The organism is Variovorax brevis (assembly GCF_030317105.1).
Lineage (GTDB): Bacteria > Pseudomonadota > Gammaproteobacteria > Burkholderiales > Burkholderiaceae_C > Variovorax > Variovorax brevis.
The window spans coordinates 677,711-778,700 of the sequence record NZ_JASZYG010000004.1 but is presented as its reverse complement, the minus strand read 5'-3'; the positions used below and the strand labels follow the sequence as shown (position 1 = coordinate 778,700).

Here is a 100,990-nt window from a genome sequence, read left to right as displayed (position 1 = left end):
GAATCGGAGATTGCGTTGACGGAGAAGATGATGAAGACCACCAACGTCACGGCGCAGTGAATCGCGGTGCACCGAACGTGGAGGACAACATGCGGGTGGTCAATGTTCGCCTCGCGGCCATGAACAGCCATCCGCGGTAGATGCCAGAAGGCAGCGGCTCGACGCCGCTATTGACCCGACGCTGACGCTGAAAGCAACATGACTTCGCCTATCGACACCCTCCTTCAAGGAGGGGGCGAATGAGGCCAGCACCAGGCATCCTGTGAGGGCCCAAGATGCCCTTCAGGTATCGCCTCTTGCTCAGCGCCTGGCTGAGCGCAGTTCCCTTCCTCTTGTGTCTCTCGAAGCATCCGAACGCCCAGTCCCCCAAGGCCAGACAGCCCCGCTGGTGACCTCGCCGGCTCTTGACCTACCCCCGGTCTACCCTGTCTATTTGCGTCTGCTCGTCGCCGCGGCGGCTGCAGAAGGCATTGACGCTGGCGTTTGTCTGAGCCCATTCGGTCTCGACGAGGCCCAACTGGCCCGAAGTGATGTCCCGGTTTCGCTGGCAGCCTGGCGTGGCGTCATGTTGAGTCTCGAACGGGTGGCACCGCGTCCGGGCTTGGCCATGCGACTGGGCCGGCGGGTGCCGCTGCTTTCGCATGGCCCCTTGGCTTACCTGATGGCGAGCTCGCTCGACCTGCGCCAAGCGCTGGAGGGATTGACACGTTTCGGGCCGCTTCGACTGGCTGTGTTGAATCTTCGCTTGCGCGAGCGTGGCCAGCATATCGAGTTGCACGTACGTCCCCGAGTATCGTTGGGCGACGTCGAGGGCTTCACCCTGGAATTCCTGTTGGCCATGCTGTGCAAGTCCATTCAGGACTTGTGTGGCGGTTCCTGTCAGGCCATGAAGCTTCATCTGCCGGACTCGATGTCACGCGCTACGGGCGCCTGGGCCGAACAGGGCATCTCCGTCGCGAAATGCGCGGGCTGGCCATTCATGTCGTTTCCCGATTCTCTGGTCGCAGTGGCACTGCCCGCGGCCTCGGGACCGGACCATGAGCGCGCGTGGCGAGCCTGTGAAGAAGCCGAACGAGAGCAAGGCTGGTCAGCGTCCCTCAGCTCACGCATCGAGCAACTCTTTCGGACCGGTCCACCATCCAACTACAAATTGGACGAGATCGCCAAGCATCTGGGCGTTTCGCGCCGGACAGTCATGCGCCGCCTGATTCAGGAGGGATCCAGTTTCAGCGCACTGGTCGACGCCAGCCGCAAGCAGCGACTGCTGCGCCGGATGGCAGACCGGCCGCCGACCCGAGATGCGCGCCCGCTCACCTTGGGCGAGATCGCCGAAGACCTCGGCTACGCCGATGGGGCCGTCCTCAGCCGGGCGGTGCAACGCTGGTTCGGCATCAGTCCCCGCGACTTGCAGCTCTGGGTCGACGCCGGACTTGCAACATTCGCACAACCAAGCCCCGGCTTGTCACCAAAAGCAAAGATGCTGGCACCGGATGTCATGGGGCGCCGAAGGCGTCGCCCCTAAAGTTCCCGGGAGCGGTCGATCAACAGCATGACCGCGCTTTACGAACGATCTCTGGAGACGAAACGATGAGAAGAAAGGCCGCCTGGATAGGCTGCATGGTGCTGGCACTGCTCGCCGGCTGTGGTGGGGGCAATTCCGCTCCCCCTTCCGCATCGCAATCGAGCGAAACACCAACTTCCCCTGCCGCGCCGAACTCACCCTCCGGGCCGGCGGCGCCCACTGAGCCTCCCAATGCCTTGTTTGAGGTCGGCGCGGCGACGGTCAGCATCGCGCCCGACACGCCGGTGAACGTCGGCGGCTACTCCGACAAGAGCAAGCCGGCGATTCAGGTCAGCAACGACCCGCTCGAGGTGCGCGCCTTCGTGGTGGCCAAGGGCGACAAGGCAGTGGCCTTCGCGGTCGTGGACAGCACCGGGTGGTTCGGCGAGTACCAGGACGCCGATGCCGGGCTCGGGCAGTTCGGCGCGCGCGTGGACGCCGCGCAGAAGCTGGCCGATCGCGGTTTCAAGGTCGACCGCTCGGCGGTGATGGTCTCGACGACTCACTCGCACGCGACGCCGACCCTGGTGGGCATCTGGGGCCTTATGGGCACCCCGAATCGGGACTACCTCAAGAAGGTTCACGATGCGGTGGTACAGGCCGTGGACCTCGCCGCTTCCAACCTCAAGACATCGGAACTCTGGACCGCGAACGGCAACATCGATGCAATGGTCTGGCAGAACGGCGGGGGCACGAACCATGTGGACGGCTTCGCAGTGGATGCCAGGATGCCCGTCCTCTGGGCGCGCGATCCGAAGACAGGTGCCACCAACGCGCTCTATGTCAGCATTCCGACTCACCCGGACCAGTTCCGACCCTTCAACGGGGCGATCACACAGGGTTTCTCCGCCGATGTGCCTGGCTATGTCCGCAAGCAGATGGACGACACCATCGGTGGCACCAGTGTCGTCGGCTCGGGAACCCTTGGCCGCCAGGAACCGCCCGGCAAGAACCCCGACTATGCCGAGGTGAGTTATCAGGGAGAGTACCTCCTCAATGCTTTGCACCTGGCTATGGCGCAGGCCGCCCCCTTGAAGACCGACACGATCGGAAGCTCGGAGACGTTGTCCACCAGCATCACCGTAGGTAGCTCCGCCGGCAACCAGGGCCTGCTCAGCCTGATGAAGTACAACGCCCCGTCAGCTGGCCTGGGCGGACCCAATTGCAATGCGGCACTTGGCGGCACCTGCTCGGTTCCGCGCGCACTGGTGGCGCCTTGGTGTAACGGCAATTGCGCTGTCAGCGGCAGCGGATCCACATCGCTCGGGACCTACACGACTGCGCTGCGGATCGGTCCGCTTCTCTACATCAGCAACCCTGGCGAGGCCTTCCCCGAGGTCAACGAAACGGTACGCGACGAGGTGCTTGACGCGCAATCCGTCAATGTCGTCGGACTGGCGGGCGACTTCCTTGGCTACTACTGGTCGCCCAGCGACTACACCTCGCTGCAGTTCACCTCGAGCGACTTTGAGAGATACAACGTCGGTCCCGACCTGGCCCAGATCACCGCAGATGGCGCCCATGCCAACGCGGCCGCGCTCGGCTTCAAGGTCAAGCCAGCCAAGGATGTGGTGAAGGCCTTCTACGACAGTTCCATGGTCGACCTGCCGGGGATTCAGTTTTACTCGACCCGGATCGCGACGACACCGGCCAGCATCAGCTTCTATGGCTCGACGTCGCAACCCCAGAGCAACTACAAGAAGCCTGCCCATGTGCTGAGCATGATCGATTGGGACTTTGGGGACAGCTCCGGGGCCGTTACCTCGAACAGCTCGGATCGACTCGCTCACAACTTCACGACACCCGGGTCATACAAGGTCACTGCAAAGGTCACGGACATCAACACCGGCGGCTCCCGCTCCTGGAGCCAGACTTTGACGATCCACCAGCCTTTCTCCGTAGCGATCAACGCGGTTATCTCGGAGATGGATGCCAGCAAGGCCCAACTGAGCCTCGCTCCCGAGGGTGGCCAAGGCCGCCTGCTGGCCGCTCGCTGGACTTGCCCGGATGGAGAGAAGGTGGAGGGACTGATCGTTGCGTGCAAGAGGCCTCCACGCACCGGCATCGTCCAGGTCACTGCATGGGACGGGGCCGGCAATTCGGCGACCTCTCAGAGCCCTGTGCCATAGCGAGAGCGGTCTGTCGCGGCGCTGGCACGAACGCGCAGGAGACGTGCGTCCAGCGGCCGCAACATCACAAATTGGGATGACCGCAATTGGCCCGTTCAGTGACCTTGACAAGGTTCGCTCACAGGGACGCAGCCACGTCCGCAACCAGGTTGCGCAGCCAGACATGCGCGGGGTCGTGGCGATAGCGCACGTGCCAGGCCATCTGCATCGGAAAAGTGCCCAGATCGACCGGCGCCGGCAGCACCTTCAACCTCGAATCGCTGGCCAGACGCCGGCAAATCAACTTCGGCAGCGTCGCACAGTAGTCCGTGGCGGCCACGATTTCGGGGATCGACATGAAGTGGGTGACTGTCACCGCGACGTCCCTCTTGAGCCCTCCCCGCTCCAGCGCCTGGAACAGCCCCGCGCGCAGGCGTCCGCCCGCCGGCAGCAGGTTCACGTGCTTCATCCGCTCGTATTGCGCCTTGGTGATCTTCGTGCCGACCTTTGGATGGTCGGCACGCACCACGCAGGCCAGGCCGTCATCCGCAATGTGTTGCACGACCAGGTTGTCAGGCGCGTCGGTGATGCGGCCGAGCGCCATCGCCGTCGTTCCGGAAACGACCCCCGTTGCAGCAATGTCGGCGCCGAAGGGCAATGTGCGCAGGCGAATGCCCGGAGCGAGCTCGCGCAGCCGCGCCGTCAGGGCGGGCACGAACACGAATTCCACATAGCTGTTCGGCGCGATCGTGACCAGTTGATCGGCGCGGGACGGGTCGAAGGCCTGCTGGCCGAGCACCACCGTGTCCAGCGCAGCCAGTGCCGATGTCAGCGCCGGTGCCAGCGCTTCAGCCTTCGGCGTGGGCCGCATGCCATAGCGCTCCCGGATGAACAGGGGGTCCTGCAGCATGGTGCGCAGGCGCGTCAACGCGTTGGACATCGCCGATTGGGTCATGCCCAGGCGATCCGCCGCGCGGGTCACGCTGCGCTCTTCCAGCAGGGCCACGAAGATGGGCAACAGGTTCAGGTCGTATCGCATCCAGAAATATTGTGATGGATAAATCTGGAATGGAGGAAATACATTGGATCAATTTCTTGCGGGTGCCCATCATTGCGCCATTCACAGGAGATCACCATGAAATTGAAGAGCCTTCTTCCCGGCAAGCTGGGATTCGGTACAGCCCCCTTGGGCAACATGTTTCGCGCGATTCCCGAGGAGGAAGCACGGGCCACCGTGGACGCCTCGTGGAATGACGGCATCCGCTTCTTCGACACCGCGCCGTTCTACGGCGCGGGCCTGGCGGAAGCCCGCCTGGGTGAGGCACTGGCGGTGCGCGATCGTGACGAGTTCGTCATCAGCACCAAAGTCGGTCGTCTGATCCTCGACGAGGTGGAAGACGTCACCGCGCGCGACCTCGGCGAGAAGGGCGATGTATTCAGGCATGGCCGCGCCAACCAGATCGTGAACGACTACTCGGAAGACGCGACCCTGCGCTCGATCGAAGACAGCCTGAAGCGCCTGAAGACGGATCGCATCGACATCGCCTGGGTGCACGATGTCGCCCAGGATTTCTACGGTGACGAGTGGCTCGGCGTGTTCGAGACGGCGCGCAAGGGCGCTTTCAAGGCGCTGGACCGGTTGCGCGACGAAGGCGTGATCCGTGCCTGGGGCCTGGGCGTGAACCGGGTGGAGCCGATCGAGCTGCTGCTGGGTCTTGAAGGACCTCGTCCGGATGGCTTCCTGCTCGCGGGCCGCTACACGCTGCTCGACCACTCGCGGGCGCTGCAGCGCGTGATGCCGCAAGTGGCGGCTCGCGGCCTTGGCATCGTCGTCGGCGGCCCCTACAGCTCCGGCGCGCTGGTCGGCGGACCGAACTTCGAATACGCGCCAGCCACGCAAGAGATCCTGACCAGGGTCCAGGCCATCAAGGCGATCGCGGATCGTCACGACGTGACGATGAAGGCTGCAGGGCTGCAGTTCGCCCTGGCGCATCCCGCAGTGGCCGCAGTCATCCCCGGGGCCAGCAGGCCGGGTCGCATCGCGGAGGACCGCGCCGCGCTTGAAGCGGTGGTGCCAGCGGACTTCTGGCGCGAGCTGCGACAGGCCGGTCTCGTGCAAACGGACGCGCCGCTGCCCCACGGGATCTGACCCCCGTACGCGCCACTCCTCAGGACACGGCGAACGGCATCGGCGCCTGCGCGGCTGGCGGTCAGACGATTGGCGGCGCTTGCGGCTTTTTTCAGGTCGCGGCCCGAACGCATGCCATGCGTCCGGATGCAGTTCGAAGCGTCAAGTCAGCCTGCCTGCATCTTCGCAAGGTCGAAAGGATGTCGAGCCAGCCTTCCCGTGGCTTGCAACTCTGCGAGCAGGCCGTCGGGCACAGGTATTCCTTCCCGGCGACGAAGCTCTTCGCTTGCCCCCTGCCGCTGACCGGGGTAGCGCGCATTTGGCCCCGACGCTTTCAGGAAGGTATGCAGCCATGCGCTGACGCTTTGGTTGAACGCCTGCTCTCCGATGGCGAGCGCCGGATTGATGACCACGAGGAATGCACTTGCGTTGGATGCGGAACCCTTGCCCTGTCCCCCTGGCGAGCCCTCAGGCGGCATCACGCCGTTCAAACTGCCGGCCAGGCACTCCACCAGCATGGCGAGGCCCATGCCTTTGTGGCCTGCAATGGGTTGCATCGCACCCTGCATGGCCAAGGCCGGATCACTGGTCGGCGCGCCATCAGGACCGAGCGCCCAATCGCCAGGAATCGCACCCCGTCCTTCGCGTGACGCCTGCATGACGTGGCCTCGCGCAACGACGCTGTGCGCCATGTCGAATACCAGCGGTGGGTGGCCTGCAAGGGGACATGCGAACGCGATGGGATTGTTGCCGATCGCAGGCCCGATCGACCCGGGCAAGGCCATGATGGGCGGTGTTCGCTGGCAGAGGATGGCAAGGAAGCCTTGCTCTGCGGCCGGCAGGACCAAGGTCCCCAGTGCGCCGAGGTGGCCCGTCGAATCGATGCGGCACGCCACCAGCGCGGAGGTCCGTGCCGCATGCATCGTGCGCTCGAGAGCGAAGGGAATCACCACTTGGCCGAGGCCGCCATCGCCGTGGCAATGCATCATGCCGTCGCGCGTCTCAAGGCCAATTGCAGGTCGGGCGTTGACTTCGCCGGACATCAGTTTCTCCACGTAAGCCGGCAGTCGCGAAAGACCGTGGGTATCGATGCCGCGGAGGCTGGTGCGAACGAGCACGTTTGCCGCAGTGTGCGCCGCATCGCCGGCCACGCCTTCATGGTCCAGAACGCCGATCGTCCATGCCAGAAGCTCTGCGTGATCGAATCTTGCAGGGGAGGCGAGCAGATTCATTGAGGTGCCCGCGCCCATGCCTCTGTCGAGCCGGTGATGGGTGCCGACTTGCCTTTCAACATGTCGTGCTCCAGTCTTGTTCAATCGCGGGCCGGAAGGACGGTGCCGCGGCACTCACCGAAACCGATGCGACGGAAGCCTTCGCGCTGGCAGTAAGCGCGCAGGATCACTGTGTCGCCGTCTTCCAGGAAGGTTCTCGTTTCACCGTTGGCCAACTCGACCGGCCGCTTGCCGCCATCGCTGAGTTCCAGCAGCGAGCCGCCTTGCCCTGCCTCTGGCCCGGACAAGGTGCCCGAGCCGAACAAGTCGCCCGCGCGCAGATTGCAGCCATTGACCGTGTGATGCGCCACCATCTGCGCCACGGTCCAGTAGGCGTCGGCATAGTTCGAACGCATCAGACGCTCGCCAGGCGAGCCGGCTTTCTGCATCGCGGGCGTCTGGAGCCAGACCTCCAGTTCGATGTCGATGGCGCCCATGGCGCGATTCGCAGGCGAGTCGAGGTAGGGCAGGGGTTGCGGGTCGCCTTCGGGCCGGGTGAATGCCTTGCGGTAGGGCGCAAGCGCCTCCAGCGTCACCATCCAGGGCGACAGCGTGCTTGCAAAGTTCTTCGACAGGAACGGCCCAAGCGGCTGGTATTCCCAACCCTGGATGTCGCGCGCACTCCAGTCGTTGAAGAGCGCGATGCCGAAGACGTGGTCTTCGGCGCTGGCCATCGGAATGCGTTCACCCAGGGTGTTGGGGCGCGAGATGAAGACGCCGATCTCGAGTTCGTAGTCCAGGCGGGCGCAAGGACCGAATGCGGGGATGTCGGAATTGGGCGCCTTCGTCTGACCAACCGGCCGCGCGAAGCTGTTGCCGCTGACACAGATCGACGATGCGCGGCCGTGATAGCCGATCGGCACCCACTTGTAGTTCGGCAGCAGCGGATTGTCCGGACGGAACTGCTTGCCCACCGTGGTGGCGTGGTGGACGCTCGTGTAGAAGTCGGTGTAGTCCCCGATTTCGCAGGGCAGGCCCATCTGTACATCGGCTTGCGCGATCAGGGCCGCACGAAATTGCTGCTCTTGCGGGCTTCCACGTCGCAATCCCCCGGAGATCGCCTGGCGGATTGCCTGGCGCGCGTCACGCGGCAGGCGCATCAACTGGTTGATCTGCGCGTTCTGCACGACGCCGGCGCGGCGCAAGTCCAGCACCTGGTCACCAATGGCCACGCCGATGCTCAAGGCGCCATCCTCCTCGCTCCGGTAGCGACCGAACGGCAGGTTCTGTATCGGGAAATCAGTGGCAGGGTCGTTGGCGGATTCGAGCCAGCTGGTCAATGCGGCATCGTGCGTGCCGTCGATGGATGTTGTCATGGTGGGCTTTCTGGCTGGATGCCTGTCAAGGCTTCGAAGGGTCGAAATGCTTCTGCAGGCCTTGCCAGCAGCGCCGAAGTCGCTCGCGATGCGCCCGTCGTCGATGCTCGAAGGGCGTGTGCATGGCGGACGGGCGAATGCGGTAGAGCCATGAGCGACGGTTGTCCGCACGCAAGGCGGTGAATGCGGTGCCGCCCAATTGCTCCGCGTAGAGACCGTAGGGGCAACGTTGGGGCGAGTTGCGGCCGATCGGCAAGGCGCCTTCCAGCGCTTCCGTCGCGAACTCGTTGTTGAAGCCGGACTGGTAGCGGGTCATGATCAGTGCGAGGTTGGTTCGGTGGAGAGTCCGTGGGTTCGCGGCCCGACCGGGCAGAGAGCGGACGTCAAGCGCGCCTGCTGCCCCGGGCCGGGTGCTGGAAGGCACGGTGCCCGTTGCTTCGCAGGCAGGGGTGTCATGTGGTCTGGAGAACCCCGCGGCGCACCTGATCGCGCTCGATCGACTGGAACAGCGCCTTGAAGTTGCCCTCGCCGAAGCCGTCGCTGTAGTCGCCCTTGCGCTGGATGAACTCGAAGAACACCGGACCGCCGAAGACAGTCTCCGAGAAGATCTGCAACAACAGTCGGGGTTGTCCGCCTTCGGTCGTGCCGTCGAGCAGGATGCCGCGAGCCTGCAGGTCCGACACCGACTCGCCATGGCCCGGCAAGCGCGTTTCCAGCATCTCGTAGTAGATGTCGTTCGGGGCGGTCAGCAGCGGAATGCCGGCCAAGCCGAGTTGGTCGATGGTCTCGAGGAGGTTGTCGCTCAGCAAGGCGATGTGCTGGATGCCTTCGCCATTGAACTTCATCAGGAACTCTTCGATCTGGCCCGACCCCTTGGACGATTCTTCATTGAGCGGAATGCGGATCTTGCCGTCCGGCGCCGTGAGCGCCTTCGACGTGAGCCCGGTGTATTCACCCTGGATGTCGAAGTAGCGGATCTCGCGGAAGTTGAAGAGCTTCTCGTAGAAGTTGGCCCAGAAGGTCATGCGGCCGCGGTAGACGTTGTGCGTCAGGTGGTCGATGACTTTCAAGCCATTGCCGGGCGGATGACGGTCCACGCCTTCCACGAATTCGAAGTCGATGTCGTAGATGGACTTGCCGTCCTCAAAGCGGTCGATGAGGTACAGCGGCGCACCGCCGATGCCCTTGATGGCCGGCAGGCGAAGTTCCATCGGGCCGGTCGCGATCTCGATGGGCTGCGCACCGAGTTCCAGCGCACGGGCGTAAGCCTTGTGCGAGTCCTTCACGCGGAACGCCATGCCGCAGGCCGCAGGGCCATGCTCGGCGGCAAAGTACGCGGCGGGGCTGTTCGGCTCGCGGTTCACGATGAAGTTGATGTCGCCCTGGCGGTAGAGAACCACGTCCTTGGAGCGGTGCTTGGCAACCAGCGTGAAGCCGAGCTTCTCGAAAAAGGGCTCCAGCGTGTTGGCAACGGGCGAAGCGAATTCAATGAACTCGAAGCCTTGCAGGCCCATGGGGTTGTCGAACAAGTCAGTCATGCGGATCTCCGGTCTTGGGGGTATCAGTCGATGCGCGCGAGGGTGCCGGTGTACTCGGCGGCGCGCTTTGCATAGTCGGCAGCGCTTTCCAGCAGGCGGGCGGCGTCGTCGGCCGTCAGTTGCCGCACGACCTTGGCAGGCGCGCCAAGGATCAACGAGCGCTCGGGAAAGACTTTCTTCTCCGTCACGATGGCGCCTGCGCCGACGATGCTTTGCTTGCCGATGACCGCGCCGTTCATCACGACGGCCTGGATGCCCACGAGCGATCCTTCGCCGATGGTGCAGCCGTGCAGCATCGCCTGGTGCCCGACGGTGACGTTGGCTTCGATGCGCAGCGGAAAACCCGGATCGGCATGCAGCACGGCGCCTTCCTGGATGTTGCTCGCTTCGCCGATGTGGATCGGCTCGTTGTCGCCGCGGACCACGGCCCCGAACCAGACGCTGGCCCGTTCGCCCAGCCTGACCTGGCCAACCAGGGTGGCTTCAGGCGCCACGAAGGCCGAGGCCGGGACTTGCGGCGCGTGCCCGCCGATTCGATAGAGCGCCATGGTCGTGGTCCTTCTTGCGTGCGGGCTGTTTATTCGACGGTAACGTTGGCCTTCTTGACCAAACGGGCATAGCGGTCTTGCTCGGTCTTGAAGAACTGCTGCGAAGCCTCGGGCGTCATCGGGTTGATGACGTTTTCCTGCTTGGCCATTGCGTCCTTGGTCTCCGGCGTCGCAAAGGCAGTGACGACGCCCGTGTAGAGGCGCTTGACCTCGGCAGGCGGCAACTTGGCCGGGCCGACGACGGCGAACCAACCGGAGATGTCCACATCCTTGAAGCCTTGCTCGGCCATCGTCGGCACGTCGGGCAGCGAAGCCACGCGCGACTTGCCCATGACGCCGATGGCGCGCAGTGCACCGCTCTTGAGTTGGCCCTGCACCGCAGGCACCGCGACCACGCCCATTTCGACCTGGCCGCCCAGGATGTCGGCCACCATGGGGCCCACGCCCTTGTAGGGAACATGGCGAACTTCGACACCGGCCGCATCCATGAACATCGCGCCGGCCAGATGCAGGATGGTGCCGTTGCCCGAAGACGCATAGTTGTACGTATCGGGCTTGGCGGCCTTGATCAAGGCCTGCAGTTCCTTGGCGTTCTTGGCCTGGACCTTGGGATTGACCACGAGGACAAAAGGCGTGGCACCCACCACCGAAATCACGGTGAAGTCGTTGACCGCGTCGAAGGGCATCTTCTTGAACACGCTCGGATTCACCACATGGTTGTTGGAGACGACGCCGATCGTTTGACCATCGGCCGGTGCACGCGCAATGACCGACGCACCGGTGATACCGCCAGCGCCCGGCAGGTTCTCGATCACGACCGGCTGGCCCTCCAGCGCCTTCGTCAGCGAAGGCGCGGTGGCCCGCATGATGGTGTCCACGCCCGATCCGGCGCCCACGGGCAGCACCACACGAAGAGGCTTGTCTTTTTCTGCCGCATGCGCGGATGCGGCGATGCCACAAAAGGCGACTGAAGCGAGGAGGGCAGCGATGCTGCGGCGTTGAATTGCGAAGGTCATTGTGTTGTCTCCAGATCTTGAAATGTAGTCAGGCGGGCACGCGGCTCTTCAGGCCGGCGAGGATCTCTTCCGTGTGTTCGCCAATGCCGGGCAAGGCGCTGCGAACACCGGGGCGGCGACCGCCCATCATCAGCGGCAGCAACACCACATCGGTCACGCCACCGTCTTCCGTCGTCATGGGAACGAGGCCGCCGCTTGCCTTGAGGTGCGGGTCCTCCACAAGCTGTTCGGGCCGCATGATGGGCGCGTACGGAATGCCCGCGGCCTCCAGCTTGGGCGAGAGTTCCTCGATGCGGTGATTCACCAGGATCTCGCCAAGCGTGGCGAGCAGTTGGGGCCGCACCGCCACGCGTGAGGCGTTGTCTGCAAAGCCGGGAACGCCCAGCAGATCGGTGCGCCCGAGCACCTTGCACAGCGTGACGAACTGCTTGTCGCTCACCGCGCCGATGAAGAGCTGCTGCCCTTCGGCCAGCGTGAACACGTCGTAGACGCTCCAGGCCGACACGCGAGAGGGCATGGGCGGCGGCGGCTCGCCGGTCATCTGGAACTGCTGCATGTGCTGCGAGCTGAGGAACACGCAGTTTTCGAACAGCGCGCTTTGCACCTCCTGGCCTTTGCCAGTCAGCTCCCGCTCGCGCAGTGCGGCCAGCACGCCGATGGCGCCGAACATGCCGCCCATGATGTCGTTGACCGAGGTGCCGGCGCGCAAGGGGCGGCCGACCGGGCCCGTCATGTACGACAGGCCGCCCATCATCTGGACGACTTCATCGAGGGCCAGACGCTTCTCGTAGGGGCCGGGCAGGAAGCCCTTGTGCGTGACGTAGATCAGGCGCGGGAACTTCTTCGACAGCGTCTCGTAGTCCAGGCCGAAACTTTCCATCAGGCCGGGGCGGAAGTTCTCGAGCACCACGTCGCATTCGCCGGCCAGTTCAGCGGCGGTCGCTCGGCCTTCCTCGGTGCCGATGTCGATCACGACGCTCTTCTTGTTGCGATTGAAGGAACGGAAGAAGCCGATGCCCAGCCCCGGCAGCTTGCGTGTCTTGTCGCCACCCGGAGGCTCGACCTTGATGACTTCGGCGCCGAGGTCGGCCAGGATCATGCCGCAGGTCGGGCCCATGACCATGTGGGTGAACTCGAGGACGCGGACGCCGGCGAGGGGCAGGGGAGCAGTGGTGGTTGTCATGAAGCTTGTCTCTGTTCGATTTCAGGCGGTGGCGAGGGATTGGCCGAAGGTCTTGGGCAGGCCGGCTTGCCAGAGCGAGCCGTGCAGCGTTTCGCCCTGCAGCCACTCGGCGACTTGCTTTCGCAAGGCCAACAGTTGCGCGATGTCGACGCCGGTCGCGATGCCCATGCTGCCGAGCATGTAGGCCAGGTCTTCGGTCGACACGTTGCCGCTTGCGCCCGGGGCGTGCGGGCAGCCGCCGATGCCGGCCAGGCAGGCGTCGAAGCGGTTCACGCCGACTTCCAGCGCCGCGTAGACGTTGGCCAGGCCGAGGCCGCGCGTGTCGTGGAAGTGGCCGCACCAGAAGCGATCGCCGGCGATCCGGATGGCCTCTTCGAACAGGTCGCGCACCATGCCCGGATCGGCGTAGCCGACGGTGTCCGCCATGCTGACGCGATCGGCGCCGGCGTCGAGCAACGCTTGCATCAGGCGCAGCACTTCGCTCTTTTCGACATGGCCTTGCAGCGTGCAACCGAAGGCGGTGCCGACGCCACCCTCGATGAGCGTCTTCGAGCCTTCGGCATCGCGTGCAGCGCGGATCCTGGCGACTTCGGCCACCACGTCGTCGGGGGTCTTGCGCAGGTTGGCCAGACTGTGGGTGTGGCTGGCCGATAGCGGCACGATCATCAGGTCTGCGCCAGCGTCGATCGCGCTTTGCGCGCCGCGCAGGTTGGGCACCAGCACCGAGACGAAGAGTTCGGGCAGGGTCTTGGCAAAGGCGACCAGTTCCGCCGTATCCGCCAGTTGCGGCAGGAGCCGCGCCGGCACGAAGGAGCCCACTTCGATTTCGCGCTGGCCGGCGGCATGGGCGGCGCGGATCCATTCGCGTTTTTGCTCGGTCGGCAGGATGGTGGCAATGCTCTGCAGGCCATCACGCAAGCCGACTTCGCGGATCACGGCGGTGCGCGGCAAGTGGGCGCTCGAAGGGGTCATGGGTTGTCTCCTGTTGGTCGCCGCGGTGTGCGACGCCATGGACATTGACTGTAGAGATTCCCATCCGTTTTCAAAAGCGGTAAATTGGAACGCTCAACGTTCCAAACGGGAACGGCTAAATCCCTGCGGAGACCTCCATGCGCGACCTCGACCTGACCACCTTGCGGATGTACGTGAGCGTCTGCGAGCTACGCAACATTGCGCGCGTAGCCGAGCTCCACAACATCGTGGCGTCGGCGATCAGCAAGCGCCTTCTGCTCCTCGAGGAGACGGTCGGCAACAAGCTCATCGAGCGGCATCGCCGCGGCGTCGTTCCCACCCCGGCGGGAGAGATCCTGCTCGAACACGCACGCGCCATGCTGGCCAGCGCGGACCGCGTGGCGCGCGACATGGCCGCCTATGGCACCGGCATCAAGGGACAAGTGAGGGTGCTCGCCACGGTATCGTCCATTGCCGAATTCCTGCCGGACGACATCGCCGACTTCTTGCAGCAGCCGGCGCATCGCGACATCCGTATCGACATCGAAGAAGCCCAGAGCCGCGATCTTGTTCGAGGACTGTGGGAGGGCATTGCACCGCTGGGCGTCTGTTGGGACGCCGCCGATCTCGATGGATTCGAGACGCGCCCCTACCGAAGCGACAACCTGGCCATCATTGCCCATCCGAAGCATCCAATTGCCCGCTTGAAGCGCTGCGCCTTCGAGCAGACGCTGGAGTTCGACCACGTCGGACTGCCCGCTTCGACAGCGGTCCACACCATGCTGGGACGTGCTGCCGCGATCATCGGCAAGCCCATCAACTATCGCGCGGTGGTCAGCACATTTGATGCGTCGCTGCGATGTGTTCGCGCGAACCTCGGCATTGCCGTGGTACCGAGCGAAGTGGCACTTCCAGTCGCGGGAAGTTTCGGAATCAAGGTGCTGCCACTCTCGGACAAGTGGGCACAGCGAAGGTTCGCGCTCTGCTTCCAGGACGAGAAGAGGCTGTCACCGGCGGCCCGATTGCTGGTAGTCCATCTTGAAGGTCTTTCAAATGCGCAGCGAACGCTTGGCAAGGCCAGCGCAGCATGAGATCACACAAATGCACGGGGAGACATCATCTGCGGGCTTCGTTTCAGGATTGGCGATCCCTCAGACTTTTGCCAATGTTCGCCGGTTGATAGTGGTCATGACATGGCCTGGTTGTCTGCAGTGATGTTCGTGTTGTGCGCGGAGCGGATGCACCAGCGGCCCGGCGCTTCACGCAGCACCAGCCACGAGAACACGCCTTGCCGCGGTTGGCGCGGCGTGCCGTCCAGCTCATGGTCGTTGTGCAGGTGCCATCGAACGTGAGCCAGGGCGGCGTCGCCGCTGATGTGCTGCACGCCGACTTCCATCGGCGCGAACACGCTGCCCTTCAGTTGCCGGAGGTGGCGCTGGACGTGTTCGGCCTCGATTTGCGCACGTCCGTGCCAGTGGCTGCCGCGCACGTTCACGAAATCCGCGTCTTCGAAAAACAGTCTTGCCGCCGCCGACATGTCGCCGGCGTTCCACGCCAGTTCCCATTGCCTGACCAACTCGCGGATGGCTTGCTCGTCGTTGGCGTCCATGGTGCTTCTTCTCCTCGCGCGGGTAGTCACTGTGTCTTCAGGCCGATGCGGCGCACCACCGGTTGCCACGACTGCTGCTCGGCACGGATGAACGCCTGTGCCTGAACCGGCGACATGGGTCGCGCGACCGCGCCCAGGGTCTCGAAACTGCGCAGCAGCGCCGGTTGGGCCAACGCCACGCTCAGGTCGTCGCTGATTCTTTGAATCAGTTGAGGCGGTGTGGCGCCCGGTGCCACCAGTGCAATCCACGCGACCGCAGTGAAACCTGGAATGGTCTCGGCCACGGTCGGCACGTCGGGAAAGGCTGGCAGCCGGTTGGCCGAGGCAACCGCCAGCGCCTTCACGCTGCCAGCCTGCACCGCTGCGGCCATGGCGCCAGCGCTTTCGACGATCATCGACACGCGCCCGCCCAACAAGTCCTGAAGGCCGGCGGCGAAGCCCGCATAGGGAACGAAGGTCATTGGCGCACCGGCCTTGTCGCGCCACATCTCGGCCGCCAGATGAGGGAGCGAGCCGCGATTGTTCGCCGCGTAAAAAAGCCCGTCCGGACGGCTGCGCGCCAACGCCACCAGATCCGACAGCGATGCGACCCCAAGCGATGGCGCCACCGCAATCATCATGGGTGTCTGGGCCACCAGGCCGATGGGCGTGAAATCGCGCTCCAGGTCCAAGGGCAGCTTGTCGTGCATCTCCGGCAGGATGACGTAGGTGGTGATGGTGGGAACGTACAGCGTATAGCCGTCGGGTTCGGCACCGGCTGCCGCTTGCGCCGCTATCAACCCGCCGCCACCCGGCTGGTTCACGACAAAGACGGCCTGCTTCCAGCGCTGCTCCAGGTGCGACGCCACGGTGCGGGCCAGCACGTCGGGGCCGCTTCCGGCAGCGCCTTGCACGATCAGCTTGACCGGCTTGTCGGGCCAGCTTGCCGCTCCGGCAATGCCTTGGCATATCGCGCACAGGAGCGCCGTGCACACCAACCGCTTCAGACGCTTGAGATTCATGGCGACAACTCCACGGCTTGCAGACAAGCCATGCGCAGAGGATAGTGGGCGCACCGATAGCCAGCCAGTTCTTGTTTGCGATGCTGGCATAGCCGTTGATGAATGGGGCCCGCATGGACTGGATCGACCGTATTGGCCGCCGCGTCAAGCTGCGGGACCTTCACATCCTGCTGACGCTGGCGCAGGCAGGCTCGATGGGACGCGCCGCGACGGCGCTGTCGATCTCCCAGCCTGTCATCTCGAAGGCCATCGCCGAGTTGGAGTCGACGCTCGGCGCACGTCTTTTCGACAGGACTGGCCAGGGCGTTGTGCCCACGGACTATGGTCGCGCAATGATCCATTGCGGCCGCGCAGTGTTCGACGAATTGCAGCAAGGCGTGAAGGCGATCGAGTTTCTCGGCGATCCGGCGTCAGGCCACCTGCACATCGGCTGCACGGAGTTCGGCGCGATCGGACTGGTCCCGTTGGTGATCGAGCGATTGGGGCTGCAGCATCCCCGCATGCAGTTTCATGTGACGACCGCGGACCCGATTTCGCTGACGGCCGTGGACCTGCCACAGCGCAACATCGAGCTTGCGATGAGCGCAATTCCAGCAGAACTGCCGCCCGACATCGAAGCCGAGCCCCTGTTCGAGGACCGGCACGTCATCGTGGCGGGCAGCCAGAGCCCGTGGGCTCGCCGGCGCAAGCTGCGGCTGGAGGATTTACAAGATGCACTCTGGGTGCTTCCGCCGCCGGACAGTCCGGGGCGCCGCTATGTCGACGAGGCATTCGCGGCGCGCGGGCTCGTGCCGCCCGTCGCACAGGTGTCGACCTTTTCGATGCCCTTGTGCCATCAGCTACTGGCCAGCGGCCACTACGTCGCAATCCTCCCGCGCGAAGCATCCCGCCTCGCCCGGCACTTGCCAATCAAGACCTTGAACGTTGACGTTCCGGGACTCCGACGTTCGATTGGCATGCTGACGCTGAAGAACCGGACGCTGAGTCCTGTTGCCCGCCTGTTCATGGAAGCCGCAAGGCTGACGGCCAAGTCGCTTTCGCTGGGCGTGTCCGATGTTGGCGCCAACGCATAGCGCTGAGTGACAGTTTGAGCGAGGGCGTCCGCTGGCAATCGAATGCGAGCGGGCCAGACCGGCGCCTTCGGCGCTCACTCGTTCGGCACCAATCCTTTCTGGTCTTTTACTTTGTGAGGCCAGGCGCGAGCGACAAGGCGGAATGCAGCGTGCGCGACGATGCGCGCGGCACATTCAACCAAACCCTGGTCTGCAACGGAACACGAGCTTGCCGACATCTGCCGAGCATCGAGACGCGCCTCGCGGGCATGACTGCTGATTGCTGGCCTCTTGGCCGAAGCAACGTCCTGAATTGGACAGGGCAACTCCGGCTTATCGATGCTTTCAGGGGCGAGGGCGCCTTTGCAGCGTATGCCGTCCTTTCCGTCGGCCCGGCAAACTCACGCTGTGACACCGGCTCCGGCCATCCCGGTGGTCCAAAGCTCTCGACGACGGCGACCGGTTTCAGAGGCTTGCTGACCTGGGGAAGGTCAAAGACCCATCCGAATCGCCGCTGGCGAATGGCCGAACCTCAACCGGTGCGAAGCGTTTGATGACCCAAGCGCCTGGAAACCTCGACGCCACATGCTTTTGCTGCCCTTGCCTGCAAGCCCGTCCAGTCCGTATCGAAAGATCGCGAGCGGCCCATGAGCGTGACGCCCAGGACGATGTTTCCCGAATAGTCGAAGACAGGCGCAGCAAAAGAGCTGACGCCCGGTGTCGGGTTGTTGATGGAGCGAGACACGCCGTGTTTGCGGACCTCATTCAACATGCCCTGGAAATCGCCGCGCTCGATGGGCGTGGCAATGTCCGGCCCGAGTCGACGCTCGTCCTCGAGCAGCGATTCCTCGATCAACTTGGGGGGCAGATAGGCGGCGAAAAGGCGGCCCGTAGCTGTGCCCGCCAACGACATCACGGTGCCCGTGCGGATGTTGGTGTGCAGCGGGTAGATCGCGTCGAAGAGATACACGATCGTCGGACCTTGATTGCCCCAGACCGATAGCGCAACGCTGTGACCGGTCTCCCTTGCCAACGCTTCCGCGAAGGGCGTGGCCTCGCGAACGGGATTGAGCATCCTGAGCGTGACCAGGCCCAGTTGCATGGCGGTCGGCCCGAGCCAGTAGTAGCCCGTCGAAGCCTCCTGCGTCACCAACCCCAGCTTGGCGAAGCTCACCAGGTAGGGGTGGGCTTTCCCCGGCGCCATGTCGGCGGCCTTGGCGAGTTCCCTTAGCGGCATGGGGCGACCTTGGGCCCCCAGCGCAAGCAGCAATTGCCCTCCAGCCTCAATGGACTGGATACCCCTGCGTTCCTTCTCGGAACCCGATTCATTGCCTTCGTTTTCAAGTTCGGCCATACGTGTCTCCTAACAATTAGATTCTAACAACTTCATTAGCCTAGGGTAAACCATTAGTATAGGATAGATGCGTTAGCGAGATACTAACGCCATCGGGTCCACACCGCGGCCCATATCAAGGAGTACCGGTTAATGAATACGCAGGAAACGGAGTACGACGTTCTGGTGGTTGGCACGGGCGCGTCCGGCATGTCGGCGGCGGTCACCGCGGCCTACCAGGGCCTCAAGGTGCTGGTCGTCGACAAGGCGCCGGTCTACGGTGGCACCACCGCACGCTCAGGTGGCTGGCTGTGGATCCCCGGCACCAAGCTCGCTAAAGAGCAGGGCATCGACGAAGCCCCTGGCGCCGCCCGCGCTTATCTGCAGCACGAGGCCACCACCCATTTCGACGCCGCGCGCGTCGACGCCTTCATCGAGAACGGACCGAAGGCCTTCGACTTCTTCACCGGGAACACCTGCGTGCAGTTCGACATGCCGCCGGTGTTTCCCGACTACCACGCCGAAGCGCCGGGCGGCCAGCCGGGCGGCCGGTCCATGGTGACCCGGCCGTTCGACGGGCGGGAACTGGGCAGCCGCATCGACAAGCTGGCGCCGCCTGTGCCAGAGCTGACCGTGTTCGGCATGATGCTCGGCTCCGGCAAGGAGCTGTGGCACTTCCTGCGTGCCTTCAAGTCATTCGAGTCCTTCTGGTACGTCGCGAAGCGCTTCGGCGGACACCTGCTCGATGTCGTGCGCTACGGCCGCGGGATGACGCTGACCAACGGCAACGCGCTGGCTGGCCGCCTTGCCAAGGCCGCGATGGACCTCAACGTGCCGGTGCGGCTGAACTCCACAGTGAAGTCGCTCATCGTGGAAGGTGATGCCGTCGTTGGAGCGACCGTCATGCAGGACGGCAAGCCCCTCGAAATCCGCGTGCGCCGTGGCGTGGTCCTGGCGTGCGGTGGCTTCCCCTATGACGTGGAGCGTCGCAAGCAACTGTTCCCCCATGCGCCGACCGGCCACGAACACTTCACGCCATCGCCGGCACTGAACACCGGAGACGGCTTGCGCCTGGGTGAATCCGTGGGCGGCTGGGTCGACCCCACGATTCCCAACGCCGCTGCCTGGTGCCCGACCTCGGTGACGAAGCGCAAGGACGGCTCCGAGGGCGTCATGCCTCACTTCATCGACCGTGCCAAGCCGGGCGCGATCGCGGTCACGCCCAAGGGCCGCCGCTTCACGAACGAGGCGCTGTCGTATCACGATTTCATTCAGGACCTGGTGAAGGCCTGCAAGGGCTTGCCTGAAGTCACTTGCTGGCTCATTTGCGACCACAAGCATCTGCGCGAGTACGGGCTTGGGGCAGTGGCTCCTTTCCCGTTGCCCATCGGCAAGCATCTGAAAAGCGGTTATCTCAAGAAGGGCAACAGCCTTCAGGAGCTGGCCAAGACGATCGGCGTGCCCTATGTGGCGCTGAAAGAGGAGGTCGAATCCTTCAATCGTGACGCAGCCAAGGGTATCGACACGAAGTTCGGCAAAGGCAGCACGGCCTACAACCGCTTCCAGGGCGATTCACTGGTGACGCCGAACCCCTGCATGGCGCCCGTTCATCAGGGTCCCTTCTACGCAATCAAGATCGTTGTCGGTGAGATCGGCACCTTCGCCGGTCTCCTGACCGACGACTCTTGCCAGGTCCTCACGCAGGCTCGGCAACCGGTCAAGGGTCTCTATGCCGTCGGCAACGACGCCGCCAGCATCATGGGTGGCAACTATCCCGGGGCCGGCATCACGCTCGGCCCGGCGCTGACCTTCGGCTACGTCGTCGGCAACGCGCTTGCCAACCAGGCGAAGCAACCCGCGGCCGCTGATGTCGTTCAGTTCGCTGTTCCACGCCAGCGTGTTCACGCGGCCTGAATCCCCCAAATCAACGAGACCAGACAAATGGAAATCACTGAACTGATGGCGCCTCAAGTCTTGGGCGGACGCATCGCGCTGGTGACCGGCGCGGGGCAGGGCAATGGCAAGGCTATTGCCAAGGGCCTGGCCAAAGCGGGCGCCCAAGTCGTCGTGACGGACTTGAACGATGAAAACGCCAAGGCAGTCGCCGCCGAGATCAACGCTGCGGGCGGAAAAGCCGTCGCCTACAAGCTGGACGTGACCTCGCAAGATGCATGTCAGGCACTGGCACACACCGTGGCCAACGAAGTCGGAAACATCGACATCCTGGTGAACAACGCCGGCATCATCATTCGCGAAGGCCTGGACAGCCCCAAGGTTGCCTCGAACCTGGAGCGCACGCTGAACGTGAACGTGATGGGTACCTTCCTTCCGACGCATGCCTGGCTGGATGCGCTGAAAGAAACCAGGGGCGTGATCATCAATGTGGGCTCCATCGCCTCGAGCACCGGAATCCCCAATGTCGTGGGCTACTCCCCGTCCAAGGGCGCGGTCAAGCTCATGACGCAAGCGCTCGCTGTGGAACTGGCGAAGGATGGCATCCGCGTCAACGCGATTGCGCCAGGTGTCATCGAGACGCCGATGACCTCCTACACGCGGGAAGCGCCGGACCGCCTCGACAAGTTCATGTTGCGCACGCCGATGCAGCGCGTCGGCCAACCCGAAGAACTGGTCGGCCCTGTGGTGTTCCTGGCCTCGAGCATGGCCAGCTACGTCACAGGCGTAACCCTCCCGATCGACGGCGGCTTCCTTGCCTCCTGACCACCAACGTTCATTCCCTTCCCAGTCGAAACCCTGAACTCGCTGAGTTCTTAAAGAAAGAGAGACAGCCATGAGCATTCCTACGTTCATCAAGCGGGCAGTCCTGACTGCAAGCATCGTTGCAGCTGCTGCTGCGAGTGCCCAGGACATCAAGTTGGGCTACAACGGCGACCTTTCTGCATCGCCATCTGCGCAGAGTGGCCAGGCAGCCGTACTGGGCATGGAGGCGGCGATTGCCGACATCAATGCGGCCGGTGGCGTCCTTGGCAAGAAGCTGTCGCTCACCACCCGGGACGACACTTCGGCGCCCCCGAAGTCGATCCAGAACATGAGCGAGTTGATCGATAGCGAGAAAGTCGCGGCAGTGTTCGGGCCTACGAACTCCGGCAACGCGATGGCCTGGAAGCACATCGCCAACCAGAAGAAGATTCCGGTCATCGGCAACGTGGGTTCGGGCACTGACATCACCAAGCCCATGAGCCCGGGCGCCGACAACTACATGTTCCGTGTCTCGATGGTGGACCGCGAGCAGGTCGCCGCGCTCATGGCCTACGTCAAGAAGAATTCGGACAAGTCCAAGGTCGTGGGCTTGATGGCCGAGACCACGGGCTACGGCCAAGGGGGCCTGAAGGACATGGAAGAACTCGCCAAGGTGCAGGACATCAAGATCGCGGCGACCGAGCGTTTCGGTGTCGGTGATACGGACATGACCTCCCAGCTGAGCAAGCTGAAGTCCGCGGGCGTCGACACCGTGGTGGTGTGGGCACAGGGAACCCCGATCGCCCAACTGGTTCGCAGCATGGAAAAGATCAACTACTTCCCGTTGGTCCTGACTTCGTGGGCGGCAGACAACATCACCTTCTACGACGCGGCAGGCAAGACCTTGGCAGAGAAGCCCATCTTCATGCGCACGGTCAGCGAGACCCGTACGCCCGCGCAGCAGAAGCTGTTCGATCGCGTCGGCCCCAAGCTCAAGGCGCCAGGCTCGTTCTCCTTTGCGCTGCATGGCTACGACTCGGTCCTGATCTATGCCGCCGCAGTGAAGCAAGCCAACAGCTTTGATGGACCGGCCGTTCGCCTCGCGCTGGAAGATCTGAAGACCCCTGTCCCGGGCGTGCTCAAGACCTATGACAAGCCATTCAGCAAGACCAATCACGAAGCCCTGATGGCCAAGGACCTGGTGTGGATTCGCTGGAAGGACGGCAAGCTGCTGCCGTACACAGACCCGATCGTCGGCGCATTGGCAACCGCTGACTTCAAGCAGTAACGCACCACGCGTATCCGGGCTGCATCCCGCAGCCCGGTCAACATCCCGGAGGTATCTATGACAGAGGCGCTCTTGCAAGCGATTCTCAGTGGCTTGGCCGTGGGCGGTGCCTACGCGCTGGTCGCCCTGGGTTTCAGCATCACATTCACCACAACCAAGACACTGAACTTCTCTCACGGAGAGTTCGTGTCGGCAGGCGCATTCATCGGCATGAGCGCGCTCTTCCTGGTCATTGGCGTTCCCGTGACCTCGACCACATTCGGCCAGGCACTTCCCGGCGCAGGCGCCCAGTTGCTGGCCCTTGCGGCGGCACTCGGGGTCATGGGCCTTCTCGGATGGCTGCTCTATGCGATTGGTGTGCGGCCCTTTGCGGGGCGACCCGGCATGGCCTGGGTCATGAGCACCCTGGGCTTCGGCGTCATCCTGCAGAGCATCGGCCTGGCCATCTGGGGACCCAAGCCCGTGGTGGTGCCTGGGCCGGTGGGCGATGAGGTGATCCGGCTGCTCGGTGTCGGCGTGCGTCCGCAGGAGCTCCTGACGTTGGCCGTCGCCGTCGTCATCATGATCGGCTTCGACTTCGTCATGAACAAGACGATGGTGGGCAAGGCCATGCGCGCCGTCGCAGCCAACGGCAACGTCGCGAGCCTCATGGGCATCAACACGAACGCGGTGATGATCGGCGCCTTCGTGATCAGTTCGGCTCTCGCCGGTCTCTCCGGCTTCCTTCTCGCGCCGATCGCACAAGCCTCGCTTTTCATGGGCCTGACGGTCGGCCTCAAAGGCTTCTCCGGCGCCATGATCGGCGGCCTGAGCAATCCCCGCGGCTGCGTCATTGGCGGCTTCGTCCTCGGTGTCTTCGAATCGCTGGTCAACCTGTGGCAGGCCCAGTGGCGCGAGGTGGCCGTCTTCGGACTGGTGATCCTGGTCCTCGCGTTCCGTCCGACCGGACTGTTCGGCAAGAAACTGGTGGAGAAGGTATGAAGCGCAGTCAACATCTCGTGGGCGTCGTGCTCGCCGCCGCCGCCCTGATCGGCATCACGTCCCTGTTCGGAAACGACTACTACCTGCGCATCGTCTTCATGATGTGCGTCTACTACCTCTGCGCTGCCGGCATGAACGTGCTGGTGGGCTACGCCGGACAGAAGTCGCTGGGCCAGGCAGGTCTCTTCGCTGCAGGCGCCTATGCGGTGGCGCTGCTGACGACGCGGACAGAAATGAACCCATGGCTCGCACTGGTGGCTGCGGCCGGCATCTCCGCGGTTTGTGGTGTCCTCATCGCCTTGCCGTCACTGAGAGTGAAGGGGCCTTACCTCGCCATGGTGACGCTGGCATTCGGCATCGTCGTGGAAAAGCTCGTGGGCGAGTGGACCGATGTGTTCGGTGGTGCACAAGGGATCTACGGCATCAAGGCCTTGACCTGGAATGACCAACCCCTCACGACGGAGCAGTGGGTCTGGTTTGCCATCGCCCTCTGTGCTGTCACGCATCTCTTGCTGCGCAATCTGTTGCAGGGCCGCTTCGGCCGGGCATTGCAGTCGTTGCAGGCGGACGAGATTGCCTCGTCCTCGGTCGGTGTTCGCGTCTACCGCGCCAAGGTCATCGCTTTCGTCGTGGCGGCAGTCACCTGCGGCATCGCGGGTGCACTGGTGGCGCAACAGAACCAGTACATCAACTCCGACTTCATCACCTTCCACCTGTCGATCTTCATTCTCCTGCTGGTGCTTTTCGGCGGCGCTGGTTCGCAGTACGGCCCGCTGGTTGGCACCGTGGTTCTTACCGCAATTGATGCAGCTCTGGCACGCTGGCCCTCCGCGCAGCATTTCCTGTATGGCTTCCTGCTGCTGTTCGCCCTGTATGTCATGCCGGGTGGTGTGACGGGGCTGCTGTCGACCTGGTTCCGGCGATCGGCCAAAGCGCCTGAAGCGTCGAACGCTGCAGCGGCGCCCACACGCATCGGCCCCGAAGCCACGGGTGAACTGCTGGTCGTCAAGGGCGTCACCAAGAACTTCGGCGGCGTCAAGCCGGCCCAGGACGTCTCGTTCAGGCTTCAGCGCGGCCACATCCACGCGTTGATCGGACCGAACGGGGCAGGGAAGAGCACGATGATCAACATGCTGACGGGTCTGATCGATCCGACAGAGGGCTCGATCCAGTTTCTCGGCCAGGAAGTGTCTGGGAAGCCGGTGCACTCGATCTGTTGCATGGGCATGGGGCGGACGTTCCAGAACCTGCGACTCTTCGCTGACCTGTCGGTGCTGGACAACGTCATGCTTGGCCGCCACAGCCGGATGACAAATGGCTTCTTCGCGTCGTTGCTCGCGCTGCCCGGAGCTCGAAAGCAGGAAGCGGCAACACGTGCCCGCGCCCTTCAACTGCTGGACCTGGTGGACTTGTTGCATCTGGCGCACCATCCGGCAGGCAGCCTCCCCTACGGCCTGCAACGCCGCGTTGAACTGGCACGTGCACTGGCGACCGAGCCCCAACTGCTTTTGCTCGATGAGCCCGCAGCCGGCCTGAACCCCCACGAGACCGCCGAACTCGGTCAACTGCTGGTGCGCATTGGCAAGTGCGGTGTGAGCATCCTGATGGTCGAGCATCACATGGACCTCGTGATGTCCATCTCGGATCACGTGATCGTGCTGGACTACGGCATCAAGATCGCCGAGGGCAAGCCCGCCGAAGTGCAGGCCAACCCCCGTGTTGTCGAAGCCTATCTGGGCGTCGACGAGCCTGAAGAACAAGCGCTTTGCGCAGCCTGAACCGGAGAGCCAATATGCTGAAACTCGAATCAGTCAAGGTCGCGTACGGTGCGATCGAAGCCGTCAAGGGCGTGAGCCTGGAAGTCCGGCAGGGCGAGGTGGTCACGATCATCGGTGCCAACGGTGCCGGCAAGAGCACCTTGCTCAAGAGCATCTGCGGCCTGGAGCCAGTTGCTGCGGGCACCATCAAGCTGGATGGCAAGGACATCACGAAGGTCAAGGCGCATGAGCGCGTAGGGCTTGGCGTCGCGATGTCGCCGGAAGGCCGGGGCGTTTTCGCCGACCAGACGGTCCGCGAGAACCTGATGCTCGGTGCGTATTCGCGCAAGAAGGATCCAGCGGCAACGGAAGCTGCGATCGAGCGCGAGTTCAAGCGGTTCCCGCGCCTGCGGGAGCGTCAGAACCAGTTGTCCGGAACCATGTCGGGTGGCGAACAGCAGATGCTGGCGATCTCACGGGCGCTGATGAGCGACCCCCGCTTGCTGCTGCTCGATGAACCTTCGCTTGGCCTCGCGCCCTTGATCATCAAGGACATCTTCAACGCGATCCGACAGCTGCGCGAGTCCGGGCTGACCATCCTGCTCGTCGAGCAAATGGCCAAGCAGGCGCTTGGCGTGGCCGATCGTGCCTACGTACTCGAAACAGGCCACATCACGGCGGAGGGCACCGGTCGCGCGCTCCTCAACGATCCCAAGGTCAAAGCGGCCTACCTCGGTACCCATTGAACATTTCACGTCCACACAAGGAGTTCCCCATGAGCCAAACCAAGAAATTCGCCAGCCACGCTGACGTCGAAGAGAAGCAAGTCACTTTCAGCCAGATCTCGGAGCACGCCTGGGCCTACACAGCCGAGGGCGATCCGAACACCGGCATCATCATCGGCGACGACGCCGTGCTCGTGGCCGACACGCAGGCCACGCCCGCCATGGCAGCGGACGTGATACGCCGCATCCGCGAGGTGACCGACAAGCCCATCAAGTACGTCGTGCTGACCCACTACCACGCCGTACGCGTGCTCGGTGCCAGTGCCTATGGAGCTGAACACATCCTGGCCAGCCATGACACATATGACCTCATCGTCGAACGTGGCGAGCAGGACAAGGCCAGCGAGATCGGCCGCTTTCCGCGCCTGTTCGCGGGCGTCGAGACCGTGCCACCCGGCATGACCTGGCCAACCATGACCTTCACCGGCAAGATGACGCTCTGGCTCGGCAAGCTTGAAGTCCAGCTCCTCCAGCTGGGCCGCGGCCACACCAAGGGTGACACGGTGGTCTGGCTGCCCGGCGAAGGCGCATTGCTGTCGGGCGACCTGGTCGAATTCGGCGCCACGCCGTATGCCGGCGATGCGTACTTCAAGGACTGGCCGCAAACGCTGAACAACCTCGCTGCGCTGAAGCCCAAGGCCCTGGTGCCCGGCCGCGGTGCCGCTCTGACCACACCCGAAGACGTGGCGAAGGGCCTGACGGAAACGCGCGACTTCATTTCCGACGTCTATGCCAACGTGCAGGAAGGTGTGTCCGCCGGGAAGGATCTGAACACGATCTACAAGGACACCTTTGCGGCGCTGAAGCCCAAGTATGGCCACTGGGTGATCTTCGACCACTGCATGCCCTTCGACGTCACGCGTTGCTACGACGAAGCAACGAAGTACGTCGACCCGCGCATCTGGACTGCAGAGCGCGATGTCGAAATGTGGAAGACGCTCGAGAGCTGATCCTCGATCTGTAGAACCCGCGCGGGGCGATCCGCTGCGCTGCAGGGCGATCGGCTCAGCGTGCGAATGGACCTGGACCCCGCGATCTCTTCGCACAGCAAATGAAAAGTGGCCTCGCCGGCCGCGGGGATGTGCTCATCCCAAAGGAAGTACAGCTCGTGACGAGCTTGGCCGCTTGAACACAACGATCTTCGGAAGGACACCATGACGAATGCATCCGCCGCTGAACTGCGCTATCAAGGCGGCTTCGGCAACGAGTACGCAACCGAGGCCGTCGCCGGCGCGCTGCCGCAAGGCGGCAACAGTCCGCAGCGTGCGCCCTTCGACCTGTATCCGGAACTGATCTCCGGCACCGCCTTCACGGCGCCGCGCCACGAGAACCGCCGTACATGGATGTACCGCCGCCAGCCCTCCGTGGTCTCCGGGCGCTACAAGCCCTATGCGCAAGTGCAATGGAAAACAGGTGCCGATCGCGAGATCGTGCTGCCACCCGAGCCGCTTCGTTGGGCGCCAATTCCACTGGACAACGCTGACGTGGATTTCATTGATGGGGTTCACACCTTGGCTGCCAACGGCGACACCGAGGCGCAAGCAGGCATCGCCGCGCACGTCTACCTCGCAAGCCGCTCGATGACGCGCCGCGCCTTCGTCAATGCCGACGGCGAAATGCTTTTCGTGCCGCAACAGGGTCGGCTGGTCATCACCACAGAAATGGGCGTGCTCGACGTCAAGCCTGGGGAGATCGCGCTGGTGCCGCGTGGCATCGTGTTCAAGGTCGCGTTGCCCGATGGCCCTTCGCGCGGCTACCTGTGCGAGAACTACGGCGCGCAGTTTCGGCTGCCCGAGTTGGGCCCCATCGGCTCGAACGGCCTCGCGAACGCACGTGACTTTCAAGCCCCGGTCGCCGCCTTCGAGGATGCAAGCATTGGCTACGACCTCGTCAAGAAATCAGGCGGACGCTTCTGGTCGGCCCCAACGAAGCAATCGCCATTCAACGTGGTCGCGTGGCACGGCAACCTCTCGCCGGTGAAGTACGACACGGCAAACTTCATGACCATCGGGTCGATCAGTTTCGACCACCCCGATCCGTCGATCTTCACCGTGCTCACCTCGCCGAGCGACACGCCCGGCACGGCCAATTGCGACTTCGTCATCTTCCCACCACGCTGGCTGGTGATGGAAGACACCTTCCGCCCGCCCTGGTACCACCGCAACCTCATGAGTGAGTTCATGGGCCTGGTCTACGGCGAATACGACGCCAAGCCGGGCGGCTTCAAGCCCGGTGGCGCGAGCCTGCACAACTGCATGGTGCCGCACGGCCCCGACGAGGAAGCCTTCGACAAGGCGAGCCACGCCGACCTCAAGCCGCAGAAGCTCGACAACACGCTGGCCTTCATGTTCGAAAGCCGCTATCGATTCATTCCGACCGGGTTCGCGATGCAGAGCCCCTCGCTCGACCAAAGTTACGCCGACTGCTGGGCCGGCCTCAACGACCAATTCAAGCCATGAACTACACCCTCGACGCCACCCATGACCCAAAGCTGCGCAGTTGGGTCACTTCAGCCAATGAAGCGGGCTGCGACTTTCCGATTCAGAACCTTCCATTCGGCCGCTTCAGCGTTGGGCCGGATACCGCGCCACGCATCGGTGTTGCCATCGGCGATCGCATCCTCGATCTGCGCAAGGCGGGATTGATCGACACGGACGACCTCAACGCGTTGATGGCCGCAACCCCCGAGAAAAGATCCGCGCTGCGCTCATTGATTTCACGTGGCTTGGTCGAAGGCAGTGCGAGCCAATCGGAATGGGAGGCCGCGCTGGTCAGCCAGTCGGCAGCCACGATGCATGTCCCCTGCCGCATTGGCGACTACACGGACTTCTATACGAGCGTCCACCACGCGACCACCGTCGGCAAGCAATTTCGCCCCGAGAACCCGCTGCTTCCAAACTACAAATGGGTGCCGATTGGCTATCACGGGCGCGCCTCATCGATCGGCGTCAGCGGCGAGTCCTTCACTCGCCCGCAAGGGCAGACAAAGGCGCCTGACGCCGAGGCTCCCAGTTTCGGGCCTTCCAAGCGCCTCGACTACGAGCTTGAGCTCGGATGGTTCGTTGGTCAGGGAAATGATCGAGGAAAGCCGATCGATATGGGTGCGGCGGATGCCCACTTGTTCGGTGTGACCTTGTTCAACGACTGGTCGGCGCGCGACATCCAGGGGTGGGAATACCAGCCGCTCGGGCCCTTCCTGTCGAAGAATTTCGCGAGCACGGTTTCTCCTTGGCTGGTGACGACCGAGGCGCTGGCTCCGTTTCGCGTGGCCTTCGAGCGCCCGGCGGGCGATCCGCAGCCACTCCCGTACCTCGACTCGAAGGCCAACCGTGCAAAGGGGGCGTTCTCCATCGAACTGGAAGTGCTGCTGCAGACAGCCAGGATGCGCGAAGCCGGTGAGGCACCTGCGCGGCTGTCGCGGACCAACAGCAACCGGGCGGCCTACTGGACACCGGCGCAGCTCATCGCCCACCACACGGTCAACGGATGCAACCTGCAGTCAGGTGACCTGCTTGGATCTGGCACCTTGTCTGGCCCCGATGCCAACGAGGCCGGCTCGCTGATGGAACTCACCAACGGCGGCAAGCAGCCGATCGAACTTCCAAATGGTGAGACGCGGACGTTTTTGGAGGATGGTGACTCGCTCATCATGCGCGGATGGTGCGAACGCGACGGGGCTGTTCGCATCGGGTTGGGCGAAGTGGTCGGCACGGTCGAAGCGAAGTGAAGAAGGTGGCCATGAACGCGAGCGCGGCTTTCCCCGGCGGAGTAAATGCATCCATGGCCAATCACTCCCTTGATTCGGGAACGCTCTGGCTGCTCAGCCTTTGTGCCTTTGCGAGCATGGCATCCATGCGGATCTGCGATGCCATGCTTCCCTCGCTGGCAACAGAGTTCATGGCGACGACGGGACAGGCCGCTCGTGCAATCTCGGGCTTCGCTGTGGCATATGGTGTCCTTCAGCTCTTCTACGGGCCGTTGGGGGATCGCATCGGCAAGGCACGCGTGGTCGGCTTTGCAACACTGGCGTGCACGTTCGGAAGCGTGGCGGCAGCCCTGTCGCCCAGCCTGGATTGGCTGATCGCCAGCCGCGTTTTGACCGGGATGGCAGCCGCCGGAATCATTCCGCTCACGATGGCGTGGATTGGCGACAGCGTTTCCTACGATGCTCGCCAGGAGGTCCTGGCCAGGCTCCTCGGCGCTACGGTCTTCGGGATGATCTGCGGCCAGTGGTTCGGTGGACTCATCTCCGAGTTGTTCGGCTGGCGATCAGCCTTCGCCGTTCTTTCAGTGATCTTCCTGATCACTGGATCCATGCTGACAAAAAAGGCGCTTGGACTTTCGCGTTCCACAAGTGCGGCTTCCGGGAGCATTGGACGCCGCGTGCTGGAAGTCCTTTCAAGACCGTGGGCAAGATTGGTTCTGGTCATCGCGTGCATCGAAGGGGCGTTGGCGTTCAGCGCACTTGCCTTCATCCCCTTTCACCTGCACGCGACTTTCCATCTCACGATGCCTGAAGCGGGTGCCATCGTCGCCCTCTACGGCGCTGGTGGACTCCTGTATAGCCGGTTCGCCCGCGCATTGGTGCATCGCCTCGGGGAGCCAGGGCTGGCGAAGCTGGGAGGAACGTGCATGGGAGTCGCGTTTGCAACGATCGCGTTCGCACCGTCCTGGCCTTTTGCGCTGCCGGCCTGCCTGGTCGGGGGGTTCGGCTTCTACGCACTGCACAACACCTTGCAAACCAATGCCACCCAGATGGCGCCTGCTGCGCGTGGCACGGCTGTGTCGCTCTTTGCATGCGTTCTGTTCCTGGGTCAGTCGGTGGGCATCCTGATTGCCGCCTGGATTGTTGACAGGCTTTCTTCATCCATCGTGTTCGCCACATCTGCCCTCGGCTTGCTCTTGCTCGGAGGCGCGTTTGCGATCCTGGTTGGGCGGCACCACAGGCAATCGAAGGAGGCCTGATGTCCAAGGCCGAAATCAATCCAGCTGCCGTCCAGATGACCCTGATTACTTCATAAAGCCCTTGCCATGAAATCTCATGAACCCCTTCTTTTTCAACCCATCCGGCTACGCGAACTGGAGTTGAAGAATCGTGTCGTCATCTCCCCCATGTGCCAGCACGCGGCCGAGGCGGGACACGCAACGCCGTGGCACATGGTGCATCTCGGAAAGTTCGCCCTGGGAGGCGCTGGTTTGATCCTCACGGAGAGCACGGCCGTCGATCCCCGTGGACGGATCGGTACGGCCGATCTGGGTCTGTGGAAAGACAGCCAGATCCAGCCCTTGAAGGAAGTTGTGGACTTCGTTCACGCCAACGGAAGCGCCATCGGGGTGCAACTGGCTCACGCGGGGCGCAAGTCGGGCAGCCAGCCTTTATGGGAAGGCGGGGCGGCGCTTTCGGAATCGCGCCTCGCAGCAGATGCAGAACCTTGGGAGCGGCTTGGCCCGAGCGCGGTGGCGGCGGGGCCGGGTTGGTCCGCTCCCCATGCGCTTGACAACGACGGCATCGCCAATGTCGTGCAGAGCTTTGTCGATGCCGCCGTTCGTGCCGACAAGGCCGGATTCGACGTCGTGGAACTTCACTTCGGGCACGGCTACCTGATCGCCAGCTTTCTGTCGCCCAACTCAAATCATCGAGAAGACGAATGGGGCGGCGACCTTGCAGGCCGCATGCGACTGGCGCTCGAAATTGCGCGCAGGGTCCGTGCGGCGTGGCCGGCGGACAAGCCGCTCTTCTGCCGGCTGTCGGCAGTTGATGGCAGCGTGGACGGGTGGAGCCTCGAGGACTCGATCGTGCTCTCTCGCGAACTTGCCGGTTGCGGTGTCGACGTGATCGACTGCTCGTCCGGTGGATTGACGGAAGAGACCCGCGCGCTGCCGGTGCCGCGTGGTCTGGGGTTCCAGGTGCCGTTCTCGGAGCGAATTCGCAACGAGGCAAACATCAAAACCCAGGCGGTCGGAATGATCGTCGACGCGAGCCAGGCAGAGGCAGTACTCGCAGAAGGCAAGGCCGACCTGATCGCTCTCGGCCGCGAGGCCTTGTTTGATCCCTATTGGACGCATCACGCCGCACTGACGTTGGGCGTGGATCCCGGCTATGAGCGCTGGCCGCTCAGGCATGGCGTTTGGCTCGCCAAGCGGGCACCGGGTCTTGCACGTGCCCGCGCACAGGCAGCGGACGCTCTCGTCTCACCACTCAAATAGTCCACGGAGGCACATCATGAATGTACGCATGGGATTGATCCGCAAGAAGGCGGACTGGACGTTCGACCAGTTCAACGCCTACTGGAAGGGCAAGCACGGCGAACTGGCCAGGCGGGCGCCCAACTTGCGCGAGTACTGGCAGAACCCCGTCATCGATCGTGTCCAACGAGGCATCGACTTTGCTCGCGGCGTGTGGGACTTCGACGGGTTCTCGCAACTCTGGTTCGACGACATGCAAAGGGCGAACCACGCGTTCAACGACAGCGACATGGCTGCTGAACTCATCAAGGACGAGAACCACTTCCTGGGGGCACTGCACATCGTCACAGCGGAGCAATCGGTCGTGATTCCGCTGCCGGACGAGGAGGAGCGGGCCAGGCTGCTGAAGCGCATCTCCGTCATCAAGCGGCTACCGTCATTGAGCGAAGACGACTTCCGGCGCGAATGGCGAATCCATGGGGACTTGGTGCGCAAGATGCCCGGAGTGAGCGGCTATCGGCAGAACGTCGTGGTCGCCCGGGAGCGCGAAAAGGGCAAGCCTTGCGACTATGACGCCCTGCCCATCGACGGCATTGTGGAGTTGTGGTTCAAGGACGAGCAGACGCTGCAGGACGCTTTCGCGTCGCCCCCCGGCCAATCCGCCATGGCGCATGCGAAGACCTTCCTGGGAGACATCACCGCTTTCCTGGTCGCGGAACGCCGGATCGTCTGATGTACAGGGAGACAAACGCAATGAAGCGCATGACCTTGCTGGCGAAGAAGGAAGGCCTGTCGACCTCCGACTTCAGGGCCTACTGGGCTGGCCCGCATGCCGCCCTGGCGCTCGGAATGGACGGGATCGCGAAATACACGCACAACCGCGTGGACAAGGTACTTTGGGCCAGTGGTGACAGGCCGGCCTTCGACGTGGATGGCATCGTTGAGCTGTACTTCGAAGGTGCCGAAGCCATGCGGCTGGCGCAGGCTTCCCCGGTCGGCCAGAAGTTCATCCCCGCCGATGAACCGATCTTCCTGAAAGGCTGGACTTTGTGCGTGGTGGAAACGGACGGCGTGGAGCCCGCCGAACGGGCGGTGAAGGTCATCGTTCCCTTTCATGCCTCCTCGCAATCGCGTGAATCGCTTTGGCGTGAACTGCTTCGGATCGGCGACGAAACCAACACCAGGGTGGCACTGAACTGGACGGCTTCAACGGCCAGGCGCGAGCGCTTGTGGGCAGAGCCGAACCCACCGACCGGCTTCATCTGCGTCTGGCTCGAGAGCGTAGCGAAGGCTCACGAGGCATTCGAACCTTCATCCGGATTGCGGCGCTTCATTGAGGGCCACGTGAGCGACGCGGTCGCCTACCTCATCAACGAGCTTTCCATCCGTTAGCGCGCTACCAATCAGCTTTGTTGCGCGTCGCGGTACGTTTCGTTCAATCACATCAGGAGCATGACATGTTGAAAGGCAAATCGGCACTCATCACCGGCTCGACCAGCGGCATCGGCGCGGGCGTTGCCACGGCGCTGGCGGAAGCAGGCGTCAACGTCATGCTCAATGGATTTGGCGATCCGGAGCAGATCGAAAAGATGCGCGCGGGCTTGGTCGAGCGCACCGGCGTCAAGGTGCTGTACTCCGGCGCCGACATGTCCAGGCCGGACGAGATCGAGGCCATGGTGCGCGATGCTGAGCGCGACTTCGGCCAGCTCGACATCCTGGTCAACAACGCGGGCATCCAGTTCGTTTCGCCGGTGCAGGATTTTCCGGGCGCCAAGTGGGAGCAGATCCTGGCGATCAACCTGTCCTCCAACTTCTACACGATCAAGTCGGCGCTCCCGGGCATGCAGACGCGAAACTTTGGCCGCATCATCAACATTGCGTCGGCCCACGGGCTGGTGGCATCACCGTTCAAATCCGCCTATGTGGCCGCCAAGCACGGCGTGGTGGGTCTGACAAAGACCGTTGCACTTGAAGTCGCCGAAACCGCGATCACCTGCAACGCGATCTGCCCGGGCTATGTGAAGGCACCCCTTGTCGAGGGGCAGATCAAGGACCAGGCGCAGGTCCACAACATGAGCGAAGCGCAGGTCGTTCGCGAAGTCATCCTGGCATCGCAGCCCAATCGTCGCTTTGTGGAGGTCGACGAGATCGGCAAGCTCGTGCTCTTCCTGTGCTCTGCGGGCGCGTCTTCGATCACCGGCATTTCGCTGCCTATCGAAGGCGGCTGGACCGCGCGCTGACTGGAAAGCCATCGCCATGGATGCCAACCTTGAAATACCGGGCCGCTTCGCCGGCCCCTTGCGATCGGCCGGCCGGGGAAAGATCGTCAGCGCCGCGCAAGCCGTGCGCCTGATTCGACCCGGCAACACGGTCGCGACTGGCGGCTTCGTCGGAATCGGCTTTGCCGAGGAAGTGGCATGCGCTCTGGAGGCGCGTTACCTGGAGGAGTCGAGCGAGGATGGCACGCAGGAGAAGGTGCGCGACCTCACCCTGCTGTATGCCGCAGGGCAAGGCGATGGCAAGGAGCGTGGCCTCAACCACCTCGCGCATGCGGGATTGGTGAGGCGCGCGATCGGCGGGCATTGGGGGCTCGTCCCAAAGCTGCAACGGCTCGCCGTCAACAACGACATCGAGGCCTACAACCTGCCGCAAGGCGTGATCACGCACCTGTTTCGCGATACCGCAGCGAACAAGCCCGGGCACCTGAGCCGCATCGGCATCGGCACCTTCGTCGACCCGCGCCATGGCGGTGGCAAGCTCAATGAGCGCACAAAGGATGACCTGGTCACGCTGATGAACATCGGCGGCGAAGAGTTTCTCTTCTACAAGGCGATTCCCGTGGATGTCGCGATCGTGCGCGGCACGACAGCCGATGCCGACGGCAACATCACGATGGAGCGCGAGGCCCTGACGCTGGAGATGCTGTCCATCGCCATGGCCGCCCACAACAGCGGTGGCCTGGTGATCGTGCAGGTCGAGCGCATTGCGGAACGCGGATCGCTCAACCCACGCCAGGTGAAGATCCCCGGCATCCTCGTCGACTGCGTGGTCGTCGCCTCGCCGGAGAACCATCACCAGACTTTCGGCACTGCCTACAGCGCGGCCTTTGCCGGCGAGATGCGCGTGCCGTCAACCGATGCGGAAACCCTTGATCTGGGTGTGCGCAAGGTGATTGCGCGGCGAGCAGCCATGGAATTGCGCTCCAACAGCGTCGTGAACCTCGGCATCGGCATGCCAGAAGGCATTGCGTGCGTCGCGGCGGAAGAGAAGATCGCCGATCTCTTCACCCTGACGGCCGAGCCGGGTGTCATCGGCGGCATTCCTGCCGGTGGCCTGAACTTCGGCGCTGCCATCAATGCGCAGGCCATCATCGACCAGCCCTACCAGTTCGACTTCTATGACGGCGGTGGCTTGGATGTAGCGGTCCTGGGCCTGGCGCAGGCCGACGTCGAAGGCAACGTCAACGTGTCGAAGTTCGGGCCGCGGTTGGCCGGCGCAGGGGGCTTCATCAACATCAGCCAGTGCGCGAAGAAGGTTGTGTTTGCCGGAACCTTTACCTCCGGCGCATCGGACATCGCGGTGCGCGATGGTCGATTGGTGATCGAGCGTGATGGCAACACGCGCAAGTTCGTGCCGATGGTCGAGCACCGCACCTTCTCGGGCAGCCATTCCGCAGCGCGCGGCCAGGAGGTGATCTATGTGACGGAGCGCTGCGTGTTCCGGCTGACCCCTGAAGGACTGGAACTGGTGGAGATCGCGCCGGGCGTCGACCTGCAACGCGACATCCTGGACCGCATGGACTTCAAGCCGGTCATGGGCCGGTCCGTGACGATGGACGCGCGCATCTTCCATCCAGAGCCGATGGGTTTGCGCAAGCACCTTGTGCACTTGCCCTTCGAATCCCGCTTTGTCTACGACGCAGCGAAAAACGTGCTCTTCATCAATCTGGAGCGCTTTGAGGTGAAGTCCCTGGAGACGGTCGAAGCGATGGCTCAACAGATCGAAGCGATCTGCGAACCCCTGGGCCGGCGCGTGCACGCCATCGTCAACTACGAAGGCTTCGTGCTGGACCGCGAGATCGAGGATGCCTGGGTTCAGAGCGTCAGCGAGATCGTCCAGCGCTGGTATGTCGATGTGACGCGCTACACCACCAGTGCGTTCCTGCGCGCCAAGCTTGGGGAGGCGCTGTCGAAGCGAAAGTTGGCACCGCATGTGTTCGAGACCGAAGAAGAGGCGCGCGCAGCGTTGCCCCTGGTCGAGAGCCCGTCACCCGATCGCGCCAGCGGCCGCGCCCGCCATCGCAAGCTGCGGTCTCACGGCGAGAACTCGTAGGTCAGCGCCGTGATGGCGCCCAGGAAGTACGGCTTCCGTCCTTCCGGGCGCAGCCATGCCGCCTCGCCCGTGATGGGCACCCTCATCCCGTCGCGCACCTGGTAGTTCGACCAGCGGCCTTCCCAAGGGATCATGATCATTTTCTTCCCAACCATGGCGCCCCTCGCTTCGGCGCGCACGGAGTCGATCAGGCTGTCGTCGTCAAAGCGAAAACGCAGGGTCAGCGTGAGCGGCCCGTCCGCGATGGTGGCATAGGCTGAGCGGTCATCGAGCGCATCCCATCGCACGCCTTGGCTGGGCAGCAGCGCGGTCGGATACCACGCCATTTCGGCAAGGAAGCGCATCAGCTCGCCGCGGGCAATCTCGCCTCCACCATGGAGGTCGGCGACGGTGAACAAGCCCAGAACCGCTGCGCGCAGCTGGCCCTCGCCGCCGAGGTAGCCGTCGTACACGCGCACTGTCAAACCCGGAAGCACTGAGACGCGGGCGTCCCACAGGAAGCCGGGACGATGGGTGACGACTCTTTGCCGCGATGTGAACGGCCTCCACTGCTCCCGCGTGGCGGACAGGTTGAAGGTGCCGGCAACCTCGACGGTGACGGCGGAGATGATCGGCTGGCCGTCCTTCAGCACTGCCCGGAAGTAGCGTTGCACGGGCGCAGGCAGGCCTTCGAGTTCACGCGCGTGGTATCGCGCCGCAGACAGCGGCTGCATTCTCTCGTCGATTCGGGCCGCCTCGAGCCGGCTGGTCAGATTCCGTGTGGTGGCGGCCCACCGTCGCGACCCATACGCGGAAAGGCCGACTGCAGCACCCGCGAGCAAGCAAGGAACCAAGCCGAGCCACAGGAGCCACGTCATTCGGGTTGCGTCAGTTCACGAAGGAATCTCACCGCCAGGCCGGGTGCTCCTGGTGGGCCGACACGAGTTCAGATCGCCGCCCCCGCTGGATCGACTTTATCTGGCTCGCAAGTGCTTGACTGTGTCCGACGTCCGCTCCATCGCGGTCGCCGTCGCCTTGCCCGACTCCGCAAGGAGATCCGACGCTGCCTGAGCCTGTTGCGCCATCAGGCTCTGCCCCTGCGTGGACCAGCCCATAAGGCTTGCCGTGTACTCGCGCGCAAACGTCGAGTAGTTCTCTGTGAGCTTGCGGATCAGGTCCGTGTAGACGTCGGAGACGCCGACGCGCCCGAAGGATTGCTGTGCCAGCTCGAAGTACTTCCGGACTGTGGCGTTTGTCATTTCGAACATTGCCGGCGACTGCGCAAAGTTCGTCAAGAGCGCCGCATTGGCCGAGGCCAGCTTGGTGAAGGGTTGGGTCATGTCGTTCATGGGTGCCTTTTGCCGGCTGCCGCCGGCCATCGAAGCTGCTGGGGAAAAGGTGCCCCACCAACAGCTTCGGTAGCGGCGCACCGGACCGGAAGACAAGGCCTGTTGCTCTTGCATCCCGATTCGCTCGCAGAGGCCGCCAGCTGTCGCGCCCAACCTCTGCCGCGTTTATACGGGTCGGCTTGTCCCGCGTCGGTGCGGTGGAGCACGTAGTGGTCCAAGTCTTACTCGCGCGCCTTGAAGTATCAGGTCGCGTGACACGCGCTGATGACTACGGATGCCACGTCGACCGCGCCATCGTCACCCGCTGGACAGCAGAATCGTCGTCATAGCTGAGCGAGGCTGACAACGACTCCGCCGCGCGCTTCAATCGTGGGGCGAGTTTTGCCAGCCTGTCTGCGACATTGCCTTCGGCGGGCGCGCCAATGCACAGCGCGCCCACGACGCGCCAGCGGCTGCCGAACACGGGCACCGCAATGCTCGCCGATGCCTTCTTGGCCTCGCCAACGGTCACGTGAAACCCGCGCGCCCTGATCTGATCGTAGATTTCGCCGCGCTGTCCCATCGCGGCCAGCATCACCTTGCCGGCCGCGCCCTGGTCGAGTGGCATGGACTCGCCGACGCGTGCGTTGCTGTGCCGCGCATCGGGGAACATGACCTTGACCAGTCGCACGCGCCTGTCTCCCTCCTGCACGAAGAACGATGCGTCGTGCCCCGTGGCATCGGAAAGCTTGCGCAGGGCGGGCTCGATGTTGGCCCGGATGTCGAAGGACACCTGGTAGCGCGCGCCAAGCGAAGCCGTCGCCGGGCCGAGCCGCCATTCGGCACGCTCGTTCTGCGCCACATAGCCGCTCGACGCCAGGGTCTTCAGCAACCGGAGCGCCGTGGCCTTCGGAAGCTTCACACGCCGGCCGATTTCGCTTAAACCCAGGTGCGGCTCTTCGACGGTGAAGACATCGAGGATGGCGAGCGCGCGCGACGCTGAAAGCACGGTCGAGTCAGGGTTAACGCTCATACTTCGACCTCCATCGGTCCACCTGGTGAACCGAAATTGTAGTGATGGCCGGGTATCCCTAACCTTCGTTCCACAGCAACCGGACGTCAAGGAGACACACCATGAATCGGCGCTTCGCCATCCTCGCAAGCCTCGGGATTTCCGCCTCGGGCCTCTTCGCTCCATTTCCATCGGCCGCCGCCGACTACCCCGACAAGCCCATCCGCATGATCGTTCCGTACGCTGCTGGTGGCGGGGTCGACAACATTGCACGCGTCGTTGCGACGCACCTGGGCGCGCGGCTCAAGCAGCCGGTCATCATCGACAACCGACCCGGCGCCAACGCCAACATCGGCGCGGACGCGGTCGCCAAGGCGGCGCCCGACGGCTACACAGTGCTGATGGGCGCGACCTTCCTCGCCTTCAACCGGGCGACGATGAAGGTCATCCCGTACGACGCGTCGAAGGACTTCGTTCCCGTGGCCCGCACAGGCAAGGCGCCGTTTGTACTCGTGGTTCCGGCATCGTCGCCGTTCAAGACGGTGGCGGAACTGGTCGACTACATGAAGGCCAACCCGGACAAAGCCTCCTACGGCGCAGTGGGCGCGGGCTCGCCCACCAACCTGATCTTCCCGAAGAACACCGGCACCAACCCGGTCCAGGTTCTCTACAAGGGCGGCGCGGCAGCGATGCCCGACCTGATCGCCGGGCGACTGACCTACATGATCCAGACGACCAGCGAAGTCCTGCCGAGCATCGCGAGCGGCAAGCTGCGCGCGCTGGCGGTGTCGGGCAGCACCCGCTTCGGGCATCTGCCGTCGGTGCCGACGATGCAGGAGGCCGGCGTGAAGGATCTCGAAGGCACCGGATGGTGGGGCGTCTTCGCGCCGGCCAGGACGCCCGCCGCGGTGGTCCAGCGCCTCTCGGACGAGATCCAGGTGGTCATGAAGCAGCCCGACGTGGCCGCTTCTCTCGACAAGCTCGGCATCGAACCCGCACCCATGCCCGCCGCCACCTTTGCCCCGTTCTTCCAGACCGAACTGAAGAGCTACGTCGACGTCGCGCGCCAGTTCAATCTGACGGCCGAGTAACGCGCCACCGAATCGAGGAACAGCCATGCAACCAGGTTTTCAGGTTCTCAAGCGCCGCCACGCCGTTGACAAGGAATGGGTCGACAAATTCAGGTCCATCCCGGTGGCGAACATCAGCGATTCCATGTCGCGCCTCAACTCGGGCAGCGCCAGGCTGCGGCCGATGCACGCGGGCGGCGTCCTGTGCGGGCCTGCGGTGACGGTCAAGAGCGCACCAGGCGACAACCTCATGACGCACATGGCGCTGAACATGGCGGTCGAAGGCGACGTGATCGTGGTCGATGCAGGGGGCGACCTCACCAACGCCATCATCGGCGAGCGCATGCTGGCGTACTGCATTGCCAAGAAGTTCGCGGGCATCGTCATCCACGGTGCGGTGCGCGATTCGGGCTGGATCCGGCAGCAACACTTTCCGGTGTATGCCTGCGGTGTGACGCATCAAGGGCCGTACAAGAACGGTCCGGGCGAGGTCAACACGCCCATCTCTGTCGGCGGCATGGTGATCTGCCCGGGCGACTTGATGGTGGGGGACGAAGACGGCCTCGTCTGCGTCTCACGCGCTTCGGTCGAGGCCTTGCATGCCAAGGCGGCCGCCAAGTTCAAGCACGAGAGCGAGACCTTCGCGGCCATCGGCCAGGGCGACAACAACGCCGCCGGCTATCGCGCGCAGCTCACGAAGCTCGGCTGCTACTTCGAGGCCTGAACCCGGCCGCTTCATCTTTCATTCCATCAGAGACGCACACCATGATCATCGATTGCCACGGTCACTACACCACAGCGCCAGCCGCGCTGAAAGACTACCGCGAGCGGCAGACGGCCGCGTTCGCATCCGGCCACGCGCTGGCGCCGGACTTCCTCATCAGCGACGACGAGATCCGCGAGTCGCTCGAGCAGAACCAGTTGCGCATCCAGCGCGAGCGCGGCGTGGACGTCACGTTGTTCTCGCCCATCGCGGGCGCCATGGCGCACCACGTCGGCGACGCCACGACCAGCCAGCACTGGACCCGGGCCTGCAACGACCTGATCCACCGCGCGGTGGAGATGTTTCCCGACGAACTGGTCGGCGTTTGCCAACTGCCCCAGTCGCCCGGCGTGAGCCCGGCCAACTGCATCGACGAACTGACGCGCTGCGTGGAGGAACTCGGCTTTGTCGGCTGCAACGTCAACCCCGACCCGACCGACGGCTTCTGGACCGACCCGCCGATGACGCAGCGCCACTGGTATCCGCTGTTCGAGAAGATGGTGGAGCTCGACGTGCCGGCGATGGTGCATGTGAGCTGTTCCTGCAACCCCAACTTCCACCACACGGGCGCGCACTACCTGAACGGCGACACGACGGCCTTCATGCAGTTCCTTCTGTCGGACATCTTCAAGGACTTCCCGACCTTGCGCTTCGTGATCCCGCACGGCGGTGGCGCGGTGCCGTATCACTGGGGGCGCTATCGCGGGCTGGCGGACCAACTCAAGAGGCCGCCGCTCGAGGAGATGATGCGCAATGTGTTCTTCGACACCTGCGTGTACCACCGGCCGGGCGTGGAACTGCTGCTGGAGGTGGTGCCGCCCGACAACGTTCTGTTCGCGTCCGAGATCGTGGGCGCGGTGAAGGGCATCGATCCGCGCACGGGCTACCACTACGACGACACCAAGCGCTACATCGACGCGGTCGATTGGCTCACCCCTGAGCATCGGGCCAAGGTGCTGGGCGGCAATGCGTTGCGCGTCTATCCTCGATTGGCCGAGCGCCTGAAGGCACGGCAGGGCCTGGCAACGGCGTAGCGCGTTGAACAGAAACCACCCCAGGAGACAAAGAAGATGAACTTCAAAAGCCCGAGCCTCGCGACGCGGCGCTTCGCAACATACAGCCTGGCCTCGCTGCTCGCACTGGGCGGCTGCGCGACATCGAAGAGTTCGCCGACGGCGCGCGTCAATCCGACCGACCCGCAGCCGACCTGCGCCATGTGCCCGGGCACCTACATCCCGGCGTCGGAGATGAATGCGTACGCGCAGAAGGCCCTGAAGGAGAAGCTTGTCGATCAGCAGGTGCGGGCGGTCGACATCGGCAAGTCCAACGTCGGCATCGGCCGCGTGCATCGTGGCAAGCTGGACAAGCCGTCACCCAATTCGGTCGCGGAGCACGACCACGTGAGCGAGGTCTATCACGTGATCTCGGGCTCCGCGACGCTGGTGCTGGGTCCGGACATCCTGAACAGGGAACGGCGCCCCGCCACGATGCCAACCGTCGTGTTGCAGAACGGCCCCGGCAACAACGGCTCCGAGGTTCGCAATGGCGTCGCGTACGACATCAAGGCTGGCGACGTCGTCGTGATACCGGCAGGCACCGGCCACTGGTTCACGAAGATCGACGACCACATCGACTACCTCATGGTGCGGATCGACCCCGACAAGGTGACGCCGACCAAGAGCGAGGCGCAGTCCAGGGAGTACTTGTCCAAACCCGCGCGACGTGGAGAATAGGTATCGCCGCAGAGTGCATTCCCTAACGCAGGATCACTGACATGGTGCTCATGAAAAGATTTCAAATAGCGAGTGTTCACCAACGGATGAACTCGATGCTGGCGAGCCTTCCCGTGGCCCTGATGGTGGGCTTCACGTCGCTGTTGTTGTCCGCTTGCGCATCGACGGGCATCGGCAGCACGCCGCCTGCCACGCGCTACGCCGTCGACCCCTACTGGCCCAAGCCGCTACCTGACAAGTGGCTGTTCGGCGCTGTGGCAGGTGTGGCAGTCGACAAGCACGACCACATCTGGATCATCCACCGGCCGGGCAGCTTCACGGATGACGAAAAGGCTGCTTCGTTCAATCCGCCCCGTGCGGCATGCTGCGTGCCGGCGCCGTCCGTCGTCGAGTTCGACGCTGATGGCAGGGTCCTTCGGTCCTGGGGAATGGCGGGCACCGGCTTCGATTTCCCCAAGCGCGAGCACGGCATCTACGTCGACCAACAAGACAACGTCTGGATCGCCGGCAATGCCGACCAGGACCATCAGGTCCTGAAGTTCACGGCCGATGGAAAGTTCCTGCTGCAGATCGGCAAGGCCGGCCAGACCGGTGGCAGCAATGACACCCGACTGCTTGGCAAGCCCGCGCACATGGAAGTCGATGCGGCGGCCAATGAGCTGTACGTAGCCGACGGCTACGGCAACCGGCGCGTCATCGTGTTCGATGCGACCACGGGTGCCTACAAGCGCCATTGGGGCGCCTACGGAAACAAGCCGGACGACACCAAAACGACCTACGACCCGGCTGCGCCGCCGTCGAAGCAGTTCGGCAGTCCGGTGCATTGCGTGCGCTTGGCAAACGATGGCCTGGTGTATGTCTGCGACCGCGAGAACAACCGCATCCAGGTGTTTCGCAAGTCCGGCGAGTTCGTGCGCGAGTTCTTCCTGGCAAAAGACACCCGGTTGATCGGATCGGTCTGGGATATGGTGCTGTCGCCGGACCCGAAGCAGAGCTACATGTATGTAGCGGACGGCGCAAACAACCAGGTGCATGTCCTGTCGCGCGAGACGGGCGCCGAGGTATCCGCATTCGGACGCAATGGCCGGATGGCCGGGCAGTTCCACTGGGTGCACAACATTGCGATCGACTCGAAGGGCAACCTGTACACCGCCGAAGTGGATACGGGCAAGCGGTTGCAACGCTTTGTGCCCGCCCCATGAGACGGGCCGTACGATGAAGGTGGTCGAACCGGGATCATCACGCAATGGTTGTGTCGCCGTCAGGGGGGTTGCCGTCGCTGTCCCTGCTTGCTGGAAGACGATATAAAGCCCTCGGCGCTCCCTCGCAGCCGACGCGTGTCCGGTGCCTTCTCCCTGTAGTACTCCCCCACCACAGTTCGGCAGGAGTCAATTCATGCAGGCTCGAATTTCGTTCCTGGCGGAACGCAGCTTTTCCATTGGCGTTCGACATGTTCACCGGCTGACCGCGCTGGCCCTGCTGGCGGCGGTACCCATGCTTGCAGGGGCCGCTGGCGTCAGCGTGAAGATGGACTTCTCCAGTCCCACGACGAGTCCCTTCCCCAGCGACCGGTTCACCCGCCCGGACTGGACGCAGAACACGTTCAAACGCGTCAATCTTCCCAAGCCGGACTGCACCGGGTTGGTGAGCGATTGCCAGGACATCGACGTGCTCAACACGCTCGATGGCTTCAACATGCAGCCGCGCATCACGGTGCCGTTCACGGGCGACATCGACCTGTCCACGGTCAACAGCGACACGCTGTACCTGGTGGGCCTGGGCGACACCTTGTCCGGCCGCGGGTTTGGCGACAAGGTGGGTATCAACCAGGTGTCCTGGGACGTTGCCAACAAGACGCTGGTGGTCCAGTCCGATGAACTGCTGCAGGAACATTCGCGCTATGTGCTGGTGATCACCAATGGCATTCACGATACGGCGGGCGATCCCATCGCAGGCGCACCCTTCTCCCGGCCGGCCCTGCCGTGGGGCCGTGGCGGCGCGAATGACCGCGACCTGCTGGATTTTCAGGGCACGCTGCAGGGGGCAGAACGCGCCGTTCGGGCCGGTCGCCATCGCGTCGTTGCGGTGAGCCTTTTCACCACCCAGAGCGTCAGCGCGGACCTGGTCAAGATTCGTGAGCAGATCCGGCGCTCCAACCCCGCGCCCATCAACTTCATGATTGGCAACGGCGGCACGACACGTGCCGCGTTTCCGGTGGCGGACCTGGGCAGCATCCAATGGAACCGGCAGGTGAGCATCCCGGCGTATTTCGCGACGGTGGATGTGCCAACGCAAGCGCTGCAGGTGGTGCCGGGCGCGGTCGGCCGCGTCGCTTTCGGTACCTTCCGCTCACCCAACTACCAGAACGCGGACCGGATCATTCCTGCGGCCGGCACCTTGCTGGGCCATCCAGCGGCCCTGTCGTCCAATGATCTGGTGGTGGAACTGTTTTTGCCGAGCGGCGCACGTCCGGCGGCTGGCTGGCCGGTCGCGATCTTCGGCCATGGCTTCGGCGACAGCATGTTCGGTGGGCCGTGGGCCGTGGCATCGGTGTTCGCTTCAAAGGGTATCGCCACGATCGCCATCAGCGCCGTGGGCCACGGCGGCGGCCCGCTGGGCACGATCAACGTGGTGCCCAAGGCCGGCGGCTTGGGGGTTGTGCTGCCCTCCGGCGGTCGCGGCGCCGATGTGGACGGCAACGGCGTGATCGATGAATCAGAAGGCCTGAGCCCGGTCGCCCCCGTGGCGATCGTGGCCGAGCGGGACGGGCTGCGCCAAACGGTGATCGACCTGATGCAACTGGTGCGGCAGATCCAGCAGGGGATCGACGTGGAAGGCGATGGCTCGGTCGACATCGACAGGAACCGTATCTACTACGCGGGGCAGTCCCTGGGCGGGATCTACGGCACGATCTTCCTCGCGGTGGAGGGGGCCGTGAGGGCCGGAGTTCCGAACGTGCCTGGCGGCTCGCTCAGCGAAGTCTCGCGCCTTGGCGCGTTCAGGATCTTCAGTGCAATCATGCTGGTGCACCGCAGCCCGCCGTTGGGCAACAGACCCTTCCCGCCATCTCAACGGATCGACTTTCTCGAGGCCATTCCGCTGCGCAACGAGCCGCCGCTGCTGAACGACATACCGGGCGCGTCGGCCATCCAGGTGGTGCTCGACCACAGCGCGTGGGTGCAGCAAACCGGCAATCCGGTGGCTTATGCGCCGTACCTTCGCAAGCAACCATTGCCAGGCCACGGCGCCAAGCCGGTGATCGTGCAGTTCATGAAAGGTGACTTCACGGTTCCCAACCCGACGACAACCGCCATCCTTCGCGCGGGTGACCTGGCGGACCGCGCCATGTACTTCCGCAAGGACCTGGCCTTTCCGGCGACGGGAGAGCCCGTTGACTTGAACCCGCACACCTTCCTCACCAACATCGGCGACCCGGCGGGCGCGCCCTTTGCCGTTGCGGCACAGACGCAGATGGCCCTGTTCTTTGCATCGGATGGTGCGACCGTCATCGACCCGGACGGTGCGGGCCCGCTGTTCGAGATGCCCATTGCATTGCCCTTGCCAGAGGTGCGGAACTTTCCGACCCCGCCCTGAACGGCAGCACGCGTGTGCAGCGCGGTTCGCCTGACCTTGCGACGGCAAGCGCATGACAGGGAAGACGAGCGGTCGGCTCATTTCTGGCGCTCCCCGCAAGTGCCGGGAAGCGGTCTTCGATCGCCACAGATGACTGCAAGCTACCGGTCTACGGCCATTCGCAACGCCCTCCCTTTTTGTCGATGCGGGAAGTCGAGTGATCCGGGCCCTGGCGCCGAGGCGCGCCTGCGTGAATGGGTCGACGCGTACTGGCCAACCGTCGGAGCGCTTGGCCTGGTCGTCAGAGTCTCCTTGGCCAACGAACGGCGGCAAGTCACCACGACCGGTCCTGGGTGCGGTCCTGGTGCATGCCAAGAGGCCGCTACGGCGCAGGCACGACCTGGTAGTAGACCCCGCTGGATCCGAAATAGGGCTTGTACCAAGTCGGCCCGTGCTGGTAGAAGGTGACGCCGTTGACCACCATGCTCTGGGTGCCCGAAGGCAGGGCTGCCACCTGACTGCCCAGGGGTACGTTGCCGACGACAGCGTACGGGGGCGGCTCCACGACGACGGGCATCGGTTGGGCAACCACCACGGTCGCAGGACGCGCCGCGCTCGCAACGGCCGCGCCCACCGCCATGCCGGCGACTGCGCCGACGGCCGCGCCGCAGCCGTAGCAGCCGGCGGGCCGGTAAGCCGGATGGAAGCCGCCGACTGCGACGGCACCGCCGCGATAGCCCCCTGCGGCCGCGACCCATGCGTTGGCACTCGACAAGGGAATGAGCCCTGCGGCCGCGATGGCAACGCCGAGGGTGAGGTTCCTGATGTGTTTCATGGCATGCCCCTTTGCGCGCCTACTTGGCTTCACCGATCTGCTTGAACTCGAGCTTGATGGCGTCCTTCGGAATGCTCGCCACGAATGTCTTTGCCGGAACCGGCGCGCCGAGCTTCCAGTCCGACAGCTCGACCGTGAACGTGGGCTGTCGCTCGCCGGAGCGGTACGACACGACCATCAAGCGCGGCAACTTGTCCGCCATGCCGATCCAGACCTCCCAGTCCAGCCCCGGCGCCGTGAATGCGAGGTGGTCGGTCTTGACGCCGGCGATGAGCGTTTGCCCGACCCACAGGGCACTGGTGAAGTCCTTCGTCAGGAATGCATAGGGGTCCGTCACCAGCAGGTCGAAGAAGGGCGCAGTGGCGTCGGATGCGGGCTGCACGCTCTTCATGAGCGCTTCGATGGCGCCGCCCGCTGCCTCGCGCTGCGTGTAGAACTTGTTGTCGCGTGCCACGACGGTGACCATCTTGCCGTCGTAATAGGTGTCGCTCGGGAAGAGATCGCCGCGAGACGCCACGAAGAGCTTGTCCGGCCGCTGCATCGTCACGCTCGACGTCGCGTACAGGCTGACGAATTGCCCCGTCGGTGCGGGCGTCGGCACGATGCCGCGCACCTTGAAGTTGAGCGTCTTCGCGCCGGCCAGCGTGTCGCTCATGCCCTTGAGAAGGGCGAGCGCCCGGTTGTCCTTGAAGTCCTTGGCGGGTGCGGCCATGGGCGCAGGCTTGTCTTGTGCCATGGACACACCCGGCGCCCCCAGCAGTACCGAGGCGGCGAGCAGTGCGTGGCCCAGCCGATGGCTGGCCTTTCGGGGAATGAGCTTCATGAAAAATGTCCTCCAGGTTAAAGCGCCGCCGGCATCAGCCTGCCGTTGGCGATTGCACGGCCGTTGCAATGGCGGCGAGCAGGTCGCTTCCGCGAAATGGCTTGGCCAGGTAAGCCGACGCGCCGCGGCGCATGGCCTCTTCGCGCAGCTTCGGCGCGTCGTGAGCGGTCACCACGATGACGGGCGCGCGGTGCCCGCGCGCGCGCAATTCAGTCAACAGGTCCAGGCCGGACATCGCCGGCAACTTGAAGTCGCTGACGATGCAGGCGGCCGCCTGACCCGGGCCGTCCGCCAGCAAGGCTTCCGCCGACGGATAGCCTTTGGTCGTCAGCCCGGAGGCATTGAGCAGCCGTTCGATGGCTTGTCGCATGCTGTCGTCGTCGTCCACCACGAGTACGGTTCCGCTGGGGGAGGGGGTCATCGACAGGGCCGAAGGCGACTGCAGCGTCAGGTGCTGTCGGCCTGCACAACATGCCGGGAGCGATCGTTCATGGCTTGACCTTCCTTGTGACGCGACGCACGAAAGCGCCGAGTCCCATCATTGCCCGCTCGCGCTCGCAGCGAAACCGGGGTGAGGGGCAAATCGGTTGCCCGAAAGGGAAGTGCAAGTCGTGTCTGCCCTTTCGGGCAAGGCGATTGCCCTTCAACCGGATTTCGCGGCGAGGCGCTCCATCGCACCATGCTGCGGCAAGCAGCCGACCGCCTGGGGGCGAGGCGTGGCTTGCGATCAACCGTTTCACGGTGAGCCAATTCCTTGAAGGCGTTTCGAAAGGAGCAGCAGGTGGTGGCAAACAACTTCGACATGAAGCATCCGGTGCGCTCGCGCGTCCGGACCTCGCAATGGTTGCTCGCAGCGGCGGCGTTCGTGCCGGCGATGGCGGCGGCGCAGTCCAGCACAGCCGATCCAAACGCCTGGCGCTTCGCGCTGTCGGTGTACGGCTATTTGCCGAGTCTGGGCGGGTCGAGCAGCTTTCCGACGAGCACCGGCGGCGCGTCCATCGACGTCAATGCCGACAAGATCCTCGACAGCCTGAAGTTCACATTCATGGGCAGCTTCGAGGCCAACAATGGCCGCTGGGGCTTCTTTACCGACTTCATCTACCTCGACCTCGGCGGCAGCAAGCAGAACAGCCGGGATTTCACCATCGGTCACAACGCGATTCCTGCCAGCACCTCCGCAGACCTGAGCTGGGATCTCAAGGGCGTCGTCTGGACATTGGCCGGCGAATACCGCGTGGCGGCCGATCCGAAGCTGACGGTGGATGTGCTCGGCGGCGCGCGCATGTTCCAGATGAAGCCATCGCTTCGCTGGAACATCTCGGGTGATCTTGGTCCCATCTCGCCCGGCGGCCGCTCAGGTTTTGCCGAGATCCGCGAAACGGTTTGGGACGCCATCGTCGGCGCCAAGGGCCGCTATGCGCTGGGGGATTCCGGCAAGTGGTTCCTGCCGTTCTACATCGATGTGGGCACTGGCCAGTCCAGGCTCACGTGGCAGGCGGCCGCCGGCATCAGCTACGCGTTCTCGTGGGGCGAACTCACGGGCATGTGGCGCTATCTCGACTACGACATGAAGTCGGGCAACGCCATCGACAGCATCAACTTCAACGGGCCGATGCTGGGCGCGACCTTCCGCTGGTGAGTCGACGGCGTGAAGGAAAAATGCAAAGAGCCCGGGCTGCACCAGCCCGGGCTCTTTTGCTTTGATATGTCGCCTTGATATGCCGCGTCAGGGCCGGCCACGCGCCTAGTCCTTGGCCCTGGCAACGGCTTCGTTGGCCGTCTTTTCTTCTGCTGCGGACAGTTGCGGCGGGCCGAGGTTGACCGTCAGCTTGTTGATCTTTCCGTTGAAGGCAAACGGCACCTGGTAGTCCTTGTCGTTCACGCCGGAGCGGGTGTCGATGCCCACGTCGAAGGTTTCGTCGGCAATCTGGAGAAAGGCGATCGAGTTGGCCTGCTTCTGGGTGTCGACAACCTTGCCGTCGACCTTCAGCACACCGGTGCCGCCCTTGGCAATGCCCGGCCCGTCATAGGTGTAGTCGAACACGAGCGTGTGCTTGCCCGGCGCGAGCGCTTCGCTGCCTGCCCAGCGGTACTGGGCCAGGATGAGCATGTTGTAGTCGAACACCGGTTTGCCGTTGAGCATGTAGAAACCCCAGCCGCCCCAATGACCGCCCGCGGTCGCGAGCATGCCGTTGCCGCCGCCTTGCGGCACGTCGACCTCGGCGGTCATCGAATACGACCTGCCGATGATGTTCGGTGCATTGGCCAGCGGGATGCCCGGCATCACGCCGGAGTAGGTGAAGACCGTCTTGCCCGCCGTCGCGCTGGGCCGCGGCGCGGTGGCCCGTGCGAAGGTGTCGTTGTTCAGCGGAAGCACCTGGTACTTCTTCGCCTCCTGGTCGAAGATGGCCTGCATTTCCTTGAGCTTTTCAGGCATCTTCGCGGCCAGGTCGTTGGCTTGCGAATAGTCCTCGGCCAGGTTGTACAGCTCCCACTTGTAGTCTTCCGGCTTGGGCAGCGGGGCGTTCAGGATCCACGGTCCGTGCGGCGGTGTCGTGTTGGCATACCAGCCGTCGTGATAGATCCCGCGGTTGGCAATCATCTCGAAGTACTGGGTCCTGTGTCGCGTGGCGACATTGGCATTGGCCTTGTCGAAGGTGTAGGCCATGCTGATGCCTTCGATCGGCTTCTGCTTGATGCCATTGACCACTTCCGGCGCCTTGATTCCGGAGACTTCGAGGATGGTCGGGACGATGTCGATGACGTGGTGGAACTGGGTTCGCACGGCGCCGACGTCCTTGATGCGGGCAGGCCACGAGATGGCCATGCCTTGCCGCGTGCCACCGAAGTGCGACGAAATCTGCTTGGTGTACTTGAACGGCGTGTCGAAGGCCCACGACCACGCGACCGCCATGTGCGGATACGTCGCTGCCGAACCCCATGCCTCGTAGAACTTGAGTTGCTCCACAATCGGGAAGTCGAGCACGCCGTTGTATGAGGTGTACTGGTTGGGTGTGCCGCTCAGGGTGCCTTCGGGGCTGGTGCCGTTGTCGCCGCTGATGTAGATGATGAGCGTGTTGTCGAGCTTGCCCGAGTCTTCCACCTGCTGGATGACGCGGCCGATTTCATGGTCGGTGTAGGCGGCGTAGGCCGCGAACACTTCGGCCTGTCGCGCGTAGAGCTTCTTCTGGTCCGCTGAAAGCGTCTCCCACTTGGGAAGGCTGTCGGGCCATTCGGTCAGCTTCGCATCCGCAGGAATCACACCCAGACGCTTCTGGTTCGCAAAGATGATGTCGCGCAGGTTGTTCCAACCCATGTCGAACTTGCCCTTGAACTTGGCGATCCATTCGGGCGTGGGCTGATGCGGCGAGTGGGTGCCGCCCGGCACGTAGTACAGGAAGAACGGCTGGTCCGGCGCCGCGGCGTCCAGCTGCTTCATGTAGCTGATCGCCTCGTCAGCCATGTCGGTGGTCAGGTTGTAGCCCGGCTTGCCGACCCAGGGTGTGATCTGCCGGTTGTTCTGGAAGAGGTAGGGGGTGTACTGGTCGGTCTCGCCGCCCATGAACCCGTAGAAGTAGTCGAAGCCCATGCCCGACGGCCATTGGTCGAAGGGACCTGCAACGCTGTACTGGAAGCTGGGCGTGTTGTGGTTCTTGCCGAACCACGAGGTGGCATAGCCGTTGTCCTTGAGCACGCGGCCAATGGTTGCGTTGTCCGCGCCGATGATCGAGTCATAGCCGGGGTAGCCCGTCGAGAGTTCGGTGATCACGCCGAAGCCGCCCGAATGATGGTTGCGGCCGGTGATCAGCGCGGCGCGTGTTGGCGAACACAGTGCGGTCGAATTGAATTGCGTGTAGCGCAGTCCTGCCGCGGCAATGCGATCCATCGCGGGTGTCGGCACGATGCCCCCGAAGGTGCCACTCACGCCATAGCCCTGGTCGTCCGTCATGATGAGCAGCACATTGGGCGCGCCCTTGGGCGGCACGACGCGCGGCGGCCACCAGGTCTTCGAGTCGGTCGCGTTGGGCTTGATGACGCCGCCAAATGGTGGTGGAGGCGCAGGGAGCTGTCGGCCTTCGACGGTTGTCGTTGCGCTGGGCGCACCAAGGTCACCGGTGACGACCTGCGCCATCGCAGGTGCAAGGAGCGTGGGTGCCATGAGCACGCACAGCGATGCGCATGCGAATTTCCTGAATGCACTTCTCGACATGATGGCCCTTCCTTGTGATTGGCGGCGCGCCATCGTTGCACCCGCATCGCAGCGGGGCAATTGGGCCAACGGGCAAATCGCTTGCCCGAAAGGGAAGGAAGAAAGTGCTTGCCTCAGTTGTCCGCGCGTGCGGCGAGTACCAGCAGCAGCGCCACTGCCGCGTGCAACGCGACCGCCGGCCAAAGCAGCAAGCCACCGACGTGTACGCCAAGGCCCAGCCACGCGAGATACAAGGCAATCATGGCGTTGTAGGCCAGCATGGCACGCCACGAAGCGCCGGCGGTCTGCGGCTTCCAGCGCATGGGCCAGCAGGCCAGCCCCAGCGCAATGAGCGCGATGCCGAAGACGCGGCCCATCGCGAGCGCGACCCCGGCCGCCTCCACGCCCAGCAGCAAGCGGATGACCAGGGCAGGAACCACCAGCACGGCCAGGCCGGTGACGATCTCGACGACCGCGGCAAAAGCCAGCAGCTTTCCGATCCGGTTGAAAGTGGCGCTATGCATGGCTGGCTCCGTCTCGCCGCAGGCGCTCGGCAAGGGCTCCGAGATCGGCCGCGGACTCTGCACCCAGCTTGACCATCAGCTGGGCGCGCTGCGCCTTGATGGTGCGCTCGCTGGTCTTGAGCTCATCGGCAATCTGCTTGTTCAACTTGCCGGCAACGATGCGATCGAAGACCTCGCGTTCGCGCGCCGTGAGCTTCGCGAACAACTCTTGCAACTGTTGCGCCTCGTCCCGCATGGCATGCTTCGCCGCGTCCTGCGCCAATGCGCGCTCCAATGCCGCGAGCAAGACGTCGCGCTGCACGGGCTTTTGCAGGAAGTCCAAGGCACCTGCCTTCATCGCGCGCACGCTCGAAGGCACATCGCCGCGGCCTGTGAGAAAGACCACCGGCAGGTGGCAGCCGTGTTGCTGCAAGACGTCCTGCAACTCCAGCCCCGAGGGGCCGGGCATGTTGACGTCCAGCAGCAGGCAGCCCGCGTGGTCCGGCGGCAGCGCATGAAGGAGAAACTCGCCTGTCGATGCGTAGCCGAGCGCATCGTGCCCGGCCGCATGAAGCAGGCGCAACAACGCCACGCGCAGTTCCTCGTCGTCGTCGACGACATGAATGACGGGTTTCATGCCCATGCTTGCTCCTGAGGCGCCGGGCTGGTCTTGAAAAACCTCGGCAGTTCGACATGAAACACGGTGCCCACGCCGCGCGTGCTGTCGGCCCATATTCGCCCGCCATGTCCTTCGACGATGGTGCGCGTGATCGACAAGCCCAGGCCCATGCCCCGGCTCTTGGTGCTGAAGAATGAATCAAACAGCTTCGGCAAGTTCTCGGGTGCGACGCCTTCACCGTGGTCGCTGACCTCAAGCTCGACGCCATTGCCGCGCAGGGTGGTCGATACGACCAGCGTACGCCGCCGCTCGGGCAAGTTGCCGATCGCGTCCATGCCGTTCAGCACCAGGTTGATGAGAACCTGCTGGATCTGGATGGAGTCGCCGACGACATGCACAGGTTCCGAACCCGTGCGCACCACCAGTTTCACCGCGCGCCGGCGCGCCTCTGCCTCCAGCATTTCGCATCCTTCGACAATGGCCGCGTTGAGGTCCAGCGGCTGGCGCGCGACAACCTGCCTGGCCAGCAGCGTTCGCAGGCGCGAGATCACTTCGCTCGCGCGCAAGTCGTCGCGCCGGATGTCGGCCAGGATGCCGCCCATCTCGTCCGGCCCCAGGCGGCCTGACTTGAGCAGAAGTTCGGCGGCCTCGGCGTTCGACAGGATCGCAGCCAGCGGCTGGTTGATCTCGTGCGCGATCGACGCCGTGAGTTCACCGGCAATCGCCAGGCGCGATGCGTGTGCGAGTTCGGCGCCGCGCTGTGCAAGCGCGATTTCGGCCTTGAGCCGGCGACGGTGTTCGAGCATGAGCGCCGTGATGAGCGCGGCTTGCAGGAGGATCGCTGCGAGCCCCAGGATGCCGGCGGTGCGGTAGCTCTCCCAGAAGGTGGGTTGCCTGAACTCGACCACCGCGTCGGCAGGAACGTCGGCATCGCTGATGCCCCAGCGCTGCGTTTGCCGCCAGTCGACGATGAGCCTGTTGGGCATGACCCTGGGAAGCTGGAGCTTCGCGGGCGCGGTTCCGTCCAGCAGGCTGTTGACGATCTGGCCTGCCTGCTGGCCAATGTCGGCAAATCGCGGCATGCGCCCACCGACCGCGCCGGTGCCGATCAGCGTGCTGAACGGCCCGTACACCGGAGCGGCAGACGCCTGCGCCAGCATCTGGACCGCGTCGCGCGGCGTGGTCCAGAGTTCGTCGCCGCTTTGGTAGAAGCCGGGGGTGAACACCAGGGAGGTTGCGTCAAGCGACTTCAGGCGTTTCAGAAGCTCGGCGGTTGGAACGCCGGCGAGGAACTCAAGCTTCACCGATTCCTGGAAAGACGAGGTCTTTTCCCGAAGCAACTTCTCCCAGTCGCGGTCGCGCACGGTCGACCCGGTGACGAGCAACAGCTGCGTGGCCTTGGGATGCCAATGCAGCGCCTGCTCGATGGAGCCGATGATGTCGTACTCGATCGGCACCCCCACCACGTCCTCGGGCAGCGGCCCGATCGGCTTGGGGAAGGTCGCGAAGACGGCGGCGTGGACGACCGGCACATCAGGAAATAGTTGCGTGCGCTGGCGCAATACGAAATCCAGCGCATCCCTGCCGACCGCGACGATGACCGCCGGCGCACTCTCGGGCGCGTACTTGTCGTGCAGGTAGTTCGTCATCATGCGCTCGTAGGTTGCGCCGACGAACTGGGGCACGTCCAGGAATTCGGTGTTGATCTGCACGGGCCGCTCGGCACTGCGCGCGATGGCGTTCCGCAGCCCCGTCTCGACCTCGACGTTGCCGGGCACCAGCCGGCCGTTGGAGTACAGCACCAGCACATAGCGCCCGTTCTGCGCCATCGCATGACCGGCCACCAGCAAGAGGCAGAGCAGGACGAGCTTCAGCCGCACGTGCATTCGATGGATCGTGCCCTCGGGCGGAGACGCTTCGACATTGCGAAACCCTATGCGGCTTGTCCGTTCGATGGGCGGATGCCATCGACGCGGGATGTTTTTCTCGAAGACGCCGACAGTAACCAATTTTGCTTCGTTTGAGGCGACTAATTTGGCCTATTCCCTCGCACCGGCGAGACCAGCGAATTGACTTCAAAGACCGGTGGAGGCGGGAGGCCCTCAACACAATGACCTCATCAGATTTCTGCCTGCCCATCGCATGCGCGGCACTGATTCCAGCGTCAACAAGAACCTTTCAAGAGACATCCCTGTGTTCACTCCCGCATCGCTTCGCAACGTCGCCTTCCATCGCCGCACCGCGGTTTCCAGCGCGGCCCTTGTCCTGCTTGCCATGGCAGCGCCCGCCCACTCGATGGAGATCGACACCGGCAACCCCGACGTCGTCATCCGCTGGGACAACACCCTGCGCTACAACATCGGCCAGCGCGTGCAGGGGCAGGACGCGGCCATCCTTGCCAACCCGAACTTCGACGACGGCGACCGCAACTTCAACAAGAACTCGCTCGTCGCCAACCGCCTCGATCTGCTGAGCGAATTCGACCTCGTGGTCGACAAGAAGTACGGCTTCCGGGTGAGCGGTGCGGCCTGGGGCGACGCGGCCTATCGGCACCTCGACAACCGCAACAACGCGACGGCCAACACGCTGGTCAATGGCGTGCCGACGGCGGGTGCGCTCTCGAACTACACCGAGCGCTATGCCAAGGGCCCGTCCGGCGAACTGCTGGACGCCTTTCTCTTCGGCAGCACCGACATCGGCGGCACCAGCGTCAGCCTGCGCGCCGGCAAGCACACGGTGTATTGGGGCGAGAGCCTGCTGGCCGGTGGCGCCGTGCATGGCATTTCCTACGGCCAGTATTCGCTCGACCTGTGGAAGGCATTGGCCACGCCTGGCATCGAAGCGAAGGAACTCTATCGCCCACGCAACTCGATGACGCTGCAGGTGCAGCCCTCGCCCGAGCTGTCGGTGTCTGCCCAGACCTTCTTTGACTGGGAGAGCGCGCGCTATCCGGAATCGGGCAGCTACCTCACGGTGAACGATGCGCTGCTGCACGGCGGTGATTCGCTCATTGCAGGGCCGAACCAGCGCCTGCTGCAAGCGCAGTCGGGCGAGCCGAACAAGACGGGCGACTTCGGCCTGTCGGCGCGCTGGAGCCCGGACTGGCTCGATGGCACGGCCGGCCTGTACGGACGCCGCACGGCGGACATCCAGCCGCAACTGGCACTGCTGCCGGCCGTCGCAGCAGGCGTGCCTGCCGCAGCGTGCACGCGTGCAGGATTGCGCCCCGTCGGGCCGACCACCTGCTACATCAACCCCGCCGCCGCGACGGTGCCACAGGTGCAGGCCGGTCAGGTGGGCCAGTACCAGGCGTTCTACGGCCGCGACATCGACATCTACGGCCTGAGCCTGTCGAAGAACATCGCCGGCCTGAGCGTCGGTGCGGAACTGAGCTACCGCCACAACATGCCGCTGCAAAGCGTGCCGGTGCAGGTGCTGCCGGCCGCGCTGGTTAACCCTGCTGCAGGCCAGATCGCGATCGGCGCGCTCGGAAACGACGCGCCGGGCGCACGCGGCAACACCGCGCATGGTGTCTTCAACGTCCTCGGCACCGTGGCCAAGACGCCCCTGTTCGATAGCGCGACATGGAATGCCGAACTGGTGTGGAACCGCTGGCTGAGCGTCTCGCAGAACCCCGGTGCCTTCAAGGGCAGCGACGCTTACCGCGCCAACCCCGCCAACATCGATGCGGTCAGCAAGGACTACGTGGGCATCGGCCTGAACTTCACGCCCACCTGGTTCCAGGTGTTCCCGAGCGTGGATCTTTCGCTGCCGCTGAGCTGGTCGGGCGGCCTGGCGGGCAACTCCGCCGTCCTCACCGGCGGCAACAAGAACAACGGCTCGTACTCCTTCGGCGTCGCCGCTGACGTGCGATCGCAATACAGCATCTCGCTGCGCTATGTCGGCTTCTATGGCGACTACAGCACCACCCCGGCAGGCGCGATGAACGTCGCGCAAAGCACCAACGCCGTGCTGTCGGACCGCGGCCACGTGCTGCTCACTTTCAAGACGACCTTCTGAGTCGTCACCACCACAACTTCAACGGAGACAATCACATGAACACACGCACCCTGCGCCCCGTGCGCACCGTCCTGGCCGGCGCGCTGATCGCGCTCGCCGCCCAATCCGCCCTGGCGGCCGTCACGGCCGAAGAAGCCAAGAAGCTCGGCACCACGCTCACGCAAACCGGCGCAGAGCGCGCGGGCAACGCCGACAAGAGCATTCCCGAGTACACCGGCGGCCTGACCACCCCGCCGACAGGCTACGAAAAGGGCTCGGGCATCCGTCCCGACCCGTACGCCAGCGAGAAGCCGCTGTTCGCCATCACCGCCCAGAACATGGCGCAGTACGAAGGCAAGCTGACCGCCGGCACGAAGGAACTGCTCAAGAAGTACCCGACGATGCGCGTGGACGTGTACCCCTCGCACCGCTCGATGGCCTTCCCCAAGTACGTGCTGGAGAACACGGTCAAGAACGCCACCGTCGTGAAGACGACCGACGATGGCGTCGGCGTCGAAGGCACCTTCGCGGGCATCCCGTTCCCCATCCCCAAGACCGGCAACGAGGTGATGTGGAACCACCTGCTGCGCTACACGGGCCAGAGCTACTTCACGCAGTACGACTCGATCAACGTGGATTCCTCGGGCAAGGCTGTGCTGGCCACCACGGGCCAGATCTCCATGGACTACCCGTACTACGACCCCAAGCGCAGCGGCGCCTCGGCGGAAAGCGACATCTACTTCCGCACCAGGATCGCCTACACCGCGCCCGCCCGCCGCGCCGGTGAAGCGCTCCTGGCGCAGGACTACATCAACCCCGCCAAGAACAGTCGCCGTGCCTGGCAATATTTGCCCGGTCAGCGCCGTGTGAAGCTCGCACCGGATATTGCCTACGACACGCCCAACCCCGGCGCCGCGGGCGCATCGACCTACGACGACGCATGGGTGTTCAACGGCGCGATGGACCGCTACGACTTCAAGCTGGTGGGCAAGCAGGAAATGCTGATTCCCTACAACACCTTCAAGCTGGTGTACGCGAAGGACCCGTACGCGGTGACGACGCCCAACCACCTGAACCCGGACTTCGTGCGCTGGGAAGCACACCGCGTGTGGGTGGTGGAAGCCACGCTCAAGGCCGACAAGCGCCACATCTACGCCAAGCGCACCTTCTACGTCGACGAAGACAGCTGGATCGCGGTGGCTTCGGATCAGTACGACGCGCGTGGCCAGCTCTACCGTGCCGGCTTTGTCTACACCAACCCGTCGTACGAAGTGCCGGCGCCAGCCAGCATGGGACAGGGCGTGTTCGACTTCACCACGGGCGGCTACAACGTCACCGGGCTGATGGGTGCCTACAACGTGGGCCTGAAGTACACCGAACCGCAATCGGCCAACGCCTGGTCGCCCGACGCCCTGGCCGGCGCCGGCGTGCGCTGAAGCGGAGCCGACTGTGCAACGCAGAAGCATGCTGCTGGCCGCGCTCGCCTCAGTGGCTCCCTTGGGTGCCACGGGCGCGTGGGCCAGCGAGGTGATGGACCGGCCGGCGCGCACGAGCGCACTGGCCGCCCAGCGCCTGATCACCGCCATCGCGCGGGCTGGCGACCGGCTCGTGGCCGTGGGGCAACGCGGTCACATCGTGTGCTCTGCGGACGGCGGACAAACATGGACCCAGTCGCCCGTGCCGGTCAGCTCGGACCTCACCGCGGTGAGCTTTGTCGATGACAAGGTGGGCTACGCCACCGGACACGACGGCATCGTGCTCGGCACGCGCGACGGCGGCCTGCGCTGGACGCGCCTGCTCGACGGACGACAGGCCAACAAGCTGGTGCTTGAACACATGCAGCGGCGTGCCGCTGCACCCGACGCGAGCGAGCAGGACAAAAAGCTGCTGGCTGAAGCACAACGCAACGACGAAGCCGGCCCGGACAAGCCCTTTCTCGACTTGCACTTTGCCAACGCCAACGAAGGCTTCGTGGTCGGCGCCTATGGCCTCGTCATGCACACCGCTGACGGCGGCAAGCAGTGGGAACCGTGGTTCGACCGCATCGACAACCCGGGCCTTCTGAACCTCTACGCGATCTGCGCCTCTCGCGATGCGCTCCATGTCGCCGGCGAAGGTGGCCTGATGCTCAAACTGGATCGCGGGGCCAAGCGCTTCGTTGCGCTGACCTCGCCCTACAAGGGCAGCCTGTTCGGGCTGCAGGCGACCCAAGCCGGCGTGCTGGCCTACGGCATGCGCGGCAATGCCTTCCTGAGCACCGACGAAGGCGCAGCCTGGGAGCCGGTGAAGACCGGCCTGGGCGCCAGCATCGTCGGCAGTGCGCTCGGCGCAGACGGCACGCTCGTGCTTGTCGACCAGGGCGGCGGCATCGCCGTCAGCGGCGATGGCGGCCGCAGTTTCGCGGCATCGCCGGTGCGCTCGCAAGTGCCATTGGCAGCAGTCGCCTTCAGCGGCAAGGCCGAACTCGTGGTGGGCGGCCCGCGCGGCCTGCGCACGCTCGAGCTGATCTCCAAGGACAAGTAATGGCTATCTCTTCCGGACTCGACCGCATGCCGGTCGTGCGCGAACTCGCCGATTTCCCGCGCAATTCGGGCAACTGGCTCGAACGCGCCGTGTTCAACCACCGCATGCTCGTCACGCTGCTGTGCGTGGTCGCGACGCTGATGCTCGGCTTCTTCGCGACACGCGTGTCGCTGAACGCGAGCTTTGAAAAGATGATCCCCGTGGGTCATCCCTACATCCAGAACTACTTGCAAAACCGCAGCGAACTGCGCGGCATGGGCAACACGCTGCGTGTCGTTGTGGAGAACGAAAAGGGCGACATCTTCGACGCCCGCTACATCGACACGCTCAAGCACATCAACGACGACCTCTTCCTGATGAAGGGCGTCGACCGTGCATGGTTGAAGTCCTTGTGGACGCCGGCCACGCGCTGGACCGAAGTCACCGAGGAAGGCTTCCAGGGCGGCCCGGTGATGCCCGACAACTTCGACGGCCGCGCTGACAGCGTCGGCAAGCTGCGCCAGAACGTGGCGCGTGCCGGCCTCGTCGGCAGCCTGGTCGCCAACGACTTCAAGTCGAGCGCCATCGTCGCGCCGCTGCTGGACGGCAGCAAGGACGGCCGGCTCGACTACTGGAAACTGTCGCGCGAGATCGAATCGAAGATCCGCGACAAGTACGAGCATGGCGTCGCAGCCGACGGCAAGCCCTGGGGCGTGAAGGTTCACGTCATCGGCTTCGCGAAGATCATCGGCGACCTGCTCGACGGCCTGGTGCAGGTGATGATGTATTTCGGCATCGCCACGGTCATTGCCGGGCTGCTGCTGTACGGCTACACGCGCTGCGTGCGCAGCACCGCCATGGTGCTGGCGTGCTCGCTGGTCGCGGTGGTGTGGCAGGTGGGGTTGGTTCAACTCGTCGGTCTGGAGCTCGATCCATATTCGATGCTCGTACCCTTCCTGGTGTTCGCCATCGGCGTGAGCCACGGCGCGCAGAAGATGAACGGCATCATGCAGGACATCGGCCGCGGCACGCATCGGCTGGTGGCTGCGCGCTACACCTTCCGGCGCCTGTTCCTCGCGGGCGTCACCGCATTGCTCGCTGACGCGATGGGCTTCGGCGTGCTGATGCTGATCCCCATCCCTGTGATCCGAGAACTGGCGCTCACGGCCAGCATCGGCGTGGCCGTGCTGATCTTCACGAACTTGCTGCTGCTGCCGGTGCTGCTGTCCCATGTGGGCGTGAGCAAGGCTGCGGCCGAGCGCAGCCTCCTGGTCGAACAAGAGCAGGCGGCCGGGCGTGGCTCCCGCGCGTGGGCGTTGCTCGACAACTTTGCGCAGAAGCGCAGCTGGGCGCTCGCCGCCGTGCTGGCCTCGCTGGCCCTCGGCGTGGGCGGCTACGCGGTGAGCCTGAAGCTGAAAGTCGGTGACCTCGACCCCGGCGCACCCGAGCTTCGAGCCGACTCGCGCTACAACCAGGACAACGCCTTCATCACGAAGAACTATTCGCTCTCCAGCGACCTCTTCGCTGTGATCGTGAAGACGCCCAAGGAAGGGTGCCTGAAGTACGCCACGCTGGAACACGTCGACCGCCTGGCCTGGGAGCTGCAACAGTTGCCTGAGGTGCGCGCCACCATCGCGCTGACGGACGTCGTGCGCCAGATCACCGCCGGCTCCTTCGAAGGCAACCCCAAGTGGCAGACCATCTCGCGCAACCAGGACATCCTGAACTACGGCGCGCAGCAGGCCACGGTGAACAACCCCGAGATGTTCAACGTCGAGTGTTCGGTGATGCCGCTGGTGGCCTATCTGGCGGACCACAAGGCCGAGACGCTGCAGAAGGTGCTGCACGTGGTCGAAGACTTCGTGAAGACGAACCCGACCGATCCCGCCTTGGTGCAGGTGTTGCCGGCCGCTGGCTCGGCAGGCATCGAGGCCACGACCAACATCGTGGTGCATGAGGCCAATCGCACGATGCTGTTCTACGTGTACGCGGCAGTCATTGCCCTGTGCTTCCTCACCTTCCGCTCGTGGCGGGCGGTGCTGGTGGCAGTCATTCCGCTGGTCATCACCTCCATCTTGTGCGAGGCGTTGATGGTGTGGCTGGGTATCGGCGTGAAGGTGGCGACGCTGCCGGTGATCGCGCTGGGCGTAGGCATCGGCGTGGACTATGCGCTGTACCTGCTGAGCGTGCAGTTGGCAGGACAACGTCGCGGCCTGAGTCTCGGCCAGGCCTATGCGGAAGCCGTGACCTTCACCGGCCGCGTCGTGGCGCTGGTCGGCGTGACGCTGGCCGCAGGCGTCATCACCTGGGCCTTCTCACCCATCAAGTTCCAGGCCGACATGGGCATCCTGCTGACCTTCATGTTCGTGTGGAACATGGTCGGCGCTCTGGTGCTGATTCCCGCACTCTCGTACTTCCTGCTGAACGATCGCCACTTCCGCAAGGCCGCTGCGGCCACGCCACCGGCGAACGTGGCGCCAACCCTCACTGGCCACGCTGTTCGCTCGGCCATCTGAAGAAAAAATCATGACAGCCCTTTCCGTCATCGACCTCGCGATGTTCCTGCTCGAGACGCCCGAGCGTCCGTTCAACATCGGTCCGTTGGTCGTGCTCGATCCGCCCGCGCGCGGTCGCAAGACCTTCGCAGACCGGCTCATGGCCGCGATGCTCAAGCGGCCTGCGGGCCTGCCGTTCAGCTACAAGCTGCGGACCACGTCGATCGCCTTGCCGACGCTGGAGCTCGACGACGATGCCGACGTGTCAGCCCAGGTCCACCGCGTCACCCTTGGGGCGCCGGGTACGGTTGCGCACCTGTGCGAAACCGTGTGCAAGCTCCATGAAGGCCGCCTCGACCGGTCGAAGCTGCTCTGGGAGACGTACGTCATCGACGGCCTCGAAGGCGGCAAGGTCGCTGTCTATTGCAAGGTGCACCACGGCATCATCGATGGACGTGGACTGGTGCAGGCCATCTCGAATTGGTTGTCCGTGTCGCCCCGCGAACGCACCGTGCGCGCGATCTGGGAAGCCATTCCGCAACGCACCCCCACCGAGCCCGTGCAAGCGACCGCCGCCGACAGGTTGATCGGCCTGTTCGCCAAGGCGGGTCTCACGGCCACGTCGGCCGTGGATCTGTACCGCATGCTGGCACAACAGAGCCTGAAGACCCTGGGCGTCGAAGCTGCAAAAGGACTGGCACTGCCCTACGCCGGGGTGCCACGCGCACTGGGCGGTCGTGTTTCCCCGAAGCGGTCCTTTGCCTTCACCACGCTGCCCATCCATGAGATGAAGGCGCTCGGCAAGGCCCACGGCGCGACAGTCAACGACGTTCTGCTCACGACCCTCGACATCGCACTCGCGCGCTACCTGGCCGATCAGGGCCGACGCCCGACCCGGCCGCTGGTGACGGCCATGCCGGTTGCCCTGGCAGCCGCAAGCGGCGGCAACCAGATCGCGGTGATGCACTTCCCGCTCGGCGCGCCGGGATTGAGTCCGGTCGAGCGACTTGCGGCCGTCCGCGCGCAGACCGCGACGGTCAAGGGCGTTGTCGAGACATCGGGTAGCGAGGCTGTCATGCTCTACACCGCGCTCGTGCATGGCCTGCCGGCGCTGGTCGAAAGGGCGGGCCTGAAGACCGGGCTTCCCGTCAGCAACCTGGCGGTCTCCAACCCCTTTGGTTTTCCGGGGAAACGCTATCTCATGGGTGCGAAGGTCGACATGGTGCTGCCGGTCTCGGTGGTGTCCGCGGGCCAGTCGCTCAACGTCACCGCGGTGTCGCTGGACGACCGCATGCAGCTCGGCTTCCTGGCCATGCCCGAAGCCGTGCCCGCCATCGACAAGCTGGCGCGCTACACGAGCGAGGCTTTTGGACAGTTCAAGCGTTCGTTGCCGGCGGCCGAGGCCATCGCGGCCTGAAGCCAGGGCTCAGGCATCGACCGGCTTGCCGGCCTCGCGGAATGCCGTCGGCGAAACGCCCCGCCAACGCTTGAAGGCGCGCGTGAAGTTGCTCGTGTCGCTGAAGCCGAGCAGGAAGGTGATCTCGGTGATCGACAACGACGACTGCTGCACATAGCCGGACGCGAGTTCCTTTCGCGTTCCGTCCATCAGGTCGTTGAAGGTGGTCTTGCGCTCCGACAGCTTGAACTGCAGCGTCGTCGGGCTCATCGCCAGCGCGTCGGCCACCTTGTCGCGGGTGCAGTTGCCGTTGGGCAGGTACTCCATGATCTTCTGGCGCACACGCATCACGACGTCGTCCTTTTCAAGCCGTGCGAGATAGGCGGTCGAGAGCTTGTCGTTCATCTGCGCGAGTTCGGCGCAAGCGCCGACCAGCGGGTTGTCCAGGTCGGACTTGGGCAGCACCAGCATCGGCACCGACTGCCCGAAGGTCATCGGTGCGCGGAACAGCGCCTCATACGGCGCAATGCCTTCGCGCGGCTCCGCATGCGACAGCACCACGCGCAAGGGGTTGAACTCGGGCTTGTAGAGCTGGCGCATCGCCAGCACCACGAATGCGAAGAAAGCATCCTCGGTTTCGCCGGACACATCGACCAGCAGGTTGATGCGCAGTTCGAGATCGCCCTTCGTTTCGACGACCTTGATCTCGGCCGTTTGCGACGCCAGGCGGAAGTAGCGTTCGAGCCGCTGGCAGAACTCCATCAGGTTGGCGCTGGCCGCCAGGGCATAGCCCAGCGCATGCAGGTTCGAGATGTGGATGAAGCGCCCCACCGTGAGCCCGAAATACGGGTCGCCGGTGACGTCGACGCAGGCGCGAAACAGCCGCGTGAGCGTGCTGACGGGCAGCCGGCTCATCGGGTCGTTGGTCATGGTCAGGGGCACACCGACGGCCTTCAGCACGCGGTTGCTGTCGACGCCGCTGGCGCGCAGCGCCTTGGAAATGGCCAGCACGTAGCCACCGATCGTCGTCGGTTCCTGCAGCGGCTGGCCTGGCGCGGGAATGGGTTCGCTCATCGCCCGATGGTCGCCGCTCGCGTGCGTTTTGACAATGAGGTTTGCATCGGTGGGCGGGGAGGGCGACACACCGGCGAGACCACCGATATGACCGCAAAGACCGGCGCCGGCGCCTCCGGATTTCTAGACTGGATCTCCAGTACCGCAGCACAGAAACCGGAGACACCCGATGACCCAAGACAGCCACAAGAAAGTGGATCCAGCCGCCGAAACGCCCTCGGCGACATCGCCCGAAACGCCCCGGCCGCAACAGCTTCCCTTTGCCACGACGCCCACGGCCAGCGTGGCCGGCCCCACGCTCGCGCAATCGACCCACCAGTGGCGCAAGAAGACCTCGCCGCTGCGCAGCGATGCGCCCAATGTCGTGATCATCATGCTCGACGACGTGGGCTTCGCGCATGCCGACACGGTGGGCGGTGCGATCCACACGCCGACGCTCAGCCGCATTGCCGACACCGGCCTGCGCTACAACGCCTTTCACACCACTGCCATCTGCTCGGCCACGCGTGCATCGCTGCTGACCGGGCGCAACCACCACCGCGTGGAGTCCGGCACCATCACCGAGTTCGCCAGCGACTTCGACGGCTACACCGGCGAGATTCCGAAGAGCGCGGCCACCATCCCCGAGGTGCTCAAGCACTACGGCTACAGCACGGCAGCATTCGGCAAGTGGCACAACACGCCGGCGCTGCAGACATCCGCCGCCGGCCCCTTCGATCGCTGGCCCACGGGCTGCGGCTTCGACCACTTCTATGGCTTCATCGCCGCCGAGACCTCGCAGTACCAGCCGAGCCTTTATCGCAACACCACGCCGATCGAAGCGCCGAACGACCCGACCTACCACCTGAGCGAAGACCTCGCCGCGCAGGCCACGAGCTGGCTGCGCGAACAGCATGCGCTGACGCCCGACAAGCCCTTCTTCATGTACTGGGCGCCCGGTGCGGTGCATGGCCCGCACCAGGTCTTCAGTGACTGGTCGGACAAGTACAAGGGCAAGTTCGACGCAGGCTGGGACGCCTACCGAGAGGAGGCGTTCAAGCGCCAGGTCGCGATGGGATGGATTCCCGCGGACAGCCAGCTCACGCCGCGCCCCGACACGCTCGCCGCATGGGAAAGTCTGCCGTTGGAAGAGCGCAAATACCAGGCACGCCTGATGGAAGTCTTCGCCGGCTTCCTGGAGCACGCCGACGTGCAGGCCGGCAAGGTCATCGACGAACTCGAACGCCTGGGTCTGCGCGACAACACGCTGATCTTCTACGTGCTGTCCGACAACGGCGCATCGGCCGAAGGTGCGGGCGGCACCATCAACGAGATCCTGTCGATCAGCGGCGTGCCGATTCCGTTCGCGCAGCAGATGAAGGTGCTCGAAGAGGAATACGGCGGCCTGCAGGCACTCGGCGGACCGAAGGTCGCCAACATGTACCACGCAGGCTGGGCCTGGGCCGGCGAGAGCCCGTTCCAGGGCACGAAGCTGGTGGCCGGCTACTTCGGCGGCACGCGCGTGCCGATGATGGTGTCGTGGCCCAAGGGCATTGCGTCGGACATGACGGTGCGCGGCCAGTTCCACCACGTCAACGACATCGCCCCCACGATCTACGAGCTGATCGGCATCGCGCCGCCGTCCACGGTCAACGGCATCGAGCAGGATCCCATCGACGGCACGAGCCTCGCCTACAGCTTCAGCGACGCCTCGGCGCCAACGCAGAAGTCACAGCAGTACTTCGAGATCTTCGGCAGTCGCGGCATCTTTGCGGATGGCTGGATGGCGTCGGTCTTCGGACCGCGCCTGCCCTGGCTGTCGGCGACTGCCGCGGCGTACTCGAACTGGAATCCCGACGAGGACGCCTGGTCGCTGTACCACCTGGAAAGCGACTATTCGCAGTCGACTGACCTCGCGCAGCAGCATCCTGAAAAGCTGGCGGAGCTCAAGGGCAAGTTCGACGAAGAAGCACGCGCCAACCACGTGTACCCGATCGGCGCCGGCCTCGGCCCTCTCCTCAACCCGTCGGCCCGCATCGGCACCGCGCAGACCGAATGGCACCTCAATGCGTCCGTGACGCGCCTGCCGGAGTTCTGCGCACCCAACCTGCGCGGCCGCAGCAACAAGGTCACGGTCGACGTGAAAGTTCCGGCATTGGCCGAAGGCGTGCTGTATTCGCTCGGCGGCGTGGCTGGCGGCCTCACGCTCTACATGGATGACGGTTACCTGCACTACGAATACAACAGCCTGAGCGTGATGCGCACCCGGCTTCGCAGCGCTAACCGCATCGAGCCCGGCTCGCATCGCCTCGAACTGCAGACCCTGCTGGCCGCGCCAACACCCGGTGCTTCCGCCACTTTCGTGATGCGGGTCGACGGCATCGAAGTGGCCCGCGCCACGGCGATGTTCACCGCGCCCCTGTGCTTCACGGCCAGCGAAACGCTCGACGTCGGCATCAGCCTCGGTTCGCCGGTGTCGCTCGACTACTACGACCGCGCACCGTTCAGGTTCAACGGCCAGATCGACGACGTTCACATCGTCTACACGCCATGAAGAATCCATCCGCAACCTCCTTGCCCGTGGTGCAGATCGACGCCTTTCCCGTGGACTACATCGTCATTGGTGGCGGCTCCGCCGGCTGCGTGGTGGCCTCCCGGCTCAGCGAAGACCCGGCCGTGCAGGTCTGCCTGCTGGAAGCGGGTGCGCCGGACAACAGCGCGCTGATCCAGTGCCCGTCGGGCCTGCCGATCGTGATGCCGTACCCGATCTTCAACTGGGCCTTCAAGACGCTGCCCAACAAGGGCATGAATGGCCGCATCGGCTACCAGCCGCGCGGCAAGGCGCTCGGTGGTTCGAGCTCGATCAACGGGATGATGTACATCCGCGGCGACCGCAGCGACTACGACCGCTGGGCCGCCATGGGCAACGAGGGCTGGAGCTATGCCGACGTTCTGCCGTACTTCCGCAAGTCCGAGAACAACGAGTTCTGGGGCGCGTCGCAGTACCACGGTGCCGGGGGGCCACTGAACGTGGCGGACGTCATGGAGCCCAACGCTTATTCGCGGGCTTTTGTCGAAGCCGCGGTGCAGGCCGGGCACAAGCCCAACCCGGATTTCAATGGCGATCACCTGGAAGGCGTTGGCCTCACGCAGGTCACGCAGAAGAACGGCGAGCGTTGCAGCGCGGCGAAGGCCTTCCTGACGCCGAACCTCGGGCGCCCGAACCTGCGCGTCATCACCCGCGCCCACACGACGCGCATCCTGATGGACGGCAAGCGCGCCGTGGGCGTCGAGTACCGTGACGCGCATGGCACGCTGCGGCAGGTGCTGGCACGCCGGGAAGTCGTGCTGTCCGCCGGCGCCTTGCAATCGCCGCAAGTGCTCATGCTGTCGGGCATCGGTCCGGCGGCCACGCTGCAAAAGCACGGCATTGCCGTGGTGCACGACGCACCGGGCGTCGGCCAGAACCTGCAGGACCACATCGACGTGGTGCACAGCTACGAGGCCGGAGCGTCGCTTGGGTTGGTCGGGGTGTCGTTCAGCGGCGCGTGGGCGGTGCTCAAGGGCCTGGTCAACTGGGTGCGCTATCGCCGGGGCGTGCTCACGTCCAACTTCGCCGAAGGCAATGCCTTCCTGAAGACGCGGTCTGAAGAGGTCGTGCCGGACATGCAGACCTGCTTTGTCGTCGCAAAGATCATGGACCATGGCCGCAAGATCCTGCTGGGCAACGGCTACTCGCTGCACGCCTGCATGCTGCGCCCGAAGTCTCGCGGCAGCGTGTCCCTGGCGAGTGCCGATCCAATGGCGCCGCCGTTGATCGACACCAACTTCCTGTCCGAACAAGGCGATGTCGACTGCCTGGTGCGCGGCCTGAAGCGCCTGCGCGAGATCACGCGGCAGCCTGCGCTGGCGCGCTTCGGCGGCAAGGAATCGAAGAACTCGGCTTGGGCCCGGACCGATGCGGAGATCGAAAAGTTCGTGCGCGAGCATGCGGATTGCGCCTATCACCCCGTCGGCACCTGCCGCATGGGCGACGGCCCCAACGATGTCGTCGATGCGCAGTTGCGCGTCAAGGGCGTCGAAGGCCTGCGCGTGGTCGACGCGTCGATCATGCCGGACCTCGTGTCGGGCAACACCAACGCGCCGACCATCATGATTGCCGAGAAAGCGGCCGACATGATCAAGGCCGAAGCCGGTCGCTCCTTGCGCACCTCTCACGAATCCCTGGCAGACGCAGCGCCCACCGGGACAACGCACCGGGAAGTGATCGCCGCATGACATCCGCCGCTTGCAACTGTTGCATGGCGTGCGTCTGACGCGCAAGTGAGCCCGCCAGCCGCCCCTGCGCGGCTGGCCCCCAAAACCATAAAGAAGAGACATCATGAATACAACAGATCCGCGCGCCGGTGCCGTGCCGTCGAAGGACAGCATCGAAGGGCTGAACGCCACGCTGCAACTGCAGCGCGCCGCGTGCCTTGTCGCGCCGTACCCTGAACTCGCGCAACGCCGGCGAGACCTTGCGGCACTGCGAAAGGCCTTGCAGGCCTACCAGGAACCCCTGGCCCACGCGATGAGCGAGGACTTCGGTCGCCGTTCCGAAGCCGAATGCAAGATGCTGGACGTGATGGGCCCCGCGCTCCAGATCGACCATGCGCTCTCGCACCTGAAGCGCTGGATGAAGCCGCGGCGACGCAGCGTCGACTGGATGTTCCTCACCAACCGCGCGAAGGTCGTCTACCAGCCCAAGGGCGTGGTCGGGGTGATTGCGGCTTGGAACTTTCCGGTGATCGAATCCATCGGCCCGCTGGTGACGGCGCTGGCGGCAGGCAACCGCGTGATGATCAAGATGTCGGAGTTCTCGCCGCGCTGCACCGCAGTCCTGCGCCACATGCTGGCGGAACTGTTCACCGAGAGCCAGGTGGCGGTGTTCGGCGGTGGCGTCGAGATCGGGCAAGCCTTTGCGAGCCTGCCGCTGGACCACATCGTCTTCACCGGTTCGCCGGCCATCGGCAAGGAGATCATGCGGGCGGCGTCAGCCAACCTGACGCCGGTCACGCTGGAGCTGGGTGGCAAGTCGCCCGCGATCGTGAGTCCTTCGGCCTCGTTGGCTGCGGCGGCGCGCTCGATCGCGCATGGCAAGGCTTTCAACAGCGGGCAGGCGTGCGTGGCGCCCGACTATGTGCTGGTGCCGCGCGATCGCATCGACGATTTCGTGGCAGAAACCGTGCGTGCGTTTCATCGCATGTATCCGGATCCTGTCGCGGACGCGAACTACACGAGCATGGCTTCAGACCGCCACGCAGACCGCACGCGCGAGCTGCTGGCCGATGCCGTGGCGAAGGGCGCGACCGTGACGTCTTGCGGCCCCGGCGATGGCGCGCGCATCATCGCGCTGCAGATCGTGACCGGCGCGACGCCGGACATGCGGATCATGCAGGAAGAGCTTTTCAATCCGATCCTGCCCGTTGTCGCGTGCAACTCGCTGGACCATGCCGTGTCCTTCGTCACGTCGCGTCCGCGCCCTCTGGCCCTCTACTACTACGGAACCAATGCGGCCGAACTTCGCCGGCTGACGCGCGACGTGCACGCGGGCGGCATGACGGTCAACGACTGGGCGTGGCATGTCTTCCAGTGCGACCTGCCTTTCGGCGGCACCGGCAATTCGGGCATCGGAAGCTGGCGCGGACCCGAAGGCTTTCGTTCGCTGTCGCATGCGAAGTCGGTTTTCTCGGTGCATCGATTCTTTCCCGTTCACCTGTTTCGTCCCCCGTATGGTTCGCGCATCCAGCGCGCGATCCTGAACCTTTTCCTGCGCCAACCCGACGCATCGGTTCATGATGCGAAGCTTGCCCACCCAGTGACGCAGGCCGAGGCGATCGCCAGGAGAACCGCGACATGACCAGCGCAGAACTGCGCCTTGCATCGAACGACCACTGCGCGAGCTCCGCAGCTGGCGGCTACGCGTGGGCCGTCTTCGCGCTGACCTTCGGGCTGATGCTGTCGGACTATCTCTCGCGCCAGGTCATCGGTGCGGTGTTCCCTTTCCTGAAGGCCGATTGGGGTGTGTCCGACTCACAGCTCGGCGCGTTGGTCAGTGTCGTCTCGGTGGTCGTCGGCGTGCTCACCATTCCGATGTCGATGGTCGCCGACCGCTGGGGCCGGGTCAAAAGCATCACCTTGATGGCCTTCGTGTGGTGCCTGGCAACCATTGCCTGTGGTCTTGCCACCAACTATTCGCAGATGCTGATGGCGCGTGCGGTCGTCGGGGCGGGCGAGGCGGCCTACGCGGCGGCCGGTGCCGCGCTGCTGGCGCACACCTTTCCCATCGGCAAGCGTGCCGCGATCCAGGGCGCATTCCAGTCGGCGGGCCTCTTCGGCTCGGTGCTCGGCGTGGTCATTGGCGGAGCCGTCGCCAGCCAGTTCGGCTGGCGCACCGCCTTCTTCGTGGTGGGCGCGCCGGGCCTGCTGCTGGCGCTGGCTTACCCCTTCGTCGTACGCGACTACGTGGCGCCGAAGATCGATGTGAAAGGCAGCGCAAACGCACAGGGCAACGCAAGCTTGCCCTTCGGCCAACTCGTGCGGCAGGTGTTCATCGCGCGCTCGGGCAACCTGAGCTTCCTGGCTTTCGGCCTTCAGATGGCGATCCCGTCGATCCTGATCGCCTGGATGCCGACTTTCCTGAATCGCTTCTACGGATTCGAGCCGCGCAAGGCTGCGCTGATGGCGGCGGCTGCCGTGCTGGCGGCGGGCCTGGGCGTGCTCTTCGGTGGGGGCCTTTCCGACAGGCTCAGCCGCGGACGGCCACGCTATCGCGCCATCGTTCCCGCCGCCTACGCGCTGATCTGCGGCATCCTGCTGGCGGCTGGCTTCGGCATGGCGCCGAGCGGCGTGGCGCTGGTGCTGATCATGGTGGGCGCGCTGTTTGCGGTTGCCCATGGCGGCTGCGCCGTGGCCATCGTCATGGACGTCACGCACCCTGCCGTTCGCGCCACGGTGACCGCGACCGCGGTGCTCGGCGCGAGCCTGCTGGGCTTGGCGCCTGGACCTTTCCTGGTCGGCCTCGTCTCCGACATGGTCGACCTGAAGACGGCGCTCACGCTCGCGCCGGTGGTCACGTTCGTGGCCGCAGCGTTGTTCCTTGCGGCGTCGCGCACCTACGAGCGCGACGTCGCAGCTTCCTCACATTTTTCTCTGGAGAATCGCCATGGGCGTTCTTGATGGCGTTCGCATCGTTGAAATTGCCGGGCTGGGCCCGGGCCCGTTCTGCGGCATGTTGCTGGCCGACATGGGCGCGGAAGTCATCCTCGTCGAACGCGGCAGCGTCAATGCCGATGATCCCCTTGCATTGGGCAAGAACGCGATCATCCACCGCGGCAAGCGCTCCATTGCGCTCGACCTGAAGGACCCGCTGGCCATCGAAGCGGTGCTTCGCCTCATCGAGGGCGCCGATGGGCTGATCGAAGGCATGCGGCCGGGCGTGATGGAGCGGCTCGGTCTCGGGCCGGACGTCTGTCTTGCGCGCAACCCCGACCTCGTCTACGGCCGCATGACCGGCTGGGGCCAGCAGGGGCCGCTGGCGCATGCCGCGGGGCACGACATCAACTACATCGCGCTCTCTGGTGCGCTGTGGTTCTCCGGCGCGCCGGGCACGCCGCCCATGGCGCCGCCGACCCTCGTCGGCGACCTGGGTGGCGGCGCGCTGTACCTTGCGATGGGCCTGCTGGCGGGCATCCTGCACGCGCGCGCCGGCGGCAAGGGGCAGGTGGTCGACGCCGCCATCGTCGATGGCAGCGCCAACATGATGAACCTGGTGCTCTCGGCCCATGCTGCGGGACAGCAGCCCTTCGAACGTGGCCGTGGCCTGCTCGACGGCCCGCACTGGTACGGCAGCTATGCCTGCAGCGACGGCCTGTTCATCAGCATCGGTGCGCTGGAGCCGCAGTTCAATGCCTTGCTGTTTGCGAAAATGGGCCTTGGCGACGATGCCGATTTCAAGAAGGCATATGACCCGCGCAGCTGGAGTCGGCTGCGCGAGCGCCTGGCCAGCATGTTCTCGCAGCAGCCGCGCGAACACTGGATGACCTTGCTCGAAGGCACGGATGCCTGCTTTGCGCCGGTGCTGACGCCGGGTGAGGCAATGGCGCATCCGCACATGGCGGCGCGCGAGGTGTACACGCAGCGCGACGGCGTGCTGCAGGCCGCGCCGGCGCCGCGCTTCTCGGCGACGCCGTCGGGCGTGCCGGGTCCGGTGTCCCGACGCGGCGAGCAAAGCGCCGACATCCTGCGGGAGATCGGCTTGAGCTCGCAGGACATCGGGCAACTGTTGCCAGTCACCGCCTGACCCGGAGCGATCAAGGCGCGCTGCTGCGCGGCGGATCGGCGACGATCCGGGCGCCAGCGTCTTTCAGCAGGCGCTGGAATTCCGGCGACGCGCTGATGATCGTGCCAGCGGCGGCACGCAGCCGGTCGACGGCTTCGGCCGGTAGCACGAAGGAGGTCGGCTGGGCGTTGAGGTAGTCGCGTTCCACCGGGTCGGTGAGCGCGGAGAACGAAACATCGATGGCGTAGATCTTGGCGTCGGGCACGGACACCGTGGTGCAGATGGGTGAGTTCTTGTTGGTGGAACACCCTGCGAGCTCACGCAGGCGCTGGCCTGTTTCCCACCGCGCCGAGATGTCCTTCAGCAACTCGACCGCTTCGTAGGAATAGTGGTCGATCGGCACGCCGGTCGCCTTCAGCAAGGTGGCGATCGTGCCCGGCGGGGTCTCGGATTCGTCCCAGTTGGTGGGCGGCGAGGACTGCGAGTTGACGACGAGCACGATGATCCTGCGCACATTGTCGAGTGGCGTCGACACGCCGGCGGCGTGCAGCGACTCCAGCAGGCTGATCGCGTCGATCACCCCGCGCATGCCCAAGTTGTCTGAAACCCCGCCGTCGACGAGGTGGATGTAGGGACGCCGCGCACCGTCGAAAAAAGTCTTGATGTCGTTGAGCTCCCGGATCGCACGGGCGGCGGGGCGCGGGGGATCGTCCGATTCGGTGAACCGGTCGACCCACGGCGGAAACGCATAGCCGCAGCTTCCGCCGTAGTTGTTGATGGTGACTGGCGACAGCGCCCCGGGCACGGCGGATGAGGCGGCAGCCGCGCGCGACAGCCGCACGGGGCCGAGGTCCGAGCACAGCACGTTGAAGATGTTTTGCCCGAAAGACACGCGCGCACCGGTCGAGAGGTCGGTCGCCGACACCAGGATCATGGGACCGTCCCCATGTTCGAGGTCCACGAAGGTCGCGTCGTTGAAAAGGATCTCGTCGTACAGCTCAGCTGCCAGCTCGGAGCGGCCCCACGTCCGCGACAAGAGCCTTGCCCAGTTGCCCGGGTTGAGTGCGCGGGAAATGAGTTCGCCCTGCACGTTGCGCTTGAGAAAGCGCTGCTCGTAGTCGGTGAAGAGCTTGTCGCCATAGAGGCCGTAGGCGAGGGCGGTGAAGCTGCCGCCTGATACGCCGGTGACGACGTCCACGGCGTCGAGCAGGCGAATCTTGTTCCCCTTCGCGCCCACGGCCTCGGTGCGGCGCAGGAACTCCAGCACGCCATACGAGAACGCCGCAGCGCGCGTGCCACCCCCGGAAAAGGCCAGGATGACCAGGTCTTCATGGCTCCTGAAGCGGGCCTGGCGCGATTGGAGGGTGTAGCCAGTCACGGCATCGGCGCGCGCGATCGGCGGGTTGACCGGACGGCTCGCGCAGCCGGCGACGAACACCACCAAGGCGACCAGTGAAGCCGTGAATGCGCAAGTCCGTTTCATGGGCTGAAGGTTGCGTTGGTGGACGAAAGCTGCCGAGCGTCGCGCGTCGTGCCGCGGCCGTCAACTGCAAGCGAAATCCATGCCGGTCGACGTGTCGGCCGCCAGTTCCCTGCGGACCGGCGAAACCGCTGCAATGACCTGTGCCCAAGGGGCACGACTTTTAGCATCACCCTACCCACTACAGAACCCACAGCCAAGCGGTTCTGCCAAGTGATGCAAGACAAAGAGAGACAACCCGACATGAACGACGACATCCTGCTGTACGAAGCCTTCGGCCCGGTCGCGCGGCTGACGCTGAACCGCCCCCGGGCGATGAATTCCCTGAACCTGGCGACGCTTGCCGAACTCGAACGCCGGCTTGCCGACGTCGCGCGCAACGACGAGATCCGCGTCGTGGTGCTCACCGGCAACGGCCCCGCCTTCTGCGCCGGCGCCGACCTGAAGGAAGTGCTGGCCGGCGCCGAACTCGCGCCGGGCGAAGCGGACTTCCTGGACCGCGCCAATGTCGTGTTCGGCGCGCTGCGCAATTTCGCCAAGCCCGTCATCGCATCGCTCAACGGCGTGACGATGGCCGGTGGCCTTGAGCTCGCCATGTGCGCCGACATCGTGGTGGCCGCCGAGAGCGCCACGATCGCCGACGCGCACGCCAACTTCGGCGTGTTCCCGGGCGCGGGCGGCGCGGCGATCCTGCCGCGGCTCATCCCGCTGAACATGGCGATGTACCTGCTCATGACCGGCAAGTCGTTGTCGGCTGCCGCGATGATGGCCTGCGGCCTGGTGTGCGAAGTGCATGCCGATGCCGACCTGGCCGAAGCCACGCTCAAGCTGGCCCGCCACATCGCGAAAAAGAGCCCGATCGCGCTGCGCCGCATGAAGCTGGTCGCGCGCGCCTCGGCCGACAAGAGCGGTGCCGACGCGCTGCAGCACGAGCAGGTGATGTTGCGCCAGCACATGCGCACGGCCGACTTCCACGAAGGTCTTGCGGCCTTTGGCGAGAAGCGCGCACCGAATTTTCCCGGCCGCTGAATGCGCCGATCCAACGACATCCAAGGACTTGAAAAAATGAATGACATCTACGTCGCCGGCATCGGCATGACGCCCTTCGGTCGACTGCTGGACCGCACGGTCTATGACCTGGTCGAAGAGGCCGTGCTGCTGGCCGTGACCGACGCCGGTTGCCAGATCGGCGACATCGGCAGCGCCTTCTACTCCACGATGACGAACGGCCACCTGCAAGGCCAGATCGCCATTCCCGGCCCCATCGCGATGCGTCGCCTGGGCCTGGAAGGCGTGCCTGTGTTCACTGTCGAGAACGCCTGCGCTTCCGGCTCTTCCGCCTTCAACCTCGCGACCATGGCCCTGCGCGCGGGCAGCTGCGACATTGCGCTGGCCGTCGGCGCCGAGAAGATGAACGTCGCCGACAAGGCGAAGATGTTCAGCGTCTTCGACGGCGGCTGGGACGTGTCGACCGTCGAGCAGAACAAGGCCACGCTGATGGCCATGGGTGCCAGCGTCGTGCCGCCGCCCGGCACGATGTCGGAGAAGCCGTACAGCGTCTTCATGGACATCTACGCCGCGTTCTGCCGCCAGCACATGCAGACCTACGGAACGACGCAGCGGCAGATCGCGGCCGTTGCGGCCAAGAACCACCAGCATTCGGTGCACAACCCGCTGTCGCAATACCGCGAGCCTTGCACGATCGAGCAGGTGCTGGCCGCGCCGCCGATCGCCTATCCGCTGACCCTGCCGATGTGTTCGCCCATCAGCGACGGCGCAGCCGCCATCGTGCTGTGCAACGCCGAAGGCCTGAAGCGCCTGAACGGTGCAGCAGGCCGAGCCGTGCGCGTGCTGGCGAGCGTGATCCAGACCGGCAGCACCCGCAGCATCGACGAGCCGCAAAAGATCGTGGCGCACCTGGGCGCGAAGAAGGCCTATGAACAAGCGGGCGTGTCGCCTTCGGATGTCGACGTGGCCGAAGTGCACGACGCCACTGCCATGGGCGAGATCCTGAATGCCGAGTCGCTGATGCTGGTGCCTTTCGGCGAAGCCGGCCCGGCTGCCGAGCGCGGCGACTTCACGGTTGGCGGACGCATGCCCATCAACCCCTCGGGCGGCCTCGAATCCAAGGGCCATCCGATCGGCGCCACCGGCCTCGGCCAACTGCACGAACTCGTCACCCAGCTGCGCGGCGAAGCCGGCAAGCGGCAGGTCGACGGCGCACGCATCGCGATCCAGGAAAACGGCGGCGGCCTCTATGGCGTCGAAGAAGCGGTGGTGGCCGTCACCATCCTTGGCAAACAGTAAATCCACCGAACAAACACATACGGAGCATTTCATGGGACATGTCATCAGAACCGAAGAGCAGCAGGCGGCCGTCGACGGCTTGAAGCGCTTTCTCAACGCCGAGATCGACCCGATCTTCACCAAGGAATATCGCGACACCTTCGTGCCGAAGGAGAAGATGCAGTCGATCATGCGCAAGCTGACCGAGTTCGGCATGGTCTCGGGCCCAATCGACGAAGCGCATGGCGGCATGGGCCTGGATTGGCTCACGATGATCATGCTGTTCGAGGAAGTCGCCACCACCTCCATCGACCTGTCGGTGCCGGTGCTGATCAATTCCTTCGGCGCCTACATGCTGCAGCAACTCGCACCGCAGCACCTGCGCGAGCGCTACCTGCCGGGCCTGGTCAGCGGCGACTCCTTTGTCAGCATGGGCATCTCGGAGCCCGATGTCGGCTCCAACGTGCTCGAGATCAAGACGCGTGCAAAGCGCGATGGCGACCACTACGTCATCAATGGCGAGAAGACCTGGATCAGCAACGGCGCTTACTCCGACTTCCTGATCTGCACCTGCCGCACCGGCGACGATCCGCGCCGCGGCCTCACGCACTTCCTGCTTGACCGCAAGGAGCATCCGTACGAAGTGCGCGACATCCACAAGATCGCCTGGAACAGCCAGTCGACCGCGCAGATCTTTCTGGACAACGTGCGCGTGCCGGCCAGCAACATGATCGGCAACGAAGGCGAAGCGCTGAAGAACACGCTGTCGATGTTCGAGCGTTCACGCGTGTTCGTGGCGGCGCAGGGCCTGGGCATCGGCCGACGCGCGCTCGAAGAAGCGGTGCGCTATTCGAAGGACCGCCGCCAGCACGGCAAGGTCATCGCCGGGCACCAGCTCATCGCCGGGATGCTGGCCGAGATGGCGACCAACGTCGACGCCGCGCGCCTCTTGGTCTACCGCGCTGCTTCGATGATCGAAGCCGGCGTGCCGGCCGAGATGGAAGCCGCGATGGCCAAGTACTTTGCCTGCGAGGCGGCCGTCACCGTGGCACGCCAGGCCGTGCAGATCCACGGCGGCAACGGCGTCACGCGCGAGTTCCTCGTCGAGAAGCTGGCACGCGAAGCGATCGTCGTGCCGATTCCCGAAGGCACATCACAAATCCAGCAACTGCTCATCGCGCGCTCGCTGACCGGCGTCAACGCGTTCTGAACTCCCTCATACAGGACACATCATGCGAATCAAGGACAAAGTCATCGTCATCACCGGCGGCGCATCGGGCCTGGGCCTGGCGACGGCCGGCTACATGGTCAAGGAAAAGGGCGCGCGCGTCGCGCTGTTCGACCTGAGCGTCGACGCCGGCAACGCGGCCGTTGCCGATCTCGGCGCGGACAACGCGATGTTCGTGCAGACCGATGTCAGCAATGAGGAGTCGGTGCAGAAAGCCATCGACGCAGTCATGGCCCGCTTCGGTGCCATTCACGTCTGCATCAACGGCGCGGCGATTCCCACGGGCTTCAAGGTGCTGGGCAAGGAGGGCAAGGCGGCGCCGCTGGCCCGCTTCGCGCAGATCACTTCGGTCAACGTCAACGGCGTCTTCAACGTGATGTCGAAGTGCGCCGAGCAGATGGCGAAGAACGAAGCGGAAGTCGGCGAGGAGCGTGGCGTGGTCATCAATGTGTCGTCCGGCGCCGCCTACGAAGGCCAGGTCGGGCAGAGCGCGTATGCCGCATCGAAGGCCGCGATCATCGGCATGAACATGCCGGCGGCGCGCGAGCTTGGCGACATCGGCGTGCGGGTGAATGCCATCGCACCCGGCTTGTTCCTGACCACGATGGTCGCGGGCCTCGACGACAAGGTTCTTTCCTCGCTGAAGGAACAGATGCAGGCGCCGCGGCGGCTGGGCGACATGCGCGAGTTTGCGCACTGCTGCGCCTTCATCGTCGAGAACGCCTACATCAACGCCGAGACGATCCGCCTCGACGGCGCGGCCCGCATGCGCGCGCGCTGATTCCATTCGCCCATCACCATAACGAGAGACATCGATCATGAGAATTGCAGACTACTTCGACGGCGCCGCCGCGCAGCACCCGACCCACCTCGCCTTTGTCGACGGCGAGACGCGCATGGATTTCGCGCAGGCGCAAAAGCACGCGCATGCCATTGCCAACGCCCTGACGCGCGAGAAGCAGGCAGGCTCCGGCTCGCACGTGGCGATCTACAGCCCGAACGACCATCGCGTCACGCTGCTGCACCTGGGCATCAACCTCGCGGACATGGCCTGGCTGTCGGTGCACATCCGCAACACGGTCGAGACCAATGCCGATGTGCTGGACTACTTCGACGCGAACATCGTTTTCTTCCACAGCCATTTCGAGAGCAGCGTGCCCTTGCTGAAGTCGAAGCTGTCGAAGGCGAAGCGCTACATCTGCATCGACCGCGCGTCGGAGCATGGCATCTCGATGGCCGAATGGCTGGCCGACTGCTGGACGCCCTTTCGCAATGTGCAGGAAGACCCTGCGACGGTCGCGTTCCTGCAGCCTACTGGCGGCACCACCGGCCCGTCCAAAGGCGCAGTGCACACGCACCGCACGCTCGAGATCATGGGCCTGGCCGTGGCGACGGAATTCGAAGCCACACCCGACTCTCGCCACCTGGTGATCGCACCGCTGACGCATGCCGCGGGCCTGATCGTGCTGGGCCTCGCCGTGCGGGGTTGCGCGACGATCATCCTCCCCGGCTTCGATGCCGACATGGTGATCGACGCCATCGAGAAAGAGAAGGTCTCGCACCTCTTCCTGCCGCCGACGGCCGTCTATGCCTTGCTGGCGCATCCGCGCTCCAGGACGGCGGACTTCTCGTCGCTGAAGTGTTTCATCGTCGGCGCCGCGCCCATCGCGCCCGAGAAATTCAAGGAAGCGGTGCGCGTGTTCGGCCCGGTGATGTACGAAGGCTTCGGCCAGACGGAAACGCTGATCCCGATCCTGGTCAAGCGCCCGTCGGACTACCTGAACAGCGACGGCAGCTTCGACGAAGCGGCCGTGCGCGCAGCCGGCAAGCCGGTCGGCGTGGTGCGCGTCGGCATCATGGACCCGCAAGGCAACCTGCTGCCGGCGGGTGAGCGCGGCGAGATCGTCGTGCGCTCTTCGATGTCGATGCAGGGCTACTACAAGAAGCCCGCCGAAACGGCCGAAGTCTCCACCTTCGGCTGGCATCACACGAGCGACGTGGGCGTGGTGGACGAGCGCGGCTTCGTCACCATCGTCGACCGCATGAAGGACATGATCGTCTCGGGCGGCTTCAACATCTTCCCGGTCGAGATCGAGAAGACCATCCAGGGCCATCCCGCGGTGCTCGACTGCATCGTGGTCGGCGTGCCCGACGAGAAGTGGGGCGAGGCGGTCAAGGCGGTCGTGCAACTCAAGCAGGGCCAGACGCTGGAAGAGGCCGACCTGATCGCGCTGTGCAAGGAGCAACTCGGCAGCACCAAGGCACCCAAGTCGGTCGAATTCTGGGACAGCCTGCCGCGCAGCGCCGTGGGCAAGCTGCTCAAGAAAGACGTCCGCGCCAAGTACTGGGGCAACGAGTGGCGCTCGGTCTGACCAGCGACGCTGTCGATGCGGCGATGCGCGGGCGCCGCTCCGTGCGCGCCTTCTTGCCGACGCCGGTCTCGCGGGCGACGGTGGCGGAGATCCTGGAACTGGCGGCCTGCGCACCCAGCGGCACCAACACGCAGCCGTGGCACGTCACGGTGCTGGCAGGGGCGCAGCGACAGGCCCTGTGCGACCGTGCGATGCACGCCTTTCACCACGAGCCGGACCAACACGGCCCGGAGTACGACGTCTATCCGGAGGAGTTCGTCGAGCCCTACCTGGGCCGGCGCCGCCGAAACGGCTTCGAGCTCTATGCCTCGATCGGCATCGTCAGGGGCGACAAGGCCGCAATGCAGCGCCAGCATGCGCGCAACTTCACGTTCTTCGACGCACCGGTCGGGCTGATCTTCACGGTCGACCGGCGCATGAGCCGCGGAAGTTGGGTCGACTACGGCATGTTCATGCAGAACATCATGCTGGCGGCGCGCGCCCGGGGCCTCGACACCTGTCCCCAGATGGCTTGGGCCATGCTGCCGGGCGTCGTGACCGAAGTGCTCGAGCTTCCGGCCCACATGATGGTGGTCTGCGGCATGGCGCTGGGCCATGCCGACCTTGGCGCGCCCGAGAACCGGTTGCGCGCGGAGCGCGAGCCCGTGGCCAATTTCACCCGGTTCGAGGGCTTTGCCGACACGCTCGGCTGAGGAAGCGACTTCCCTTTCGGGCAAGCCGATTGCCCCTCGGACCTATAGGCGTTGCGGCCTGATTGACCGACAGTGACGTCCGGACGAACGCCACCCCGGCGGTCCCTCCAGCAAGGACGGTCAAGATGATCCATCGCCACATTCTCGGCATGACGGCTGCATTGACGCTTTTGGCCTTGGTGCCACTGGATTCATGGGCAGTCACGTGCGCAGCAGGCGTCTATCGCGCCGGTTGCGCGGGTCCGAACGGCGCCGCGGTGGTCAAGAAGCCGCCGCCCGTCTATCACCCGCCCGCAAAGGTGACCTGCGCCAACGGCGTGTACCGCGCGGGCTGCGCAGGTCCCAACGGCGCCGCCGTCGTTCGCAAGTGATGCGCGGCGCTGGGTCCGGCTCCAGCGCGTTGCCCCGTCTTGCCTCCGGGTTCGATGACAGCGATCCCCCAAATGCGTTTGCCTCCCGCTGCATCGCCGCCCACAATGACGGGAGTGAGTTCATGGAGTCATCTTGAGCCACCTCCCCGTCTTCTGGGTCATCGTCGCCTCCGTGGTCGCGCCGCTCCTGGGCGAGATTCCGCTGGGCTTCGCAGTGCCGGTCGTGGTGCTGGAAGTCTTGCTGGGCATCGTCATCGGGCCTCACGTGCTCGGCCTGGCGCATTTCGATGGATTCATCGCGACGATGTTCACTTTCGGCATGGCGACCACGCTTTTCATGGCGGGCATCGAACTGGATTTCGGCAGCATCAAGGGCCGGCCCCTGTCGCTTGCCATCGGGGGCTGGGTGCTCTCGGTCGTTCTGGGCGTGGTGCTGGTGGCTCTGATGCATTCGGTGCCGAGCGTGAATGCGCCGCTCATGGTGGCGTTGGCGCTGTGCACGACCGGGCTGGGCGTTCTTGTTCCCATTTTTCGCGATGGAGGCCAGCTCGACACACCCTTCGGGCGATTTGCGATGGCGGCAGGAACGCTCGGAGAGCTGGCGCCCATCGTCGCCATGTCGTTGCTGCTGTCGCGCCAATACAGTGGCTTGCAGGAAGCGGGCTTCATGCTGATCTTCCTGTGCATCATCGTTGCCGCGACCATCGTGGGCATTCGTGCACGGCCGCCGAAGCTGCTGGCCATGTTCGGCCGGCACATGCATCGCAGCACCCAGATGCCGGTGCGCGTTTCGCTGCTGATTCTGGCGGCGCTCCTGTTGATCGCATCGAAGTTCGGATTCGAAAGCATCATCGGCGCCTTCGCGGCCGGCATGGTGCTCGGGCAGGCCACGCGCGGGCCGGCTGGTGCGCATTTGCGCGAGAAGATCGAGACCGTGTCTTTCGCATGGTTCTATCCGTTCTTCTTCGTCGGCACCGGCATCAAGTTCGACATCGCCGCGCTCGGGCGTGATGGCACGGCGATGCTTCTGGTGCCCGCCTTCGCGGTGCTCTTCCTGATCGTTCGGGGCGCGCCCGCGCTGCTCTATCGCGGCCAGCTTGACAGGGGGCACATGCTGCCCTTTGCGCTGTCCTGCGCCGTGCCTTCGCTGTCGATCATCGTGGTCATCACCGAAATCGGCACACGCGCGGGGACGATGACTTCGGACGTCGCGGCCGCGCTGATCGGCGCGGCCCTTCTTTGCGTGCTTCTGTTCCCGACGATTGCCGGCGCACTCCTGGCGCAACGCAGCCGTGGAGACCAGACCGTGGATCAACGATAGACACCTCCCCGCTGCGAAAGGAACGGACCATGAAAAACATTGCGCTTTCCATGCTGGCCTTGATCCTTGTGCTGATGGCCGGCTTTGCGGCGGCCCAGGGCGACGGAGGCAGCCAGACCCCGTGCGAACTCCAGTACAGCACGTGCAAGCAAACGGCACATGCCGATTACCAGTTCTGCAAGCAAGCCTCGCAGCAGGGGTGCCAGGAGCGACTCGATGCGGCCCTGGGGCGCTGCCGTGCTGCCCGCGACGCCTGCCCTGACTGAGGCGACACATGTCCCGCTTCGTCTTCAGCCTCATCAAGCCGTACCGCGCCTGGCTGGTGATCGTGTTCGCGGCGATGATGGTCGAGATCGTGATGAGCCTTGCGGCACCCTGGCCGTTGAAGCTGGTGCTCGACGATGCGCTGGGCAACCACCACCTGCCGAAGTGGCTCGAATGGGCGCACCAGATGGGCATCGGGCGCCACACGCTGGGCGTCGCGCTCTTTGCCGGCCTGGCCACGCTCGCCATCGCCGTCATCGGCGGCATTGCGACCTACATCGACAACTACTACACCACCAGCATCGGCCAGTGGGTGGCCAACGACCTGCGCCTGCGCATCTACGAGCACATGCACCGTCTGTCGCTCGCGTTCTACGATACCGCCAAGACCGGCACGCTGATGTCGACCATCACCAGCGACGTGTCCACAGTGCAGAGCTTCACGTCATCGTCCACGCTGGACATCATCGTGGACATCGTGACCATCATCTTCATGCTGGGCCTGATGATCTGGCTCGACTGGGACTTCACGCTGATCGCGGTGGCGGCGATGCCCTTCCTGCTGCTCTTCATCTTTCGCTTCAAGAAGGCGGTGCAGGGGGTCACGCGCGAAGTGCGGCAACGCCAGAGCGAGATCGTTGCGGTGGTGCAGGAAGGCCTCGGCCAGGTGCGCGCGGTGAAGGCCTTCGGCCGCCAGGACCTGGAGGTGGCGCACATGGTGGCGGCGAGCCACGCATCGACCGAAGCGGCGCTGCATGCGCGGCGCATCAAGTCGCTGTTGTCGCCGACCGTCGCCGTGGTGGTGGCGGCCTGCACCGGCATCGTGCTGTGGAAGGGCACGGCGCTCATCGTCGCGGGCACCATGACGGCCGGTGCGCTCACGGTGTACCTGGCCTATCTCAACAAGTTCTTCAAGCCCGTGAAGGACCTGGCGAGCATGGCGAGCACCATCGCGCAGACGACCGTGGCGCTCGAGCGCATCCAGAAGATCCTCGGTGCGGACGACATCATTCATGAAGTGCCCGATGCGACGGACCCCGGCCGGGTGGCCGGCGAGATCACCTTCGAGCACGTCGCCTTCGGCTACGGCAAGGATGACCTGGTGCTGCGCGACGTGTCTTTCTCCATCAAGCCGGGGCAGGTCGTCGGCTTTGTCGGGCCGACCGGCAGCGGCAAGTCGACCGTCGTGAGCCTGATGCCGCGCTTCTACGACCCGAGCGGCGGCCGTGTGCTCATCGATGGCGTTGACATCAGCAAGCACAAGCTGGCCGCCCTGCGCTCGCAGATCGGCTTCGTGCTGCAGGAGACGGTGCTGTTTCGCGGAACCATCGGCGAGAACATCGCCTACGGCAAGCCCGGTGCCAGCAAGGACGAGATCGTGGCAGCCGCCAAGCTCGCGAATGCCGACGAGTTCATCAGCCGCATGCCGCACGGCTACGACTCGGCTGTGGGTGAGCGCGGCGGCACGCTGTCGGGCGGCCAGCGCCAGCGCATCGGCATTGCGCGCGCCATCATCCGGAACAGCCCGATCATGATCCTGGACGAGCCCACCGCCGCGCTCGACACCGAATCCGAAAAGCTCGTGATCGAAGGGCTGACCCGGCTGATGAAGGGCCGCACCGTGATCATGATTGCGCACCGCCTGAGCACCATCAAGGACGCCGACAAGATCATCGTGCTCAAGGACGGCTACGTGGTCGAGGAAGGCTCCAACGACGAGTTGATTGCGCGGGGCGGCGTGTACGCCGAGCTGCACCGCATCCAGTACGAAACCCAGGCCACGCCAGTGGTCGAAACCGCGTGAGGCCACCATGTCGCATCAGTTGATCGTCCTGCCCGACGACACGGCCAAACCCATCGTCGACGCCATCCACGCGGCGAAGACGGCGCTGAACATCCGCATGTTCCTCTTTACTGACGAAACGCTCATCAAGGCGGTGGTGGCGGCCAAGGAGCGGGGCGTGAAGGTGCGCGTGATGCTCAACCCCGCGCGGCGCAGCGGCGAGGTCGAGAACGAGGCATCGCGCAAGACGCTGACGGACGCCGGCATCGAGGTGCGCGACAGCAATCCGAAGTTCGACCTCACGCACCAGAAGTCGATGGTGGTCGATGACCGCATCGGCTTCGTCGAATCGCTCAACTGGGAGCCCAGGGACCTGACGGAAACGCGCGACTACGCCGTGATCACCACCCACGGCCTTGAAACGAGCGAGATGGTGGCGTGCTTCGACGCCGACTGGGCGCACCAGGAATTCACCCCGCACCCCGACTCGCCGCTGATCTGGTGCCCCGACAACGGCCGCCAGCGCGTCGCGGCTTTCATCGATGGCGCAACGGAGTCGCTGTGGGTGCAGAACGAGCGCTACCAGGACATGGTGATCATCGAGCGGCTGGTGCGCGCGTGCATGCGCGGCGTCAAGGTGCACATCCTGACCAAGCCGCCGCACTCGCTGAAGGCCGACAAGCTGATCGAGGGCGTCGGCGGCCTGCGCATCCTGCAGGACGTGGGCGCCAAGGTGCACACGCTCAAGCACCTGAAGCTGCACGCCAAGATGATGCTGGCCGACGGCAAGCGGGCCATCGTCGGCTCCATCAACCTGGCGCCGGGCAGCTTCGATGGCCGGCGCGAACTGGCCATCGAGACGGACCACGCCGGCACGGTTCAGCGCCTCGAAGAGACCGCGCGGCGCGACTGGGAGTCATCGCACCACATCGACCTGAGCGATGCGGGCCTGCTGCACGACCTGCAAAAGCGCGCGCTGGATCCGGACAAGCTGGTGCTCGACAAGACCCAAACCCAGGTTCCCGGGAAGAAACAACATCACAAACCGAAAGGGTGAACATGCCGAGGTTCCAAACACTGTTGCTGCCCGCGATGGCAGCGCTGATGGCGGCTGGCTGCGCGTCGGGCCCGCCCTTCATCGACCAGATGCAACCGGAGGCCATCAGCATGGCCGAGCGACGCGGCCAGTTCGAGATGAACTGCCCCGCGGCCAAGGGTGAAGTGCTGTCGCGCGAAGTGGTGCAACCGGTGGTGCAATCGTTCCGCTTTGGCGGCGTGGTGCGGGACGAGTACACCGTCGGCGTGGCGGGCTGCGGCAAGCGGACGACCTATGTCGTGATCTGCCCGGAAGTGGGCGGGTCGACTTGCTTTGCGGCGGGGTCGCGGCAGTGAAGCAGGGAGCCAGCATGCGCAACCATTGCACCGCAGCCATTGTTGTCTTGGGCGCCATCGCCAGCGGGTGCGCCAACTACCAGGCCCCCGCGCCGCTCATCGGCGGCTTCATGTCGCCGCAGCGGTCACGCACCGCCTGCGTCGACGCCGTTGCCCGCTACTACAAGGTGCCCATCGAAGGCGTGAAGGCGCTGGGCGATGTGGGCACCATGAAGGATGACATCTACATCGTCACCCTCAGCCCGGGCGGCGGACTCCCCAATGCCGCTTGCACCGTCGACACGAACGGCGCCGTTTCCGAGGTCATCCGGGCTCGCTGAACGGGGTGCGCCGTGTGCACCAATTTCAGAGGGAACCCATGGCCGACTCCCCACTCACCGATGCTGAAGGTGTTGTCCGGGTCACAGAGCTCAGCGAGGGCGAAGCACTGCCAGACACGGCGCAGCTCATGTCGGGTGGTGGAATGCCATGACAAGGCCGTCAGGATGACGTCACGCGCTGCAAATCAAGGATCGAGTTCGATGAAGAGGGCAAGAGCATCACGGTGACGACGCCGGGCAACAACAGGGTCGTGGTGAGCGACGCAGGCAAATCCGTCTCGCTGCACGATCAAAACGACAACAAGGTCGAGCTCAACGCCAACGGCATCACCCTCAGCAGTTCCACCGACATCAGCCTGGTGGCCGTGGGGCAGACCGTGGTCAAGGGTGCCATGGTGATGATCAACTGAGCGCCTCCTTCAGGGATACCCCGATGCCCTGTTGCCGGCCGCCGTGGTTGGCGACAGCGCTTCTTGCGCGGGCCCACCCGACGCGATCGTCAAGGGCTCGGCGACCGTGATGATCGGTGGCCGCCCTGCGGCGCGCGCGGGCGACACTACGGCCCACGGTGGCAGCATCGCGATGGGTTGGCCCACGGTGACCATCGGCGGCTGATGCCGCTGCGAAGGAACCGGCGCCGACATTGAACCTTGGTCGCATTTGTGCATTCCAATGCTGCGGTGCAAGTTTTTCCGGCCATCCAAGGAGATCCGCCATGCCCTCCCTTTGCCGAAGCGCGCTGCTCTCGCTGCTGGCGGCTGCGCTGCCGCTGGGTGCCCACGCCACCCTGGGAGGCGCCGCATCCAGTGTGGACGCCGACGTCGCGCAGTTGAACGGGGCGCGCAGCATCACACAAGCGGGCGCCTGGAACGTCCATGAAATCACGCTGGCATCGGGCACGGTGCTTCGGGAATTCGTGGCGCAGGACACGCAAAAGGTCTTCGCCGTCGCCTGGCAGGGGCCCTTCCTGCCAGACCTCAAGCAAGTGCTCGGCGAGCACTTCGACGAGATGGTGAAGGCGTCCAGCGGCGCGAACGCCGGCCGCTCCAGCCTGTCGGTGCAGACGCCCGGACTGGTCGTTCATTCGGTCGGCCGCATGCGTGCCTATTCGGGCCAAGCCTGGCTGCCGGGCCAAATGCCGCAAGGAGCACGCGTTGAAGACATTCGCTAGCGCCTTGCGCCTTGCCGCCATCCTGTGCGCCCTGGCGCTGGCCTCCTGCGGCGGGGGCGGTGGCGGAAACAGCTCGGGCGGCGGCACGCCTTCCGGTCCGCCCTCCGCAAGCCTCGGTCCGGCGCAAGGTGTGAACGAGGCCCTCATCACCGTGGGCAACGGCCCCGACGGGCCCAACACCAAGATCAACGTTCCTTTCGTCAGCGTCCAGGTGTGCGCTCCGGGCGGCGGCGCGTGCCAGACCATCGACCACGTGATCCTCGACACCGGTTCCACCGGCCTTCGGATCGTGGCATCGGCGCTGAACAACCGCAAGGCGCTCAAGCAGAGCCTGGATGCGACGAACCGGCCTTTCGCGGAGTGCGCGCAGTTCGTGAACGGCTTCGCATGGGGCTCGGTCAAGGTGGCCGATGTGCGCATGGCAGGGGAGGTCGCGTCGTCGGTGCCGATCCAGGTGATCGGCGACCCGGACTTCCCGAACATCCCGACCTCGTGCTCCAACGTCGGTGGGCCGATGAACACCGTCGACAGCTTTGGCGGCAACGGATTGCTCGGCGTGGACGCGTTCCGCCAGGATTGCGGCCGCGACTGCGCCAACACCACCATCCCGGGCGCCGCCATTCCGGGCACCTATTACGCGTGCGCCTCCGGCGCCAGCTGCGTATCGACGCCCATTCCTCTGGCACAACAGGTCACGCACCCGGTCTCGCTGTTTGGGTCGGACAACAACGGCGTGATGATCCAGCTGCCCGACATTTCGACGGGCGGCGACGTCAATGTCACCGGCCTGCTGGTGTTCGGCATCGGCACCCGCAACAACAACGCGCCCGGCAGCGCGAAGGCGTTCGGCCTCGATGGCACGGGCGGTTTCACCACCGTCATCAATGGGCAGCGCTATCCCGGCAGTTTCATCGACAGCGGTTCCAACTATTTCTTCTTCAATACCTCGCAGATTCCCACCTGTAACGTGGGTGGAACCGGCTTTTACTGTCCCGCATCGCCACAGTCGCTCAGCGCGGTGGTGCAAGGCGCAAACGGTGCGAACGCCACCGTCGACTTCAGTATCGTCAACGCGAGCACCGCCCTGAGCAAGAATCGCGCGGCGAGCGCGTTCAAGAATTTAGGTGCGCCCCTGCAGGGCTACCCGGGATTCGACTGGGGCCTGCCGTTCTTCTACGGGCGCAGGGTGTTCGTGGCGCTGGATGGCGCTTCGACACCGGTGGGGACGGGGCCGTACGTCGGGTTCTGAGCACGCCAGATACCCGCGTCAAGCCTGCTAGGCCCGTGCCTCGAACACGAGGTTGAACGGCGTCTGCGCAGCACGCCGGAACCGGCCGAATCCTCCTTCGCGCACGACCTTTCCAAGGCGTTCCTCGCCGGCTTGCGCGCCGAGCCCGAGGCCCACTTCCTGCGACAGCGAGCAAGGCGTGCAGATCATCGTCGACGCGGAATAGAAGATGCGTCCGACCGGATTGATGTTGTCCTCCAGGCGATCGTTGGCAAAGGGCTCGACGATCATCCACGTGCCGTTCGGCGCCAGCGTCTCGCGCACGTGCCTGGCGGCGCCGACCGGATCGCCCATGTCGTGCAGGCAGTCGAAAAACGCCACCAGGTCGAAGTCGCGACCCGGATAGGTCTTGGCGCCGGCCACCTCGAAGCTCACGCGATCGGCGACGCCGGCCGCTGCGGCGCGCTCGCGTGCCGCCGAGATCGACGGCTCGTGAAAGTCGTAGCCGATGAAAGTCGAACGCGGATAGGCCTGGGCCAGCACGATGGTCGACGCGCCAAAGCCGCAGCCCACGTCGGCAACCCGCGCGCCGGCTTGCAAGCGTTCGCTCATGCCGTCGAGGGCCGGAATCCAGCTCGGTTCCAGGCTCGCGTTGTAACCCGCGCGGAAGAAGCGCTCGGTGCCGGTGAACAGGCTCGGGTGGTGTTCGTGCCACCCGAGGCCGGTGCCATCGCGGAAAGCCTTCTGCACCTTGTCGATGTCCAGGAACATCGACATCAGGCATTCGAATCCGCCGACCATGAAGGCCGGGCTGCTGTCGTCGGCCAGCGCCAACGCCGCTTCGGGCGAGAAGGTGTAGGTCTGCGCTTTCGGGTCGTAGTCGACGAAGCCGCTGGCCGCCTGCGCGTTGAGCCATTCCAGCGCGTAGCGCAATCGGAGATGCGTTTTTTCGCTGAACTGGTCGACCGTCAACGGCCCGGCACCAGCCATCGCCTTGTACAACCCGAGCCGGTCGCCAAGGATCACCAGTGGCGCACTGGCCATCGCGCCGAACTCTTCGACCATCCTGCCGAGCAGGGCATTGAGCTTGTTTTCGTCGATCTGCTGCATGGCATCGCTCCTGTAGACGGCGTGGCGGCGCGCGCATGAACGCGTGGCCAACGGCACGCCGGGACTTGCACTTCCAGTTCCCTTTCGGTCGAAGGATCCGTCGCGTGCCTGGGGAGTCCGCGGAGGGTCCGAGACCTTGTCGAGGCCAATGCAAAAAGGCCGGAGGGAGGTGCTCTGCGAGCAATCCTTGAAACGGTCTGTTTGCGATGGTCCCGTTTCAAATTCGTGCCCTGACGCCTGACGGTTACGTCGATGCGCAAAAAAAGGGCCTTGCGATGGCCCGGACGTTGGCTTGCCCTCAGTCGAAACTCAACAGCACCTTCATCGCCTGCGACCGGTCCGCCGCCAACGCAAAGGCGCGCGCCGGATCGCGGTAGGAGACCGTGGCCGAAATCAGCGGCTTCACGTCGACCAGGCGCTTGTTGAGCAGTTCCACCGCCGTCGCAAATTCCTGGTGAAAGCGGAACACACCACGCAGGTCGAATTCCTTGGCGACGATGGCGTTGATCGGCAGCGTCATCTCGCCGCCCGAGAGGCCCAACTGGACGATGATGCCGCGCGGTCGCAGCACCTCGAAGGCGCCACGCAACGCACGCTCGTTGCCGCTGGCTTCGAACAGCACGTCGAACTGGCCCTTGTCCACCGCAAAGCGTGCCAGGCCATCCGGCTCTTCGGCGATGTTGACGACCTCGTCGGCGCCGACCTTGAGCGCCTTGCTCAATGGATACGCCCCCATGTCGGTCGCCACGATATGCCCGGCACCCGCGCGCCGCGCCGCGATGATGGCGAGCGCGCCGATCGGGCCACATCCCGTGACCAGCACCTTCTTGCCCAGCAGCGGCCCCGCGCGGTTGATGCCATGCAGCGCCACCGACAGCGGCTCGGCCATCGCGCCTTCCTGGTCGGTGAGGTGGTCGGCCAGCCGGTGCGCCTGGTACGCGTCCACCACGATCTGCTGGCGAAAGGCGCCTTGCACATGTGGATTGCGCATGGCGCTGCCGTAGTAGCGCATGTCCAGGCAGTGGTTCTGCAGGCCCTCCTGGCAGAAGCGGCACAGGCCGCAGGGCCGGCTGGGGCTCACCGCGATCCGTTCGCCGGGCGCATAGGCCGTGACGCCTTCGCCTACGGCCTCGATGACGCCTGCCACTTCGTGGCCGAGCACCATCGGCTGCTGGATTCGCACCGTGCCGAAGCCGCCGTGCTGGTAGTAGTGCAGGTCCGAGCCGCAGATGCCGCCGCAGCGCACGCGCACGCGCAGCTGTCCGGGGCCAAGCTCGTCCGTTGGAAATTCCTCGACGCGCAGGTCGCCGGGGGCGTGGATGACAAGGGCTTCCATCTCATCTCCTCATCGGGTCATCATCCGCAGCGGCCACATCACGATCTCGGGGAAGACCACCAGCAGCAGCATGACCAGCGTCTGCGCAATCATGAAGGGCATCACGCCCTTGATCGCGCCGCTCATCGGGATCTTGGCAACGCCGCAGACCACGTTGAGCACGGTCCCCACCGGCGGCGTCACCAGGCCGATCGCGTTGTTCATGATGAAGAGCACGCCGAAGTACACCGGGTCGATGCCCGCTTGCTTGAGCACCGGCATCAGCACCGGCGTCATGATGAGCACCGTCGGCGTGAAGTCCAGCGCCGTGCCGACCACCAGCACCAGCAGCATCAGCGCGAAGGTGAGCAACATCTTGTTGCCCATCAGCGGCTCGACCAGATCGGCCAGTTGCTGCGGGATGTTCGCGGTGGTGATCAGCCAGGCCGAAACGCCCGCGGCCGACACCAGGAACATGATCACCGCCGTGGTCTCGGCCGCCCGGTAGAACAGGTGAAAGAGCTGGGCCGGCTTGATCTCGCGATACACGACGAGGCCGACGAAAAGCGAGTAGACGGCCGCGATCACCGCCGCTTCGGTCGGCGTGAACCAGCCCAGCTTGAGGCCGCCGACGATGACGATCGGCAGCACCAGCGCCCACAGCGCCTCGCGCGTGGCGGTGCGCCGCTCTGCCATGCTGCGCCTGGGTTCGCCCTTGACCTGATCGCGCCCGATCGACCAGCGCCAGGCCAGCATGATCGCCAGGCCCATCATCACGCCAGGCACGATGCCGGCGATGAAGAGCTTGGTGATCGACACGCCGCCGGTGACGCCGAACAGGATCATTCCGATCGAGGGCGGGATCACCGGCGCGATGATGCCGCCGCAGGCGATCAGGCCGCAGGAACGGTTCACGTCGTAGCCGGCATTGCGCATCATCGGCACCAGCACCGAGGCCAGCGCCGCCGTGTCGGCCACTGCCGAGCCGGAGAGCGAGGCCATGATGATGGCCGCCATCACCGCCACGTAGCCCAGGCCGCCGCGGATGTGGCCGACCCAGGACATCGCCATGGTGATGATGCGCCGCGTCATGCCGCCGGCGTTCATGAACTCGCCGGCCAGCATGAAGAAGGGCACCGCCAGCAGCGGGAAGCTGTTGGCGCCGTCCCACATGTTCTGGATCACGATCTGCGGATCGGTGACGCCCAGGTAGAACATCATCGACAGCCCGCAGCCGATCAGGGCGAAGGCGACCGGCATGCTCAGGGCCATGAGCCCCAGCAGGGACCCGATGAAGACGAGGATGGTCATGGCTTGCGCCCTCCTTCGATGCGGGCGCGCTGCTCTTCCATCTCGTGCTCGGCCTCCATCGCCTCGGCCATGCCCTCCTCATTCACGTCGATGAGTTCGTCGTCCGGCACTTTGCCCACCAGGAGGCGAACCAGGTTGGACAGGCAGATCAGGCCGATCGCCGTGCCGGTGAGGTAGCTCACGCCGAACACCCACAGCGTGCTGATCTGGGCCACCGGCGAGGCGGTCTCCTTGATGATGTCGTGCTGCAACCAGGTGCCGTAGACGATGTAGATGCAGCACACCAGCATGATGGCCTGGCTGATGCCCCAGCACACGCGCCGGCCGAACACCGGCAGCGCCTGCACCAGCATGTCCACCCCCAGGTGCGCCCGGCGCCGCATGCCGACGATGGCGCCCAGGAAGGTCATCCACACGAAGGCGTAGCGCGGTATTTCTTCGGACAGGTCGATGCCGGTGTTGAAGAACAGCCGCAGCACGACGTTGCCGAACACCATCACGAGCATCACGATCATGCACAGGACCATGACGACCTCCAGCGCGCGCGTCAGGGCGTCTGCCAGGGCTTTGAGTGGCTTTGTCATAGGGATCCCAATGGGTTGGGGTGGAAAAGGGGAGGCCGGCGGGCGACGCTATTGCTGCCGCCGGCAATGCATGCCGCGCGAGTGGGGCGGCCGGATTACTTGCTCGCGGTGCGGGCCTTGGCGATCTCGTCGTAAAAGCCCTTGACGAACTCGTCGCCGATGATGGGCGAGAACTTGGCAACCACCGGCTTGACCTTCTCCTGCATGCGCGCCAGCTCGGCCGGGCTCATGGTGTTGACGGTGACGCCGGCCTCCTTGAACTTGGCGATCACCTCGGCGTTGCCTTCGTCCAGGAGCTTGCGCTGGTACAGGCCCGCCTCGACCGCGGCCTTCTTGATGCCTTCCTTGTCGGCCGGCGAAAGGGTGTCCCAGAACTTCTTTGAAGCCACCATCGCCACCGGCGTGTAGACGTGGTTGGTCACCGAGATGTACTTCTGCACTTCCTGCATCTTGTTGGCGTACATGTGCAGAAGGGGGTTCTCCTGGCCGTCGAGCGCCTTGATCTCAAGGGCAGGGAAGACTTCCGCAAAGGCCATGGGCACGGCGTTGGCGCCAACGGTCTTCCATGTGTCCAGTGCGACGGGGTTGGCCATCACGCGGATCTTCAGGCCGTTGACGTCTTCCAGCTTCGCGACGCTGTGCTTGCTGTTGGAGAGGTTGCGAAAGCCCATGCCGGTCCAGGTCAGGCCCACCAGCCCGGTCGGCTCGATCTTCTCGAAAATCTTCCTGGACGATGCGCCGTCGAGCACCGCGTAGACCTCGCGGTCGTTCTGGAACATGAAGGGCAGGTCCCAGACCTGCACTTCCTTCACGCGGGTGGACAGCGGCGCCAGGGTGCCGATGTAGAACTCCTGCGTGCCGGCCTGCACCGCCTGCAACTCCTTCTCGTCGCTGCCCAGCACGGCGCTGGAGTAGGTCGTGATCTTGACGTTGCCCTTGGTGTAGGTGCTGGCCAGTTCGGCGAACTTCTTCATCGCGACCGCCTGCGGGTGGGTGTCTGGCATGGCGTGGCCGAGCTTGGCCTTGACTTCGGCCAGGGCGGTGCCGCTGGCCAGGCAGATGGCGGCGGCCGCCAGCGCGAGCTTGTGGAAGGTGTTGGTGCGTTGACGGGTGCTCATGGATGTCTCCTCGGATCGGGTGGGTTGAGAGCGAAAAAGGGGTTGAAGGCGGCTACCACTCGGCGACGCTGCCATCGGCGTGGCGCCAGACCGGGTTGTGCCAATCGGGCGGGTTCTGGCTGGCGTGGATCACCCGCTCCTCGTCGATCTCCACGCCCAGCCCCGGCTTGGGCAGTGCGTGGATGTGGCCTTCGTCGATGCGGAAGTCGTCCTTGTTGATGACGTAGTCCAGCAGTTCGGCGCCGCGGTTGTAGTGGATGCCCATGCTCTGTTCCTGCAGCACCGCGTTGTGCGCCACGAAGTCGACCTGGAGGCAGGCCGCGAGGGCGACGGGGCCCAGCGGGCAGTGGGGCGCAAAGGCCACGTCGTAGGCCTCGGCCATCGATGCGATCTTGTGGCACTCGGTGATGCCACCCGCGTGCGAGAGATCGGGCTGCAGGATGGCAATGCCGCCTTCCTGCAGCACGCGCTTGAACTCGAAGCGCGAATACATGCGCTCGCCGGCCGCCAGGGGGATCGACGTGGCGGCCGCGAGGCGCGGGTAGTGTTCCGCCTGTTCAGCCAGCACCGGCTCCTCGACAAACAGCGGCCGATAGGGCTCCAGCGCCGCAAGCAAAGGCTTGGCCATCGGCGCCGACACGCGACCATGGAAGTCCAGCCCGAAGCTCACGCTCATGCCGAGCGCATCGCGCACGCCGGCGATCTTGGCCACGGCTTCATCGACCGCACGCGGCGAATCGAGCACGGCCATCTCTTCGCAGCCATTGAGCTTGAAGGTGTCGATGCCGCCTTCGAGCAGGCGCCGCATGTCGTTGACGATGTCGCCAGGCCGGTCCCCGCCGACCCAGCTGTAGACCTTCATGCGGTCGCGCACCTTGCCGCCGAGCAGTTCGTACACCGGCACGCCCAGCGCCTTGCCCTTGATGTCCCACAGCGCCTGGTCGATGCCGGCGATCGCGCTCATCAGGATGGCGCCGCCGCGGTAGAAGTTGCTGCGGTACATGGTCTGCCACAGGTCGTTGATTCGCGACGGGTCCTTGCCGATCAAGGTCTCGCCGAACTCCTGCACCGCGGTCTCGACGGTGCGCGCGCGGCCTTCGATGACCGGTTCGCCCCAGCCGGTGATGCCTTCGTCGGTCTCGATCTTCAGGAACATCCAGCGCGGTGCGACGCGGTAGGTGCTCAGGCGGGTGATCTTCATGGCCTTGCCTTCAGGGCGTTTGCAGCGTGCCGTCCACAAGCCGCGTCTGCGTCCACTTCGTCACGACGTTCTCGCACGGGTACTTCGCGGCGGCGCGTTCGTCGATGTCGACGCCCAGGCCTGGCTTGTCGTTGGCGTAGACATAGCCTTGGCGGAATTCGGGCAGTCCGGGGAACACCTCGAGCAGCGCATCGCGCGGGCCCTTCAGGTCCTGGATGACGAAGTTGGGCGGCTCGGTGCCCGACCACTCCTGCACGCCGAAATTGCGCGCCGCCAGGTCGATGTGGATGTTGGCCGCGTGCGCCATCGGCGACATGTCGCCGGGGCCGTGCCATGCCGTGCGCACGCCGAACTGCTCGGCAAAGATCTGGAGCTTGCGCCCCGGCGTGATGCCGCCGATCTGGCTCAGGTGCACGCGGATGAAGTCGATCAACTGTTCGCTGATCAGCGTCTTCCACTCGCTGGGGTTGTTGAACAGCTCGCCCTGCGCCAGCGGGATCTTCGTCTTCTCGCGCAGCTGGCGCAGCCACTTGCCCTCTTCGAGCGGGATCGCGTCTTCGAGGAAGAACAGGTCGAACTGCTCCATCTCGCAGGCGAAGCGGATCGCGTCGACGGGCTGCAAGCGTTCGTGCACGTCATGGCACAGCTGTACGTCGAAGCCGACCTTGCTGCGGATGCCTTCGAAGAGCTTGAGCGTGTCGCGCATGTATTTGCGGCTGTCGAGGTACACGCCGTCTGCGGCACCCGCCGGTGCGCTGGTCGGCGCGGCGCCGAAGCCCCCGCCGCCATAGCCGCCACTCTGGCAGCGCACGTGCGTGATGCCCTGTGCGCGGTACTTCTCGATGTTGTCGCACAGTTCGCCCAGGTCCTTGCCGTCGGCATGGCGATAGATCGGCACGCCTTCGCGCACCTTGCCGCCGAACAGCTGGTACAGCGGCATGCCGGCCATCTTGCCCTTGATGTCCCACAGGGCCATGTCGACGCCGGAGATGGCGTTGTTTTCCACCGGCCCATTGCGCCAGTAGGCGTTCTGGTGCATCAGTTGCCAGAGCTCTTCGATCGCAGTCGCATCACGGCCGACGAGCAGCGGACGAATGTATTCCTCGAGCAGGCACTGCACCACGCGGTGGCGGTAGGCAAAGGTTGCGCAGCCCAGTCCGAAGAGGCCTGGCTGGTTGGTCTCGACCTTCACGACGATCAGGTTGATGCCTTCGGGCGCCGTCAGGATGACCTTGACGTCGGTGATGAGGGTGGCCATGGCGCCCTTACTTCTGGATGGTCAGGCCGCTGAGCAACTTCTTGAAGTAGTCAGACTGGCTGTTCATGAAGGCCTTGAACTGGTCGCCGTCCATGTAGGCCGGCTGCAGGTTGGCCTTGAGCAAGGCTTCGCTGAAGGCGGGGTCTTGCGCCGTCTTGCGGGTGGCTTCGCGCAGGTAGGTCACCACTTCCGGTGGCGTGTTGAGCGGAACGCCCAGCCCGCGCCACGTGCCGATGACCAGGTCCGTTCCCTTTTCCTTGAAGGTGGGCACCTTGTCGTAGGGTGGTGGCAGGCGGCGGTCCGCCATCGAGATCAGCACGCGCACCTTGCCTGCTGCAACGAAGGAGCCGATCTCCGCCGGGCTGACGGCGATGGCGTCGACGTGACCACCCGCCAGCGCCATGACGCTGGGCGATGCGCCTTGATAGGGCACGTGGTTGAACTTGACGCCGGTCTTTTCTTCGACGGCGGCTGCGGCGAGGTGCCAGATGGTGCCGCTGCCTGCGTTGCCCATCGTGACGCTGCCGGGCGTCTTCCTGGCTTGGGCCAAGAGGTCGTCGATGGACTGGAATGGAGAATCCGCACGCACCGCAATCAGGCCCGGGTCGCCGTTCAGGCGGGCCAGCGGGATGAAGTCGTTGGTCGTGACCTTGGTCATGCCCAGGTGCGGAATGATCGCCAGCTCGGAGATCAGCACGCCGACCTTGTAGCCGTCCGGCGCCGCGCGCTGCACTTCGGTCATGCCGATGCCGCCGCTTGCGCCCGGCTTGTTGCTCACCACGATGGGCTGGGTGATGTACTTCTTGGAGACTTCGGCGAAGAGGCGCGCCATGACGTCGGTGCCGCCGCCGGCGGAGGAGGGCACCACCATCTCGATCGGATGGTTGGGATAGTCAGCCGCTGCAGCCAGTGGGGCCTGCGTCGTCGCTGCGACGGTGAGGATGGCGGCAAGCGCCGCGCGAAACTGCTTCATGGGAGTCTCCGTTTGTGAGAGGGGGTGATTGGCCTGGCGACGCGCTTCAAAGCACGGCCAGCATGCCGCCGTCGACATAGAGGATCTGGCCGTTGACGTAGTCGGAGGCCGCGGATGCGAGGTAGATGGCCGTGCCGCCAAGTTCATCGGGCCGGCCCCAGCGGCGCGCCGGCGTGCGGGCCTTGACCCATGCGTCGAACTCCGGGTTCTGCAGCAGGGCGGTGTTCATCTCGGTCGCCATGTAGCCCGGGCCGATGGCGTTGGCTTGGATGCCGTGCTGCGCCCATTCAGCCGCCATGGCGCGCGTGAGCATCTTGATGCCGCCCTTGGCCGCGGTGTACGGCGCCACGGTGGCGCGGGCCGCTTCGCTCGTGAGCGAGCCGATGTTGATGACCTTGCCGCCGGACTGGCGCGCGATCATGCGGCGGGCGGCTTCGCGGCCGACCAGGAAGGCGCTCGTGAGATTGGTGCGCAGCACCTTGTCCCACTCGTCCACCGAGAGGTCGACCAGGAGCTTGCGCAACTGGATGCCCGCGTTGTTGACCAGGATGTCCACCGCAATGCCGCGCGCGTCGAGTTGATCGAAGGCTGCGCAGACGGCGGCGTCGTCGGTCACGTCGAAGTGGGCCGTCTCGACCTGGTGACCCTTGCCGCGCAGCGATTCGGCGCTCTGTGCCAGTCGCTCTACGTCGACGCCGTTGAGCACGACGCGTGCGCCGGCCTGTGCCAGGGCCTCGGCAATTCCGTGACCCAGTCCGCGTGAGGAACCGGTGACCAGGGCCGTACGGCCGGAGAGGTTGAACAGTGGGTGGGACATCGGGTGTGTTCGTTGGTGTGGTGGGTTCGAAGAATACGGTGATATTTCACAATATGTTTAGGCGTTTACCCTGACGCAAGTCGAGTGGTCCGATCTCCACCATTTCCCTTGTGAATTCACCTGAAACTGGCCGAAATTCTGTGAATTCCGTTGCATATCACGATATGCTCAATGCCTTGAAGTGTCGCGGCATGTCGCCGCCGCCAGCGTCAAGAAAACCTTTATGGCAACGTCCACCCGCCCCCGCGCGAAACCCGTAACTGTTGTCAGGGAAGAACCCACCAGCCAGGAGCCGCAGCGCCGCCGCACGCCAGTCAGCCTGGCCGATGCCGCCTACGACCGGATCGAAGAGTTGCTGGTGAACTGCGAGCTCAAGCCGGGGCGCTTCCTCGCAACGCACGACCTGCAGAAGCTCACAGGCTTCGGCCGCACGCCGGTGCTCCAGGCCGTCACCCGGCTGGCAGCAGACACCTTGCTCGTTGTCGCGCCACGGCACGGCGTGCAGATCGCGCCGGTCGACCTCACGCGCGACCGCGTGCTGTTGCGCTTGCGGCGCGACATGGAGCGCTTCGTGATTCGCCTGGCCACCGAGCGCTCAGGCGCGTCGCAGCGCAACCAGATGCTGCACCTCAAGCGCCACTTGATCGAGCGCCGCGGCGAGCTGAACCTCGACCAGTTCAACCAGGTCGATCGGCGAATCGACAAGCTCTTCATGGCGGCTGCCGGCGAACCTTTCGTGGAAAGCACGCTGCGTCCGCTTCACACCATCTTCAGGCGATTGGGTTGGATCTATCACACCCAGACCGGACGGGGCGTCAACCTGGACGACACGGTCGACGGCCACGTTGCCGTCATCGAGGCCGTGGCCGACGGCCAGGTCGACAAGGCGATCGCCGCGTCGGACCATCTCATGGATTTCGTGGAAGGCATGTTCGACGTGCTCGAGCGCGAAGTCTCGCCAACGCTGCTGGACTGCAGCCTGGACATGCTCGATGACACCTTCACGGAAGGCGCGGCCCTGGCAAGGCTCAAGGCTTGAGAGCAAGTAGCCGACGGGTCGGCGCTGGCTGGCTTGGCAAGTGGCTGCTTTTGAGCAGTTAGAGGCGCCATCCGCTGCCCAGGACTCCGGCAATCGCGTCGAGCGCCTCCACGGCCCCCATCGGCAGCCCCACGTCATGCGGCGTCGGCACCGTCGATTCCCGCGGGTTGATTCGTATGAGCCGTCCGCGGCATGCGTGGACCACGCGCTGGCTGAAATGGCGAACCGAGGGAATGGCGGTGCCCGCACCCAGCTCGATGACCACGGGTCGGGTGACCGACGCGAGCCATCGTTGCATCCGCAGGGCCTGCGCCTGCTCGCGCGCATCGATCCATCCGCCGTCGCCGAACATGAGCACGTTGGGCCGCGCCATGCCGCCGCAGCGGGGGCACACGGGGGCTGCATTGAGGAGCCGGCACGCTGCTTCGTCGACCTCCGGGGTGAAGCCATCGGCACTCCAGATGTCGTCGCTGCAGGGCTGCAGGCACTGCAGGTGATGAATCGATCCGTGGCACTCGTGGACGCTGTCGGCATCGAAGCCTGCGCGCTGGAAGTGCCCGTCGACGTTGCTGGTGAACACGGCTCGGCCGAAAAACATCTTGTCGCCCCAGTGCCGCAGCAGCGCAAAGCCGGCGTGCGGCGCGGTGCGGCGGTACAGGTTCAGCCGATGGCCGTAGAAGCCCCAAGCCAGCGCAGGGTCCGCCTCGAACGCCGCGGGAGAGGCAATCCGGTGGAACTCGATCCCTGACCTGGCCAATGCCGGATAGGCGCGCCAGAAGCCCTCCGTCCCCCGGAAGTCGGGCAGGCCCGAGTCCACGCCCATGCCGGCACCGGCGGCGACGATCAGGCCGTCGGCTTGCCCGATGAGGGCAGCGGCGCGTTCGAGCAGCGGGTGGAAGTCATTGGGCACGTGATGGTCCTTTCCTTGGTGCTGAGGGTTTGTTCCTGTCCCCGGTTTTGTCGGCCATCCATCATGATCGCCGTCGGGCCAACGGGCATGGCCAAAGAGGTGACGAATCATGACTTCGATGGATGACGCGCAAGACGCTGCGCCGGCAACGCCATCCGCTTCGCCGCGCGTGGCGGTGGTGACCGGCGGGGCGAAGGGCATCGGCTTTGCGACGGCACAGGCCTTCGCCCGCATCGGCGTGCGGCCCATCCTGTTCGACCGCGACGACAACGCACTGGACGCGGCCTCGCGCACCCTGGCAGAGCAAGGCGTCGAGCACCTCGTGCACGCCGTCGACATCACGCGCGAGCCGGGCGTCGACGCCGCCTTCGCCGGGGTGATGGCGCGCTTCGGCCGCATCGACGTTCTCGTGAACAACGCCGGCATCGCGCTGCGTCATCCCACCATCGACATGCCGCTCGCCGACTGGCAAGCCGTGGTCGACGTGAACCTCACGGCCGCCTTCCTGTGCAGCCGGGCCGCCGCACGGCTGATGATTCCGCAGGGTGGCGGCGCGATCGTCAATGTCTCCTCGATCATGGGTCTCTCAGGCGGCGGGCTCTACCCGAACGTG

89 protein-coding genes and 1 pseudogene (1 of these 90 only partly in view) are annotated in these 100,990 nt (G+C 64.8%); 56 read left to right on the top strand and 34 right to left on the bottom strand.

Annotated features, from left to right (window positions below):
• Positions 1–262: 262 nt before the first annotated feature.
• Together QTI66_RS16415 and QTI66_RS16410 are read left to right on the top strand one after the other, a co-directional pair.
• Complete coding sequence (locus QTI66_RS16415; protein ID WP_353506197.1) at positions 263–1,522, top strand: AraC family transcriptional regulator ligand-binding domain-containing protein; 1,260 nt, start codon at positions 263–265, stop codon at positions 1,520–1,522.
• Between the two features lie 95 nt (positions 1,523–1,617).
• Positions 1,618–3,690, top strand: coding sequence for a PKD domain-containing protein (locus QTI66_RS16410; protein ID WP_286560863.1), 2,073 nt, complete (start codon positions 1,618–1,620; stop codon positions 3,688–3,690).
• A 118-nt stretch (positions 3,691–3,808) separates the two neighbouring features.
• Here QTI66_RS16410 and QTI66_RS16405 read toward each other — a convergent pair whose 3' ends face one another.
• On the bottom strand, positions 3,809–4,708 hold the full coding sequence (locus QTI66_RS16405) for a LysR family transcriptional regulator (RefSeq protein ID WP_286560862.1): 900 nt from the start codon (positions 4,706–4,708) through the stop codon (positions 3,809–3,811).
• A gap of 96 nt (positions 4,709–4,804) precedes the next feature.
• Here QTI66_RS16405 and QTI66_RS16400 point away from each other — a divergent pair, with 96 nt between their 5' ends.
• Positions 4,805–5,818, top strand: coding sequence for an aldo/keto reductase (locus QTI66_RS16400; RefSeq protein ID WP_286560861.1), 1,014 nt, complete (start codon positions 4,805–4,807; stop codon positions 5,816–5,818).
• A 146-nt stretch (positions 5,819–5,964) separates the two neighbouring features.
• On the opposite strand, the gene QTI66_RS16395 is transcribed toward QTI66_RS16400, so the two are convergent.
• The 8 genes and pseudogenes from QTI66_RS16395 to QTI66_RS16360 all read right to left on the bottom strand — a co-directional run bounded on the left by QTI66_RS16395 (position 5,965) and on the right by QTI66_RS16360 (position 13,641).
• Complete coding sequence (locus QTI66_RS16395) at positions 5,965–7,029, bottom strand: Ldh family oxidoreductase (protein ID WP_286560860.1); 1,065 nt, start codon at positions 7,027–7,029, stop codon at positions 5,965–5,967.
• 80 nt (positions 7,030–7,109) lie between these two features.
• Positions 7,110–8,384, bottom strand: a complete 1,275-nt coding sequence (gene fahA / locus QTI66_RS16390; RefSeq protein WP_286560858.1) for a fumarylacetoacetase — start codon at positions 8,382–8,384, stop codon at positions 7,110–7,112.
• A gap of 106 nt (positions 8,385–8,490) precedes the next feature.
• Positions 8,491–8,700: pseudogene (locus QTI66_RS16385) on the bottom strand (homogentisate 1,2-dioxygenase); the annotation flags it as partial.
• Positions 8,701–8,836: 136 nt separating this feature from the next.
• Positions 8,837–9,922, bottom strand: coding sequence for a 4-hydroxyphenylpyruvate dioxygenase (gene hppD, locus QTI66_RS16380; RefSeq protein WP_286560857.1), 1,086 nt, complete (start codon positions 9,920–9,922; stop codon positions 8,837–8,839).
• 23 nt (positions 9,923–9,945) lie between these two features.
• Entirely contained in the window at positions 9,946–10,470 is a 525-nt protein-coding gene (locus tag QTI66_RS16375) for a gamma carbonic anhydrase family protein (RefSeq protein ID WP_286560856.1), read from the bottom strand.
• Between the two features lie 29 nt (positions 10,471–10,499).
• Positions 10,500–11,486 (bottom strand): Bug family tripartite tricarboxylate transporter substrate binding protein, encoded by a 987-nt coding sequence (locus QTI66_RS16370; RefSeq protein WP_286560855.1) that lies wholly within the window; start codon positions 11,484–11,486, stop codon positions 10,500–10,502.
• Positions 11,487–11,514: 28 nt separating this feature from the next.
• Entirely contained in the window at positions 11,515–12,669 is a 1,155-nt protein-coding gene (locus QTI66_RS16365) for a CaiB/BaiF CoA transferase family protein (protein ID WP_286560854.1), read from the bottom strand.
• A 21-nt stretch (positions 12,670–12,690) separates the two neighbouring features.
• Positions 12,691–13,641 (bottom strand): hydroxymethylglutaryl-CoA lyase, encoded by a 951-nt coding sequence (locus QTI66_RS16360; protein WP_286560853.1) that lies wholly within the window; start codon positions 13,639–13,641, stop codon positions 12,691–12,693.
• Positions 13,642–13,778: 137 nt separating this feature from the next.
• Between QTI66_RS16360 and QTI66_RS16355 the strand changes: the two genes are divergently transcribed.
• Positions 13,779–14,711 carry a LysR family transcriptional regulator gene (locus tag QTI66_RS16355; protein WP_286560852.1) on the top strand — a complete coding sequence of 311 codons (933 nt, stop codon included), beginning with the start codon at positions 13,779–13,781 and terminating at the stop codon, positions 14,709–14,711.
• A 95-nt stretch (positions 14,712–14,806) separates the two neighbouring features.
• On the opposite strand, the gene QTI66_RS16350 is transcribed toward QTI66_RS16355, so the two are convergent.
• Positions 14,807–15,229, bottom strand: a complete 423-nt coding sequence (locus QTI66_RS16350; protein ID WP_286560851.1) for an SgcJ/EcaC family oxidoreductase — start codon at positions 15,227–15,229, stop codon at positions 14,807–14,809.
• A 26-nt stretch (positions 15,230–15,255) separates the two neighbouring features.
• Positions 15,256–16,230 carry a Bug family tripartite tricarboxylate transporter substrate binding protein gene (locus QTI66_RS16345; protein ID WP_286560850.1) on the bottom strand — a complete coding sequence of 325 codons (975 nt, stop codon included), beginning with the start codon at positions 16,228–16,230 and terminating at the stop codon, positions 15,256–15,258.
• A 113-nt stretch (positions 16,231–16,343) separates the two neighbouring features.
• On the opposite strand from QTI66_RS16345, the gene QTI66_RS16340 reads away from it, so the two are divergent.
• Positions 16,344–17,303, top strand: a complete 960-nt coding sequence (locus tag QTI66_RS16340) for a LysR family transcriptional regulator (protein ID WP_286560849.1) — start codon at positions 16,344–16,346, stop codon at positions 17,301–17,303.
• A 511-nt stretch (positions 17,304–17,814) separates the two neighbouring features.
• Here QTI66_RS16340 and QTI66_RS16335 read toward each other — a convergent pair.
• Complete coding sequence (locus tag QTI66_RS16335) at positions 17,815–18,636, bottom strand: IclR family transcriptional regulator (protein WP_286560848.1); 822 nt, start codon at positions 18,634–18,636, stop codon at positions 17,815–17,817.
• A gap of 132 nt (positions 18,637–18,768) precedes the next feature.
• Here QTI66_RS16335 and QTI66_RS16330 point away from each other — a divergent pair, with 132 nt between their 5' ends.
• The 15 genes from QTI66_RS16330 to QTI66_RS16260 all read left to right on the top strand — a co-directional run bounded on the left by QTI66_RS16330 (position 18,769) and on the right by QTI66_RS16260 (position 36,641).
• On the top strand, positions 18,769–20,529 hold the full coding sequence (locus tag QTI66_RS16330; RefSeq protein ID WP_286560847.1) for an FAD-dependent oxidoreductase: 1,761 nt from the start codon (positions 18,769–18,771) through the stop codon (positions 20,527–20,529).
• A gap of 27 nt (positions 20,530–20,556) precedes the next feature.
• On the top strand, positions 20,557–21,333 hold the full coding sequence (locus QTI66_RS16325; RefSeq protein ID WP_286560846.1) for an SDR family NAD(P)-dependent oxidoreductase: 777 nt from the start codon (positions 20,557–20,559) through the stop codon (positions 21,331–21,333).
• Between the two features lie 70 nt (positions 21,334–21,403).
• Positions 21,404–22,600 carry an ABC transporter substrate-binding protein gene (locus QTI66_RS16320; protein ID WP_286560845.1) on the top strand — a complete coding sequence of 399 codons (1,197 nt, stop codon included), beginning with the start codon at positions 21,404–21,406 and terminating at the stop codon, positions 22,598–22,600.
• A 57-nt stretch (positions 22,601–22,657) separates the two neighbouring features.
• Entirely contained in the window at positions 22,658–23,581 is a 924-nt protein-coding gene (locus QTI66_RS16315) for a branched-chain amino acid ABC transporter permease (RefSeq protein ID WP_286560844.1), read from the top strand.
• On the top strand, positions 23,578–25,359 hold the full coding sequence (locus QTI66_RS16310; protein ID WP_286560843.1) for a branched-chain amino acid ABC transporter ATP-binding protein/permease: 1,782 nt from the start codon (positions 23,578–23,580) through the stop codon (positions 25,357–25,359). The genes QTI66_RS16315 and QTI66_RS16310 overlap by 4 nt, the downstream gene beginning before the upstream one ends.
• 14 nt (positions 25,360–25,373) lie before the next feature.
• On the top strand, positions 25,374–26,084 hold the full coding sequence (locus QTI66_RS16305) for an ABC transporter ATP-binding protein (RefSeq protein WP_286560842.1): 711 nt from the start codon (positions 25,374–25,376) through the stop codon (positions 26,082–26,084).
• Between the two features lie 29 nt (positions 26,085–26,113).
• Positions 26,114–27,073, top strand: a complete 960-nt coding sequence (locus QTI66_RS16300) for an MBL fold metallo-hydrolase (protein WP_286560840.1) — start codon at positions 26,114–26,116, stop codon at positions 27,071–27,073.
• A gap of 204 nt (positions 27,074–27,277) precedes the next feature.
• Complete coding sequence (gene hmgA / locus QTI66_RS16295) at positions 27,278–28,582, top strand: homogentisate 1,2-dioxygenase (protein ID WP_286560839.1); 1,305 nt, start codon at positions 27,278–27,280, stop codon at positions 28,580–28,582.
• Positions 28,579–29,850, top strand: a complete 1,272-nt coding sequence (fahA, locus tag QTI66_RS16290; RefSeq protein WP_286560838.1) for a fumarylacetoacetase — start codon at positions 28,579–28,581, stop codon at positions 29,848–29,850. The genes hmgA and fahA (QTI66_RS16290) overlap by 4 nt, the downstream gene beginning before the upstream one ends.
• An 11-nt stretch (positions 29,851–29,861) precedes the next feature.
• On the top strand, positions 29,862–31,088 hold the full coding sequence (locus tag QTI66_RS16285) for an MFS transporter (protein WP_286560837.1): 1,227 nt from the start codon (positions 29,862–29,864) through the stop codon (positions 31,086–31,088).
• Positions 31,089–31,154: 66 nt separating this feature from the next.
• A complete protein-coding gene (locus QTI66_RS16280; RefSeq protein WP_286560836.1) occupies positions 31,155–32,330 on the top strand; it encodes an NADH:flavin oxidoreductase/NADH oxidase in 1,176 nt (391 codons plus the stop codon).
• A 16-nt stretch (positions 32,331–32,346) separates the two neighbouring features.
• A complete protein-coding gene (locus tag QTI66_RS16275; protein ID WP_286560835.1) occupies positions 32,347–33,042 on the top strand; it encodes an EthD domain-containing protein in 696 nt (231 codons plus the stop codon).
• A gap of 20 nt (positions 33,043–33,062) precedes the next feature.
• A complete protein-coding gene (locus tag QTI66_RS16270) occupies positions 33,063–33,701 on the top strand; it encodes an EthD domain-containing protein (RefSeq protein ID WP_286560834.1) in 639 nt (212 codons plus the stop codon).
• A 65-nt stretch (positions 33,702–33,766) separates the two neighbouring features.
• Positions 33,767–34,549 carry a 3-hydroxybutyrate dehydrogenase gene (locus QTI66_RS16265; protein WP_286560833.1) on the top strand — a complete coding sequence of 261 codons (783 nt, stop codon included), beginning with the start codon at positions 33,767–33,769 and terminating at the stop codon, positions 34,547–34,549.
• Between the two features lie 16 nt (positions 34,550–34,565).
• Positions 34,566–36,641 (top strand): acyl CoA:acetate/3-ketoacid CoA transferase, encoded by a 2,076-nt coding sequence (locus QTI66_RS16260; RefSeq protein ID WP_286560832.1) that lies wholly within the window; start codon positions 34,566–34,568, stop codon positions 36,639–36,641.
• Here the strand turns inward: QTI66_RS16260 and QTI66_RS16255 are convergent.
• The 3 genes from QTI66_RS16255 to QTI66_RS16245 all read right to left on the bottom strand — a co-directional run bounded on the left by QTI66_RS16255 (position 36,623) and on the right by QTI66_RS16245 (position 38,981).
• Positions 36,623–37,354 (bottom strand): DUF6920 family protein, encoded by a 732-nt coding sequence (locus tag QTI66_RS16255; RefSeq protein WP_286560831.1) that lies wholly within the window; start codon positions 37,352–37,354, stop codon positions 36,623–36,625. The two genes, QTI66_RS16260 and QTI66_RS16255, sit on opposite strands and share 19 nt — an antisense overlap.
• A gap of 240 nt (positions 37,355–37,594) precedes the next feature.
• The gene (locus QTI66_RS16250; protein WP_286560830.1) at positions 37,595–37,969 is read right to left on the bottom strand and encodes a hypothetical protein; all 375 of its coding nucleotides are present in this window, start codon (positions 37,967–37,969) and stop codon (positions 37,595–37,597) included.
• Between the two features lie 268 nt (positions 37,970–38,237).
• Complete coding sequence (locus QTI66_RS16245) at positions 38,238–38,981, bottom strand: IclR family transcriptional regulator (RefSeq protein WP_286560829.1); 744 nt, start codon at positions 38,979–38,981, stop codon at positions 38,238–38,240.
• A gap of 101 nt (positions 38,982–39,082) precedes the next feature.
• Between QTI66_RS16245 and QTI66_RS16240 the strand changes: the two genes are divergently transcribed.
• From QTI66_RS16240 to QTI66_RS16215, 6 genes are all read left to right on the top strand, one after another.
• Complete coding sequence (locus QTI66_RS16240; protein WP_286560828.1) at positions 39,083–40,051, top strand: Bug family tripartite tricarboxylate transporter substrate binding protein; 969 nt, start codon at positions 39,083–39,085, stop codon at positions 40,049–40,051.
• 25 nt (positions 40,052–40,076) lie between these two features.
• Positions 40,077–40,754 (top strand): RraA family protein, encoded by a 678-nt coding sequence (locus QTI66_RS16235; RefSeq protein WP_286560827.1) that lies wholly within the window; start codon positions 40,077–40,079, stop codon positions 40,752–40,754.
• A 41-nt stretch (positions 40,755–40,795) separates the two neighbouring features.
• A complete protein-coding gene (locus QTI66_RS16230) occupies positions 40,796–41,827 on the top strand; it encodes an amidohydrolase family protein (RefSeq protein ID WP_286560826.1) in 1,032 nt (343 codons plus the stop codon).
• A gap of 36 nt (positions 41,828–41,863) precedes the next feature.
• Entirely contained in the window at positions 41,864–42,526 is a 663-nt protein-coding gene (locus QTI66_RS16225) for a cupin domain-containing protein (protein ID WP_286560825.1), read from the top strand.
• Positions 42,527–42,621: 95 nt separating this feature from the next.
• Complete coding sequence (locus QTI66_RS16220; RefSeq protein WP_286560824.1) at positions 42,622–43,728, top strand: NHL repeat-containing protein; 1,107 nt, start codon at positions 42,622–42,624, stop codon at positions 43,726–43,728.
• Positions 43,729–43,921: 193 nt separating this feature from the next.
• The gene (locus tag QTI66_RS16215; RefSeq protein WP_286560823.1) at positions 43,922–46,120 is read left to right on the top strand and encodes an Ig-like domain-containing protein; all 2,199 of its coding nucleotides are present in this window, start codon (positions 43,922–43,924) and stop codon (positions 46,118–46,120) included.
• Between the two features lie 361 nt (positions 46,121–46,481).
• Here QTI66_RS16215 and QTI66_RS16210 read toward each other — a convergent pair whose 3' ends face one another.
• From QTI66_RS16210 to QTI66_RS16200, 3 genes are read right to left on the bottom strand one after another with little or no spacing between them, the layout of a single operon-like run.
• Positions 46,482–46,934: a DUF6515 family protein gene (locus QTI66_RS16210; RefSeq protein WP_286560822.1), complete on the bottom strand. Its 453-nt coding sequence runs from the start codon at positions 46,932–46,934 to the stop codon at positions 46,482–46,484.
• 19 nt (positions 46,935–46,953) lie between these two features.
• Positions 46,954–47,757 carry a DUF2092 domain-containing protein gene (locus QTI66_RS16205; RefSeq protein WP_286560821.1) on the bottom strand — a complete coding sequence of 268 codons (804 nt, stop codon included), beginning with the start codon at positions 47,755–47,757 and terminating at the stop codon, positions 46,954–46,956.
• A 34-nt stretch (positions 47,758–47,791) separates the two neighbouring features.
• The gene (locus QTI66_RS16200; protein ID WP_286560819.1) at positions 47,792–48,178 is read right to left on the bottom strand and encodes a response regulator transcription factor; all 387 of its coding nucleotides are present in this window, start codon (positions 48,176–48,178) and stop codon (positions 47,792–47,794) included.
• Between the two features lie 363 nt (positions 48,179–48,541).
• Between QTI66_RS16200 and QTI66_RS16195 the strand changes: the two genes are divergently transcribed.
• Positions 48,542–49,396, top strand: a complete 855-nt coding sequence (locus tag QTI66_RS16195) for a hypothetical protein (RefSeq protein WP_286560818.1) — start codon at positions 48,542–48,544, stop codon at positions 49,394–49,396.
• 105 nt (positions 49,397–49,501) lie between these two features.
• Here the strand turns inward: QTI66_RS16195 and QTI66_RS16190 are convergent, their stop codons facing one another.
• The 4 genes from QTI66_RS16190 to QTI66_RS16175 form a co-directional block, all read right to left on the bottom strand.
• On the bottom strand, positions 49,502–51,967 hold the full coding sequence (locus tag QTI66_RS16190) for an arylsulfatase (RefSeq protein WP_286560817.1): 2,466 nt from the start codon (positions 51,965–51,967) through the stop codon (positions 49,502–49,504).
• A gap of 113 nt (positions 51,968–52,080) precedes the next feature.
• Complete coding sequence (locus tag QTI66_RS16185) at positions 52,081–52,470, bottom strand: hypothetical protein (protein ID WP_286560816.1); 390 nt, start codon at positions 52,468–52,470, stop codon at positions 52,081–52,083.
• Positions 52,463–53,086 (bottom strand): response regulator transcription factor, encoded by a 624-nt coding sequence (locus QTI66_RS16180; protein ID WP_286560815.1) that lies wholly within the window; start codon positions 53,084–53,086, stop codon positions 52,463–52,465. The genes QTI66_RS16185 and QTI66_RS16180 overlap by 8 nt, the downstream gene beginning before the upstream one ends.
• Entirely contained in the window at positions 53,083–54,954 is a 1,872-nt protein-coding gene (locus tag QTI66_RS16175; RefSeq protein ID WP_286560814.1) for a sensor histidine kinase, read from the bottom strand. Before QTI66_RS16175 ends, QTI66_RS16180 begins: the two co-directional genes overlap by 4 nt.
• 307 nt (positions 54,955–55,261) lie before the next feature.
• Here QTI66_RS16175 and QTI66_RS16170 point away from each other — a divergent pair, with 307 nt between their 5' ends.
• Genes QTI66_RS16170 through QTI66_RS16150 form a run of 5 tightly spaced genes read left to right on the top strand, consistent with a single transcriptional unit; the run spans position 55,262 to position 63,481 of the window.
• Positions 55,262–57,088, top strand: a complete 1,827-nt coding sequence (locus QTI66_RS16170; RefSeq protein ID WP_286560813.1) for a DUF1302 domain-containing protein — start codon at positions 55,262–55,264, stop codon at positions 57,086–57,088.
• A 35-nt stretch (positions 57,089–57,123) separates the two neighbouring features.
• The gene (locus tag QTI66_RS16165) at positions 57,124–58,503 is read left to right on the top strand and encodes a DUF1329 domain-containing protein (RefSeq protein WP_286560812.1); all 1,380 of its coding nucleotides are present in this window, start codon (positions 57,124–57,126) and stop codon (positions 58,501–58,503) included.
• A 13-nt stretch (positions 58,504–58,516) separates the two neighbouring features.
• The gene (locus QTI66_RS16160) at positions 58,517–59,590 is read left to right on the top strand and encodes a WD40/YVTN/BNR-like repeat-containing protein (protein WP_286560810.1); all 1,074 of its coding nucleotides are present in this window, start codon (positions 58,517–58,519) and stop codon (positions 59,588–59,590) included.
• Positions 59,590–62,085 carry an efflux RND transporter permease subunit gene (locus tag QTI66_RS16155; RefSeq protein WP_286560809.1) on the top strand — a complete coding sequence of 832 codons (2,496 nt, stop codon included), beginning with the start codon at positions 59,590–59,592 and terminating at the stop codon, positions 62,083–62,085. Before QTI66_RS16160 ends, QTI66_RS16155 begins: the two co-directional genes overlap by 1 nt.
• A gap of 10 nt (positions 62,086–62,095) precedes the next feature.
• Positions 62,096–63,481: a wax ester/triacylglycerol synthase domain-containing protein gene (locus tag QTI66_RS16150; protein WP_286560808.1), complete on the top strand. Its 1,386-nt coding sequence runs from the start codon at positions 62,096–62,098 to the stop codon at positions 63,479–63,481.
• 9 nt (positions 63,482–63,490) lie between these two features.
• Here QTI66_RS16150 and QTI66_RS16145 read toward each other — a convergent pair whose 3' ends face one another.
• Positions 63,491–64,534, bottom strand: a complete 1,044-nt coding sequence (locus tag QTI66_RS16145; protein WP_286560807.1) for an AraC family transcriptional regulator — start codon at positions 64,532–64,534, stop codon at positions 63,491–63,493.
• Positions 64,535–64,703: 169 nt separating this feature from the next.
• Between QTI66_RS16145 and QTI66_RS16140 the strand changes: the two genes are divergently transcribed.
• From QTI66_RS16140 to QTI66_RS16120, 5 genes are all read left to right on the top strand, one after another.
• A complete protein-coding gene (locus QTI66_RS16140; RefSeq protein ID WP_286560806.1) occupies positions 64,704–67,067 on the top strand; it encodes an arylsulfatase in 2,364 nt (787 codons plus the stop codon).
• Positions 67,064–68,791, top strand: coding sequence for a GMC family oxidoreductase (locus tag QTI66_RS16135; RefSeq protein WP_286560805.1), 1,728 nt, complete (start codon positions 67,064–67,066; stop codon positions 68,789–68,791). Before QTI66_RS16140 ends, QTI66_RS16135 begins: the two co-directional genes overlap by 4 nt.
• Positions 68,792–68,894: 103 nt before the next feature.
• A complete protein-coding gene (locus QTI66_RS16130) occupies positions 68,895–70,412 on the top strand; it encodes a coniferyl aldehyde dehydrogenase (protein ID WP_286560803.1) in 1,518 nt (505 codons plus the stop codon).
• Positions 70,409–71,731 (top strand): MFS transporter, encoded by a 1,323-nt coding sequence (locus QTI66_RS16125; RefSeq protein WP_286560802.1) that lies wholly within the window; start codon positions 70,409–70,411, stop codon positions 71,729–71,731. Before QTI66_RS16130 ends, QTI66_RS16125 begins: the two co-directional genes overlap by 4 nt.
• Complete coding sequence (locus QTI66_RS16120; protein ID WP_286560801.1) at positions 71,718–72,854, top strand: CaiB/BaiF CoA transferase family protein; 1,137 nt, start codon at positions 71,718–71,720, stop codon at positions 72,852–72,854. The genes QTI66_RS16125 and QTI66_RS16120 overlap by 14 nt, the downstream gene beginning before the upstream one ends.
• A gap of 10 nt (positions 72,855–72,864) precedes the next feature.
• Here the strand turns inward: QTI66_RS16120 and QTI66_RS16115 are convergent, their stop codons facing one another.
• Entirely contained in the window at positions 72,865–74,316 is a 1,452-nt protein-coding gene (locus tag QTI66_RS16115; protein WP_286560800.1) for a patatin-like phospholipase family protein, read from the bottom strand.
• A 240-nt stretch (positions 74,317–74,556) separates the two neighbouring features.
• On the opposite strand from QTI66_RS16115, the gene QTI66_RS16110 reads away from it, so the two are divergent.
• The 17 genes from QTI66_RS16110 (at position 74,557) to QTI66_RS16030 (ending at position 88,762) form a co-directional block, all read left to right on the top strand.
• Positions 74,557–75,342: an enoyl-CoA hydratase/isomerase family protein gene (locus QTI66_RS16110; RefSeq protein ID WP_286560799.1), complete on the top strand. Its 786-nt coding sequence runs from the start codon at positions 74,557–74,559 to the stop codon at positions 75,340–75,342.
• A 36-nt stretch (positions 75,343–75,378) separates the two neighbouring features.
• Complete coding sequence (locus QTI66_RS16105) at positions 75,379–76,620, top strand: thiolase family protein (RefSeq protein ID WP_286560798.1); 1,242 nt, start codon at positions 75,379–75,381, stop codon at positions 76,618–76,620.
• A gap of 31 nt (positions 76,621–76,651) precedes the next feature.
• Positions 76,652–77,809 carry an acyl-CoA dehydrogenase family protein gene (locus tag QTI66_RS16100; RefSeq protein ID WP_286560797.1) on the top strand — a complete coding sequence of 386 codons (1,158 nt, stop codon included), beginning with the start codon at positions 76,652–76,654 and terminating at the stop codon, positions 77,807–77,809.
• Between the two features lie 22 nt (positions 77,810–77,831).
• The gene (locus QTI66_RS16095) at positions 77,832–78,608 is read left to right on the top strand and encodes an SDR family NAD(P)-dependent oxidoreductase (RefSeq protein ID WP_286560796.1); all 777 of its coding nucleotides are present in this window, start codon (positions 77,832–77,834) and stop codon (positions 78,606–78,608) included.
• Between the two features lie 37 nt (positions 78,609–78,645).
• Positions 78,646–80,199 (top strand): class I adenylate-forming enzyme family protein, encoded by a 1,554-nt coding sequence (locus QTI66_RS16090; RefSeq protein ID WP_286560794.1) that lies wholly within the window; start codon positions 78,646–78,648, stop codon positions 80,197–80,199.
• A gap of 23 nt (positions 80,200–80,222) precedes the next feature.
• Positions 80,223–80,891 (top strand): nitroreductase, encoded by a 669-nt coding sequence (locus tag QTI66_RS16085; protein ID WP_286560895.1) that lies wholly within the window; start codon positions 80,223–80,225, stop codon positions 80,889–80,891.
• Between the two features lie 125 nt (positions 80,892–81,016).
• Positions 81,017–81,262, top strand: a complete 246-nt coding sequence (locus tag QTI66_RS16080) for a hypothetical protein (RefSeq protein WP_286560793.1) — start codon at positions 81,017–81,019, stop codon at positions 81,260–81,262.
• Positions 81,263–81,395: 133 nt separating this feature from the next.
• The gene (locus QTI66_RS16075; protein ID WP_286560792.1) at positions 81,396–82,583 is read left to right on the top strand and encodes a cation:proton antiporter; all 1,188 of its coding nucleotides are present in this window, start codon (positions 81,396–81,398) and stop codon (positions 82,581–82,583) included.
• 29 nt (positions 82,584–82,612) lie between these two features.
• The gene (locus QTI66_RS16070; protein ID WP_286560791.1) at positions 82,613–82,849 is read left to right on the top strand and encodes a hypothetical protein; all 237 of its coding nucleotides are present in this window, start codon (positions 82,613–82,615) and stop codon (positions 82,847–82,849) included.
• An 8-nt stretch (positions 82,850–82,857) separates the two neighbouring features.
• On the top strand, positions 82,858–84,651 hold the full coding sequence (locus QTI66_RS16065; protein ID WP_286560790.1) for an ABC transporter ATP-binding protein: 1,794 nt from the start codon (positions 82,858–82,860) through the stop codon (positions 84,649–84,651).
• Positions 84,652–84,658: 7 nt separating this feature from the next.
• Complete coding sequence (locus QTI66_RS16060) at positions 84,659–85,687, top strand: phospholipase D-like domain-containing protein (RefSeq protein WP_286560789.1); 1,029 nt, start codon at positions 84,659–84,661, stop codon at positions 85,685–85,687.
• Between the two features lie 2 nt (positions 85,688–85,689).
• A complete protein-coding gene (locus QTI66_RS16055; protein ID WP_286560788.1) occupies positions 85,690–86,022 on the top strand; it encodes a hypothetical protein in 333 nt (110 codons plus the stop codon).
• A 14-nt stretch (positions 86,023–86,036) separates the two neighbouring features.
• Entirely contained in the window at positions 86,037–86,342 is a 306-nt protein-coding gene (locus tag QTI66_RS16050) for a hypothetical protein (RefSeq protein WP_286560787.1), read from the top strand.
• Between the two features lie 224 nt (positions 86,343–86,566).
• Positions 86,567–86,752 carry a hypothetical protein gene (locus tag QTI66_RS16045; protein WP_286560786.1) on the top strand — a complete coding sequence of 62 codons (186 nt, stop codon included), beginning with the start codon at positions 86,567–86,569 and terminating at the stop codon, positions 86,750–86,752.
• A 31-nt stretch (positions 86,753–86,783) separates the two neighbouring features.
• Complete coding sequence (locus tag QTI66_RS16040; protein ID WP_286560785.1) at positions 86,784–86,957, top strand: PAAR domain-containing protein; 174 nt, start codon at positions 86,784–86,786, stop codon at positions 86,955–86,957.
• 100 nt (positions 86,958–87,057) lie between these two features.
• Complete coding sequence (locus QTI66_RS16035) at positions 87,058–87,513, top strand: DUF2844 domain-containing protein (protein ID WP_286560784.1); 456 nt, start codon at positions 87,058–87,060, stop codon at positions 87,511–87,513.
• Entirely contained in the window at positions 87,497–88,762 is a 1,266-nt protein-coding gene (locus tag QTI66_RS16030) for a DUF3443 domain-containing protein (RefSeq protein ID WP_286560783.1), read from the top strand. Before QTI66_RS16035 ends, QTI66_RS16030 begins: the two co-directional genes overlap by 17 nt.
• 27 nt (positions 88,763–88,789) lie before the next feature.
• Here the strand turns inward: QTI66_RS16030 and QTI66_RS16025 are convergent, their stop codons facing one another.
• The 9 genes from QTI66_RS16025 to QTI66_RS15985 all read right to left on the bottom strand — a co-directional run bounded on the left by QTI66_RS16025 (position 88,790) and on the right by QTI66_RS15985 (position 98,428).
• A complete protein-coding gene (locus tag QTI66_RS16025) occupies positions 88,790–89,851 on the bottom strand; it encodes a class I SAM-dependent methyltransferase (protein WP_286560782.1) in 1,062 nt (353 codons plus the stop codon).
• A gap of 298 nt (positions 89,852–90,149) precedes the next feature.
• Entirely contained in the window at positions 90,150–91,187 is a 1,038-nt protein-coding gene (locus QTI66_RS16020; protein WP_286560781.1) for an L-idonate 5-dehydrogenase, read from the bottom strand.
• Positions 91,188–91,196: 9 nt separating this feature from the next.
• Positions 91,197–92,477, bottom strand: a complete 1,281-nt coding sequence (locus QTI66_RS16015) for a TRAP transporter large permease (RefSeq protein WP_286560780.1) — start codon at positions 92,475–92,477, stop codon at positions 91,197–91,199.
• Positions 92,474–93,061 carry a TRAP transporter small permease gene (locus tag QTI66_RS16010; protein ID WP_286560779.1) on the bottom strand — a complete coding sequence of 196 codons (588 nt, stop codon included), beginning with the start codon at positions 93,059–93,061 and terminating at the stop codon, positions 92,474–92,476. The genes QTI66_RS16015 and QTI66_RS16010 overlap by 4 nt, the downstream gene beginning before the upstream one ends.
• Before the next feature lie 95 nt (positions 93,062–93,156).
• A complete protein-coding gene (locus tag QTI66_RS16005) occupies positions 93,157–94,179 on the bottom strand; it encodes a TRAP transporter substrate-binding protein (RefSeq protein ID WP_286560778.1) in 1,023 nt (340 codons plus the stop codon).
• Positions 94,180–94,231: 52 nt separating this feature from the next.
• Positions 94,232–95,380, bottom strand: a complete 1,149-nt coding sequence (dgoD, locus tag QTI66_RS16000; RefSeq protein WP_286560777.1) for a galactonate dehydratase — start codon at positions 95,378–95,380, stop codon at positions 94,232–94,234.
• Positions 95,381–95,390: 10 nt separating this feature from the next.
• Positions 95,391–96,638 (bottom strand): enolase C-terminal domain-like protein, encoded by a 1,248-nt coding sequence (locus QTI66_RS15995; RefSeq protein WP_286560776.1) that lies wholly within the window; start codon positions 96,636–96,638, stop codon positions 95,391–95,393.
• Between the two features lie 7 nt (positions 96,639–96,645).
• Entirely contained in the window at positions 96,646–97,611 is a 966-nt protein-coding gene (locus QTI66_RS15990; protein WP_286560775.1) for a tripartite tricarboxylate transporter substrate binding protein, read from the bottom strand.
• Positions 97,612–97,657: 46 nt separating this feature from the next.
• Complete coding sequence (locus tag QTI66_RS15985; RefSeq protein ID WP_286560774.1) at positions 97,658–98,428, bottom strand: SDR family oxidoreductase; 771 nt, start codon at positions 98,426–98,428, stop codon at positions 97,658–97,660.
• Positions 98,429–98,651: 223 nt separating this feature from the next.
• Here QTI66_RS15985 and QTI66_RS15980 point away from each other — a divergent pair, with 223 nt between their 5' ends.
• Entirely contained in the window at positions 98,652–99,467 is an 816-nt protein-coding gene (locus tag QTI66_RS15980; RefSeq protein ID WP_286560773.1) for a GntR family transcriptional regulator, read from the top strand.
• Between the two features lie 58 nt (positions 99,468–99,525).
• On the opposite strand, the gene QTI66_RS15975 is transcribed toward QTI66_RS15980, so the two are convergent.
• Positions 99,526–100,377: an SIR2 family NAD-dependent protein deacylase gene (locus tag QTI66_RS15975; RefSeq protein WP_286560772.1), complete on the bottom strand. Its 852-nt coding sequence runs from the start codon at positions 100,375–100,377 to the stop codon at positions 99,526–99,528.
• Between the two features lie 109 nt (positions 100,378–100,486).
• On the opposite strand from QTI66_RS15975, the gene QTI66_RS15970 reads away from it, so the two are divergent.
• Positions 100,487–100,990: the 5' portion of an SDR family NAD(P)-dependent oxidoreductase gene (locus tag QTI66_RS15970; protein WP_286560771.1), read on the top strand. Its footprint extends 294 nt past the window's final position; the window shows 504 of its 798 coding nt (coding positions 1–504); it begins with the start codon at positions 100,487–100,489; its stop codon lies beyond the right edge, outside the window.

Coding starts and splice junctions, on each gene's coding strand:
- QTI66_RS16410 (WP_286560863.1), top strand. CDS start 1,618: ATGGTGCTGGCACTGCTCGCCGGCTGTGGTGGGGGCAATTCCGCTCCC.
- QTI66_RS16405 (WP_286560862.1), bottom strand. CDS start 4,708: ATGCGATACGACCTGAACCTGTTGCCCATCTTCGTGGCCCTGCTGGAA.
- QTI66_RS16400 (WP_286560861.1), top strand. CDS start 4,805: ATGAAATTGAAGAGCCTTCTTCCCGGCAAGCTGGGATTCGGTACAGCC.
- QTI66_RS16395 (WP_286560860.1), bottom strand. CDS start 7,029: ATGAATCTGCTCGCCTCCCCTGCAAGATTCGATCACGCAGAGCTTCTG.
- fahA (WP_286560858.1), bottom strand. CDS start 8,384: ATGACAACATCCATCGACGGCACGCACGATGCCGCATTGACCAGCTGG.
- hppD (WP_286560857.1), bottom strand. CDS start 9,922: ATGACTGACTTGTTCGACAACCCCATGGGCCTGCAAGGCTTCGAGTTC.
- QTI66_RS16375 (WP_286560856.1), bottom strand. CDS start 10,470: ATGGCGCTCTATCGAATCGGCGGGCACGCGCCGCAAGTCCCGGCCTCG.
- QTI66_RS16370 (WP_286560855.1), bottom strand. CDS start 11,486: ATGACCTTCGCAATTCAACGCCGCAGCATCGCTGCCCTCCTCGCTTCA.
- QTI66_RS16365 (WP_286560854.1), bottom strand. CDS start 12,669: ATGACAACCACCACTGCTCCCCTGCCCCTCGCCGGCGTCCGCGTCCTC.
- QTI66_RS16360 (WP_286560853.1), bottom strand. CDS start 13,641: ATGACCCCTTCGAGCGCCCACTTGCCGCGCACCGCCGTGATCCGCGAA.
- QTI66_RS16355 (WP_286560852.1), top strand. CDS start 13,779: ATGCGCGACCTCGACCTGACCACCTTGCGGATGTACGTGAGCGTCTGC.
- QTI66_RS16350 (WP_286560851.1), bottom strand. CDS start 15,229: ATGGACGCCAACGACGAGCAAGCCATCCGCGAGTTGGTCAGGCAATGG.
- QTI66_RS16345 (WP_286560850.1), bottom strand. CDS start 16,230: ATGAATCTCAAGCGTCTGAAGCGGTTGGTGTGCACGGCGCTCCTGTGC.
- QTI66_RS16340 (WP_286560849.1), top strand. CDS start 16,344: ATGGACTGGATCGACCGTATTGGCCGCCGCGTCAAGCTGCGGGACCTT.
- QTI66_RS16335 (WP_286560848.1), bottom strand. CDS start 18,636: ATGGCCGAACTTGAAAACGAAGGCAATGAATCGGGTTCCGAGAAGGAA.
- QTI66_RS16330 (WP_286560847.1), top strand. CDS start 18,769: ATGAATACGCAGGAAACGGAGTACGACGTTCTGGTGGTTGGCACGGGC.
- QTI66_RS16325 (WP_286560846.1), top strand. CDS start 20,557: ATGGAAATCACTGAACTGATGGCGCCTCAAGTCTTGGGCGGACGCATC.
- QTI66_RS16320 (WP_286560845.1), top strand. CDS start 21,404: ATGAGCATTCCTACGTTCATCAAGCGGGCAGTCCTGACTGCAAGCATC.
- QTI66_RS16315 (WP_286560844.1), top strand. CDS start 22,658: ATGACAGAGGCGCTCTTGCAAGCGATTCTCAGTGGCTTGGCCGTGGGC.
- QTI66_RS16310 (WP_286560843.1), top strand. CDS start 23,578: ATGAAGCGCAGTCAACATCTCGTGGGCGTCGTGCTCGCCGCCGCCGCC.
- QTI66_RS16305 (WP_286560842.1), top strand. CDS start 25,374: ATGCTGAAACTCGAATCAGTCAAGGTCGCGTACGGTGCGATCGAAGCC.
- QTI66_RS16300 (WP_286560840.1), top strand. CDS start 26,114: ATGAGCCAAACCAAGAAATTCGCCAGCCACGCTGACGTCGAAGAGAAG.
- hmgA (WP_286560839.1), top strand. CDS start 27,278: ATGACGAATGCATCCGCCGCTGAACTGCGCTATCAAGGCGGCTTCGGC.
- fahA (WP_286560838.1), top strand. CDS start 28,579: ATGAACTACACCCTCGACGCCACCCATGACCCAAAGCTGCGCAGTTGG.
- QTI66_RS16285 (WP_286560837.1), top strand. CDS start 29,862: ATGAACGCGAGCGCGGCTTTCCCCGGCGGAGTAAATGCATCCATGGCC.
- QTI66_RS16280 (WP_286560836.1), top strand. CDS start 31,155: ATGAAATCTCATGAACCCCTTCTTTTTCAACCCATCCGGCTACGCGAA.
- QTI66_RS16275 (WP_286560835.1), top strand. CDS start 32,347: ATGAATGTACGCATGGGATTGATCCGCAAGAAGGCGGACTGGACGTTC.
- QTI66_RS16270 (WP_286560834.1), top strand. CDS start 33,063: ATGAAGCGCATGACCTTGCTGGCGAAGAAGGAAGGCCTGTCGACCTCC.
- QTI66_RS16265 (WP_286560833.1), top strand. CDS start 33,767: ATGTTGAAAGGCAAATCGGCACTCATCACCGGCTCGACCAGCGGCATC.
- QTI66_RS16260 (WP_286560832.1), top strand. CDS start 34,566: ATGGATGCCAACCTTGAAATACCGGGCCGCTTCGCCGGCCCCTTGCGA.
- QTI66_RS16255 (WP_286560831.1), bottom strand. CDS start 37,354: ATGCAGCCGCTGTCTGCGGCGCGATACCACGCGCGTGAACTCGAAGGC.
- QTI66_RS16250 (WP_286560830.1), bottom strand. CDS start 37,969: ATGAACGACATGACCCAACCCTTCACCAAGCTGGCCTCGGCCAATGCG.
- QTI66_RS16245 (WP_286560829.1), bottom strand. CDS start 38,981: ATGAGCGTTAACCCTGACTCGACCGTGCTTTCAGCGTCGCGCGCGCTC.
- QTI66_RS16240 (WP_286560828.1), top strand. CDS start 39,083: ATGAATCGGCGCTTCGCCATCCTCGCAAGCCTCGGGATTTCCGCCTCG.
- QTI66_RS16235 (WP_286560827.1), top strand. CDS start 40,077: ATGCAACCAGGTTTTCAGGTTCTCAAGCGCCGCCACGCCGTTGACAAG.
- QTI66_RS16230 (WP_286560826.1), top strand. CDS start 40,796: ATGATCATCGATTGCCACGGTCACTACACCACAGCGCCAGCCGCGCTG.
- QTI66_RS16225 (WP_286560825.1), top strand. CDS start 41,864: ATGAACTTCAAAAGCCCGAGCCTCGCGACGCGGCGCTTCGCAACATAC.
- QTI66_RS16220 (WP_286560824.1), top strand. CDS start 42,622: ATGCTGGCGAGCCTTCCCGTGGCCCTGATGGTGGGCTTCACGTCGCTG.
- QTI66_RS16215 (WP_286560823.1), top strand. CDS start 43,922: ATGCAGGCTCGAATTTCGTTCCTGGCGGAACGCAGCTTTTCCATTGGC.
- QTI66_RS16210 (WP_286560822.1), bottom strand. CDS start 46,934: ATGAAACACATCAGGAACCTCACCCTCGGCGTTGCCATCGCGGCCGCA.
- QTI66_RS16205 (WP_286560821.1), bottom strand. CDS start 47,757: ATGAAGCTCATTCCCCGAAAGGCCAGCCATCGGCTGGGCCACGCACTG.
- QTI66_RS16200 (WP_286560819.1), bottom strand. CDS start 48,178: ATGACCCCCTCCCCCAGCGGAACCGTACTCGTGGTGGACGACGACGAC.
- QTI66_RS16190 (WP_286560817.1), bottom strand. CDS start 51,967: ATGTCGAGAAGTGCATTCAGGAAATTCGCATGCGCATCGCTGTGCGTG.
- QTI66_RS16185 (WP_286560816.1), bottom strand. CDS start 52,470: ATGCATAGCGCCACTTTCAACCGGATCGGAAAGCTGCTGGCTTTTGCC.
- QTI66_RS16180 (WP_286560815.1), bottom strand. CDS start 53,086: ATGAAACCCGTCATTCATGTCGTCGACGACGACGAGGAACTGCGCGTG.
- QTI66_RS16175 (WP_286560814.1), bottom strand. CDS start 54,954: ATGCACGTGCGGCTGAAGCTCGTCCTGCTCTGCCTCTTGCTGGTGGCC.
- QTI66_RS16165 (WP_286560812.1), top strand. CDS start 57,124: ATGAACACACGCACCCTGCGCCCCGTGCGCACCGTCCTGGCCGGCGCG.
- QTI66_RS16155 (WP_286560809.1), top strand. CDS start 59,590: ATGGCTATCTCTTCCGGACTCGACCGCATGCCGGTCGTGCGCGAACTC.
- QTI66_RS16150 (WP_286560808.1), top strand. CDS start 62,096: ATGACAGCCCTTTCCGTCATCGACCTCGCGATGTTCCTGCTCGAGACG.
- QTI66_RS16145 (WP_286560807.1), bottom strand. CDS start 64,534: ATGAGCGAACCCATTCCCGCGCCAGGCCAGCCGCTGCAGGAACCGACG.
- QTI66_RS16140 (WP_286560806.1), top strand. CDS start 64,704: ATGACCCAAGACAGCCACAAGAAAGTGGATCCAGCCGCCGAAACGCCC.
- QTI66_RS16135 (WP_286560805.1), top strand. CDS start 67,064: ATGAAGAATCCATCCGCAACCTCCTTGCCCGTGGTGCAGATCGACGCC.
- QTI66_RS16130 (WP_286560803.1), top strand. CDS start 68,895: ATGAATACAACAGATCCGCGCGCCGGTGCCGTGCCGTCGAAGGACAGC.
- QTI66_RS16125 (WP_286560802.1), top strand. CDS start 70,409: ATGACCAGCGCAGAACTGCGCCTTGCATCGAACGACCACTGCGCGAGC.
- QTI66_RS16120 (WP_286560801.1), top strand. CDS start 71,718: ATGGGCGTTCTTGATGGCGTTCGCATCGTTGAAATTGCCGGGCTGGGC.
- QTI66_RS16115 (WP_286560800.1), bottom strand. CDS start 74,316: ATGAAACGGACTTGCGCATTCACGGCTTCACTGGTCGCCTTGGTGGTG.
- QTI66_RS16110 (WP_286560799.1), top strand. CDS start 74,557: ATGAACGACGACATCCTGCTGTACGAAGCCTTCGGCCCGGTCGCGCGG.
- QTI66_RS16105 (WP_286560798.1), top strand. CDS start 75,379: ATGAATGACATCTACGTCGCCGGCATCGGCATGACGCCCTTCGGTCGA.
- QTI66_RS16100 (WP_286560797.1), top strand. CDS start 76,652: ATGGGACATGTCATCAGAACCGAAGAGCAGCAGGCGGCCGTCGACGGC.
- QTI66_RS16095 (WP_286560796.1), top strand. CDS start 77,832: ATGCGAATCAAGGACAAAGTCATCGTCATCACCGGCGGCGCATCGGGC.
- QTI66_RS16090 (WP_286560794.1), top strand. CDS start 78,646: ATGAGAATTGCAGACTACTTCGACGGCGCCGCCGCGCAGCACCCGACC.
- QTI66_RS16085 (WP_286560895.1), top strand. CDS start 80,223: ATGCGCGGGCGCCGCTCCGTGCGCGCCTTCTTGCCGACGCCGGTCTCG.
- QTI66_RS16080 (WP_286560793.1), top strand. CDS start 81,017: ATGATCCATCGCCACATTCTCGGCATGACGGCTGCATTGACGCTTTTG.
- QTI66_RS16070 (WP_286560791.1), top strand. CDS start 82,613: ATGAAAAACATTGCGCTTTCCATGCTGGCCTTGATCCTTGTGCTGATG.
- QTI66_RS16065 (WP_286560790.1), top strand. CDS start 82,858: ATGTCCCGCTTCGTCTTCAGCCTCATCAAGCCGTACCGCGCCTGGCTG.
- QTI66_RS16060 (WP_286560789.1), top strand. CDS start 84,659: ATGTCGCATCAGTTGATCGTCCTGCCCGACGACACGGCCAAACCCATC.
- QTI66_RS16055 (WP_286560788.1), top strand. CDS start 85,690: ATGCCGAGGTTCCAAACACTGTTGCTGCCCGCGATGGCAGCGCTGATG.
- QTI66_RS16050 (WP_286560787.1), top strand. CDS start 86,037: ATGCGCAACCATTGCACCGCAGCCATTGTTGTCTTGGGCGCCATCGCC.
- QTI66_RS16035 (WP_286560784.1), top strand. CDS start 87,058: ATGCCCTCCCTTTGCCGAAGCGCGCTGCTCTCGCTGCTGGCGGCTGCG.
- QTI66_RS16025 (WP_286560782.1), bottom strand. CDS start 89,851: ATGCAGCAGATCGACGAAAACAAGCTCAATGCCCTGCTCGGCAGGATG.
- QTI66_RS16020 (WP_286560781.1), bottom strand. CDS start 91,187: ATGGAAGCCCTTGTCATCCACGCCCCCGGCGACCTGCGCGTCGAGGAA.
- QTI66_RS16015 (WP_286560780.1), bottom strand. CDS start 92,477: ATGACCATCCTCGTCTTCATCGGGTCCCTGCTGGGGCTCATGGCCCTG.
- QTI66_RS16010 (WP_286560779.1), bottom strand. CDS start 93,061: ATGACAAAGCCACTCAAAGCCCTGGCAGACGCCCTGACGCGCGCGCTG.
- QTI66_RS16005 (WP_286560778.1), bottom strand. CDS start 94,179: ATGAGCACCCGTCAACGCACCAACACCTTCCACAAGCTCGCGCTGGCG.
- dgoD (WP_286560777.1), bottom strand. CDS start 95,380: ATGAAGATCACCCGCCTGAGCACCTACCGCGTCGCACCGCGCTGGATG.
- QTI66_RS15995 (WP_286560776.1), bottom strand. CDS start 96,638: ATGGCCACCCTCATCACCGACGTCAAGGTCATCCTGACGGCGCCCGAA.
- QTI66_RS15990 (WP_286560775.1), bottom strand. CDS start 97,611: ATGAAGCAGTTTCGCGCGGCGCTTGCCGCCATCCTCACCGTCGCAGCG.
- QTI66_RS15985 (WP_286560774.1), bottom strand. CDS start 98,428: ATGTCCCACCCACTGTTCAACCTCTCCGGCCGTACGGCCCTGGTCACC.
- QTI66_RS15980 (WP_286560773.1), top strand. CDS start 98,652: ATGGCAACGTCCACCCGCCCCCGCGCGAAACCCGTAACTGTTGTCAGG.